This is a genomic window from Novosphingobium sp. (assembly GCF_030699305.1).
In the GTDB taxonomy this organism is placed as follows: domain Bacteria; phylum Pseudomonadota; class Alphaproteobacteria; order Sphingomonadales; family Sphingomonadaceae; genus Novosphingobium.
Genome location: NZ_JAUYNB010000038.1, coordinates 170,021 through 281,835 on the forward strand (window position 1 = coordinate 170,021; position 111,815 = coordinate 281,835).

Consider the following 111,815-nt stretch of genomic DNA (forward strand, 5'->3'; position numbering starts at 1 on the left):
TCCCCTTCGCCAGTGGATGCTCGCCATCTGGCTAATCACGTCACACAAAAAGGGCATCGCCAGCACCCAACTCGCCAAGGACATTGGTGTGACCCAAAAGACTGCATGGTTCATGCTGCATCGCCTTCGTCACGCTGCCCAGGCCAAGTCCTTCAACCGTCAGCTGTCGGGGGCTGTCGAAACCGACGAAACCTTCATCGGCGGGAAAGAGAAGAACAAGCACGCTTGGCAGCGCACTGGAGGTAAGCAGGGTGGCGCTGGCAAGATTGCGGTTCTTGGCATCCTAGAGCGCGGCGGTGAGTTGCGGGCTGACATTACCCCCAATCTTCGCGCCCGCACTGTGCAGGAAGCCATCCGCGCCAATGTCGCACCGGGTGCTTCGATCATGACCGATGAACACGCTGCCTTTGTTGGCCTTGCCGGTGACTATTATCACCACCGGGTCAACCATTCGGCTGGCGAGTATGTCCGCAGCTTTTGCCTGCACACCAACGGGATTGAAAGCGTCTGGGCATTGTTCAAGCGCCAGATCATCGGCACCCACCATTACCTGTCGCCCAAGCATCTGAGCCGCTATCTGGCAGAAATGACATGGCGGTTTAATCGTCGCGATGCTGATGAAGGTCAGCGCGTGAATATGCTTTTGGGGCAGGCTGCGGGAAGGCTCCGCTATAAGGAATTGATCGCATGAGCGAGAAGGAAGCCCGCAACCCCCCGTTTGGTCTAGACATGCCCTATGCCGAGGCATTGGAACGGTTTATCGGGACTGACCGACAAGAGGCCCTTGGGGCCGAGGGAATCGAAACTCCGACAAACAGGAAGGGAATGCCGAACGTGCTGACTTGGGAAAAGAAGCTTTCGACCACGGATGCGCAACAGCAGACTTCAGGCGGGCTTGTGCCCTATCTGCGGCTAACCAGCGGCAATCTCTCAAGTGCAAGTTTCCAAACGTGGTTCAGGCAAACCTTCTTTGCAAACTGCACGTGGCAAGCTGGTCAGTTCAACAACAAGCCGGTGGAGGAAGCGCATGTGCCATTTACCGTGTCTGTGCAGGGCATCCAACTAGGCACGGTGCTGTTCAAGGCGACGCATGACGGCACCCGCCAGGACAGCCACAACGCTCCTAATACTTGGCTGCATTGGCCTCCCCAGATGGAGGCGGTCTTACAGAACAACAACTTTGCCAACTGCCCCCTTGTGCTGACCCGCGACGCTAGCGGCGCTTTCAGCATGGAGATTCAGTAGACAAGCTGCCTGTCCAAAACCCTCTCGATTGCCTTGCGATATTCACGGGCGGGACTGATCGGGCTGACCGTGATGTCGCAGCCGGGGATGGCTGAAAGGCGTGTGTGGGCGATGTCGATCAGGTCCACCGCGCCGTTGCGGAACAGCTTCACATCCTCGTTCAACTCTATCCCGATAGCGTTGCGGCCTTCTAGCGCGGCGGCAACTAAGAAGCTGCCAGAGCCAAAGGCGTTGTCGAGAACAACATCACCAACCTCTGTGTAGGTGCGTATCAAATACTGCCCCAAGCCGACGGGCTTCTGTGTAGCGTGATAAACGGTTCCCTCGCTTTCGGCTGTCTTGTGATAGATTACGTCCGTTGGGTATCGACCACCCTCGCTCTTGATGTGGGCTGGGCGGAAATCACCGTAAGAGCCGGTTAGCTGGTCCTTGCGCACGCCTTTGTCATACGCAGCGCCCGCGCCCATCTGGGGCTGGTATTTGGGTTGTCGGGGGTAGAATACGCAAATGTCCTCATGCTTCCGCAGGGGCTGTTTTTTGGCATTGAGGAAGTTGGTGGGCTTCGACTTTTCCCAAACCAGCTTGTATTTGAACCAGTCCTCGTTGCTGATTATCAGCCGCGCCGTGAACGGTCCCTGACCGGTCAAGACGACTGCCCCCTGTGGCGCTAGGATACGCTCATAGGCGCGCCAGAGCTTATTGAGGGGTATGACGCTGTCCCAACTGTTCTGGGTCGTGCCGTAAGGCAGGTCGCAGAGGATCAGGTTGACGCTGCGGTCTGGTATGGCTTCCATGGCGCGAAGGCAGTCGGCTTGGATTAGAGCAACCTTGGACATGGCAATTTCCCTTGAATGGAATCGCCAAAGAGACTCGCAGATTACGGTTGTCAAACGGTAAACCTGCCTGAGAAACCATCCTTTTTCAAGCCCTTAGAAACTCAGGAAACTTTTTGAAAGGGTTGGGTCGCGCACGTATATAGGTCCCTTGTAGAAGCCATTGACGTACAGGAAGATGGCCACCTCTGCCTGCCGCCGCAAGTTCTGGCGCCAGATGGGAGGTATCAGTCGATGCGAAACGCTCTCTGCCGGTCAAGCGGCCCCTGACCCGCGCAGCCGCTCAGGTCATAAGGTTTTGCCACTCGGCCAGGGCGGCCGAATGGCGAAGCTGGCAGGTTCTCGACGTTGCCTGCGCCAGCGGGAAGCGGACATCCTTCATCACCACTCGGCGGATTACGTCAAGCGATGGCCGGGCCGTAACCGGTCAATTCAGCGTGGCCAGGAAAGCGCGCAGCGTCCCGGTAACTTTCACCAGGTTCTGTTCACCCACAACGTCGCGCACACTACCCTCCAGATCGCGCAGGATCGCCTGGGCGTCGGCCCGGATCCCTTGTGCCTCGGGCGCGAAAGCCACGATCCGGGCGCGCCGATCCGTCGGGTCGGGATGCAGTGCCACCAGCTTGCGCTCTTCCATTTCCGTCAGCAGCTGGCTCATCGCCTGGCGCGATATTCCAAGGTTCTCGGCAATTCGGGCGGCGCGGGTTTCACCGTTCGCCAGGTTGGCCAGGACCAGCGATTGCGACCGCGTCACTTTACCCCAGCCACGCTCTTCCAGCCGGGAACGCAACTGTTCATCGAACCAATAGAAGGTCCGGACCAGATCGAGCATGAACAGCGAGGCAGCCATACCGTGCAATCCTACGTTTCGGCCCGCTATGGCAAGCCACAAATCCCCGTCTCACCGGAGGAATTGGATTTTGTAAACATTATTGACATTATTTTCGATCTCGCGATGATGGCCGGCGACGACGACCGGGCGAAAGCATCCGGCACCGCGTGGAGAGAACCAGATGCTGACGACCGCACACCAAACCCGCACCGGACAGGACTGGAGCAGCTGGGCCGACGCGATGAGCGCGCGGCTGGCGCTGCGCGCGCAGGCCGCCGAAGCGGCCCGCACCCTGCAACCGGAAACGGTGGATGAGGCGGCGGCGGCCGGCTTCTTCGGGCTGCTGGCCCCGGTCACGGCGGGCGGACAGGGCGCGACCTATGGCGAGTTTCTGGACGTTGTCCGACGGCTGGGCCAGGGCTGCGCATCGGGTGCCTGGACGCTGTCGTTCCTGGCGCTCCACGCCTGGATGCTCGCCAAGTTCGGGGCCGAGGCGCAGGCTGAACTGTTCAAGGATGGCGCGATGCCGCTCGCCCCCGCGCCGCTCGCGCCGACCGGCAAGGCCGAAAAGGTTGACGGCGGCTACCGCATCAGCGGGCGCTGGGAATGGGCAACCGGGGTCAACCACTCCGACTGGGTGATCGTCAATTGCCTTGAAGCGGGCACAATGATCTCGCGCTTCTGCACGGTCCGGCGCGATGCGGTGCAAGTGGTCGACGTCTGGAAAGTCGCCGGGATGGCGGCCACCGGCAGCAATGTGGTGACGGCGGACAATGTCTTCGTGCCCGAACACATGACCCTGCCTGCCAGCCAGATGGCAGCGGGGCATTCCCCCGGCGAAGCGCTTCACCCGGATTCGACGCTGAGCTATCCGCTGCGCGCGGCGCTCGCACTCGCGGCGGCCACCCCGGCGCTGGGCGCCGCAGAAGGCGCGGTCATAACCTTTACCGAGCGGATGAAGACCAAGCTGGCGGCGTTCAGCGGCGGCGCGAAACAGGGCGATAACCCCACCACGCACTTGCGGCTGGGCGAAGCGCTGGCCAGCGCCCGCGCGGCGCGGCTGGTCTGGGCCGATGCAATCCGCCAGCTGGAAGCCGAAGGGCCCAATGGCGCGCAGACCCCGGTTGAAACCTCGGTCGCGATCCGGCTCGCCGGGGCCGATATCGTCCGACTGGCCAACCGCACGATTGATATCCTGGCGGCTGCCGCCGGGGCCAGTTCCAGCTTTCTCGATGCGCCGCTGCAGCGCCACTTGCGCGATGTGCAGGTGATCCGCGGGCACGTGATGTTTGACTGGGACCGCACGGCGGTGCTGGCTGGACGGGTCGCGATGGGGCAGCCGACTACCCCCGCCGACCTGCTCTGAAGCTCAACGCCCGCCGCGTTTGGTGCGCTGGTCGGCCTGGCGTTCATGCCCGCCGCGATCAAGCATCTGCCGATCCGGCTGAATGCATTTGCCGGGCCGGGTGAGGGCGCTGCAGTTGATTGTCAAACACTGTGGTAAAGTTATTTGACGACTACCGCCTTCAAGGATGAGCGCCAAAATGCTGTTTTATAAGACGTTATAGCCAATTTCTGCACGCTCACGCAGCCGGTCTGGCAATCCTACCACTTGATAAATGGCAATGTAGTTGACATTTATTTGATACAGCATAGCCTTGCAGCAGATCCGGATTTGATCGCACCACGCCAAACAGGCGGGGCGGCCGCCATCCGGCAGAGGATGATTTGAAGGGGAGGATGGGATGATCAAGTTTCGCGCACACCTGCTTGTCGGAGCTGCACTTTGCCCGGCACTGCTGCTGACCGCAGCACCCGCACTGGCGCAGGACGACGACGACGACAGTAACGCCCTGGTCGACATCGTCGTGACCGCGCAAAAGCGCGAAACGAAGCTGGAAAAGACCCCGATGACGATCAACGTCGTCAGCGGTGAACTCGTCAACGATATGGGGATTTCCGAAATCAAAGGGCTGGCGGCCAACGTGCCCGGGCTGTCGATGCATGAATCGCCCGGCGGCCTGAGCGGGGTCAGCATTCGGGGCGTCGGCACTTCGGCCGGCAGTCAGGTGTTCGAACAATCGGTCGGGCTGTTTGTCGACGGGGTCTATCACCCGCGTGCGCGGCAATACCGCGATGCGCTGTTCGATATCGAACGCGTCGAAGTGGTCAAGGGCAGCCAGGGCGTGCTGTTCGGCAAGAACACCAGCGTCGGCGCGGTCGCGGTCATCTCGCGCGGGGCGGGATCGCAGGCCGGTGGCTATGTGCAGGGTCAGATCGAAGCCAACTATGGCGGCTGGTCGATGGACGGCGCGCTCGACATCGTGGCCAGCGATACGTTCAAGCTGCGCATTGCCGCGCTCTATGAGAACATCGAAGGCTATGTCAGCAACCCCACCCGCGCCCGCGACGAGCCGGCTGGCGATCGCTATGTCATCCGCGCCGTGGCCGATTGGGAACCGACCGACCAGTTGAAGGTCCGCGCCAAGTTCCAGACCAGCCGGCTCGACACGATCGGCAACAACTTTGAATTCATCGCCAACCAGAACGTCGCCGGGCTGACGGCGCTCGGCGTGGTCGACGGCGGGCTGCCTGACTACACCAAGTACGAAAGCTCGGGCGCGTCGGGCGAAACGCTCGATTACCAGAAGAGCTATGACCCCTCGCTGGAAATCAACTACGATCTGGGCAACGATTATTCGCTGACCGCGATCACCGGGTATTCTTGGTTCAAGTTCCAGAACGCGTTCGATTCGGATTCAACCCCGCAGCCGTTCCTGCATTCGCAGTTCAACGAAACGTTCAGCCAGTTCACCCAGGAACTGCGGCTGGCCTCGCCCACTGGCAAGGCGATCGAATTCATCCTGGGGGCGTATTACCTGCATTCGACCACCAAGTATGATTACGTCAGCTATTACAATGGCTTCCCGGTTCTTGGCGGACTCTACGGCACGGTCTCGCAGCGCTTCAACCAGACCGAAAACACCTTTGCGGGCTTTGGCCAGGGCGTCTGGCACATCGCCGACAACGCCCAGTTCACGGTCGGCGGACGCTTTACCACCGACAAGAAATCGGCGAACTATCACAAGCGCCTGCTTGACAATCTGGGCCGCCCGACCGGCCTCGTGGCCGTGCTGGTCACGCCGACCGGCACCGGCACCGCCCGCGACGTGACCGACAATACGTTCGATTTCTCCGGCACGCTCAGCTTCAACCCGACCGAGGCTTCGACGCTGTATGTGTCGGTCGGGCAGGGCAACAAGGGGGCTGGCTTCGTCAACCAGGCATCGATCGCGGCGCCGTCGCCGATCACTTTCCTGGTCCCGCGCGAACGGGTGACAACGTTTGAGGCCGGGCTCAAGGGCCGGTTCCTCGATGGCCGGGCCTACTTCTCGCTGGCGGCCTACCACCTTGAGATCAAGAACTATCAGGACAGCTTCTACAACTCGACCGCGCGCGCCTTTCAGGTCCGCTCGCTCGACGCGAAAAGCACCGGGCTGGAAGCCGAAACCCAGTTCAAGCTGGCCCCGTGGCTCACCGCGTTCGGCAACATGGCGTGGAACCCCACCGCCAAGCTCGACAATGGCGAGCGGATGCAGCGCGCGCCGCGTCTGACTTATACACTGGGCACGCGCTTCAACGCCGATCTCTCGCCCGACCTGTCGCTCAGCGGATTTGCGCAGCTGGTCCATTCGGACACGATGCTGCACCAGCCCGCCTCGGCCCCGGGGGACAACACCAGCCTGCCGTCGGATCTGGTCAGCGCCCGCGTGCAGCTGACGTATAACCCGCTGCAGCTAAGCTTCTTCGTCAACGCCAGCAACCTGACCAAGGAGGTCTACCGGACGTTCTCGTTCGGCAGCCCGATCGGGATGGGCCAGGTTGGCGCACTGAACGAACCGCGCACCTTCACGTTCGGGGTTCGCAAGAGCTTCTGACCGGCAGGCCCGACACGAACCGGCCCGGGACAGGATATCCTGTCCCGGGCCGTTCTGTTTCTCCGGAGGGTCTGGCGCCGGTTACCAGCCCTGGCTGGCTATCCAGCTTTTCACCACTTCGGCGGATTGACGGCAGAGTTCCGGCTGGCCGAAGTAATAGTGGTTGGCCCCCTTTACCACGTGATGCGTCTGCGGCGCGTTGACCGCCGCCGCCATCAGCCGCCGGGCGTGATCGGGGGTGCAGGCATCGTCGGCGCTGTTTTCAATCACCAGCAGCGGCGCATGGATCCGCGCCGCGCATTTCAGGCCATCGGCGTTCGACAGGTCATAGGACCACTGCGACAGCCATGAGCGCAGCGTGGAAAACCGCGCAAGGCCGACCGGCCCGTCGTTCACCACCACCGGATCGCCCAGATAGCACCAGTTCGGCGGGCGATCGCTGGGGTCTTGTGCGGGGTCGACGAACCGCGGATCGGCCATCGTCCCGTGAACCACGAACCCGCGCTCGTGGTTGCTGCGTCCGGTGCGGTGCAATTCGGCCAGTTCATCCTGCACCCAGCGCGTGATGCGGCGGTTGCGATCAATCTGCGCGGCACGGTAGCGGGCCATGAACTCGGCCGTATAGGGCGGCTGGTTGGGGCTCGCAGGATCGTAGATGTTCAGGTCCGGGTCGCGTTCGAACGGGCGGGCCTCATCGCTGACCGACGGGTCCATCCACTCGGTCAGCGTCTGGTTGCGCGACAGGTGCGCGGCGAGCAGCATCACCCCATCGGCCGGGATCAGGCCGGCCGCCGTCAGGTCGATCGGATCGCCCGCCGGGGTCTGGGTCACAGTCGGGTTCTCGGCCTCGGCCTGATAGAACAGCGACAGCGCACCGCCGCCGCTCCACCCGCCCAGCACGACATAGTCATAGCCCAGCCGCTCCTTCGCGTCGCGCACGCAGGCCCCCAGGTCGAGCGCCACTTTCTCCATGATCAGCGCTGCATCCGTGCCGCGATAGCGGCTGTTGCAGTAGATCACGTGGACGCCCAGCTTCGCCAGTTGCGAGGGTAGCGGCAAGTAGGACCCGCCGCCGATCGGGTGCATCATGATCACCACGGTATTGGACAGCGTTTCCGGCTGGAGCAGGTGCGCCTCCAGCACGACCTGCCCGACTTCGCCCGAATAGGTATCCTTGAACACCACCTTTTCGGAGAATTTGATGAGGTAGGGGATGCGGTTATATTTGCTCATGCTCAGGCTGCCTTGATTTCGGGAATCTTGATCGCGTCGGCCCCGAACAGGGCGAGTTTGGCGGCGCGGGTTTCGGCGGTCCAGCCCGCCAGCCGTTCGCGCGCGGTGCGCTCTTCCTCGGCCAGGATCGCGTCGTGTTCGGGCACGCGCCAGGTGAATTCAACCTGCAGCCCGTTCGGATCGTACATATAGACCGACTTCACGAAGCCGTGGTCAACCGGGCCATGGCAGGTCTTGCCGTGGCGGCGCATCCGGTCCTGCATCGCCAGCAGGTCTTCCTCGGTCTTCGCCTCGATCGCAACGTGAACGTCAAAGCTGTCCTTGCGCATGCCGGAATCCGGTTTCGCGCCGGTCGGCTCGTCAAAGAACGCCAGATAGTTGCCGTCACCCAGCTCGAAGAACAAGTGCATATAGCGCGATGTTACATAGGTGCCCTCGATCCCGTCCTGCAACACGATCCCGGCAAAGCGCAGCCCGATCACGTCCTCATAGAACCAGCGCGTCTGCTCTGCATCGATGCAGCGATAGGCGGCGTGGTGGATACCTTTCAGCCGGTCCAGGCTACTTCCTTCAACCATGATACCCTCTTCCAATTCGGGGTTGTGACGGGAGAATATCCGACCACCGCAGGATTCCATGGAACCGGGCATTTAGTCAATGTGTTTGACATAATGTCGCGGCCAATTAGTCTCGGCGGCGGCGCATGCGCCATCTATTCTGCTGCAGGGGCCGTTTCGTGCATTTGACCCAGGGACTTCACCGCTCGGCCCGGATCCGGTCGGATGCGATTGCGACCATCGACGGCTCGCGCCAGCGGACCTGGGCCGAAGTCGCCCGCGATGTGGCCCGGTTCGCGGGCCTGATCCGGTCACTGGGCGTTGCGGATGGTGACCGGGTGGCGGTGCTGGCCCACAACAGCGATCAGTATTTCGACGCCTATTTCGCGGTAGTCTGGGCCGGGGCAATCATCGTGCCGCTGAACACCCGGCTGGCAGTGCCCGAACTGGCCTATCAACTGCACGATGTGGGCGCAAAAGTGCTGTTCCATGGCGACGGCTTTGGCGAACACGGCGCGGCTCTGGCGGCCGAATTTCCGGCACTCACCGTGATTGCCCTCGCCGAACAGGACGGATCGCTGCGCCAGCGCATTGCCGCGCAGTCAGCGACCGGGGATGCCGCGCGGGGGGACGCCGATGTTGCCGGGATCTTCTATACCGGCGGCACCACCGGCCTGCCCAAGGGGGTGATGCTGACGCACCGCAATCTGGTGTCGGTCGCCACCAACCTGATCGCGATCATTCCCTTCGATGCCGCCTGCATCAACTTGCACTGCGCGCCGATGTTTCATCTGGCCGACATCGGGCTGTTCACCGTGACGATGGTGGGCGGAACCCATGTGTTTACCCCGCGCCCGGATGCCGCAACGATCATCGCGCTGGTCGCCCGTCACCGCGTGACCCACGCCTTTACCGTGCCATCGGTGATCGATGCACTTAGCCGCGCCGATCTGGCGGCGCACGATCTGGGTTCGCTGCAGATGCTGGGCTACGGCGGATCGCCGATGCCCGCCGCCACGTTGGAACGTGTGCAGGCGCGGATGCCCGCAGTCGATTTCATCCAGGGCTTCGGAATGACCGAAATGCCGTCGCTGACTGCGCTTCTGCCCGCCGATCACCGCCCCGGCGCGGACGCTGCCAGGCTGCGTTCGGTTGGCGTTCCGGCCTATGGCTTCGAGGCAAAAGTTGTCGGCCCCGATGACCGCGAAGTGCCGCGCGGCCAGATCGGCGAAATTGTCGGACGCGGGCCGTGCGTCATGGCCGGATACTGGGGCAAGCCCGCCGAAACCGCCGAAGCGCTGCGCGGTGGCTGGATGCATTCGCAGGACGCCGGGTACATGGATGCAGGCGGCTATCTGTTCATCACCGACCGGCTGAAGGACATGATCGTATCCGGCGCGGAGAACATCTATTCGACCGAAGTCGAGAACGCGCTGAACCTGCATCCCGCTGTGCGCGAAAGTGCCGCAATCGGGGTTCCCGATGAGCGCTGGGTCGAACGGGTCCACGCGATCCTGGTGCTTGAAGACGGCGCGGTGTTTGACGAGGAAGCGCTGCGCCGCCACCTCGAAGCGCGGATTGCCCGCTACAAGTGGCCCAAAAGCTGGGAAGTGCGCAGCGAGCCGCTCCCCCGCAGCGCAATCGGCAAGATCCTGAAAACAGACTTGCGCGCGCCGCACTGGCAGGGACACGGCCGCAAGGTCTGATCGGTCGCCACGCGGATCGGGAACCGTTCCAACCGGCCGACCGGACCGCGCAGTTCACGATCAGCCTGGCGCTGCTGGCCCGGACTGGCGCGGGATCCGCTTGCCCTTGGTCCGGCTGGTCAGGTGGAACTGCCAGCAGCGATCGCAGCGATACGGGCGCAGCGTGATCGTTGCGCAGAACACCGCCGCCAGAGCCTCCGCCTCGCTGCGGTAGCGCGCTTTCCTTTGGCAGACGCTGAGCCGGGTGCGCATGGATATCCTTCAGACGAACAGAACCGTGCTGGTATCAGCCCGCCGCCCGGCGGACCAGCCAGTCAAACCGTTCAGTTCGAGAGCGGCCTGCGTCCGGCGCAGCTTCCAGGCTGAGCGCTATGAACCCCGCAGGCTCTTGCGAAAGAGCGACTTCACCAGTCGGCCCTCCAGAATCCGGCCCACCAGATAGAGCGCGGCGAACAGTGCGGCGAAGACATAGGCGGCGGTCGGGGAGTTTTTCTCTTTCTTCTTGGGCTTTTCCGGTGCCGGTGCGCCCAGCGCCTTGTCGATCGGATGCTGCTGCAGCACCGTATCCGCTTTTTCGGGCTTTTTGGACTTTTCTGCGGCTGCGGTTGAAGCGCTTTCAAACTTGCCGATGGTGATCGTCAACTGCGCAAAGGCCAGAAACAGCAGCGGTGCCAGAAAGCACAACAGCAAGGTCCGGCTGGCGAGCCGATAGCGCAGTACCGCGCCGCCCATGCCGTGTTCGATCTGCAGCACGCCGCCATCGAACGTCGCCATCTTGTCTTGCGCAGCCTGGTTCTGCTTGCGGAACGTCAACATGTCGTTTGTTCGTTCGTGCGTGGTCCCGGTTTCGCGGAACAGGGGATCGAGCCGCCCGAAGGCGTCGTCACTCGATTGTTCGGGGGCGAGCGCGAGGCTGCCGCGGATGTTCCAGATCCAGTCGATGAAGTGCAAGTTCACATGGCCTCCGTTTGAAAGAGTAGTTCGCGCCAGTCTTGCGCCTCAGTCTGCGGCGCTTGCCGACCGTGAAAGTCCCGGGACGGTCGCCAGGATTGGAACAATGGCAATCCAGCGTGCCGCCTCGGCCACCCGGTCACTCCGCCGGGACCGTCTGCGACTGGTCCTGCGACTGGCCGTACCGCCGTTTGCCATAGAGTTCCTTGGTGGTTTTCCAGGCCTCGGTGAACGGGTAAGTCATCTGCTCACGGATCGTCATGCGGTGCCCGCCTTCCATGCCCAGCAGTTCCGCCTCGCCATCGACGCAGGTTCCGAAAATCCGGTCGATGAAGATGAAGGTGCCGGAATAGTTGCTGCGGCTGGCTTCGAAATCCCGCGAATGGTGCAGGCTGTGATGCTCGGTGGTGTTGAACAGGAACAGCCACCAGCGCGGTGAATTGAAGCGAACGTTGATGTGCTGATAGGTTCCGATGGCCATGCCAACCCCTCCGGCGAGCAGAAAGGCGCGCGGCAGGAAGTCAAAGAAGCCGCCGATGCCCAGCCCGATCAGAAACAGCTCAACCGGGTTGCCGACCGCGCCCTTGTTGATGTTCAGCTGCGTAATATAATGATGCACCGAATGCGTCAGCCACAGCGGATACCAGTTGTGCATCCCGCGATGCATCCAGTATTGCCCGAAATCGAAAATCAGCAGGATGAAAAAGGCCTGAACCAGCAGCGGCAGGGCGGAAAACCACGCCAGCTTGTCCCAATCAAAACTTTTCTGGATCGCTTCGATCACGACAGCGCTGCCGATGTAATTGTCGACCGTGCCAAGAATTGTGTAGCCCAGCCCGACGAAGAACAGGTCCGTAACCAGTTCTTTCCACGTCAGCCGCCAGCTGGCGTAGCGCGGGTTGACCCATTCCAGCGCCAGCAACAACACCTTGAAGCCGATGCCGATCGCGATCGCGGTTGATGCCGTGGCAATGGAATTGGGCGCGTAGAACCAGAACAGGATCATCGTGAACAGCACGGCGGGCTGAAACCAGGTGAAAACGAACCGCTTCACCGGGCCGCCTTCCACTTGCGGCAGATTTTCCCAGCCGATGGTAACCGGCGAATCCGCGCCGATCACCCGCTTACCTACGCGAACTCCGTTCATTGGCCTGCACTCGCGATATAGGCCCGGTGCATGCTGGGATTACCCTGCGTGCGGTGGGCACAAGGATGAAGTTGATGTCCGGTTGAAGGTCGTGAAATTCGCGTCATCACGCCAGACGCCAATCCGGTATAGTTCACATAGATGTGATCTATGACGTGGCGGCAGCCGACCCGCTCAATCCCGACCGGCTCCCCATCGGGCAAAGCCGCGTCACTCGGCACGGGCGGCCACGGGGTAGATGATGAAGTGTTCAAACACCTGCGCCTGATCGGGCACACCGGGCGTCGTTTTCAGGCCGGCCTGCAATTCGCCGATGCTGCTGGCCGGGAGTTCAAGGGGATGCTCGTCCGGATGCGTGGATGCTTCGTTCGGATAATCCCGCCCGGGCGTGCGTGTCATTTCGATATGGGCGCCCAGGACCGCGCGAATCTTGTGCGTGGCCGCAAATGCCGCCAGCCGATCGATGCTGGCGCGGTTGTCCGCCAGAAAGTTGACCGGCACATAAAGCCGGCCTGGATAGAGCGTGTCGCCGGAGAACAGGATTTTCAGCCTGGGGTCGTAGATCATGATCGCCGCCGACTGGTGGCCGGGCGTGGGCAGAATGCTGAGCTTGCGCTGGCCAAGATCGAACCGGCCGATCCCTTCGGGCCACCTGGCGATGCCGAAAAAGCCCATGACGTCAGCCGGTTTCAGTCCGACGACGGTCGTATCAGGGCGGTCGCGGAATGCGGCGTCGCCAGAAATATGATCGCCGTGGTTGTGGCTGTGCGCGACGATCAGCGGGATTGCGGTGCGCTGGTTGGCGGCCAGCCAATCGGCGATCAGCTTGTCGACGGTCGGTCTGATCCGCCCGCCTTCGGCCCCGCTGTCGATCAGCAGCACCTTGTCGCGCCCGAAGATCAGGTAAAGGAACGGGGCTTCGAAGTTGGTCTTTACTGACTGCCGGATGACGAAAGTATCGCCATCGAGCGCCTGGACCTGGGTGCCGGGCTCATCCCCGTTTGTCCCGTCGATCCACCGTTCCGCGAACAACGTCGGGGTTGCGGCGGCGTTGGCAGCAGCAACCGGCAGGCCTGCGGCGCAACCTGCCAGCAGGAGCGCAGCACCCAGCTTTGCGGCCTGTTTCGGCCAGAACACGCGCGGATCATATGCCATGCCGTTTGCCCCTCTGCCAGCCGCCAGCCCAGCGGCCATGTTCAGTCAACGGGCGGATTGAAGCGCCATTCTTGCAGAACAGCGCCCCAATCCGACTCGTTATGTCAGTATTTGAACCGCGCTTCGATGCCGAAGGTGCGCGGATTGATGACCGTCTGCTTGTAGTAACGCAGCACGACACCACCATTGAGGCCAACGCGTGAGCGATCATTCGCGACGGACGCCACTGCGTATTTGTTGAAGATGTTGTTCGCAAACAACGTGACACTGAATTGATCGGTCTCATAAGAAACCGAAGACCGGTGCAGCACATACCCCGGCAACTTGTCACCATAGGCCCGGTCCCAGCCAAGGCGTGTCACGACATCACCGCGATAGGTCGCTGTCCAATCGGCGATGATCGTGCCGTCCATGAACGGGGCTGTGTACGCCGCGCCAAGACTTCCGCTGTTTTTTGCCGATCCAGGCAGGCGGTCCCCGGCCAGTGCGTCGAGCTGGATGGGGCTGCTGGGATAAGTGCCGGCCGGGCTGTTGATCGCAATGATGCCGGGCACATCTTCGGTCAGCCGCGCATTCGTGTAGGAATAGGTTCCCTGGATCGACACGCGGGGAACCGGGCGCAGCTGGAACGACGTTTCAAAGCCCTCGGACTTGCCCTTGCCGCCATTCACCGTGATGCCGACAATCCCGTTCAGCGTGGATGAATCGACCTGAATGCCTTCCCAATCGATCTTGAAGACGTTGAAGTTAAACGTCAGCTTGCGATCGAACAGCTGGGTACGAAGCCCGATTTCGATGTTCTTGGTCGTGTCCGGACCGTACTGGATCTCGTTCGGCAAGGCGCAGACATTCTGCTGGGTAAGGTCGAGCGGCAGAACGCACGGTGCGACGGAGTTCGGGCCGCCGATCCGATAGCCCTTGCTGTACGTCCCATAGACCATGAAGTCCGGCGTAAAGTTGTAGGATGAGTTGAACTTCCACACCCAGCCGCTGTTCTTCGCGCTGCCGCCGGCTGAGGGCAGATCATAGGGGCTGACCGGATCGCCGAGCAGCGGCAGCACCGCGCGACCGGCGATTGTCGAGGAATAGCCGAAATAGCGCGCGCCGGCGGTAACCTGCCACTCGGGCATTATCCTGAATGTACCTTCGCCGAAGATCGCCTTTTCCGTCACTTTGGACGTTGTGAAGGCCGCATATTCGACTTCGTCCGGGTTGGGCTGGATTCCGAATGCCACCCACGGATGGTTGGGCAATCGCTCCCGGCCGTCCTGCTGCCGCTTTTGCTCGTTGTAGAAGCCGCCCAGCACCCAGTTGAACGGACCGCCGTGGCGAGAGACGAAGCGGACTTCCTGGTTGAACTGCTTGCGCGTATTCTCGTTCTCGTTGAAGCCCGAAAAGGCCGGGAACGATTCATACCCATAGTCGAGGTCGAGCAGCAGATCGGTAATATCGGACTGCGTCTTGTTTTTCACATCGGTGTAAGCGGACGTGGCAACCAGATCGACGAAATCGGCAATATTGGCGTTGATCTCAATGCTGCCCAGATGCGCCCGGCGCGTGGCCGGTTCGATAAAGCGGCCGGCGCTTTCATACCTGCCGGTCCCGAGCACGCCGTTGCTGTTGTACTGCCCGCCGTCGGTCTTGGTCTGCTGATAGGCGTAAGTGAAGTTGACTTTCAGGTCTTCGCTGAACTGAATGAGCAACTGGTTGCGCGTGGAGAAGGTGCGCTCGAAGTTGAGGTCATTGCGGCGGGTCAGGTTGGCAGCATAGGCCGCGTCCGATACGCTGACCGGGCCACTGGGCTGCGGCAGCGATATGCCGGGCTTCTGGACCAGCAGCGCGTAGTCAATGAAACCGGGGTCGAAGAAGTAGCCCGTGGCCGAGCGGAAGGCGATGTGATCCTTGACGATCGGGATGTTGATGACGCCGTCCGCCTGATAGCCGACCTGCCCGCTGTGGCTTTTGCCAAACAGCCGACCGTGTACTTCGCCTTCGAAGGAATCCAGGTTGGGGCGGTTGGGAATGTTGCGGATCGCGCCGGCCAGCGTGCCCAGTCCATAGAGCGTGCCTTGCGGCCCAAGCAGCACTTCAACCCGCGAAATGTCGAGCAGTTTGAAGTCGTAGTAGAGCGGAACTTCGCCCAGATAGACGCCAAGCGCGTCGTCATACGAAGCGCCGGACGTGCTCGTGTCCGAAGCGTTGAGGCCGCGCATCACGATCGTGCCGGTTGATCCGGGGCCCGTGTCGGAAATGGTCAGGCCGGGGGTGAAATCGGCGATATCGCGGACATCGTCGATCCGCTGCCGTTCAAGCTGGGCCGAGCCGACCGCAGTGATGTTGATCGGCACATCCTGCAGCGACGTTGCGCGCCGCGTGGCCGTCACGATGATCTCGCCGGAGCTGTCATTGCTTTCGGCGCTTGGCAAAGCGTCCTGCGCGAGTGCGGTGGTGGCGCCAAATCCCATCAGCATGGTAGCGCCAAGCAGCGTGTTGCGGAACAATTTCATAGTCACTGCAAACCCCCTTATTATGAGCCTGTGGTTGAGTGACACCCTTCTCCCCTGGCGCTCTGGCTAAGCCGGCACCTTATTGACCGCCGACGCGGCCAGCTTGCTTAAGAATTCCATTCCCCCACCCGCAACTTGCGCTGGGTCTGATCCGGCGCTGCCAATGCGCAGCGTCGTTGTCGTGCAAACCATCAGGGACCGCCGAAAGACCTGCAAGCACTGGCACAGCGACATCGCCGAAAATCGGCATTGCATCGCTTGAAACAGCGGTATTGCAGCTTGGCTCTCGATTCCCGAACCCTCACTTTTTGAATCGGCGATGCCCGTATTGTCACATCGCCGATTGTCGTCCGTCGCCCGCCAGCTTGGGGGCGATGAGCCATAACGTTATGGATATTACGAAATCCGTCAAGCGTAATAATTCCGCACTTGCTCAGTATGACTCGAATTGATGCTGCACCGCACAAATCCGCTGTTTTCGGGGATCATCGGCACGCAAATGGTGCTCGCCTGAAACACGCCCAGGCCCTCCGGCGCGTTGCGGCGGCGAGCAGACATGCGAATCGCATCGTCCGTCACGCGGGCTTTCATCACAGCAGGCCCGGCAGGCCGGGGAATCGGGGATTGCGCGCTACGGGCAGGGATCCGCTGGACCAACCGGGCGCGCAGCGCGGCGATCGAGGGCTGTCACCCTCAAGGCCGCAACGTTATTACCCTTTCTTGAGATGGTAATATTTTTTGATGGACAAGAGTCAGGACTGTGGTGATGCTGCAGTGCGAAAGGAAATCGAATCATGATCAAGCTGGTTGGCAAATTCGGCGCTGGGGTGCTGATGGCTGGAGCGCTCATGCTGACAGCCTGTTCGCAGTCGTCCGCGCCCGAAACGGAGCAGCGCACGGAATTCAACATCGGCTGGTCGATCTATGCCGGATGGATGCCCTGGCCCTATGCCCAGCAAGCCGGGATCGTGAAGAAATGGGGCGACAAATACGGCATCAAGATCAATCTTGTGCAGGTCAACGACTACGTTGAATCGGTCAACCAGTACACCGCCGGCAAGTTTGACGGCGTGACCGTGACCAACATGGACGCCCTCACGATTCCTGCGGCTGGCGGCAAAGACACCAGCGCCATTATTGTCGGCGATTATTCGAACGGCAATGATGGCATCCTGCTGAAGGACGCGACTTCGCTCAGCGCGATCAAGAACCGCTCGATCTATCTGGTCGAGCTGTCGGTCTCGCACTATCTGCTGGCGCGCGGGCTGGAAAAGGCCGGTCTGAAATCCACCGACGTCAAGACGATCAACACGTCCGACGCCGACATCGTCAGCGCCTTCGGGTCGCCGGATGTCACCGCAGCCGTGACGTGGAACCCGCAACTCTCGGTCATGAAAGCCACGCCGGGGGCGAACCTGGTGTTCAGCTCGGCCGATATTCCGGGCGAAATTCTTGACCTCATGGTCGTCGACACCGCCACGCTCAAGGCCAACCCGAACCTTGGCAAGGCGCTCGCCGGCATCTGGTACGAGACGGTTGCGCTGATGCAGCGTCAGGATGCGCAAGGCAAGGCGGCCCGCGCGGCGATGGCCAAACTGTCCGGCGCGACGCCCGAAATGTTCGACGCCCAGCTTGCGACGACATTCCTTTATACCGATCCCAAGGCTGGCGTCGCGGCCACAGTATCGCCCGCGCTGGTCTCGACCATGACGCTGGTGCGCGATTTCAGCTTTTCGAAGGGCTTGTTCAACGGCGCGACGTCAGCCGACATGGTCGGAATCGGATTTCCCGGCGGGAAGACGCTTGGCGATCCCCAACGCGTGACGCTCCGCTTTGACGACAGCTTCATGCAGCTCGCCGCCGACGGAAAGCTCTGATCGCGTTCTGCCAAGACAGCGAGGTTCAGGAACGATCATGCGTTGGGTAAACCGTCATGCAAGTCGGAGCGAGCGCATCCTGCTGGGTTCGCTGCCGATCCTGTCGCTGGTGCTGCTGTATCTGTTCGCGGCGGCCCAGCGCCATGCCGCCAACCCGGTGGACAAGATCCTGCCGCTGCCCGCCAGCATGGCCCGCAGCATGTATGCGTTGATGTTCCAGGCTGACCAGCTCAGCGGACAGTTCGTGTTCTGGGTTGATACGCTGGCCAGCCTGCAGCGGCTTGGCCTGGGACTGGGGATCGCAACGGTCACGGCGTTGATTGTCGGGCTGGTGCTGGGAGTGCTGCCGCCGGTGCGGGCCACGCTGGGGCCGTTGGTGACGGGCATCGCGGTCATTCCCCCAATCGCTTTGCTCCCGATCCTGTTTATTGCCCTGGGGCTTGGGGAAACAGCGAAGGTTGCGCTGATCGTCATCGGGATCGCCCCGGTCATGGTGCGCGACATCGCCGCCCATGTCGCCGCCCTGCCAGCCGAACAGATCGTCAAGGCGCAGACGCTGGGGGCCAGTTCCTGGCAGATCATGATCCGGGTCGCGCTGCCGCAAGCCATGCCGCGCCTGATCCAGACGGTGCGACTTTCGCTCGGCCCGGCCTGGGTGTTCCTGATTTCGGCCGAGGCGATCGCGTCGGATGTCGGGCTTGGTTACCGGATATTCCTCGTCCGGCGCTATCTCTCGATGGACGTGATCATCCCTTACGTGGCGTGGATCGCGCTGCTGGCGATCCTGATGGACGTGATGCTTGCCCGCCTCAGCAAACGCGGGTTTCCGTGGGCGCACGGAGCAAGCCATTGAGCGACCATCCCGCCCCCATCCTGAGCCTGCAGAACGTCTGGGTCGAATATGGCGACAAGATCGTGCTCGAGAAGGTCGACCTTGATATCGCGGAGGGCTCGTTCGTCTCGATCATCGGACCTTCGGGCGCGGGCAAGAGCAGTCTGCTGCGGCTCATCCTGGGTCAGGAGCGTCCTACCCGGGGGAAGATCATGCTTGATGGCCGGCCGCTCGCCCCCGAATGCGGGCCGGACCGGGGCGTCGTTTTCCAGCGCTATTCGGTGTTCCCGCACTTGTCGGTGCTGGGCAACACGGTGTTCGGACTGGAATGTGAACAGGCGCCGCTGCTCGCGCGGCTGTTCGGCTTCGCCCGCCGGGCAGCCACGGCCGAAGCGACCGAGATGCTGAACGCGGTCGGCCTGGGCAATTCCCTGCATCAGTACCCCGCGCAGCTTTCGGGCGGCATGCAGCAGCGGCTGGCCATCGCGCAGGCCCTGATCAAGCGCCCCCGCATCCTGTTGCTCGATGAACCGTTCGGTGCGCTCGATCCCGGCATCCGGGCCGATATGCATGGCCTGATCAAGCAGCTGTGGCGCGATTATGCACTGACGATCATCATGGTAACGCACGATATCCGTGAGGCATTCACGCTTGGTACGCGGGTCCTCGCGCTCGACAAACGCCGCCACGATCCGCACGCGCCGCATCGCTTCGGTGCGACCGCAGTCTATGATCTTGCCCTGCGCGGCGACGCCGATCCCGCGGCGGCCGAAGCCTTGTCCGTTTCACTCAACCAAGTTTCCAGCAGCTAGAAGAGGCCCCACCGTGAGCACCGAACCTGCAAGCCTCGCCCGGCTCTCGATGAGCCTCCCCGCCGCACTGTTCCGGCAGCTCGACACCATGGTGGAGGAACGCGGTCTGCCCTCGCGCTCCCAGCTGATCGCCGAACTGATCCGCCATGCCCTGGCGGAACACGAAGCCTACACCCGTCCGGAAGAGATGCTCGCGGGGACCATCACCATCGTCTACCGCGGCGATCGCGGCCGCGTGCGCCATCAGCTGGCCCAGACGCAGGCCGAATATCTCAAAGAGGTCATCTCCTCCCAGCACGTCTTCCTTGAAGATGACCAGTCGCTGGAAGTCCTGCTGGTGCAAGCCCCCGCCGTGCGGCTGAAAGACCTGTGCGATGCGCTGCGCCGGGTGCGCGGGGTGCATCAGCTCCAGCTTGTCACCACCACCGCACTACTGCCGCCGCTGCATGAGCCGGACGGCAGCGAACTTGCCGAAGGAGCCGCCGCATGAGTGCCATCCTTGCCGATCCCAAGTCCGCCCGCGATCACGCCCGCAGCATGGCTGGCACCGTGGTCGATGCCATGCCGGTGCTGCCACCAGTTGCCGATGACTTGCCCGCCGACGTGCCGGCCAGCGAACTGGTGTGGGAAGAGACCATCGCGGCGGGCGGCTACGCGACCCGGCGGCTGGGGCGGGGCACGCGGCTGCGGCTGATCGACCTGCAGGGCGATGCCTGCGCGTCGCTGCTGTTGTTCAACGCCGAACTGCCGAGCGAACGGCTCAACGTCGCTGACACGGTCAAGGTCCAGTGGAACGCCTATCTTGGGCAGGGCAAGCTGCTGCTGTCCGATATGGGCCGCGTGCTGATGAGCTTTCTTGAGGACAGCGCAGGCACGCACGATGCGTTCTGCGGAACGTCCAACGCGGCAACCAACGCTGCGAAATATGGTGAAGGCCGCAACAGCGGCTCCTGTCCCAGCGGACGCGACCGCTTCCTCCTCGGCGCGGCAAAGCATGGGTTGCAGCGCCGCGATGTCCATCCTTGCGTGAACCTGTTCAAAGGCGCGGCAATTGCGGCGGACGGCACGATCGTTCCGCAGGTCGGTCCGTTTGCACCGGGCCGCAGCGTCATTCTGCGCGCCGAGATGGATGTAATCGTCGTGATCGCCAATTGCCCGCACGTGCTGGACCCGCGCGCGGCCTGGACGGTGTCGCCGCTGCGGGCGACCGCCTGGCGCGGACCGGCAACGCCTGAAGACGATCCTGTCCGGATGGCGACACCCGAAGGGCTGCGTGCCTTCCTGAACGTCGAAGACTATTTCCGCCGCTGACCTTTCCGCTGCTGAAAAGGAAACATTCCGCCATGAGCGCCGATCCCCATCTCTCCGGCCTGTCCGGCTCCGTTCTTCACGATGTGATCGTGCCCGCGCGGGCACCGTGGCTGCATCATCTCGCGGCCGGGCAGACGCTGCGGATTGTCGATCTGGAAGGCAACCAGGCCGTCGATTTCCTGCTTTACGCCACTGCCGATGATGCCGAGCGATACAGCGCCCAGGACACAGTGGCAGCGCAAGGCAACCTGTTCCTGCGCAAAGGCACGGTGCTGCGATCGAACGAAGGCCGGCCGATGATGGTCATCGCCGCCACGTCGGTCGATTACCACGATACCATCGGCGGGGCTTGCTCGTGCGAGTCCAACACGCTGCGTTACGGCCACCACACCAAGGCCGAGCACGCCTGCGTCGAGAACTTCCTGGAGGCGAACCTGCGGGAAGGGCGCGGCAAACGCGACATCGTCTCCAACATCAACTTCTTCATGAACGTGCCGGTCGAACCGGATGGATCGCTGGGCATTGTTGACGGGATTTCCGCGCCGGGGCTTACCGTGGACTTGCGCGCCGAGATGGACGTCACCGTGGTCGTGTCCAACTGCCCGCAGATCAACAACCCCTGCAACGGCTTCAATCCAACCCCCGTCCGCATGATTGTCGCCGCATGAGCTTCGACACGGTTCTCATTGCCAACCGCGGCGCAATTGCCACGCGGATCATTCGCACCTTGCGGCGCATGGGGCTGCGCTCTGTCGCGGTCTATTCGGACGCCGATGTGGACTCGCTGCATGTGGCCCTGGCGGACGAAGCCGTATGCATCGGCGGCGCCCGGGCCACGGAGAGCTATCTCAACGTCGCCGCGATCCTTGACGCAGCGCGCAAGACCGGCGCCGGGGCGATTCATCCCGGCTATGGCTTTCTGGCCGAAAACGCCGAATTTGCCGAGGCTTGCGCCGGGGCGGGGATCGTGTTCATCGGCCCGACGCCGGACAACATCCGCACCTTCGGCCTGAAGCACAGCGCGCGCGCGCTCGCCGCTGCCCACGGGGTGCCGCTGGCACCGGGCACCGACCTGCTCACCGATGAAGCCGAAGCGGCCCGCGCCGCGCAGGAGATCGGCTTCCCGATCATGCTGAAAGCAACCGCAGGCGGCGGCGGCATCGGCATGCGCATTTGCGAGAACGAAGCCGACGTCCGCGAAGGCTTTGCCGCCGTCGCCCGTCAGGGGCTGGGCAACTTCGGCGATGCCGGGGTGTTCCTTGAACGCTATATCCGCAAGGCCCGGCACATCGAGGTCCAGATCTTCGGTGACGGCCAGGGCCGGATCGCGGCGCTTGGCGAACGCGATTGCTCGCTCCAGCGCCGCAACCAGAAAGTGGTTGAAGAGGCCCCGGCGCCGCTGCTGCCGCCCGCCGTGCGTGCCGGGCTGATTGCCGCTGCGATCCAGCTGGGCGAGGCTGCGCGCTATCAGTCGGCCGGCACGGTCGAGTTCCTGTACGACGCCGAGCGCCAGGAGTTTTTCTTCCTTGAAATGAACACCCGCCTGCAGGTCGAACACGGCGTGACCGAAGAGGTCATGGGTATCGACCTGGTCGAATGGATGGTGCGCGGCGGGCTGGCGGATTACAGCTTCCTGGACACCGCCCCGACAGAACCGGTCGGCCATTCGGTGCAAGTGCGGCTGTACGCCGAAGATCCCGCGCTCGATTATCGTCCGACATCGGGCACGCTGACCGCCGTGGATTTTCCCGCCAACATCCGTGCGGAAACATGGTGCATGGCCGGTAGCACCGTCAGCATCTGGTATGATCCGATGCTGGCCAAGCTGATCGTTCACGCGCCGACCCGCGAAGCAGCCGTGACGGCCATGCAGACCGCGCTGGAGCACAGCCGGGTCGATGGCATCGAAACGAACCTGCGGTGGCTGCGCGATGTGGTCCGATCGCCCGCGTTCGTCAGCGGCGAGGTGTCCACCCGCGCGCTTGATACGGTCGCCTATCAGCCCCGCAGCATCCAGGTGATCAGCGGCGGCACTGCCACGACCGTGCAGGATTGGCCGGGCCGGCAGAGCCTCTGGTCGGTCGGGGTTCCGCCGTCCGGGCCGATGGACGATCAATCGTTCCGGCTTGGCAACCGCCTGCTGGGCAATCCCGAAGGCACGACCGGGCTTGAAGTAACGATCACCGGGCCGACGCTTCTGTTCAACGCGCCGGGCTCCATTTGCCTGACGGGCGCCGATTTCGGGGCAACGCTGGACGGCGAACCGGTTCAGCGCGGTGTGCCGATTGCGGTCGCCGCCGGTCAGACGCTGGCGCTTGGCCGGATTTCGGGCGGCGGTATGCGCGGCTATATCCTGTTCGCGGGCGGACTGGACATTGCGCCTTATCTCGGTAGCCGCAGCACTTTCGAGCTTGGGCAATTCGGTGGCCATGCCGCGCGCCGCCTGCTGGCGGGCGATACGCTCCATCTGGGCAGTGAGCGCACGGCCAGCGCGCTGGACGCGGCGGCGGCTCCGCTGCTCGCGAATGAATGGACCTTGCGCGTCCTCTATGGTCCGCACGGCGCGCCCGACTTTTTCACCGATGACGATGTCGACACTTTCGTCGCGGCCGAATGGCAGGTCCACTACAACAGCAATCGCACCGGCGTGCGCCTAATCGGCCCCAAGCCGCAGTGGGCGCGCAAGGACGGCGGCGAGGCCGGGCTGCATCCGTCCAACATCCACGACAATCCCTATGCCATTGGCGCGGTGGATTTCACCGGCGACATGCCGATCATCCTTGGTCCGGATGGCCCGTCGCTGGGCGGCTTTGTCTGCCCGTTTGTGGTCATCGCCGCCGATCGCTGGAAAATCGGCCAGCTGTCACCGGGTGACAAGCTGCGCTTCGCCCCGGTCAATGCCGAGGATGCTGTTGCAGCGGACACCCAGCAGCGCAGCCTGCTGGCGACCGGGAAGGGCTGCGTCGCCAGTCCGGCCCGGCCCATCAGCACGCTGTCACCGATCCTCTGCGAGATCGCAGCCGCGCAGCAGCGCCCGCGAACCGTCTATCGCCAGCAGGGTGATCGCAACATCCTGGTCGAATACGGGCCGATCGTGCTCGATATCGAGCTGCGCATCCGCGTGCAGGCACTGATGACCGAGCTTGAGCGGCTCGCCCTGCCTGGCGTGATCGACATCGTGCCGGGTATCCGCTCGCTGCAGTTCCATTTTGACGGCCAGACCATGACCCAAGGCGCGGCACTGGCCGCGCTGATCGCCGCCGAGGAGCGGCTGGGCGATCTGGAGGATTTCACCATCCCTTCACGCATCGTCCATCTGCCGCTCAGCTGGCGCGATCCGGCGACGATTGAAACGATCGAGAAGTACATGGGCGCGGTGCGCGACGATGCGCCGTGGTGCCCGGACAACATCGAGTTCATCCGGCGGATCAACGGCCTGCCCGATGTGGCGGCGGTCGAGAACCTGATCTTCGAGGCGAACTATCTCGTGCTGGGCCTGGGCGACGTTTACCTCGGCGCCCCGGTGGCAACGCCGGTCGATCCGCGCCACCGGCTGGTGACGACCAAGTACAACCCCGCCCGCACCTGGACGCCGCCCAATGTCGTCGGGATCGGCGGCGCCTATATGTGTATTTACGGCATGGAAGGTCCGGGCGGCTATCAGCTGTTCGGGCGCACGCTCCAGGTGTGGAATACCTATCGCCAGACCGATGCCTTCATCGAAGGCAAGCCGTGGTTGCTGCGCTTCTTCGACCAGATCCGGTTCTACCCGGTAAGCGCCGAAGAGCTGGCCGACTGGCGGCGGGACTTCCCCAGCGGACGGCGCTCGATCCAGATTGAGCCAAGCGAGTTCCGCCTCGCCGACTATCGGGCCTACCTGGCCGAAAATGCCGCATCGATCGCGACTTTCGAAGCCCGGCGGCAGGCCGCCTTTGACGAGGAACGGGCCGAATGGCAGCGGCGCGGCGAGTTTGACCGCACCGACAGCGCCGAGGTCGAAGTGGTGGAAACTGGCGTGGTCGATGTGCCGGACGGTGCCGATCTGGTCGAAGCGCCGTTCGGCGGCAGCGTCTGGAAGATGCTGGTGGCGGTTGGCGACGTAGTGGCAGCTGGCGAGACAATCGCCATCATCGAGGCGATGAAGATGGAATGCCGGATTGAAAGTCCGGGGGCAGGGACTGTCGCGGCGCTGTACGCTCAGGAACGCCAGCCGGTGCAACCCGGCGCGCCGATCCTCGCGCTGACGAGGCACGCATGACAATGCTGGACCGCCGCAGCGCAACAGCCATTGCCGCAGCCGTCAGCGCCGGACAGACCACTGCCGTCGCCGTGGCCGAGGAGACGCTGGCGCGCCTTGCCGCCTATGACCGCGTCCAGCCGCAGATCTGGATCAGCCGGGCGACGCCGGACGAACTGATCGCGGCCGCGCGCGCGATCGATGCCCGGATCGCGGCCGGCGAAGTGTTGCCGCTGGCCGGTGTCCCGTTTGCCGCGAAAGACAACATCGACGTTGCCGGATTTGAAACCACAGCGGCTTGCCCGGCCTTCGCCTATCGGCCCGAAGCGTCCGCCACGGTCATTGAACGGTTGCTGGCCGCTGGCGCATTGTGCGTGGGCAAGACCAATCTCGATCAGTTCGCCACTGGCCTGAACGGAACGCGCAGCCCCTATGGCAGCCCGCGCAACGCCTATAATCTGGCTTACGTCAGCGGTGGTTCAAGCTCAGGCTCTGCCTCCGCCGTGGCGGCGGGACTTGTCGCCTTCGCGCTGGGCACCGACACGGCGGGATCGGGCCGGGTTCCTGCAGCGTTCCAGCATCTGATCGGATTCAAGCCCAGCAAGGGGCGGTGGAGCAATCGCGGTCTGGTCCCGGCCTGCCGCACGCTTGATTGCATCACGATTTTTACCGACGATACCGCCGACGCGCGGCTGCTTGACCTGACGCTGGCCGGGTTCGATGCCGCCGACCCGTTTTCCAAGCCGCTGGCCAACCGCCCGCGCGGGCACAAGATGATCGGCGTCCCGCGCCGTGACCAGCGGATGTTTTTCGGCGATGCCGAAGCCGAATACCTGTATGATCGCGCGCTCGAAAAGTTCGCCGAACTCGGTGAACTGGTCGAGATCGATTATCAGCCGCTGCAAGAGGCGGCGCAGCTGTTGTACAGCGGGCCGTGGGTGGCCGAACGCACCGCTGCGACGGCCAGCATACTGGCTGATAACCCCGGCGCGATCGATCCGACCGTGCGCGAAATTGTCGCGGCTGGGCTGGATGTCAGCGCGGTGCAGTTGTTCGGCGGCATCTATCGCCTCGCCGAACTCAAGCGCCATGCCGACCAGTTGTGGGAAAGCATCGACCTGATGGTCTTCCCGACCACGGGCACGACATACCGCGTGGCCGAACTGCAAGCCTCGCCCATCGCACTCAATAGCGCGCTGGGGTTCTATACGAACTTCGTGAACCTGCTCGACATGGCGGCAGTGGCGGTACCCGCCGGGAGCAGGTCGAACGCCACTGGTTTTGGCATCACCCTGATCGGTCCGGCCGATTCCGACATCGCCCTGCTCGGTGCAGCCGATGCCTATCTCTCGGTGGCCGCACTCCCCGCGCCGCCGCCACTCGATCTGGAGGGTAAAATGCAGACTGTGAAACTCGCCGTTGTCGGGGCGCACCTGAAGGATATGCCGCTGCACTGGCAACTGACCTCGCGCGGGGCAAAGTTCGTTGGCGCGTTCGAAACCGCGCCGACGTACCGGCTTTACGCCATGGCGGACAGCGTGCCGCCCAAGCCCGCGCTGGTTCACAGCGATGATGGCGGCGCGATCGCGGTCGAAGTCTACGAACTCGGCATCGCGGAATTCGGCAGCTTCGTGGTCGAAGTCCCGGCCCCGCTGGCCATCGGCACAGTGACGCTGGCCGATGGATCGAGCGTGAAGGGATTTGTCGCCGAGCCGCGCGCCTTGACCGGCGCACAGGACATTACCGACTTGGGCGGGTGGCGCGCCTACATTGCGCAGCGCACCTGAATCCAGACCATTCATCAGCACGACGAAAGGGCAATTGATGCAAAAGCTTCAGAACATCGCCACGGCAATTGCGGCAGGCATTTCCGCGATCTCAGGCCCTGCGCTGGCACAGCCGGAAAAAGTGATCGAGGTTCCCGGCTTCGCGGACTTTCTGGCGGTTGACGGTGACAGTGTCTGGGCGACGAACGATGGCCGGGTCGAGCGTTGGTCGCGTGAGGGCAAAATTGCCGGGGTGGTCATGTCCAAACCCTGCGGCGCGATGACCGTTTCCGAAGGCAGCCTGTGGGTCGCCGATTGCAAGGAAGGCGCGCTTGTCCGGATCGATACGCAGAAGGCCGAAAAGATCGCCACGATCCCCACCGGCATCGCCAATCCCAAGGGCGAGCTGAACGTCGTTGCCGGGGCGGGATCGATCTGGGTGGCCAGCGATCAGCGAGGGACCGTGGCACGGGTGGATCCCGCAACCAACGCGGTCATCGCGTCGATCGCGGTCAATCCCGGCACGCACTATCTGACTTTCGGCTTTGGATCGCTGTGGGCGGTCAGCAGTGAGAGCGGCGCGATCCAGCGCATCGATCCCGCGACCAACGCCGTCGTCAAGACGACCGCGCTGGGCAAGGAGCCCGGCTTTCTGGCTGCTGGCGAAGGCGCAGTCTGGGTTCAGGAACAAGGTGATGGCACCGTTGCGCGGATCGACCCGCACAGCGGCGATGTCACGGGCCGGGTCAAGGTTGGCGCCGTGCTGAAATACGGGGACATCGATACCGGCGCGGGCATGGTGTGGCTGCGCACCACCGAGGAGCAGACTTTCGTGGCGATCGATCCGCAGACGCTGGCGATCCGGGCGCGGGTGGGCAAGGCGGAAGGCAGCGGTGCGCTGCGCTTTGCCTGCAGCGGCGTGTGGACTTCGGCCCACGATGTGCACACCCTGACCTGGTGGCCGGATCCGCTTCAATACACGAAATGATTTCAGCCGGTTAACCTGTTCCGCGGCGGTGGCTGCCGGCCGCGGAACAGGTTTGAAAGCTCAGCAACGCTCAGCGCGGTTTAGCGCAGCGCTGCGAGCTTTACGGCAACACCGCCGGCCTTGCTGGCCAGCCGGGTTTCGATCTGGGCGCGGACATCGGCCACCACTGCGGTCCGGCATTCCTGCGCCTTGTGTTCCAGCGACAGGTGCACGCCGGCAACCCGATCCCCGCACACAGCGCGCGCGGCCTGATCGAGCCGAATGGCCAGACGCTGCTGGCCGTCAGCCGACGAGAGGTCGAGCCCTTCGAGGTCAAGGACGGCCTGGTCCTGGGCAAAGGGGTTCTGGTTCGCGGGTGCGGCAGACGCCGAGGCTGCGAAAGCGAGAGTGGCAAGCGACACGAGTGCAATTTTCAAGATCATCTCCTGCGGAAAACGGACGCCGCTCTGTGGCAGCTGCCATCTCAATAGCAACAGGAGTTGAAAGTTTCAATACTAAACCAGCAATTGTTGTTTTATTACTCTACTGCACAAGGGTTATTACTTCACCCGAACAATCACCATCGCCAGGTTCTCTGCCTTGCCGAGCAAACCGATCGGCAATCTGGCATCGCGCGACACGCCTGCGACCGACACCGTGAGCGTCCGCGCATAAGGTACGGACCATGCGCGAACCGTCTCGACGGGTACGCGGACCCGCCAGCGGCGCGCGCCTTCGGCTGCCACCACATGGCCGTTTATGCTGATCGACGCAGTCGTGTCAGCGCGGCGGCCAGAGATCAGCAGGCAGCTTTCCGAACCACATTCGACCAGCCGCGCACTGGGTGCAGCGGGGTCTGTTGCCAATGCAGGCGCGGCGCTGGCGGCCGCCAGCAGTCCGCTCAGCACCAGCATGTTAAATCGTGCCATTGGCATGGGCTCCTTTCATTCGGTGGCGATCCCGGCTTGTGCAAAGAAGCGCTGCACCGGCGCGAGGATCTGGGCATGGCGCTTCCAGCGCCCGACGGATTCCGAGAAGATCGGACGGCGGACCTGGGCGGCGCTGGGCGTCGAAACCGGGGCGTCGTTGGTGTGGAAGGCAAGGCAGTCATCCGCCCAGTCGAGCCCGCAATGGTCCAGCAGCAGGCGCGTCTGGCCTTCCTGATCGGCGATCAGGTCTTCATAGTGCAGTTCCAGCACGCGCCCCGGCAGCGCCGACCGCCACAGGGCCATCAGCCGGTCAAAGCGGGCATAGTAGGCGGCGATGTCGAGCAGGTCGTAGCTGTAGTCATAATAGCGCGAGCTGACCGCAAACAGGTTGCGGAAGTTGCTGAGCACCGTGTCCATGGGATTGCGGCGCAAACAGACGATCCGCGCCGATGGCAGCGCCCGCGCAATGAAACCGGCATAGTGGAAGTTGCCCGGAAACTTGTCGGTAAAGCGCAGCGCCGGATCGCGCCGGTGGTGGCTGGCCCGCTGCAGGAAATCGCGCCCGATATCGCCCATGTCGGCGCGCGCGGCGGCGGCGATCGTTGCCGGATCCATGACCGCCGGATTGCGGGTGCCAGCGGCCTGTTTCACCGCCAGCGACATGGCCTGCAATTCGCCGGCGCTTTCGACCGCGGGGTGCGACGAGATGATCCGGTCGACCAGCGTCGTGCCGGTCCTGGGCATGCCGATGATGAAGATCGGCGCTTCGGCGGAAGGGTCGCTCGCCGGTGCCTCCCGCAGCAGCGGCCAGCTCGCTTCGATTGCATCGAACGCCGCTTCATCGCGCGCGAAAGTATAGGGTAGGCTGCGGCGATGCTCGGCATTGGCCGCGCACAGCGTATCAAGCGCCGCGTCCGGCTCGCCGATATCCTCCAGCTCCTTGGCCAGCGCATAGCCAAGCAGCAACCGGTCGCGCCCATCGCGTGACCGCGCATGGGTTTTGCCGAGCCGCGCGATGTGGTTGTCTGCGGGGCGTTGCTTGCGCAGCGCGGAGAGCAGATGGTGCGCGCGGGCCTGGTCTGGTGCCAGCGCGATCAGCGCTTCCAGCGCGGCTTCCGCCTCGTCCGTCCGCCCCAGAAAGTTGAGCGTGACGGCTTGGTTGTAGCGGTATTCGGTGTTGCCGGGCTGCAACCGCACCGCCTCGGCGAAATGGCCGAGCGCTGCAGCATGATCGCCGAGCCGGGCATAGACGCAGCCCATCGTGTCGCGGCTTAACGCATCGGCCGGCGGTGCCTGTTCGGCAGCGTGCAGCGTTGCTGCGGCATCGCCGTCGCGGCGGACCAAAGTAAACAGCCGGGCGAGCTGGGCGCGGTATTCGCCTTGTGGATCGATCGCGACGGCGTGGTCCAGATAGCGGATGCCAACCTGGATCCGGCCCGCGCTGGATTGCGCGATGCCGAGCAGAAAAAGGCCTTCTGCATCCTGCGGATTTTCAGCCAGCACGGTTGCCGCGAACTGCTGAGCTGCGTTCATATCGCCCCGGCCCAGCGCGTGACGCGCGGCTTCGATCCGTCGGGAGCGGACAGTGCTCATGTCGCGGGCGCGCCTCCAGCGTTGATCTGCGCCGGGTTGGTGGCCAGGTCGCCCGACTGGGCTTGCCCGTCCGTGGCTTCACCTGCCGCGCGCCGGGCCTTGTACTTGTCGATCAGGGGCTGGAACGGGAAGATCGTCTGTTCCCAGATGGTCAACCGCTTGCGGTCATCCTGGCCCACAACCACGCCTTCCCCTTCGCGGTAGGTGCCAAAGATGCGATCGAGCAGGATCAGCGAGTTGCCGTAATTGCAGCGGGTGTTCTCGTAATCGGTCGAATGGTGCAGGCTGTGATGCCGGATCGTGGTGAAGAAGAAGGAATACCAGATCGGCGGGTTGGACCGCACGTTGGCATGGGCGAAGACCGCGATCGAGCCCATGGTGTTGATTCCGGCGAACAGGGCGGTCTTGTCGAAGTCGAACAGCGCGAGGACACTCAGGCTGATCAGGAAGAGTTCGATCGGGTTGCCGACCGCGCCCTTGGCGGCGTTAAGTTGGGTCAGGTGGTGATGCGGTGCATGCGTCAGCCAGAACGGCGTCGAATTGTGCATCAGCCGGTGCATCCAGTACTGCCCGAACTCAAGAATGACGATGACCATGGCAACCTGCGCCAGCCACGGCATCTGCGTGATCCATTGGGTGGTGATGCCAAACTGCGCCTTGATCGCCAGCAGCGGATCTTCGGCCAGGGTCTGCGACAGCCACGCGATCACCGTTGCGCTCAACACGACATAAAAAAGGTCGGTGAAGAACTCCTGCCGGTTCATGCGCCAGCCGGAATGGCGCTCGTGGACCATTTCAAGCAACAGCACGACGACCACGATCAGCGGTGAGGTGATGGCAAGCGCCCAGGGATGATCGGTCAGCGCCTTTGGCCCAAACGCCCAGAACATCAGGATAACCGCGATCATCGCGGGGGGAATCAGATTGAAAACCTTATCCTTGACGCTCGTGTTCATGCTGCAACTCCGTTCAGTCTCTGAACTCTGCGCTGCAGCGCGTCATACGGGCAGGGGTAAATCCTCGATGAAAGGCATAGATTTTAGCTATGTCCTGCGCAGCGCGCGGACGCGGCGAAACACTTCATCCCAGAACAGCTGTGTTGCTGTGTCGCGGGCGGGGTCGGCGCGGGCCAGCAGATAGATGTCGTACGACGGCTCGAAATCGGGGTCGAGCATGGGCCAGAGCCGGCCTTTGGCGACTTCGCCCTCGGCCGCGAGGACGGGGAGAAAGCCGATGCCGACGCCATGCGTGATCAGCCGCCGCGCCTCATTGATGTCTTCCGCCAGCCCGCCGACCCTGGTTCCCAGTCGATAGCGTCGGCGCAAGTTCGTGATCAGTTCGATCTCGTCCTGGCCGGTCAGCACGAACGGTTCGTCCTTGAGCTCGCTCAACCGGCTGACGCGGTATCCGAAGTAGGGGCTGCTGCGCGAGCAGTAGAGCTGCTGCCGCTCCACCAGCAACGGCTCGTACATCAGATTGCCGCGCACGCTGCTGTCATAGCTGACGCCGATCTCCACTTCGCCCTGCTCCAGCGCATCGAGCACGGCGCGCCACGGCGAGACACGGATTTCGATATGGATGTTGGGATTGCGGCGGTGGAAGCTGGCGATCGCCTCGTCGAATTCAGGCGAAACGAGCCCGGATACGATCTGGATGCGAACCAGCCCTTCGACGCGCTTCGTCGCCTGGGCGATCTGGTGCGGCATCATCCGCGCCGATTCGAGCATGTCCTCGCACAGTGCCATCATCGCCTTGCCGGCCGGGGTCATCTCCACGCCGGTTGCGGTGCGGATCAGCAGGGTGGCGCCGACGTGATCTTCCAGCCGCTTGAGCGCGGCGCTGATGCTGGGCTGCTGCCGGTTGATCTGGCGGGCCGCCGCACCAATGCCGCCCGCCCGGACGATGTCGACGAACGTGCGCATCAGGTTCCAGTCGACCCGGCTGGCGAACTTCTTGTCGATCAGTGGCACGCGGTCACTCATGCCGAGGTTGCTCCTGCGCAGTTGGGGGCGTGCCCGTTGCATGGCACGGTTCGCCTGATTAGCGGCTTTGGCCGGTGGTCATAGATCAAATCGATGAAAAATGTAAAATTCGGATGTCCGGCGATATGCCCCCGTGGACTGTCACCTTCGTCCGGAGGTGTCGGCCTGATCCGAACTGTTCCATGCGGGCCAGAGCGTCCCTTTTGCCCGCGCTGAGACTGAGGGCATGAGGCATTGCCACTCGGCCAGCGCGCCCTGCTCGTCATCGGGAAATACTTGCCGATTATTATGGGCGGGTGCTGTGCGATTCCTGTGGTAAGCATTCGCCAGCCTTGCTGGGGGAGGCCCTGTTCTGGCGCCAACGCTTCATCGCGGCTGGTTCCATCCAATTCTTCCCGGGACAGTGAGGTTCCAAGGGCCGCATCCGTTCGGCCGGGAAAGGATAGAGCAGGGGGGCAAGGGCGTCTAAGCCATCAACCAAGGAAGATGACCCCTGTGCCGTTAAGACTCATCCAGATTTTGCCGGTGATCCTTGTCCTGACTGCCGGGTGCAGCGGTTCAGAGGTTGCGGAACCCGAAGCTCAGTCAAAACTTTCTGACGTCCCCCCAAGCATTTCAGCTGCGGAATTGGAAGGAGAGTCCCAAGCCTTACACGTCCGCGACTTCTACGCAAAAGCCGGCTGGGCGGCCATTTGGTCGCCGCGTACAGAGCAGGCATTGACGACCGCGCTCGAACAGCGGTCAGGACACGGGCTGGACCGGGTGCAATTCCTGCCGGACCTGTCAAAGCGCTCCGCCGCAGCACGCGAGATTGCGCTGACCGGGGCTGCGCTGATGTTCGCAGACGCGCTGGCTCGCGGTGTGGCTGATCCGGCAAAGCTCTACAAGAACTATACCCATCCCCGCCCTGAAGTGGATCTCGCATCCGGGCTGGTCACAGCGGTTCGCGCAGGACGTGTGGCTGCGTGGCTGGATAGCCTCACGCCGGATACCGCCGAGTATCGCGCTTTGGCGGACGCTTACCGGCAGCAGCAAAAGGCGGCATCCCAGGAGAACGTTGCGCGAATCGCCAGCGGCGACCTGATCCGTCCGGGCGACCGCGATCCACGCATTGCCCAGATCGTGACCGCGCTCGTCGAAAATCGCTACCTGGCCGCGCCGGGAGCGGCCAGCGAGCCGCCGCCGCAGGCCGGAGATGGCGCCGTTTACAGCGCTGATATCGTGACTGCCGTGAAGGCCTTTCAGCACGACTACGACATCGCTGATGACGGGGTTATCGGCGCCGATACGCTGGCCATTCTCAATGTTCGGCCTGGCGACCGGGCGCGGTCGATAGCGGTGGCGATGGAACGCTTGCGCTGGCTCACGCGGGAACCCGCAGCGACGCGCATCGACGTGAATACGGCGGCGGCCGAACTCACCTATTTCCGTGACGGCAAACCCGTCGATCAACGCAATGTCGTGGTCGGCAAGCCGGGCAATGAAACGCCGCAGTTATCCACTTCGATGTTCCGACTGGTTGCCAATCCGACCTGGACCGTGCCGAAATCGATCCAGCAAGGTGAACTGGCCGGAAAAAGTGCAGCCTATTTCCGGCGCAACAACATGAGCTGGCGCAACGGCTGGATCGTTCAAGGATCTGGCCCCCGCAACTCGCTTGGTCTGGTCAAGTTCGACCTGCAGAACAGTCTGGCGATCTATCTGCACGACACGCCCGCCAAATCGCTGTTCGACAGGCACCAGCGTCAATTGAGCCATGGCTGCGTGCGGGTCAGTGACGCACTGGGCTTCGCGCAAATGCTGGCCGAACAGCAGGGCATAACGGCCCAATGGTCGCGGGCGCGTGCGACCGGCAAGATCGCGTATGTAAAGTTCCCGCAGGCAATACCGGTCCGGCTGCTCTACCGCACGGTCTATGTGAGCAAGGCCAATCAGGTGACGTATCGAACCGATCCCTATGGCTGGAATGTTGCCGTGGCAGAGGCGCTCGGCTTTGGCAAAAATGCCGGCAAGCGGTTCAGGAGCGAGATCGACGACATCGGGCCGTGATCTGCTGCCAGAACGATGTGATGATCGGTTGAAGTGCCGCCTGAAAGCCGCTCCTGACATCAGGGGCGGCATCATGATCGGGGCGCGGCCCCTTCCGGCCACCTCGTGGTTAGCATGGCGGCTCATTATCCAGACCTGGTCGCAAAACGCCTGCTCAATGGCGTTGGTCACGGCGCACCAGAGGAAAGCCCCGATGCCGTGTCAGCCGAACTGATCGGGTTCCTCAACGCGCTAACCGGTCGCGGTGGGTCCGGCGGATCGCCCGTGGCGAAAGACCAGACCAGCGGCGCACTGCACGGGTAAGCGCGCTGGTTTCGGAATACTGGAGGATCTCTGCGATCTCGGCGACCGAGAGGTCGGATTCGGCCAGATAGGATCGCGCCAGTCCGGCGCGGACCTGGTCCAGGATGACTTCGTAACTGGTGCCGCATTCGGTCAACCGGCGTTGCAGGGTGCGGCGCGAAAGGCGCAGCAGCCGGGCCGCAATGGCCAGATTGATCGGCGCGAACGGCAGCATCGCCCGGACCAGCGCTTCGGTCCGCAACCCGTCCAGCCCCGGCGCCAGCCGGGCCGCATCCCCAAACCGCGCCGCCAGCGAATCGTGGATCGCATGATCCCCTTCAACCGTGCGCATCGCCAGCAGGACAGGATCAAGCAGCATGGCGTTGCGATCAGCGTTGAACACCACATGCTCGCCCAGCAGGCGGCGGTGCCAGGATCGGTCCGGTGGCGGGGAATGCCGCAAATAGAGTGTTTCGGGCCGCCAGTCCGGCATGTGACGGCGGATTTCCCGGATGATCACGCCAAACCCCAGCTCGATCACATGGCGCTGATATCCCACGGTGTCGGCGGCCAGCTCATACGTCAGCAAAGTGCCGGCCGCTTCCTTGTGCAGTCCGACAATCGTCCCCTGGGTATGGAGCGGGAAGTAATCGACCAGATCGCCAAGCAGCTCGTCCACGGTTGCGGCGCTGTTGAGCAGGGGGGCCATCGCACCGAACAGCGACAGGCTCTGGCGTAAGCCCAGCCGCAGGCCGAACGCCGGTTCCGCCAGTTTTCCCGCCGCCAGCTCCAGCAGCGCGACCACGCCTTCAACCCGCATCGGCAGATCGGGATTGGCCAGCGGACGCAGCGGCGCACCCGCTTTTCGGGCCAGCGCGCGGTAATCGCCGCCCAGTTCGGCAACCAGTTCCGGCGCCACTTCCAGCACCCCGCTGCGGACCCACCTGACCATCGCCCGAGCAAAGCATTTTGGCGCGCAAAGTCAACTTTTCTGTGCGTCGCTACAGTATCCCTGATGCCAGAGACGATTCTGGAGGGGATGTCTGATGGCTTTACCAACGCGACCGGCTGCGGCCTGGTTGTTCGCCGTGCTGTTGTTGATTGGCGCGGGCCTCACCGCCTTTTTTGGCCTGAGCGCCAATGGGTATCTGGTCCCGGCCGCGATGCTGGCGATCATGGCGGCGCTGCTGTGGCTGGGCCGGGCCGGTGGGCTGTTCAAGGCCGTCGCGATCATCAATTTGATCAGCGGCGCGGTGCTGGTGCTGACCCTGGCCTTTGGCGACGTTCTGGGTGACCGCAAGCTTGATGTGTCAGGCGTTGCGCTGCTCGTCAATCTGCTGACCGGGGGGCCGTTGCTGGGTTTGCTCGCGCCCGGTCTGTTGCTGGGCCTGCGCACCGGCAAGGCCCTGAACCAGTGGTTCAACCCCGCTGCAATTGCGGCCTGAGGGGAGTGCAAGCGATGAAGAAAGTTGTCACCACGCTGGTCGGTTTCACCGTCCTGATGCAGCCGCTGCTGGCGCAGGCCGCCGCTTTTTCCGGCAAAGTCACGCTGGCCGATGGCCAGCCCGCCTATGGCGCCATGGTCACGGTGTTCGATGCCGCCGGGGAAAGCCGCCAGACAGTCTATACGGCGGCTGACGGATCTTACGCCATCCGCACGCCCTATGCCGGCAAGCTCAAGGTCCGGGCGCGTCTGGCCGGTTCCCCGGACACGCTGAGCGAGCAGCAGGCGAGCGCCACCGGTTCGGCCCGGCTCGATCTGGCGCTGGGCAAGTTTGCCGACCAGACCGCGATGAATGAAAGCCTGTCGGCTTCGGCCTTCAACGCCCGGCTGCCCTGGCCCGATGTCAAACGCGATCGTCCGGCATTTGTCAGCCAGTGCAATTATTGTCACCAGATGGGCAATTCGTGGACCCGCATTCCGCGCGACCACGAACAGTGGATTGCCGAAGTCGACAAGATGGAAGGCCTGTTGGCGATGCCTTCGCGGGCGCAGTCTGCGACAATCGCGCAAACGCTGTGGAAGGGTTTCGATGGCAAGCCATTTGCCGCCCAGCAGAACTATGGCGCCAGCGCCGAGCTATCCCGCGGCAAGGTTCGTGAATGGCTGGTCGGCGATGGCTATACGTTCATTCATGATGCGGACGTCGCCAAAGACGGGCTGCTGTACGGCACCGATGAAGGGCACGACATCCTGTGGACGCTTGACCGCGCCACCGGCAAGATCGAACGCTATCCGCTGCCTGACATCGACTTGCCGCGCGGCGGGATTTTCTCTGGCATGAAGCTGCCGATTGGCCAGTTCACCGGCAAGCACGGGCCTCATTCAATGGCCCAGACCAGTGACGGTCGAATCTGGATCACCAACGCGCTGTCGAGCACGTTGATGTCGTTCGATCCTGCAACCAAGCAGTTCAAGACCTATCAGGTCGGTCACGATTCGCTCTATCCGCACACTGTCCGGGTGGATCAGGATGATATCGTCTGGTTCACGATCGTGGCGTCCAATCAGATGGGCCGGTTCGATCCCAGGACCGAAGAGATGACCGTGATGCGGCTGCCGCACAACGGCTTCATCCGGTGGACCACCGATATGCTGTTCCCGACCCTGATGCGGATCGGCAGCTGGTTCCCCGATCAGGCGGTGCACCTCAACCTTTCCACGCATCGCTTCTTCGGAGAGCGCATCCTGGCCTTTCCCTATGGGATCGATGTCAATCCGGTTGATGGCAGCATCTGGTACGCCAAACTCTATGCCAGCAAGATCGGGCGGATCGATCCCAGGACGATGGAAGTGCGGGAATGGGATACCCCCATGCTCGGTCCGCGCCGACCACGGTTTGATGCCAAGGGCATATTCTGGATCCCGGCCTTCGATGAAGGCGGGCTGATGCGGTTCGACCCCAAATCGGAAACGTTCGAAACCTTTCGTATCCCCGTGGTCGGCAAGGATGAATACGAAACGCCCTATGCGCTCAACGTCGACAAGAAGACCGGGCAAGTGTGGATGGCGGCCAACAATTCGGACCGGATCATCCGGTTCGATCCGGCGACCAGGACGTTCTTCACCTATCCCAGCCCGACCCGCGTAACGGTGCTGCGCGACTTTTCGTTCACCGAAGACGGGCAGGTCTGCTCATCCAGTTCGAACATGCCAGCCGCTGCAATCGAAGACGGGCGGCCCAACTTCGTCTGCATCGAGCCGGAAGGCGGCGCGGCCGATCGCGCCGCGTTGGGGAGCTAGCACCCGTGCAGCGCCAGTTGCGCATCAACGGGCTGATGTTCAACGTCCTTGACGAGGGCGAGGGGGAACCCGTGCTGCTGGTCCACGGCTTTCCCGATGATCATACCGTCTGGCGCAAGCAGATCCCGGCGTTGGTTGCCGCGGGCTACAGGGTGATTGCGCCCGACACCCGGGGCTGCGGGCAAAGCGATATGCCGCCGCAGACCCGTGACTATGCGCTCGGCAATCTGGTCGCGGATCTGATCGGCATTCTTGATGCGCTGGAAATCGGCAAGGTCACACTGGTCGGCCACGATTGGGGCGCGATCATCGCCTGGACTCTCGCGGCGCGGCATCCGGAGCGGGTTGAGCGCTATGCCGCACTGTCGGTCGGACACCCGGCTGCCTATGCATCCGGGCCGATCGAACAGAAACTGAAAGGTTGGTATGTCCTGATGTTCCAGCTTCGCGGCATTCCGGAGTGGCTGAGCAAGGCGGGCAACTGGTGGTTCTTGCGCAAGTTTACCGCCCAGCCAGAGGAAATCGGCCACTGGATTGCCAATCACCGGCGGCCTGGACGGCTGACTGCCGGGATCAACTATTACCGCGCCAATTTCAGCCTGTTGCTGCGGCCCGACAAAACCAGCGTCCGGATGCCGGTTCTGGGCATCTATAGTGACGGCGACCGCTATCTGGCTGCGGAACAGATGCGCAGCAGCGCAGCCTATGTTGATGCCCCGTTCCGGTTTGAAATCATCAAGGGCGCCGGACACTGGCTACAGATCGATGCGCCAGACCGGGTCAACGCCCTGCTGCTGGCATTCCTCAAGGAACCCGTGAAATGATCAAGCGCTTCCGGTTTGAACTGATACTCGCCGTGGTTTTGATGCTGTTTGTTGCCTGGACATGGCACAAGCAGGAACCAAACGCGGCGCTGACGAGGGCTGAAACCGATCGTTACCTGGCCATCGTCAGCGCGAAGTTTCCGATGCCCGACCGCATGGACAGGCCCGCAACTCTGGCGCGCCTGCGGGCTTTCGCAGAAGGCGATGACGGGCGCGACGTCTATATGCTGAACCTGCTGCGCTTCAATGACCGGATGGCGTCAGGCCCGGCCCCGGCGGGACGGTTCAAGGGAACCCCGGAAGAAGCCAACGCGATCTACGAAGACAATGCCAAGCCGGTCCTGATGAAAAGCGGGGCATTTCCGATCTTTTCCGGCAAAGTCGAAGAAGCCAACGCGATCGGCGGGTTCGACCGCGCTGAAGATAACTGGACCCGCGTCCTGATCGTTCACTACCCCAGTCGCCGCCACTTCTTTGACCTGCTGACGGACCCGGAATACCTCAAAAAGGCCGACTTCAAGAGCTATTCCATGCACATGGCCCTGGTTCCGGTGAAGCGCGAACTGGTCGTGCCGGACTTTCGCCATCTCGCTCTGGCCGGAGCGATCATCCTGTTCCTGCTCATCGCCCTGATCCGGGCGCTGCGGAGTGCGCGCCGATGAAAGCCGTTATTTGCCAGAACGCCGAACTGCGGGTCGAAGTGGTTCCTGATCCCGTCCCTCAGCATGGTCACGCGCTGCTGAAGGTCCTGCGCTGCGGGATTTGCGGATCGGACCTGCATATGCGCCATCACTGTGACGCAATGAAAGCCGTCAACGACCGGCTGGGCTATCCAGCGCTGCCCAGGGCCAGCGATGCCTTTGTCTTTGGCCATGAAATCTGCGCCGAAGTGCTCGACTATGGGCCGGGCACGACGCGGAAGCTCAAACCGGGCACGCGGGTTGTCGCGCCGCCGATGGTGCGCTGGGGCAGGGACATCGACATGGCGGGGCTCTCGGCCCGGTCGAACGGCGGCTATGCCGAACTGATGCTGCTGGACGAACTGGTGCTGATGCCGGTGCCCAACGGCCTCTCCGCCGACAGGGCAGCGCTGACCGAGCCGATGGCCGTGGCCTGGCATGCGGTGCGCCGGTCTGAAGTGAAGAAAAAGGACGTTGCGGTCGTGGTGGGCTGCGGGCCGGTCGGCCTGGGCGTCATCGCGATCCTCAAGGCGCGCGGCGTTGGGACCGTAATCGCCAGCGATTTCTCGGCCGGCCGCAGGGCGCTGGCGAAAGCTTGCGGAGCCGATGTGGTGATCGATCCGCGCGAGGGTTCGCCTTATTCCAGCTGGGAAGACTATGGCTGGGTAACCAGTTTCGGGGGCCTGCTCGAACTGGCGGTCGGCACGCGTGAGGCGCTGGAGAAGCTGCCGGTGCCGTGGTGGACCGCATGGCGTCTGGCCGAAGCGCTGGGTCAAACCCCCAAACGGCCGGTCGTGTTCGAATGCGTCGGGATGCCCGGTGTGATCAATTCGATCATTGACGGCGCCCCGCTGTTTTCGCGCATCGTGGTGGTCGGCGTGTGCATGCAGGAAGACCGGATCGAACCGGCCATCGCGATCCAGAAGGAAATCGATTTGCGGTTCGTCTTCGGCCATTCGCCGCTGGAGTATCGCGATGCGCTGCACATGATCGCCGACGGCAAGGTGCAATGCGCCCCGCTGGTGACCGGCGTGGTCGGGCTGGACGGCGTCGAAGCCGCCTTTGCCGCGCTCGGCGATCCGGAAACGCACGCCAAGATACTGATTGATCCGGCCAGTGCAGCCACCGAGCCAGTATCAACCGGGATTAAATAATATAATGAAATCATGTGATTATGCCGCACCTATGCAGCATGATCCGATCACGGCAAACGCAATGCTGGCCAACTGCCAGCACCCGATACTCTCGGCCCGGCGCAGCGCATCCGGGAGGTTGGCATCCCCGCCGCCGTCAAGCAAGGCCGCCACATCCGCAGCCCGCTCCAGAACCGGAGCGGGATCGGCGATCCCGTCACCACGCGCCGGATCGGGCACGGCCTGCGCACCCGGCCAACGCCGGTCCCGCGCCCCAATTTGGTAAACTGATACCGTAATGCGTGGCACCGTAATGCGTGGCACCGAAATGCGATCCACCGTAATGCGATGATTGTCATTGATCGCGGTCATCCTGTCGGCTTGGTGGCAATCGCCCCCTGTATCGGACAAGACGCATGAACCCGAATGACATCATCCAGATCGGCCCGCTGGTGATGGCGCTTGATCGCCTTGTGGCGATGGCGCTCATCCTCGGCTTCCTTGCCGGGATGGACTGGATCGTGCGTCGGTTTTCCATCGCGGGCTGGCAACCGGCTGGGCTGGCGCTGCTGGCCGGCCTTGTCGGCGCACGGGCAGCCTATGTCTGGATCCATCGCGAGAGCTTCGCGCTCGATCCGGTTGTCGCGCTACAAGTGTGGCTGGGAGGCTGGGTATGGAGCGCGGGCGTGGCGACAGCGGCGGTGACGCTGGTCGTGCTCCTGCGCAGACCTCGCCCGATTGCGGCGGGACTGGCGCTGCTGGGCATGCTTTCTGCGGTGTGGTGGGCCTTTGCCGAGCGACCGGCGCCGCGTTCCGCGATCCTGCTTCCCGCAAGCTTGCGCATCGACACAGTGCAGGGCAGCAGCATCACGGCAGGCGATCTGCGCGGCCGACCCGCGGTGCTGAACCTCTGGGCCAGTTGGTGCCCGCCCTGCCGCCGCGAGATGCCGATGCTGATCGACGCAGCAAACCGGGAACGCCGCGCAGCGGTGCTTCTGGTCAACCAGGGTGAACTGCCGGCCACGGTTCACGCCTTCCTTGAAGGCTCGGGCCTTTCGGCGCGCCACGTAGCGCTCGATCAGGATGGCATACTGGGCGCAATCGCCGGTTCCCCAGCCCTGCCGACGACGCTGTTTGTCGCCGCTGACGGCACCATCCGGCAAGCCCATGTGGGAGAGATTTCGCGGGTTCAGCTCGATATCGCGATCCGCGCGCTGTCGCGGGCAGATGGACCGCAGCAGTAAACGCACGGGATTACGGTGACACTGCACTAAATCCCGCTCTGGCGTCATCGGCCAGCGGATCGCCGCGCCGCGCTAGGCGTTTGACCGCTCGGCCAGCAGCAGCCGACCCGGACCAAGCAGCGCCAGCACGTCGCCGATGTCATCGTGCGAAACGGTGAAGCAGCCCAGGCTGCGCCCGACCCGGCCCGATGACCGGGCCATGCCTTCGCTGACGTAATCCGCGCTGTGGATCACGATCGCGCGGGCCAGCGCCTGATCGTTCTGCGGCTCAAGCCCCAGCACCCGGCGCGAACGGCCATACTTGCCGATATAGGTATCGCCGATCACGAAGCTGCCGCCGGACGAGGCGTTCGAGCCGGGGCGGTTGGAAAAGCGTTGCAGCACGCCGGTATTGGCCGGATCGGACCCCCGCCCATGCGCGACCAGCAGGTCTGCCAGCACCCGCCCATTGCCGATATCGACGATCTGGAAGCGCGGCACGCCCGATGCGGCACTGAAATCAACCAGCCCGATCCGGTCGCGATACGGCACCCGTGCCCCATGCGTCAGCAATGCGGACCTTGCCCGCGCCAGCAGAGTTGGCATTGTGTCCACCCGGACGGAAGCGGAGGCGGATGCGGAAGCGGACGGTGCGGCGGGGATGATTGCGCTGAGGCCGATCGCACTGACGCCCACTGCACCCAAGCCAAGTCCGCCGATAAAACGACGTCGGTTTATTGTCATGCGAAGCTAACCCGTATTATTGTTTGACCTGATCTGGGAACGGTCGCTGCAAATTTCAAACGGAAGAATCAAAAAATGCGAAAAAAGTTCGGGTTCTCGGGGGTGATTTCCATAATTATATCAATCGCTACTGCGCCGCATGTGCAGGCTGCGGAATGGAATGTCGAACAGGCCCGCCAGCTGCGTGAATTGACTTCGGCCGCTTTTGAAGATGCGCTGCCGATACTGGATACCACCTCGCTCAGCCGCGCCATCGAACAAGGCCGCGGCCCGGCGCTCGACGTGGTGGCAACCGACCTGGCGCTCCGCCTCGCCCAGGCCCACCTGCTCGGCACCGCCACCCCTGCGCAGCGCAGCGGCTGGCAAATCCCCGACACCGACCGCGCCATCAACCTCGCCGACTGGCTGGAACGCGCCCTGGCCGCCGATGGCTTGCGCACCTTCTTCGCCGCCCTGCGCCCGGCCCACCCCGACTACGCTGCCCTGCGTACGACTTTCCTCAACGAACGCGATCCCGACCGCAAACTGGCACTGGCCCGCAACATGGAGCGCTGGCGCTGGCTTCCCCGCCAGCTGGGCGAAGAGCATGTGCTGGTCAACGCCCCCGCGTTCGAAGCACGCCTCCTGCGCAGCGGCAGGATCGCCGGGACCTGGCGGGTGATTGTCGGCAAGAGCTCGACCCCCACGCCGGTCTTCGCGGCGAAGATCACCGGGGTCACGATCAACCCGTGGTGGAACATCCCGGCCAGCATCGTGCGTGAAAAGCGCGGGCGCTTTCCCGCCAGTCAGGGCTATGTCCACACCGGCGGACAATGGCGTCAAAAGCCGGGCCCCGGTAACGCGCTGGGCCAGATGAAGCTGGTCATGCCCAACCCCTACACCGTCTATCTGCACGATACCCCGTCCCGCCAACTGTTCGAGCGGGACGTCCGCGCCTTCAGCCACGGCTGCGTCCGCACCGGCGATGCGATGGGCTTTGCCGCCGCCCTGCTGGAAGGCACGGCGACCCGCGCCGAACTCGACGCGACCGTCAGGTCGCTGAAGACGGTGACCATTGACCTGCCCCAGCCGCTACCTGTCTACATCACCTATTTCACCGCCGCTCCTGCCGCCGACGGCACGGTCACCTTCTACCCGGATATCTACCGCCGCGACGCCCGCGTCGGACCCGTCACCGCACCGGGCGGAACCTGCGGAGTATAGGTAGGGTGGGAGGTGCCAGTCTGATGCGAACCGTTCTCTGCCGGTCAAACCGCCACGCTGAAGCCATGAGGTTTTGCCGCACCGCCAAAGTGGCAGGGCCGAGAACTCCCGCCAGCCGTTTCGCCGAAGAGAGCGGGCGATGCAGCGACAGCGGGAAGCGGATAACCATCAATGGCAGTGGGAAACTACCCACAATCGAAGGCCGGAGACATGACACTGCTGAACCGCATAGTGTCCATTTCGCCAGCAGCGCTTTCATGCCATTACTGCGCCGATGCGTTTCAACGGCCTTGATCTTAACCTGCTATCCGCTTTGCACGTCTTGCTGGAGGAGGGCGGCGTTTCCCGCGCGGCCCACCGGATGAACGTCAGCCAGCCCGCAATGAGCGCGGCGCTGGGCCGATTGCGCGAGTTCTTCGATGACGAATTGCTGGTTCCGGTCGGTCGCCGCATGGTGCCCACTGCCCGCGCCGAAGGGTTGCGGCCGCTGCTGACCCAGTTTCTGGGCACTGCGGAAGAAATGATTGCCGCATCGAGCAAGTTCGAACCCGCCGTCGCCAGCCGCCGGTTCCGCATCAGCGCATCAGACTACATGGTCACTGTACTGATCGGGCCACTGCTGGAACGCCTCGCGGCCTGCGCGCCCGGTATCCAGCTGGATTTGTTCCCCACCGGTCCGGAGCAGACGCAAGGGCTGGAAAAGGGCGAGATCGACCTGGTGGTCAGCCCGGCCAACTTCCTGTCGCGCGCGCATCCGAGCGAACTGCTGCTGGTGGATGAACATGTCGTGCTGGGCTGGAACGGCAATCCGGCGCTGGCGCGTCCGCTGGACCGCGCTGCCTTTCTGGCGCTTGGCCAGGTGGTGACCCGCTTTGGCGGCGGGCGCGAAAAGTCGTTTGCCGAGCAGCAACTGGGCGAATTTGCCCGGCTGCTGCGGATCGAAGTCACGACGACCAGTTTTTCCAGCGTGCCGCGGTTGCTGGTCGGGACACAGCGGATCGCGGTGCTGCAAAAACGGCTGGCCGATGCGTTCTTGCCGACGTTGCCGATTGTGGCCCAGCCCGTGCCGTTTGACCTGCCGCCCTTGACGATGATGGTGCAATACCATTCCGCCCGCGCGTCCGATCCGGGCATCGCTTGGCTGGTGCGCCAGATGCAGGCAGCGCTGGCCGATTGATTGCAATCAGTTTTGGTTATGGAATCCTATTCGATCAATTCATTTTCTCTATGAAATGCCGTCGGGCATAACCAGCGCCAAGTCAGGGCAGCGATTCTGACTGGATTTCTGGGGAGAGTGCAATGCGATCGAAGGCCATTCTGCGGGCGACCGTCCCGCTTTCCGCCCTGTCTGCCGCTATGTCTGCCGCGCTGTGTTTCGCCATGCCGGCGCAGGCGCAGGAAACTGCGGCAGCGGATAACGGTGGCATCGCGGATATCGTGGTCACCGCGCAGCGGCGTGAGGAAAGCCTGCAGCGCGCCGCCGTGGCGGTAACCGCCGTCACCGGTGAAACGCTGACCAATGCCGGTATCACCGACATCGCCGATCTGCAGAAGCTGGTCCCGGCGCTCGCCATTTCGCCGACCGGGGGCACGACCAGCTTTTTCCTGCGCGGGGTTGGCACCAATTCGCAGAACTCGTTTTCGGAAAACGCGGTCGCGTTCAATTTCAACGGTGTCTATGTCGCCCGTCCGTCGGCGCCCGCCGGGGTGTTTTACGATCTGCAGCGCGTCGAAGTGGTCAAGGGGCCGCAAGGCACCCTGTATGGCCGCAATGCCACTGGCGGTGCGATCAACGTCCTGCCGCGCAAGCCTGAACTGGGCGCAGTCAGCGGCAATGTCATGGCCGAAGTCGGCAATTACGACAGCCGCAAACTGTCTGCTGCGCTGAACGTTCCGCTGGGCGGATCGGCCGCGCTGCGGGTTGCCGGGCAAGTTGTGAACCGCGACGGTTATCTGTCCGATGGCTACGACGATGAAAAGGGCGAAGGGGTACGCGCCTCGCTGCTGGTCGAACCGGCGGATGGCTGGTCAGTGCTGGTCGTCGGCGATTATTTCAACCAGCACGGCAAGGGGGCCGGCGCCGTACTGCTGCCGAATGCCGCGTTCGCGGTGCCCGCGCTGGAAGACCGGATCGGGATTTCCGGCAATCCGGCCAAAGCCGCGATCAGCGCTCTGGCGGCGACCCGCTTCGCACCGCCGTTCTGCGGTGGAATGGGCGGGTTCGTTACCAGCGGCTGCATCGATTTGCCGGCGGACACGGGCTTTCTGGACAACGAGTTCTACGGATTGAGCGCGACGGTCGAGGGCGACCTGGGCTTCGCCACGCTGACCGTACAGCCGGCCTGGCGCAAATCGGACATCAATTTCGTCACGTATCTGCCGGGCTTCCGCGGCGAAGTGGTTGAACAAGCCGAACAGTTCTCGCTCGAAACGCGGCTGGCATCGAACGGCACCGGGCCGCTGTCGTATGTGCTGGGGGCGTTCTATTTCAAGGAAGACCAGACCGCGCTGAACTTTTTCCGGCAGGGCGATCTGTCGACCACACGGTTCACGCCCAACATCACCACCGAAAGCATCGCGGCGTTCGGCCAGCTGACCTACGGCCTGAGCGACAGCCTGCGCGCCGTACTGGGTGGGCGTTATACCCGCGAGACCAAGAACCAGCTGACCGCAACCATTTCGGGCGGTCGCCCCGGCCCGGTCAACCCACCGCTGGGCGCACCGTTCACCGGCGCGCTGGAATTTGACAAGTTCACCTGGAAGGCCGGGCTGGAATGGGACGCGGGGCCAGCGTCGCTGGTCTATGCCAACGTGGCGACCGGCTTCAAATCAGGCGGATTCTTTGTCGCCGCGCCGCCGGCCAACACGTTCGCGCCGGAAGTTCTGACGGCCTATACCGTCGGCACCAAGAACCGTTTTTTCGGCAACAAGCTGCAGGTTAACCTGGAAGCGTTCTACTGGGATTATACCGACCAGCAGATCACGTTTGTGGGCGGGGTTGCGACCGGAACCGGGGTTTTCGCGCAAGGATCGCGCACCGAAAACGCTGGAAAATCACGCATTTATGGGGCAGAACTGGAAATCCGGTTCGCGCCGTCGCGCAACGATCAGTTCGACCTGAGCGTGCAGTACCTGAACGGCAAGTACAACAGCCTGCAAACCGCCAACTTCTCGGCCACGGGCGCGCCGGTCGCAACGGGCTGCACTGTGCTGGGCAGCCGCCTGGCCAACCCCACTGTGCCGGGCAACAACGCCCGGTTCTATGACATCGACTGTTCGGGAAAACCCGCCGTGAACGCGCCCGAATGGGCCTTGTCGGCGGGCTATCAGCGCGGGTTCGACCTGACCGACAATGTCCGTCTGCTGCTGGGCGCGCGGACCACGATCGAGGCCGGGCGCTATCTCAACGCCAACTTCCGGCTGGATGAGCGGCAGGGCAGCTTCATGATGTCCGACGTCTATGCCACGATCGACGTCGGTGACGGCAAGTGGACGCTGACCGCGTTCGTCAACAATCTGGAAGACGCCGAAGTCCTGCAGCGGGCCGGCACGCGCCCGATCCTGGATTTCCCGGTCGGCAAACTGGCTCCGCCGCGCACCTATGGGCTGCGCATGGGATACCGGTTCTGATGCGGCGGGCGGTCATTGGCCTGGGCACTGCCCTGACGCTGTTGGCCGCCGCGCTGCCAGCAGCGTCACCATCGGGCGTAAAGGGCAGCCTGTTTATCACCTTGGGCACAATGGGCGGACCAGTGCCGGATGGCCTGCGCTCACAGCCCGCCAATGTCCTGATCCATGCGGGTCAGGCCTATCTGATCGATGCGGGCGACGGCGCGGTGCAGCAACTGGCCAAGGCCGGGATTGCGCTGCCGCAAGTCAGGGCGGTGTTCCTCAGCCACTTGCACGCCGATCACACCGGCGGCCTGTCTGCGGTACTGGCGCTGCGCAACCAGACCAAGGTCGCCGGACAGCTCATCGTCTATGGACCGCCGGGAACCCGGGAACTGGTTGCGGGAATCACCTTGTCGATGCAGCCCGCCGCGCGCGCGGGCTATGGCATTCCAGGGCAGCCGTGGGCGCCGCCGGACAGCACCGTCACGGTGGTGGAACTGGTGGATGGCAGCAGCGCCGAGCTGGGGTTGATGCGCGTGCGAGCTGCACAGAACAGCCATTACGATTTTGCCCCCGGCAGCGCAGAGGACCGCGCCCATAAATCGCTGTCCTATCGGTTCGACTTGCCGGGACGCAGCATCGTCTACACCGGCGATACCGGGCCGAGCGCAGCGGTTGAGCAGCTGGCGAGGGGCGCGGATCTGCTGGTCAGCGAAATGATCGATCTGGATGCGACCATGGCAACCGTGGCGCGCAATTCACCGAACATGCCCGAACCGGCGCGGCGCGATCTGCTGCAGCACCTGTCGACCCACCATCTGACGGCGATAGATGTCGGGCGGCTGGCCAGCCGGGCCGGGGTCCGTGCAGTGGTCATCACGCATTTCGCGGGCGGCACCGGGCAGGCTCGCAGCACGCGCGGTTATGTGCGGCAAGTGCGGCAAAACTTCACCGGACCCGTGGCCATCGCCAACGACCTTGACCGCTTCTGAAAGGGCGCTGCAGCACTACCATGCAAGATCTCGACATTCTGATCATCGGCGGCGGCATCGGCGGCCTGACTTCGGCCATTGCCCTGCGCGAACGCGGCTTTGCCGTTACGGTGATCGAGCGCGATCCGGACTGGACCGTCTATGGCGTCGGGATCATCCAGCAGGGCAACGTGCTGCGCGCGGCGGAAACGCTGGGCATCCTGGGCAGTTATGCAGCGGCCGGGGTCGGGTTTGACGCGGTGGAAGTCTATGCGCCAAATGGGACGATGGTGGCGCGTGTGCCATCGCCGCGCCTGCTGCCGGATTATCCTGCCAACCTTGGCGTTGGCCGCCGCCAGTTGCAGAAAGTGCTGGCGGATGCCGCCCGTGATGCCGGGACCGTGATCCGGCTGGGGCTGACGGCGAGCGCGATCGATGACGATGGGGAAGCGGTGCAGGTCACGTTCTCGGACGGCAGCACGGACCGTTTCGACATCGTGATCGGCGCGGACGGGGTCTATTCCCAGACCCGCGCCATGATCCTGCCCGATGCGGAGCAGCCGCAGTTCACCGGACAGGCGGTGTGGCGGTACAACCTGCCGCGTCCGGCCAACCTGGATGCGCTCAACGTCTATAACGGACCGACTGGTGTCGGGCTGGTGCCGATCAGCGACGATCTGATGTATATCTATGTGACCACCCCCGAACCAGGCAATCCGCGCTATCCGCGTCAAGGGCTGGCCGCCGCGATGCGCGCCAGAATGGCCGGTTGCGCCCCCGCCATCCGCGAACTGGGCGAACAGATCACCGATGACGACGGCGTGGTGTACCGCCCGCTGGAAGGCATGCTGGTCGAAGGACCGTGGCATAGCGGCCGCGTGGTGCTGCTGGGCGATGCGGTCCATGCCACCACGCCGCATCTTGGCCAGGGCGCGGGCATGGCGATCGAGGACAGCATCGTGCTGGCTGATGAACTGGCCCGCCATGACACCGTGGCCGAAGCATTCGCCGCCTATCGCACCCGCCGGTTTGACCGCTGCGCCTATATCGTCCGGTCCAGCCTGGCGATTTGCATGGGCCAGCTGGGCAAAGGCCCGCCGGTCGACAACGCCCAGGCCACCGCCGAAATGTTCGCGCTGACCGCGCAGCCCATCTGAAAAGGACGCACCCCATGATCCGCGTTAATGAAATCCGTTATGTCGGGTATGCCGTGACTGACCTTGCGGCGGAGCAGAATTACTATCAGGAAAAGTGGGGCCTGGACCTTGTCCCGTCGGACGACGGCATGGTCCGGTTCAAGGCCGCTGGCCATGATGAGTACCACGTCGTGCGCCTGCGCCAGGCCGATGAAAACCGCATTGACGTGATCGCACTGGCCGCTGCCAGCCGGGCCGATGTCGATGCGCTGTGCGGACAAGTCCGCGCGGCCGGTGCAAAAGTCGTCAGCGAACCGGCCGAGCTGGCCACGCCCGGCGGCGGCTATGGCTTCCGGTTCTTCACGCCCGATGGAATGCTGCTGGAAATTTCGTCAGACGTGGCCCGCGGCAACGCGCGCGCCATTGGCCGGTGGGAAGGCGTTCCGGTCAAGATCAGCCATATCGTGCTGCATTCGCCCGATCACACGGCGCTGGTGCGGTTCTTCACCGACGTGCTGGGCTTCAAGGTATCGGACTGGCTGGGCGATTTCATGTGCTTCCTGCGCTGCAATTCCGCGCATCACCGGATTGCCATCCTGCCGGGGCCGCCATGCCTGAACCATGTGGCGTATGATATGACCGGCGTGGACGGGATGATGGCCGGGATCAACCGGCTCAAGCAGAAGCAGGTTGATATCCGCTGGGGTCCGGGCCGCCATACGGCGGGTGACAACACGTTCAGCTATTTCGTCACGCCGTGCGGCTTTGTCACCGAATACACCGCCGAGCTGGAGGAAGTGGATTTCGACGCACATCAGGCCACCGTCTATGCCCCCGCGCCCAAAGTCATGGACCAGTGGGGCATCGGCATTGGCGGGCCGCAAACCATGCCGCACGCTGCCGCCAACCCCGGCCTGTTTGTTGCGGTGGAGGGCTGAGCCATGGCGCTGTTCGAATATTTTCCGAACTATATCTGGAATCTGTCAGTTGCGATTGCGCTGGAAAGCGGGGGGCGGATCGGCGAAATCGTCGACATGTGTCAGCCAATCCGCGATGCGGCAGCGGGCGGCGCCGATGCCGGAACGCCGCAGTTCATGGCGCAGTGGGTGCGCGTGGCCGATACGCTGATCGAACTGGCCGATGAAGACCGCGCGCGCGGCCGCAGCTTTTCCGCTTCGGACAAGCTGGAACGCGCATCGCTGTATCTGCTGGTGGCGGAACGGATGCAGGCACACGGATCGCCGGGGCGTGAACAGACGTATGCCCGCGCGCTGGATTGCTTTGCCCGCTCTACCACGCTGGGCCGGATCGACCGTGAATGGGTGGAAATCCCGCTGGCCACCGGCTCGATGGCGGCGCTTTACACCTGCGCGCCGGGGCCGGGACCGCGCCCGGTAGTCGTCTATTGCAACGGCCTCGATAGCTGCAAGGAACTGCTCTATTGGTCGCGCCTGCCGCAGGCGCTGGCCCGGCGCGGCATTTCCACGTTGTGCGTTGATCAGCCGGGCACGGGTGAAGCCCTGCGCCTGCAAGGCCTGCCGGTCGATCCACATAGCGAAAACTGGGCATCGCGCGCGGTCGACTGGCTGGAAGGTCAGCCCGATGCCGATCCGGCCCGCATCGGCATGACCGGCATTTCGCTGGGCGGCCATTTCGCCCCGCGCGCGGTGGCTTATGAACCGCGCTTCGCCAGCGGGGCCTGCTGGGGGGCCAACCACAACTGGCGCGAAGTTCAGGACAAGCGGATGCGCCGCGAGGGGGAAAACCCCGTGCCGCATTACTGGGCGCATGTGTTCTGGGCCTTCGGCGCAACCGACATGGATGATTTCCTGGCGAAGTCGGCCGACATGAACCTCAACGGGCACATGGACCGCATCCGGGTGCCGTTCCTCGTCACGCACGGCGCGCAGGACCGGCAGATCAGTGTAGAATATGCCCATCAGGCTTATGCCCAGCTGGTCAACAGCCCCAAGGCCGAACTCAAGATCTTCACGCCGCGCGAAGGCGGGGTGGAACACGTCGGTGCGGACAACATGTCTTACGGCTGCGATTATCTGGCTGACTGGTTCGCTGAAACACTGGGCGGGCAGATCGGGTGACCGAGCGCGCGTGCACTGGTTCGCCAGTGCAGGATCGGACCGACTGTTGGGAGAATACCATGACAATGCAAGAAACCCCCGTTCGCCGGATTGTGACCGGGCACGATGCGCAGGGCCGCGCGATCATTCAGGAAGAAGGGCCGGTGCCCCGCGTTCAGCGGATCGGCGGCGAAACCGGGCCGCTGTTCCACGAAGTCTGGAACACCACCGCCACGCCGGCCCCGATCGATGCTGCATCGGGTGAGCCGGAAGAGGCTGGCATCCGGCTGGCCCCGCCAACCAACGGCACCCGCATTCGCGTACTGGATATCCCGCCCGAAGGCGACCAGCTGGAGGGCATTTCCGAAGCTGAACGCCGCGCCCATTTTGCCGAAGTCGGGGCCGCCGACGCCGTCGCCGACAGCAATCGCCATGCCTATATGCATCGCACGGAGACCATCGATTACGGCATCGTGCTGGACGGTGAAATCACGCTGGTGATGGACGAAGGCGAAACCCTGTGCCGCGCCGGTGACATTATCGTGCAGCGCGGCACCAATCATGGCTGGGCGAACCGGTCAAACGCCAATTGCCGGATCGCGTTCGTCCTGATCGATGGCCGGTACACCGGCGATCTGGCGGGCTGAGCGGGCGGGGCGGCTGAGCGGGCGGCGCTGATGCGGATCATCGTGACCGGGGCCAGCGGCTTTCTGGGGCAAGCCGTGCTGCCATTGCTGGCTGGCCATGATGTCGTGGCGACCGACCTGATGCTATCCCCCGGCGTCATCGGCGTGCCGGGTGATATTGCCGATCCGCAGTTGCAGGCGGCGCTGTTTGCGGACGGCTGCGATGCGGTGCTGCATCTGGCATCCATGCCGGGGGCAGCCGTTGCCGCCAATCCGGCACGCGGCTGGCAAGTCAACCTGCACGCCGCGCACGATCTGGCCGCGCAGGCTGCGCGCGCCGGTAACCGGCCGCGCTTTGTGTTCGCCAGTTCCATTGCGGTGCTGGGTGAACTGCCGCCTGACCGGTCGGTTGACGATGCGACCCCGCTGGCGCCCGTGTCGGACTATGGCGCGCTGAAGGCGATGGCGGAATGCTGGCTGGCCCGGCAGCACCGCACGGGCGCGCTTTCGGTGATCAGCTTGCGGTTGCCGGGGCTGGTGGCGCGTCCGGGGGCGGGCGAGGGGTTCGGCTCGGCGTTCCTCAGCACGATGTTCGGCGCGATTGCGGCGGGACGGCACGTGGAACTGCCCGTGTCGGCAGCAGCCACGCCGTGGCTCATGTCGGTGCGGATTGCAGCGGACAACATGGTTCATGCCCTTGGCGTGCCAGATCTGACCCTGCCGGACATCCGCGCGCTGACCCTGCCCGCCTTGCGGCCCCGGATGGCCGAGCTGGTCGCCGCAATTGCCGCTCACGCCGGAACGCAGCCGCAAGTACACTATAACCGGCAGGCCGCCGTCGAGCAGGCCTTCGCCGCTTACCCGCCGCTGTGCAGCCAGGCGGCAATTGCTGCGGGTTTCCGCAGCGATGAAACACTGGCGGCCCTTGTCGCCCATGCAATGGAGCTATCCTGATGAAACTTGCCACACTGCGCGACGGAACGAAGGACGGCCGGCTGGTGGTCGCGTCGCCTGCCGGAACCCGCTTTGCGGATGCGCCGGTCGGCACCCTGCAACACCTGCTGGAAGACTGGGATGCGCTCGCCCCGGCAATGACGCGGGTTACCGAGTTTCCGAACGCACTCGATCCGGCGCAGTGCATGGCACCGATGCCGCGTGCGTGGCAGTGGCTGGATGGATCGGCCTTTGCAGCGCATGCACGGCTGATGGAAGTCGCCTTCGGGACTGACCCAATCGCGACCGACAAGCCGCTGATGTATCAGGGCTTGTCCGACCGGTTCTATGGTCCGTTCGACGATATCCCGTTCCGCAGCGAAGCCGATGGCATCGATTTTGAAGGGGAATTTGCCGTCATTGTCGACCATGTCCCGATGGGCACCACCGCGTCTGAGGCGATACGTCACATCCGGCTGGTGGTCCAGGTGAACGACTGGTCGCTGCGCGCGCTGGCCGTGCCAGAAATGAAAACCGGCTTTGGCTGGGTCCAGGCCAAACCGGCCTGTTCGATGGCCCAGTTTGCCGTGACGCCGGACGAACTGGGCGCCGGCTGGCACGATGGCCGCGTCTGCCTTGATCTTCTGGTCGATTGGAATGACCAGCACTTCGGCCACGCCAACGGCGCGCAAATGGCCTATGGCTTCCACGAATTGATTGCCCATGCCGCCGCAACCCGTGATCTTGTCGCCGGTACGATCATCGGTTCCGGCACGGTCGCCAACGACGACCACGCCGTGGTTGGTTCAAGCTGCATTTCCGAGCGGCGCGCAATCGAGATCATCGCATCCGGTCAGCCGCAGACCACTTTCATGCACTTTGGCGACCGCGTGAAAATGGAGGCACGCTCGGCCGATGGCACCAGCCCGTTCGGAGTATTGGATCATACGGTGCTGTCATCTGTGGATGGCCCCTGCGCTTCAAGAGGGATTTTGGATTGGTGATCTGATCTGACAGGGTGCGGTCATCTGTCCGGCCGGAGCGAGCAGCAGTCGAACCTAAAGTCTATTTGGAAAACAGCATAACCGTAATCAGCACTGCGCCGGACATTAGTTGGTAGCGACAGTGGGAAGCGGAGGAGGGGAGCTGTCAGTCTAATGCGAAACGCTCTACGTTGGTAAGGGGAGGGTGATGCAACAGATATCCTTCAGGCGGCACCGGTTCTCCCCGGATGTGTCCGATATGCGGTTTGGCTCTATTATCGTTTCACGATGAGCCTGCGCGATGTCGAGGACTTGCTGGCGGAGCGCGGGATCGATGTGAGCTACGAGACCGTAAGGTGCTGGGCGAACAAGTTCGGCCCGGCTATCGCGGCCAACATCCGCAAGGCGCGCGGGCGCGGATCATCGCGGTCAATCCGGATGGCGATGCGCCGATCTTCGGCTTTGCCGAAGCTGGCGCCGTTGCGGATGCCCGCCAGTTGCTGCCTTTACTGGCTGCTGTACTCGAACGGATGGAGAAAGAGCCCGCATAATGTTTTCGCGGTGCCAGTCTGATGCGAAACGTTCTCTGTCGGTCAAACGACCCCTTACCACTGCAGCCCGTCAGGCCATGAGGTTTTGCCACTCGGCCAGGGCGGCCGAGCGGCGAAGCTTGGAAGTCTGACGAACGACGAGATGGCGCTCCTGGTTAAAGTGGTTGTACACTGAGCCGTGGGCGGAGGCGAATTTCTGTAGTGATTTCATCTACCGGAATCGCTGCATGGCTCGCTCTCGCCGTCGGAAAGGGCAGGTCTGAATTCTCCGCCCGATTGTTGGCGTGCCGGCCGACCTCGCGGTGGGCCTCATTGCCAAGCTCGCGCATCGCGGCAGGATAGGATTTCAGGCCGTCGGTGACAATGGATTCGGCTCTGGCATGGCGCTTCAAGGCCTTGCGAAGAAACCGCAAAGTCGCGGGTTTGGCGGGTTTGGCGGGTTTGCGGGGGCGGGGCATGGTCGCACTTGACCCATCGCGCCGCTCCATCGCAAGCGGTGCAATCCCTCTGACACTGGCTTTCAACTGGATTGTGAGTTCGGTTTGCGCGCACAGGATGTGTCCAGACTACGGACAATTCGTCGAAAGGGCGCTGGATCGGCTGGTTGGTCCGTTGACGCCTATGAGCGCCGAAATTATGCATCATCTAGTTTCTAGATTTTTCATTCAATGAAACGACACGGCGAGGCAATTGAATTTCGATCACCACGATTGGATTCAGGCCCGGACAAAATAATAAGAATTCCGTTCAAAATCAGAACTGAATTCAAAAACACTGGGATCGAAATTGGGGAGGATGGTATGAAGCTTGATCTGAAGAGTCTTGCACGAATTGGGGCGAGCAGTGGCGCCATGATGCTGGCGCTGGTTAATTCCGCCGCGATGGCGCAGCAAAGCGAACAACAGGATGATGCGGCCGGTAATACGGGGATCGCGGAAATCATCGTTACCGCACAGCGGTCCGAAACGAAGCTTCAGGATACACCGCTGTCGATCGTGGCCGTGGGCGGCCCCGAACTGGAAAGTCAGGGCACCGATAGCCTGAGCGGTTTCGATACGTTCATTCCCAACGTCACCATCGGCGGCACTGCGGCCCAGGGCAACGCGATCATCAACGTCGCGATCCGCGGCATCGGCGGCGCGCCGCAAGGCTTCATCACGCAGGAAGGGTCCGTCGGCATCTATGTCGATGACATCCTGTTTGCCCGTCCCAACGGTGCGCTGCTTGAACTGCTCGACGTTGAACGAGTCGAAGTGCTGCGCGGACCGCAAGGCACGCTGTTCGGTCGCAACACGGCAGGCGGTGCAATTCGCTATGTGACCAAGCAGCCCGCCGACAAGTTGGAAGGCGCGATCAAGGTCGTTGCCGGCCAGCGTGACCGGTTTGACGTATCGGGCATGCTGAACCTGCCGCTGGCCGATACGCTGGCCGCGCGCTTCTCGTTCGCGAAGAAAAGCCGCGATGGCTACGTCCGCCGGATCATCGACAACACCTATGTTGGCGGCGGGGATTCCACCACGCTGCGCGGCCAGCTCAGCTGGAAGCCGTCCAGCCGCCTGGAAGTTGGCTTGTCAGCTGACCTGATCCGCACCAGCGACAACGGGCAACCGTCGCTGTCAGTCAATTTCTCGCCGACCGATCTCTATCCCGCCGCGCTGTATGGGGTGAGCATTCCGGGCGATCCCCCGCCAAGCCCGGCTGCCTACAATTCGCTGCGCGCCACTGCGCCAGCGTCGGTTTCGCCTTCGGGTTATACCAATGCGGCTGCGGACTTTGCGCATTACTATAGCCAGGTTCGCGGTCCGTATGAAATCTACGGCGGACTGACGCCCGATCTGAACAAGTTCAAGAGCTATGGCCTGACCGGGACCATCGCCTATGAACTGACCGACACCCTGACGATTAAGTCGCTGACGGGTTATCGCGATATCGATCAGCTCCAGAATCAGGATTGGGACCGCACGCCGATCCCGTTGGTTCAGCTGAACGACACGACCAATATCGAATACTTCACGCAGGAACTGCAACTGAACGGTTCGTTCTTCGACAACAAGTTCAAGTGGGTTGCGGGCGCGTTCTATTACTGGGACGATTCTACCAACACCCGCCGCCGGTTTGATCCCTCGGCTGGTGCGAACAGCGCCTCGCAGGGCGATGTGGGCAAGGGCAGCTTTGAATCCAAGCACATCAAGACCGAAAGCATCGCGTTCTTCACGCAAGGTACGCTGAGCGTCACCGATGCCCTGAGCGTGACCGGCGGATTGCGCTGGGGTGAGGATACCAAGACCTTAACCTCGTTCCGGGAAGGTCGCGGGCAGGTCTGCCTGGCAGGCGGCGTGCAGGTGGCTGCGGTCGGCACCCCGGCCAGCTGCCCGGCAGGTTCGGTTTCGACCCCGGCTGCGCAAACGGTGACCGGCAAGTGGTCCAGCATTTCGCCGCGCTTCAGCGTGGACTACCGCTGGTCGCCGGAAATCATGACCTATCTGTCGGCAGCAAAGGGTTACAAGGGCGGCGGTTTCAATGACGGGATCCAGACCCGCTGCTATCGTTCGCCGTTGCCCGTATGCGGGCTGAACGAATACAAGCCGGAAAACCTGTGGACCTATGAATTCGGCATCCGTACCGACTTGTTCGACCGGCGCGTTCGCCTGAACCTTACGGCGTTTCTGACCAAGTACAAGGACCAGCAGATCCAGCTGGCTGACCCCGGCCCGCCGCCCCTGGTTTACACCGTCAACGGCGATTCCACCGTCAAGGGGTTCGAGGCCGAGTTTCTGGCCAGCCCGGTTGAAAACCTGATGCTGAAAGCCAGCGTTGGTTACGTCGATGCCAGTTATGACAAGGATATTCGCGGAGCCAGCGGCGCCGTGGCGGTCACCCCGGCAGTACCGTTCTATCGCAGCCCGAAGTGGTCCTACACGCTGGGTGCCAGTTACAAGGTGCCGGTTGGCGAAGCGGGCGATCTGGCGTTCGACCTGAACTGGGGTTGGAAGGACAAACAGCTCAGCTATCCAAGCCCGACCAACTTCATTACGTTGCCCGCTTACGGCTTGCTCAACGGCCGGATTTCGTTCGCGGCAGAAGCGGGCTGGTCGCTGGCGGTGTTCGGCAACAACCTGACCAACAAGTATTATCTGACCGGTGGGTTCGATCCAAGCGGGCCGTCCTCCAAGCCCACGCCGGGCCTGACCGGCGTCGCACATGACCGCGTGTTCGGCTTCACCATGCTGGACGTGGGCCGCCCGCGCGAAGTGGGTGTGGAACTGAGCTACAAGTTCTGATCGAACTGGCTTGAATGCACCAAAAGGGGCGGGGCTTTTTGTGAAGCCCCGCCCCTTTTCGTTGCTGACAGAAAGGAACGCCATGCTGGATCGCCGTTTATTCATGGGTGCCGCCCTGACGAGCGGGCTGCTTGCCTCTGCGTCGGCGCGGGCCGCGACCGCTGCTCCGCCGCCAGACGATGCCATCGCGGTGCTGGTAGCGCATATGCTGAACGCCCGATTTGAAAACCTGCCCGCGTTTGCTCTGGATACGACCCGAGCGCAATTGCGCGACACGGTTGGCGTTGCGCTGGCGGGCCGGGGCGAGAGCGGGGTGCGTGAACTGCGCGAGCTCGCGGCCACAATTGGCGGCAAAGGCGAGAGCACCGTCTGGGCCAGCAAGTTGCGCCTGCCCAGCCACGATGCCGCACGAATAAACGCGGTGATGGTTCACGCGCTGGAATACGATGACACGTTCGGGCCTGGCTTTCTTCATCCATCGGCGATCACGCTCCCCGCCGCGCTGGCGGTGGCGGACATGGTGGGCAAAGTCAGCGGGCGGGAATTACTGGCTGCGGTCACGTTGGCGAACGACATCGCCTGCCGCCTTTCCATCGCGGGGCAGCCGGGGGTCGATGGCTTTGCCATCGGCTGGCACAACACGACGCTGATTGGCTACCTCTCATCCGCACTGGTTGCAGGGCGGCTGATGCGACTGAACCGGGACCAGTTAGTCCATGCAGCCGGAATCGCGGCACATCAGGCCGCAGGCAATGCGCAGTCGCATATCGATGGTGCGCTGACCAAGCGGATGGGGCCCGGCTTTGCCTCTGCCGCCGGGGTTCTGGCGGCGCGGCTGGCGGCGCGCGAGGTGACCGGTCCGCGCGGCGTGCTGGAGGGCAGAAAAGGCTGGTTCACCCAGTATCACAAAGGTATTTATTCGCGCGATCTGCTGTTGGACGGGCTGGGGAGCGAGTATCCTGGCGCGGCGATGTCGTTCAAACCGTGGCCGTCCTGTCGGGGATCGCATACCTCTGCCGATGCCGCGCTCCAGATCGCGGCGGTAATGGGGCCGCGCGCGGGCGCGATCACGCGGATCGTGATCCGCAATGGGCCAGCTGAATGGGGCTTTCTGACCACACCGATAGAGCGCAAGCGCCACCCTGCCACCACGGTCGAGGCGCAGTTCAGCGTGCCCTGGGTGGTCGCCGCTGCACTCACTGACGGTAAGGTCGGGATCGCCCACTTTACCCTGGAAGCACTGCTCCGCGACGATCTGCGGGCCATGGCCGCGCGGATCGAGACGGTGCAGGACGACGGCCTGGCTCACCCATCTGGCGGGCCAGGGGCAGCGGTGGTCGAAGTGACGTTGCAAGACGGGCAGACCCTGCGCCGCCATGTTGCGGCCGCAAAGGGCGATCCGGACGTGCCGATGAGCGCGGCGGAAGTGACCGCGAAGTTCGATGACTGTCTGGACTATGCCGGGATCGGACCCGCCCGGCAGGCCCGCTTGCGTGCCCTGCTGAACGGGGTGGATCGCCTGCCGGACGTATCCCGCCTCACCGCGGCGATGGCTTGATCGCTCCCTACACGCCTGCCCAGGGTAGCGGCTTCTTCCATGGGACCATGGTGCGATCCCAGGTGGAGATGCTGAACCGGCGGAACTTCCATTCCCCGCCGTCCGGCACGCATTCGCAGGTAAAATAGCCTAAGCTGCGCACCCCGCGCGACGCTTTCGCGGAATTGGCGTTGAAATGGGTAGCATAGGCGTGGACCACGCAGCTTTGTCCGGTGGGGATGAAGCGAAACTGCCCGGCCTCGTGCATCCAGATGTCATCGCCTTCACGCTCGCGCAGCGCGATCAGCGTGCGGAACCAGCCAAGGATCGCAGCCTTGTCGCGGTAGGCGTTGCCTTTGCCTACGACCAGCGCGTCGACCGTGAACAGCGCGAGGAATTCATCCTCGTCCGAACAGTCGTAGGCCCAGAGGTAGCGGGTGAACAGATCCTCGATCCCGGCGCGGTCTTCCAGCGTCAGGCGGCCTTTGCTGCGCCGGGGTTTTGCAGCCGCCGGGGCCAGCGCCGCAGTCGCCGCCGCCCCCAGCCCGGCCAGCGCTAGCCCGCGCCGGCTGACTTTGCCTGCACCGCTCATGACCGGTCCGCCAGTGCGGGGCGGGCGATGCGCTGAAACCCCAGCATCAGGACGAACGATGCCAGCGGCGGCAGCCAGTCACGCGGCGGCAAGCGGCGGTCCGCCGAACCCGTGAACCACGATGCAGCCATGATGATGACCATGAGACCTGCGAAGAACAGCCAGATCGGCAGTACGCTGCCGCTGGACTCTGCGGTCGGCGCCGGTGCGGGCGCGCTGTCAGGCGCTTCCCACAGCCAGCGTGGCTGATTACGCATATTGAGCATCGATCGATAATAGGCCCCGTAGCCCAGCAGTACCATGCCGTTGATGACCAGTTCCTGCACCCCGGTGTAATAGTGCCGCGCCCCATGCGTCCCTTCGACCACGATGTTGAGATAGGCGATCATCACCGTGATCGGGAACTCCATCACTGCCACCAGCGGGGTGAACCGGTTGACCAGCGCCAGCAGGCCCAATGCAAATTCGATGTATTTCACCAGCGGGTAAAGTCCGACTTTGTCCAGTTCCGCCATGAAATGCCCGACCGGGGATGCTGGGTTGTAGAAAGCGGATGGTACCCAGCCGAAAAAGATATAGGCCCCGCCCGAATAGAGCAGGTGACTGGCAAAGAGGATCCGGAAGAAGGTGACGACCTGCCATTGGAACGTTCTCGATTGCACGGCTTCTCCCCTTTTTTTGATCCTCGTTAGCCCGCGAAGCTGGACAAAGAACTCGTCCGCGCAAAGCACAATGGGTGCGCCGTCCGATTTTTGGACAGCGGCTGATCGGCGGCCTGTGTCCGAGAAACGGGCAGCGCCGGGAAAGGCCATTTATCGCCGCGTGGGATTGGTGCTAGGCCTCGCCCCAACAAGGACCGGATGGTCGGCGATGCAGTTTGCAAGCGCACCAATGCCGGAGGAGGGGATATGATCACGGCGAGCCGTCGCAGCCTGAAGCTGTTGTCGATCGGGATCGGGCTGCTGTTCACTGGTGCTGTCTATTACACCATGCACAACAACCCGCGCTGGGATTGGACTGCGCCGGGCGTGGGCAAGTTGCCTCGCGATATCGTGGCTGAGTTCATGGATCAGGCCTATACCAAGGGGCAGGGCGGCACCGCGCAGCAGAGCTATTTCGCCAAGGGCGCGTTCGACAACGCGCCCGCAGCAAAGGACCGCCGCGATGGCGCGCCTGTGCCGCACCAGATCCGCCAGGTGATCGCGCAGGGCATGACCGTGGCCGTGATTCACCGCATTGCTCCGGCGCGCGGCGAGCCGGGGGTGGACGTGATCGACGTGTTCACGATCAAGGAAGGACGGATTGCGCGGCGTGACCGCTATCCGACCCACTTCACACAGTAATGGCAGGAGAAGGCCCCGTGGGACTCGACAGCAACACCGGCCCTGCCAGCGCGGGTGCAGCCGCCGACCGGGTGGAAATCGCGCTGACCGCCGGAACGCTCTGGCGCGGGGTGATCACGCTGCTGCGCCTGTTCCTGGGCGCGTGGATGCTCAACAGCGGTTACAGCTATTGGGCGCAGGAATTTGGCTGGCCGCCCGCCTTTCCGCAGCCGTTCGGCACGCTGCCCGCATCGAACCAGATGCTGGTGACGATGGTGGAAGTCGGCCTGTTCGATTTCGTGAAGACGGTCGAAGTGATCGGCGGGCTGTGCCTGATCTTCGGTGTGTTCGTGCCGGCGGCCACGTTGCTGCTGCTGCCGGTGTCGGCGGTGGTGTTCTATAACGCGGTGTTCCTGAACCTGCGCACCGATCGGCTGTTCAGCCCGAACTACATGGGCGTGTCGTGCCTTTACATCAACGTGATCGTCGCGCTGGCCTATATCCGGCACTACCTGCCGCTGCTGGCGCTGCATTCGGCGCCGGGCAGCCTGCGCGATCTGGCGGAGCTGCCGACGGTCCTCAGTAAACCAGACAACAATCCGCACCACTGACGGGGTCGCACAGCGCACCGCGTCAGGGTCTATGGGGAGAACGGGCGTGGCCCAGAACAAGACGATGTACTACATCATAACGTGGATCCGCCTGTTCTTCGGCGCGCATCTGCTGTTTTCCGGCGGGCGCTACATCCTGACCGGCTATATGCCCGCCATCCCGGGGATCGGCGGCGAATGGGCGTCAGCCAATGCCGCGCTCGGGCTGTATCAGGCGGTCAAGTACATGGAATTCGTGTTTGGCGTCATGCTGCTGACCAACCGGTTCGTGCTGCTGGCGCTGATTCTGGAAATGCCCGCCACGGTCAACATCTTCTGGCTGAACACCTTCATCGTCGGCACGCCGCGCCAGCTGTTCACCGGCCCGCAGGAACTGTTCCTGAACGGCGTGCTGCTGCTGGCTTACAGCGGCTATCTGGGCGCCGCGCTGAGACCCCGGCTGGAGCCGCTGTGGCTGTGGAATTCACACCGCGCCTACAAGGACAACTATGCGGAGCAAATCCGCGCTGAGGGAGGACTGTGATGCGCAAGCCTGAATGGATCGCGATCATCGCCTGCATCGTGCTGAGCCTGACGGTGTTCGTCGGCTCGACCGGGCTGGGTTACGCCGTGTACCGCCCGCTGCGGTATTACGACATCTTCTCGCTGGTGATCGCCTGGACGGGCCTTGCCTATCACTTGTGGCGCGGTCACCGCGCGGGTTGAGGGGGAGAACGCCGATGACCATGAAAATCGCCATGACCGCAGCCGGTGCCGTCCTGCTGTTGGCAGGCTGCAAGGGTGGCGATCTGCCGCCCGAGAACCGCTGCGCGATGTACTGGGATTATTACTACAACGCCGGGCTGGGCAAGCCGCCAGCCGAGCGGCAGAGCGCGGCGGGGGTTGAGTTCGATGACATTCGCGCGATCGTGAAGGCCGATCCTTCGGACAAGACCGAGGTCTGCCAGAAGATCCTGAACGATGCCTTCCCCGGCGATCCGGCCTTGCAGGGCGTCACCGGGCCGATCCCGCCCGCGTCCGAGTAAACCTCTGAAATTCAACACCCCAGCCTGAACGCTGGCGCGCCAAATCCGATTTTCGGACAGCGCCCGCGATAATACTGGCGGGGCGCTATTTTTCATTCTCTAGAATGGAGAATCTAGAGTATTTATAAATCAGGGAGAAGAAGAGATGATTCGGTCAATGGCTTATCTTGGGCTGACCACGCCGGCTGTGGCCGAATGGCGCGGTTTCGGGTCCGACATTCTGGGGCTTCACCTGATTGACGATGGCGCCGATGGCGCGGCGCGGTTCCGCATGGACGATGCCGATTGCCGCCTGTGGGTGCATCCCGGCGCGCAGAACGACATTGCCTATATCGGCTGGGCTTTGTCCGGCGAGGCCGAGGCGCTTGCCCTGAAAGCCCGGATCGAGGCGGCGGGGCCAGTGCTGACCAAGGCCAGCGCGGACGAAGCCGCCGCACGACGGGTTGCGGGCTTTTATTCGTTCACCGATCCGATGGGCTTTCGCCACGAACTGGCTTGGGGTCAGTTTGTTTCCCCCGCCAGCTTCACGCCGGGCTGGCCGATGAGCGGGTTCAAGACCGGCGATCAGGGCATGGGCCATATCGTCCTGCTGGTGCCGGATCTGGCAGCGGCGGACCGGTTCTACCGCGATGTGCTGGGCTTCAACCAGTCGGATCGGATCACCGACGGCGGGCGGGAACTGCTGTTCTATCACTGCAACGGCCGCCACCATTCGCTGGCCATCGGCAGCCCGGCACCGGGGATGCGCGGCGCGCACCACCTGATGCTGGAAGTCAATTCGCTCGACGATGTCGGCATCGCGGTCGATCGCTGCGCGGAGCTGGACGTGCCGGTCAGCAAGTCGATCGGGTGTCACACCAACGACCGGATGGTGTCGACCTACATCTTTTCACCGTCGGTCCTGCGGATCGAATACGGCTTTGGCGGGCTGGCCATCGACGATTTGTGGGAGCCGAAGAGCTACACCCGCACGTCGATCTGGGGGCACAAGGAACTGCGTCCCGACCTGCCGCCCGCGATGATCGTCGGAAACTGAAGCAAGCCGCGTCCGGTCCATCCGGCGCCCAATCGAAGCAAGAGGACAGCAGCATGCAGGTATCGAAAATCACCGCAGCGGGAGAAGCTGAAGTCACCAATGTCGCCGATGTCCGCGCGCGGATCGAAGCGGCGATGCCGGTGCTGGCGGAAGAAGCGCTGACCAGCGAGGAACTGGGCAAGCTGACGCCCAAGACCCATGAAATCCTGCGCGACAGCGGCATCATCCGCATTTTTCAGCCCAAGGAATACGGCGGGCTGGAAGGCAACCCGGTGGAATTCGCCCGGTTGATCATGGACCTGGCGTCAAACGCCCCGTCGGCGGGCTGGGTCTGCGGCGTGGTCGGGCTGCACAGCTTCGAATTCGCGCAGACCGATCCGCGCCTGCAGGAAGAAGTCTGGGGCAAGGACGTCGATACCTGGACCGCGTCGCCCTATGCGATGTTCGGCCGCGCCACCAAGGTGGAGGGCGGCTGGCGGCTGACCGGACGCTGGCCGTTCTCGTCGGGCACCGACTATTGCGAATGGGCGGTCGTCGGCGGGCTGGTGGAACTGGAACCGGGTTCGGGCCAGTTTACCGAGCCGCACCACTTCATCATGCCGCGCAGCGACTATGAAATTCACCACGACAGCTGGGACACGATGGGCCTGCGCGGCACCGGGTCCAAGGATATCGAGGCTCAGGACATCTTCGTGCCGGATTACCGCGTGCTGGGCGTGAAGAAGCTGAACGCGCGCGATTATCACCGCGCCAACCGCCCGGATTCGCGGCTCTACGAAGTGCCGTTCGATTACCTGTTCCCCGGCGTGATCTCGGCCTCGACCATTGGCATCGCCGAGGGCGTTGTGCGCAGCTATCAGGAATATTCGGCGGAACGCGTCAACCGCGGCGGGATCAAGTCGATCGATAACCCCTACCAAATGGCTGCGCTGGGTTCGGCGCTGGCGGATATCGCAGCATCGCGCCTGCAACTGCTCGACGGTTTGCAGCAAGCCTATGACATCGCGATGGCGGGCGGCACCGTGCCCAATTCGCTGCAACACGAAGCCCGCCGCAACCAGGTCCGCGCGGTCCGCCGCGCCGCCGATGCTGCGCGTACCGTGTTTGACACCGTGGGCGGCAACGTGGCGCGCGTGTCCAACCCGATCCAGCGCTTCTATCGCGATATGTCGGTGGCGATGTGCCACGCCTGTAACGTGGATGAGCCGGTCTATGCCGCGCAGGCCGCCTATATGTTCGGCAAGCCCATCCCGGCTGGCGTGATCGTCTGATCCGGCAACCGGACTGAAAGGGGAGGCGGGCATGGCGTCTGACGCGATCGATCAAGCGGTGCTGGACCAGTGGCGCGCACACAACCTTGCGCCGTTGTGGCTCAGCCCCACCGCGCACAAGCCGCCCGCGCCGCCGCAGGCCGCGCACTTGTGGGAATGGGCCAAGACTCGCCCGCTGCTGGAGCACGCCTTCAGCGCGACCTCGCCCGACGTGGTGGAGCGGCGCGTGCTGCAATACCTGACGCCCTATGCGAAGGGGCCGGAGGATGAATACACCGTCGGCACGATGCTGGCCTGCGTGCAGTGCCTGCTGCCGGGTGAGACCGCGCGCCCGCATCGCCATTCGATGGGCGCACTGCGCTTCGTGCTGGAAGGCAGCGGCGCGACCACCTTCGTCAACGGCAAGCCCTGCCCGATGGAATACGGCGACCTGATCCTGACGCCCGCATGGTGCTGGCACGAACACCGCCACGAAGGCGATGCGCCGGTGCTGTGGCTCGATGCGCTGGACGTGCCGCTGCACGGCTATCTCGGCACCGGCAAGTTTCAGCCGCCGCCGGTCATGGACCTGCCCGAAACGCTGCCCGATGCGGCGCTCTCGGCGGTCGGCTTCCTGCCGGCCGAGGGCGTGCCGGAAGCGAGCCATTCGCCGGTGTTCCGCTATCCCTATGCCGACGCGAAACGGGCGCTGGCGAGCACCCCGCCTGCGGCCGATGGCTCACGCACGATCCGTTATTCCAATCCGGCTACGGGCGGGCAGGCTCAGGCGCTGCTCGACTGCACGATGGTTGCGCTGGAGCAGGGCCGCCCCACCACGGCCCGGCGCAGCAATGCCAGCACGGCCTGCCTCGTCGTGGCCGGATCGGGCCGCTCGACGATTGGCGACAAGGTGATCGAGTGGGGCGAGAAGGACTTCTTCACGATCCCGCAGGGCAATTTCGCCAGCCACGAAGCGACCAGCGGCGAGGCCCACCTGTTCATGCTGTCCGACCGCGACGTGATGCGGCGGCTGGGCGTGCTGACCGAAGAAACCGCCTGAACGGGAACGGCCCAGACGATGAAAATTGCGATTTACGACGATGGCCAGCTGGGCCTGGTGCAGGACGGCATGGTTCACGATGTCAGCGCGGCGCTGGCCGTGCTGCCGCAGGGGGACAAGCCCTGGCTGGCGACCCACGGCGACCCGCTGATCCGGCACCTCGACGTGCTGAAGGACGCGATTGCCGCCGCCCTGCCGGGCGCAGCGGCCAAGCCGGTGGCCGAGGCGAAGTTCCTGTCGCCCGTGCAGCGCCCCAGCAAGATCATCGGCGTGCCGGTCAACTATCACGAACACGTGGTGGAGGCGGAATCCGATGTCGCCACGTTCTCCGACCGGTTCCGGGGCAGCATCGAGCAGCAGGGCTTCTTCCAGAAAGCGGTCAGCGCGCTGGTCGGGCCGGGCGAGGGGATTGCCTTGCGCTTTCCGGACCGCCGCAACGATCACGAGATGGAACTGGGCGTGGTCATCGGTCGCACGGCCAGCAACATTGGCGTGGACGAGGCGCTGTCGGTGATCGCGGGCTATGCCATCGCGCTCGACATGGTGGTGCGCGGGCCGGAAGATCGCAGCTTGCGCAAGTCGGGTGACAGCTTTGCCGTGCTGGGTCCATGGCTGGTCACGGCGGACGAAGTGGCCGATCCGCAGGCGCTGGATTTCTTCCTCAACGTCAACGGCGAACCGCGTCAGGCGTCGAACACCGGGCGCATGATCATGTCGATTGCCGAGCAGATCGCTTATGCCTCGCGCTTCTACACGCTCCATCCGGGTGACATCATCATGACCGGCACCTGCGAAGGCGTCGGCCCGGTTGTGCCGGGCGATACCATCACCTGCGGGATCACCGGCGTGGCCGACATGACGGTCGCCATCCATCCCGCCTATGCCGACAAGAGGGTCCTGAAGTGAGCAAGCTGCAACTTTCCGTCGCCGTCGGCAATTACGACCGCTGCCGTCCGCTGTTTGACGGGGATGTGCAGATCGATGGCGTCGATCCGGTGTTCATGCGCCTTTCGCCAGAGGAAATCTTCTTCCGCGCGTTCCGGCAGGCCGAGTTTGACATTTGCGAACTGTCGTTGTCCTCCTCGACCGTGAAAGCGGCGAACGGCACGCTGCCCTATGTCGGCGTGCCCGCGTTCCTGTCGCGGATGTTCCGCCATTCGGCGTTCTATGTCCGCAAGGACCGGATCAAGCGGCCCGAAGACCTGAAGGGCAAGAAAGTCGGCCTGCCCGAATACCAGCTGACCGCGATGGTCTGGATTCGCGCGTTTCTGGAACAGGATTACGGCGTGGCGCCCGAAGACATAACCTGGGTGCGCGGCGGGATTTCCGATGCGGACCGGCCGGAAAAGATCAAGCTCGACCTGCCGGAGGGCATCCGCCTGATCGACGCGCCGGAAGGCAAGACGATTTCCCAGTTGCTGGCCGAGGGCGAGATCGACGGCTACATCGCCCCGCGCGCGCCGGATCTGCCCGCTGGCACGCCCAACATCGGCTGGCTGTTCGACGACCCGATGGTCGAGGCGATGTCCTATTACCAGCGCCGCCAGATCTTCCCGATCATGCACATCGTCGGCGTGCGCCGGTCGATTGCCGATGCCCATCCGTGGCTGCCCGGCGCGGTGCTGAAGGCGTTTACCGAGGCCAAGGACCAGTGCCTGGAACACTTGCGCGAAACGTCGGCCTGCAAGATCACCATGCCGTTCGTGGATGAACGCCTGCACGCCGACATGGCGCTGATGGGCGAGGATTTCTGGACTTATGGCATCGAAAAGAACCGTCACGTGCTGGAGGACTTCTTCGCCCAGCATCACCGCCAGGGCCTGTCCTCGCGGCTGGTGACGCCGGAAGACCTGTTCCACCCGGCGACGTTCGAGCAGTTTACGATCTGATTTTTCGGGACCAGTCCCAAAAAAAGGGCCACCTGCCGATCCGGCGGGTGGCCCTTTTTTCGTGTGCCTTGCGATCAGGCTGTGAAGCCGAACTCCGCCGCGATGGCGTCCGCATCGGCGTTGAGCACCGGGGGCGGGGGAGGATCGTCGCGGCGCGCGCCGTCGAGGCGGATCGGGCTTTTGATGCCGATCACTTCGCCCATGTCCGGATGGACCGTGCGGGCGAAGGTGCCAAGGTGGCGGACTTGCGGATCGTCGGCCACTTCGTCCACCCGGTTGACCGGCGCGCCCGGCACGCCTTCGGCGGCAAGGCGGCGGGTCCACTCTGCGCGGGGGCGGGCAGCGAACACGTCCAGCAGGATTTCGCGCAGTTCAGGGTAATGCTTCGTCCGTGCCGTCGGGGTGGCAAAGCGTTCATCGGCGGCCAGATCGGGCCGCTCGATCGCTTTCAGCAGCCCTTCCCAGAACTTCTGCACGGATGAGAAGTGGACCGTCACCAGCAGGCCGTCAGCGGCGCGCAGGGTATAGGCCTGCGAAATCCGCACCCGCGTTTCCGGGCCGGAGACGACGCCCGCGCGGGTGAACTGGGCGAAGGCATCGGGCATGAACGAGATCGCCGCTTCGAGCATGTTGACCTCGACATGGCCGCCCTGGCCCGTGGCGGTGCGGCGCAGCAGCGCGCCGAGGATGCCCTGCGCGGCGTACATGCCGGTGATGTTGTCGGCGATGGTCGGGCCGGACATCCGGGGTTCGGCCGGGTCCAGCAGCAGCGATGACAGGCCCGACAGTGCCAGCGGTACGCTGTCATAGGCCGGGCGGTCCTTGTAGGGGCCGTCAGTGCCGAACCCGGTGATCGAAGCGCGGATCAGGCGCGGGTTGAGCGCGCGGAGGGCCGCGCTATCCAGCCCCAGCTTCTCCATCACGCCGGGGCGGAAGTTTTCCAGCACCACGTCGGCGCGTTCCAGCAGGCGCTTGAGGTTCGCCAGCCCTTCGGGTGAGCGCAGGTCCAGCTGCACGCTTTCCTTGCCGCGGTTATAGGCCACGAACGGCGGGCTGTAGCGCCCGCCGCCATGCGCGCGGAACGGATCGCCGGTTTCGGGCAGCTCCACCTTGATCACCCGCGCGCCCATGTCGGACAGCATCATCCCCGCCAGCGGCGCGGTGACCATCGTCCCCAGTTCGACGACCAGCACCCCGGACAGCACGTCCTGCATCAAAGGCCTGCGTTCTTGATGATCGAGCGCGCCATCGTGGTCTTCAGCACTTCGGTCGGCCCTTCGGTGATCCGGAAGCTGCGCAGGTCGCGCCAATAGCGTTCCAGCGGGGTTTCGCGGGTCAGGCCCATGCCGCCGTGCAGTTGCAGGCAGTCATCGATCACCTTGAAGCCGTTTTCGACGCCGGTGATCTTGGCCATGAAGGTTTCGACCCGTGCGTCCTGGCCCAGGTCTGCCTTCGCAGCGGCATCGTGAACCATCAGGCGCGTGGCGTGGAGCGCCATGTAGCCATCGGCCAGCATCCACTGCACGCCCTGCCGGTCCGCCAGCAGCGCGCCGAAGGTCTTGCGCTGCTTGATGTAGGCGGCGGTCATTTCCAGACAGCGCGCCATCGCCCCGCAGGAATGCGCGCCGTGGCGGATGCGGCCGTGGTTGATGTAGTTCTGCGCCAGCGTGAAGCCCATGCCCTCGCCGCCGATCAGGTTCTCCGCCGGGATTTCCGCGTCCTCGAAAATGATCTCATAAGGGGTGTCGCCCATCATCGTCATTTCCGCCGGGCCGATCTTCACCCCCGGCGTATTCATGTCGACGATGAAGCAGGAAATGCCCCCGCGCGCCCCCTTGGCCGGGTCGGTCACGGCCATGACTTGCGCGAAGTCGGCGGTGGCGGCCTTGGTGATGTAGCGCTTGTTGCCGGTGATCTTCCAGCCATTGTCCGTCCGCACCGCGCGGGTCCGCATCGAAGCCGGGTCGGAGCCGGCGTCCGGTTCGGTCTGGGCAAAGCAGGCCTTCAGTTCCCCGCGCAGCACTGGCATCAGGTATTTGTCCCGCATCTCGCCCTGCAAGGACAGCAGGATCGGGCCGATGGTCGGCCCGAAAATGCCGTGATCTCTGGCCGAAACGGCGGTGGTGCGGGCGATTTCCTCCCAGAAGATCGCCAGCGCCAGCAGGCCCAGGTCCGCGCCGCCCAGATCAGCCGGAACGTCCATCAGCCAGAACCCCGCCGCCTTTGCCTTGGCCGCGACGGCGTCCTCGACGTCGCGTGGCAGCTTGCCCTCGATCGTGACGTGCTTTTCCAGCGGGCGCAGTTCGCGGTCCACGAAGCGGCGGATGTTGTCGCGGAACTGGATCAGCTCGTCCGGCAGGTTATGGTCGGGCATGGTTTCGTACATGACTTGGCGCTTCTCCAGGCGGCGGGGCCGGTTCGGTCAGGTGGCAGGGTTCAGGAAACGGCTTCGTTGACCTGCTTGGGCATGTGGGCATCGTGTGACAGGCGCTGCCACTGCTTGCCCGGCTGGCCCTGCTCGATCGCCTCCATCTCGCGCCAGTAGACGCGGCGCAGCGTGACGATGCCCATATCCGAACGGCCCAGCTTTTCCTGCGACCGGTCGACAATCGCGCCCTGCCCGACGGCGGCGACATAGTCCTGCGCTGAGGTCAGCTGGACCAGCTTGTCGTCCGGCATCTTGTTCTCGAAGAACAGCTCGTCGTGGTGGTCGGCAGGGTTGTATTCGGAATACTTCTCGAAATATTCGCGGATGCGGGCGTCGGTGGCCGGATCGGTCGAGGGGATCGAATAGATCAGGAACCGCATGGTGTTCTCATCGTCCACCGGGGTCATCCATACGCCCACGTCCACCCACGGATCGTCGGCTTCCAGCGTCGGGTGGGATACGTGGTTGTTGTTGGGGAAGGTCCAGTCCGACACGCGGGTCGACCCGGCGGAACGCACGGCGGTCTGGCGGATGCCGGCGTCGGTTTCTTCATACGACAGTGTCGGGATGGTCGACGCGACGACTTTGCCAAACGAGCCAACATTGCCCCAGTGGTGGACAAAGCTGACATGGACCGCGTCGAGCGAGTTTTCGACCTGTTGCAGCCAGTTGCACGGCCAGGTTTCCAGCCGCGCGAATTGCAGCGCGCCGGGGCGTTCGAACACCGACTTGCGCGGCAGTTCAAATTCCGGCGCCTCGCCTTCGCCCATATAGGCAAAGATCAGCCCGGCGTATTCGTGGGTGGGATAGCTGACCACGCGGATGTTGGGCTGCTTGGTGTCCGGTTCCGCCGGGCGGTGGGTGCACTGGCCCGTGCCATTGAACTGCCAGCCGTGATAAAGGCAGCGGATCTCGTCCCCATCGACCCAGCCATTGGCGAGCAGCGTCAGCCGGTGCGGGCAATAGCCACCGACCAGATAGGCCTGGCCGCTGTCGCCGCGATAGAGCGTCAGGGTTTCGCCCATGACCTTCACGGTCTTGGCCTTGCCCGCGACCAGCGCCTCGGCAATTGCGACGGGCTGCCAGAACTTGCGCAGCAGCTTGCCCATGCTGGTAACCGCGCCGGTCAGGTGCAACTGGCGCAGGCGTTCCGCCATGGGAAGGGGAGTGGTGGCATCGCTCATCGTCATTTCTCCTGACTGATCGGATCGGGGTGCTGCTCTGGCACCAGCTTTTCCTGCGGTTCGCCAAAGCGGGTGATGCGGGTTTTCGCCGCGAAATCGCGGATGTTGACGCCGGTGTGATCGCCGGGCGTCCAGGTCGGGTATTTGTGGCGCAATCCGGCATCGACCGGGATGTCGATCCCGGTGATGATCTGCGCCTCGTCAGAGGCCAGGAACACCGTCGCCCAAGCGAGGTCCGACGCGCGCGGGAACCGTTCCAGCGGCAGCATCTTCAGGTAATCGTCGCGTGAATAGAACCCGCCGCGGGTGGGCTTTTCCCAGTTGGGGTCCAGCACTTCGTCGCGCATCAGCGTCCACAGCTGGTGCTCCATCGCGCAGGGTGTGACCGTGTTCACCCGGATGCCGAAATGCGCCAGATCCATCGCTGCGGACCGCGCGAAGCTGAGCAGCGCGGCCTTGGACGAGGTATAGGCTGTGCCGTCTGCCTCGCCGAAATGTGCGGCGGTCGACAGCAGGTGGATGATCGACCCGCCGTGTCCGCCATCGATCATCGCCTGCGCGGTAAAGCGCGTGGTCAGCAAGCCGGCCGTGGGAAAGCTGAGAACGGAATCGTTCCAGTCGTCCATGTCCATGTCGAGCAGGTGCGACCAGTGCACCCGCCCGGCCATGTTCACCGCGATATCGACCCGGCCATACGTTTCGACTGTTTCCGCGACGATCCGGCGCACGTCGTCCTGCACCGTGGCGTTGCCCTGCACCGGATGGGCGGTGAAGCCCTTGTCGCGGATAAACGCCACGGTTTCCTCGGCGGCGGGCAGGCTGATGTCGGACACCACCACGCTGGCCCCTTCGCGCGCCAGAAAGTGGGCAATGGTGCCACCGATATTCGGCCCAGCGCCAAAAACGATCGCCACCTTGTTGGCCAGCCTGTCCATCTCCGCCCCTTGTTTAGTGTTCCGCACGAATCAGGCTGCGCCGGGTCGTGCTCTATGCTGTTTGTTCAATCGCCCGGCCGCGCGAAACAGGCGCGGACCGGGCGTCCGTAGTTTGGACAAGCCCGGACCCGTGGTTCAGGCCCCGGGCTTGCCGCCGTTCGGTTCGGTCGTGGTCACGGCCAGCGTCTTGCGGAAGCTTTCCGGGGCGAACAGGATCGCCACGATCGAGATCACGCAGAGCGCGATGAAGAACAGGCCGACCTTGGTGGGATCGGTCCCGCCGCCGCGCATCAGCAGCCAGGTGGCGACCAGCGGGGCGAACCCGGCGCTGATCGTGGAGCCGACCTGGAACGTCACCGCCATGCCGCTGTAGCGGATGTCGGCGGCGAACTTTTCGCCCAGCCATGCGCTCAGCGGGCCGCCCATCATCGCGTGGATCACCGGGTTGGCCAGCGCCAGCGCCAGCAGCAGCGCCCAGGGGCTGCCCATTGTCAGCAGGTGGAAGATCGGGAAGATCAGGACCATGCCGGTGACCGCCCCGGCCAGCATCACCGGCTTGCGCCCGATCCGGTCGGACAGGATCGCAAAGGCGGGGATCGCGAAGATATGAACCACGTTGACCAGCGTCAGCAGCCCCAGCGCGGTCGATTGCGCATGGCCGCCAACGTTGATCGCGAAGTTGATCATGAAGGTGGCGGTCAGAGTGGTCATCGCCAGACAGGCCAGACTGCCCAGCACGCCGTTAAGCAGCGGCCCGGGATAGCACCGCAGCACGACCAGCAGCGGAATTTCGCGTTTTTGCTGGGGCTCGGCCTTGCGCGCTTCCTGCATCGCCAGAAAGTCTGGCGTTTCCTCCACCGAACTACGCAGCCATGCGGCCAGCACGACCAGCACCGCGCTGAGCAGAAAGGGTATGCGCCAGCCCCAGGTCAGGAACTGGTCCTGCTCCATCGCGGCAAACGGCATCAGCGCCAGCGTGGCCATGACCGCGCCCGACGGTGCGCCCGATCCGACGATCGAGGCAGCGAACCCGCGCGATTTCTTGCCCGCGTGCTCCATCGACAGCAACGTGGCCCCGGCCCATTCGCCGCCGACGGCAAAGCCCTGAACCAGCCGCAGCGCGATCAGCGCCAGCGGCGCGGCCACCCCGATCATGCTGTAGGACGGCAGCAGGCCCATCAGGAAGCTGGACACGCCCATCAGGTAGAGCGTTACCATCAGCATTTTCTTGCGGCCGATCCGGTCGCCGTAATGGCCGAAGAAGATCGCGCCGAGGGGGCGGGCGACATAGCCGACCGCCAGCGTGGCGAACGACGCCAGCGTGGCGACTTTCGGATCGAGCGCGAAAAAGACCTTCGGGAACACCAGCGTTGCGGCGATGCCATAGAGCAGGAAGTCATAGTATTCGACCGCCGAGCCAAGATAGCTCGACCACATGGCGCGGCGGCGCATGACCGATGCCTGCGGCAGATCTGCCGGTTGCGTCATTGCTCTGTTCCCTCTCCCGTCGCCGATGCCGGGCCGTCTTCACCCCGGTCGCTGGCATCGAATTTTTGTTGAACCATCATTCTGGAACCTGCTATCGTCATTACACGTTCGGGGGTGATTGTCACCTTGCGTCTGGGTTTTATGGACCCGCGTTTCGGGCCTCTGGCCAGCGCAGACCGGCAATCCGAACGAAAAAACAGCAACGCGTCCGAACTACGGACATGGGTAAGGGAGAGGGATATCATGGTCGAATTGACCTTCGAAGGCACCAGCAAGCAAGTCCGCACCAAGAACTGGGACATCCATTACAACGATGCCGGTTCCGGGCATCCGCTCGTGCTGGTTCACGGCGGCGGGCCGGGGGCTTCGGGCTGGAGCAATTACAACCCGAATATCCCCTATCTGTCAGAGCATTTTCGCGTCATCGCGGTGGATCTGCCGGGTTGGGGACGTTCGCAGCCGGTCGCTTATGAAAGCCGCGACAACTCCGGCGCGCTGGCCGAACTGCTTGATACTCTAGGGATCACCCGGGCGGCAGTCGTCGGCAACTCGATGGGCGGGGCCTCGGTTATCCGCCTGGCTTATGAACGGCCCGACCTTGTTTCGCACCTGATCACGATGGGGTCGCCGTCAGGCGTTCCGGGCATGTTCGAACCGGCCGGGCTGACCGAAGGCGTCAAAGTGCTGGAGCGCGCCTATTTCGAACCCAGTCTGGAAACGATCCGGGCGCTGACCAACATCATGACATTCGATACCTCGAACGTTACCGATGAACTGATTCAGGAACGGCTGAACAACACGCTGGCGCAGAAGGCCCACGTGGACAACTGGATCGGCGGACACGGCAAGGGGCCGATGGTACGCCTGAACCAGGACCAGATCCCGTCAATCGCCGCACCGACGTTGCTGATGCATGGCCGTGATGACCGGGTGACGCATTTCACCCATGCGATCCGGCTGGCAGGCATGATCCGCAATTCGCGCGTGCTGATCGTCAATCGCTGCGGCCACTGGTTGCAACTGGAGCACGCCAGAGAGTTCAATTCGATGGTTCACCGCTTCATGGCGGATAATCCCGAAGGCTGAACTGTTCGGCCGATGCGGGTCGGTGCTGCCGCGACCACAAAATGCAGGCGCGCATCATCGCCGGGGTCATAGTATGGTGCGCGCCTGGGTCTTGCAGGCCACCTAAAAAAGGCCCTTGAACAGGGGCACCACGGGAGAGGATGGGGAGATGGCGATTGACGGGCGGCTGCTGGCAGTCATCGAATCGATCAACGATCTGGGAATCTGCACGGTCGTGGATTTGCACCGGGCAACCGGCATTTCGCGCCCGGCGGTGCACCGGATTATCGATAACCTGTGCAGTTTTGGCTATATCGAGCGGGTCGATGGACACAGTTCGGTGCGATTGACCTCGCAGATCCTGTCGCTGAGCGCCGGATACAAGCCCGAACACCGGATGGCCGAACAGGCTATGCCGGTGCTGCAACAATTGCAGCAGCGCATCCGCTGGCCCCACACCTTTTCCACGCCTGAAACCGACATGATGGTCATTCAGGCGACCACCCGCCACCACAACCCGTTCGTGTTCGACCGGGGGCGGACCGGGCTGCGCCTGCCGATCCTGTCGACCGCCACAGGCTGTGTCTATCTGGCGCACTGCGGGGTAGATGAGCGCGAGGCGATCCTGTCGCGCCTGCAATCGCACCAGTTGCGCGATGAGACGTTTGACGAGACATTCGAGGAAATGCTGAACGCCGCGCGCGACCGGATCGCGATCGCAGCCGAAAAAGGCTATGCCCTGCGTTCGGGCGGCGAGCCTGAGCGAACGACCACCATCGCCGTGCCGGTCATCGTCTTTTCGACGGCGGTGGGGGCGCTATGCACATCGTTCCCGACCTCTGCCATGGCGCTGGAGGAAGCCTGCGCCAAGTATGTGCCCGCATTGCGCAGCGCTGCAGAAAGCATCGCCGCTCTGTTCGAAAAATAGGGACTCGGCAGGATCAGAAAGTGCCAGGGGCCGCTTCTGCGAGTGCAATCAAGCTTATTCCTGCCATTCGCAAGTAGCCTGGAAGGTGATCGCCTGACGCGTTCATGATCAGGTTTCCGTCCGCGCAGACCAGCGTGAACTTACCCATCTGAAAGGCGCGGTCCGGGCAGCGGGTCTGCACGTCGGCGGGCAGGGTCTGGCGATACCACGCGGTATATTCGTCCATCACCGCTTTGCGCAGATCGAGAAACCGCTGGCGCGAGATTTGCTCGCGAACCGACTGGTCGACGCTGAGAATTACACCCAACCGCCAGAAGTCCTGGGTGATCAGTGCTTCGTTTTCAGGAGCGCTGCAATAGATCCGTTCCAGATGCTGGCGTGTTGTTTCCCCCGCCAGCGGGCGGCGCTTGCGATGGAAGCCTTCCAGCCATTCACGGCTCTGGTCCATCAGTGAGGCAAACAGGATGTCCTTGCTTTCGAAATGCCAATAGACGCTTCCGGTTGGCAATTGTGCTTTCAGCGAGACGCGTGGAATGGTCGTGCCCTGATAGCCGTATTCCTGAGCGACCTGGAGCGTTGCTTCGAGGATCTTTTGCCGGTTGGCGGCAGACGTGCGATGCTCCCCGCGCGGTCGCTCCCGCTTTTTTGCTTCTGCGTCCATTTGCAACTCCCTCGACTGTCGCCGTATTACTGTGCTGCTTTGCCATGGCAATGGCAACGCGCACCGGATACGGCATTTTTGCGGGGCTGATCACGCGTCCCGGATCGCGGATTTGGCCAGCGCCAGGAAAGCTGCCCGATCATCCGGGGGCAGATTGCCAAGAATGGCGGATTGCAAGTCGCTGACGATCGGCAGCAGCCGCTGGAACACGTCCAGACCGTCCGGCGTCAGTCGCAGCACGCGGGCGCGACGGTCGGCATCGTTGATCGCCCGCTCTACCAGCCCTTTTGCGACCAGTCTGTTGATCACCTCGCCAATGGTCGGGCGGTCATAGGCGATTAGCGCTGCTACTCCGGCCTGGTCGATCCCGGGATTGGCGCTTATCGCATCAAGCGCGGCGAACTGCACCGACGTTATATCGAACCCAGCTTCGCGCGTGCGGGCGGTGTAAATCTGTGTCGACAACTGGTGCAACCTGCGGATCAGGTGGCCAGCCATGTCTTGTGCCTGCATCCAAATCCCTTCCTGCCTGCGAACTGCACCGACCAAGCCCGGCCCGTAACCCAGTCAGCGTGAATTAGAAAGTTCACTTATCTTTTTGATTGACTTGAAATGATAAGTACACATATCAAATTGATGCGGCGGCCGAAGCCATCAGTGTGTTTGAGCCAACAAGTTTGGGAGAATTGGCGATGCAGTATCACCTCAATGGATTCCGCCCTGGCGACCCTGAGGTTGCAGAAACCGTGTCTGAGGTGCGGGACCGCTCCGGTTCGTTGCCGGACACCATTGATGTACTGATCGCGGGCTGCGGCCCCGCCGGGCTGTGCCTTGCCGCGCAGCTCGCGCGCGAACCTTCGATCCGGACGATGATCGTGGAACCCAAACTGGCCCCTATGGAAAAGGGTCAGGCCGACGGGATCAATGTCCGCTCGATGGAAATGTTCCAGGCGTTCGGCTTTGCCGACAAGGTCAAGCGGGAGTCGGTCTGGATCAACGAAACTACGTTCTGGAGCCCGGACCCGGACAGGCCTGAGCAGATCCGGCGCGTCGGGCGGGTGCAGGATGTCGCCGACGGACTGAGCGAGATGCCGCATGTGCTGATTAACCAGGCCCGTGTCCACGACATGTTTCTGGACGTCATGCAGAATTCGCCGACGCGCCTGGAACCGGATTACGGACTGAAAGTCGCCGATCTGACGGTTGACCCGGTCGCCGCCGACTTTCCCGTGACGGTCATGCTGGAACATACTGCACCCGGCCGCGAGGGTCAGCGGCAGACGGTGCGTGCCCGCTACGTGATCGGCTGCGATGGCGCGCGATCGAGCGTGCGGCAGGCAATTGGCGGCGCGCTGCACGGCGATGCCGCGCATCAGGCCTGGGGCGTGATGGACATTCTGGCCGTTACCGATTTCCCCGATATCCGGATGAAAGCGATCATTCAGTCTGCGGGCGAAGGAACTATCCTGTTGCTCCCGCGTGAGGGCGGCTATCTGGTGCGCCTCTATGTCGAGCTTGATCAACTGGCCGCAGATGAGCGCGTGGCCGACCGGGGGATGGGAGTGGAAGACATCATCGCCAAGGCCCAGCGGATACTCGCTCCCCATACGCTGGATGTGAAGGAAGTGGTGTGGTGGTCGATCTATGAAATTGGCCACCGGCTGACCGACCGATTCGATGATGTCCCGGCTGACCAAACGGCCATTCGCGCGCCGCGGGTTATGCTGGCGGGGGATGCCTGCCATACCCACAGTCCGAAAGCCGGACAGGGGATGAACGTGTCGATGGGCGATGCGTTCAACCTGGGGTGGAAGTTGATTGCGGTACTGACGGGGCGCGCTGCACCGGATTTGCTACACAGCTATACCGCTGAACGCCGCGCGGCGGCCAAAAGTCTGGTCGATTTTGATCACCGCTGGTCCCGCGTGGTTGGTAACCGGTCGGCTGACGATACCGACAGCGCGATGCCGCGCGTCCAGCGCGAATTCATTGCCAATGGTGAATTTACCGCCGGGCTTACTGTCCGTTACGAACCATCTGCCCTGACCGGTAACGGGCAGTATCAGGTGCTTGCACAGGGTTTTCCCGTGGGCAAGCGATTCCATTCCGCGCCGGTTATCCGGCTGGCCGATGCCATGTCGATGGAACTTGGCCAGACAATCGAAGCGGATGGGCGCTGGCGGATGTTCCTTTTTGCCGGTCAAGCTGATGTCGGCCAGCCGGGCGGAGCAGTGCAGCGCCTGTGTGAATTCCTCGAAACGTCGGACGTATCGCCATTGCGGCGGTTCACGCGGCCGGGCGAGGACAGCGATGCCGTGATCGATGTCCGGGCCGTGTTCCAGCCGGCTTTCCGCGACCTTGCCTTCCAGTCGATGCCGCCCTTGTTGCGCCCGCACAAGGGGCGCTACGGCCTGTGTGATTACGAAAAGGTGTTCTGCGCCGACATCAAGAGCGGGCATGACATTTTCGCGATGCGCGAAATCGATCGGACTGAGGGCTGTGTCGTTCTGGTCCGTCCGGACCAGTATGTGTCGGGAGTTATGCCGCTTGATGATTATGATGGAATTGTCCGCTTCTTCAGCGGCTTCCTCATGCCTGCCTGATAGCGGGCGCGCCAGAAGGAGGTGTCAGTCAGATGCGAACCGTTCTCTGCCGGTCAAACGCCCCCTTACCCGCGCAGCACCTCAGGCCATGAGGTTTTGCCACTCGGCCAGGGCGGCTGAGCGGCGAAGCTTGTAAGTCTGTCGGTCTACGAGATGACGTTCCTGGTTGAAGTGGTTGTAGATCGAGCCGTGGACCGCGGCGAATTTCTGTAGCGACTTCATCTGGCGGAAACGCTGCATTGCCCGTTCTCGTCGGCGGAAGGGTAGGTGGGAGTTCTCGGCTCGGTTGTTGGCGTGCCGGCCGACTTCCCGGCGCGCCTCGTTTCCCAGTTCACGCATCGCGGCGGGATAGGATTTCAGCCCGTCGGTGACGATGGCTTCAGCCCTGCCAAGACGTTTCAATGCCTTGCGCATGAACCGCAAAGCCGCGGATTTATCGCGGTCTTTGGTGACATAGCTTTCCAGCACCTCGCCCTCGTGATCGACGGCGCGCCACAGGCAGTGCATCTCGCCGTTGATCTTGACGTAGACCTCATCAAGAGGCCACCGCCAATGCCGAAAGCCCTTCATCCGGCTAACCCGCTGGCGCCGGATATCGGCGGCGAACAGCGGCCCGAACCTGTTCCACTACAGCCTGACCGTTTCATGGCAGATGTCGATACCGCGCTCGAACAGCAGGTCCTCGACGTTCCGCAGCGACAGCGGGAAGCGAATGTACATCATCACCACGAGGCGGATCACCTCGGGCGAGGAGTTGAAATACCGGAATGGATTGGCGGGTTTGCGAGGGCGGGGCATGGCCTGACCCTACGCGCCGACCTTGGTCATCGCTAGCGGTGCAATCCCTTTGACATCGCCCGTTAGCGTGTTTCTGATGCAAGCGGCCAGCGTATCGCGATTGCTCCCCGCAAGTCACCGGGTTTGAATCCTGTGGCCTTGTCGTCAGGATATAGTTCGGCCAGCCTGCCCTTGACCTCTGGTGCAATGTTGCTGCCGTGGCAGGCCGCGCACGGCTGCTCCTTCATCGGGATCGCCCGCATATAGTGCGCTCTCGCACCAGCGCCCGAACCGCTGGTCCATTGCATCACCGCCGGCTTGCCATCTGCCGTCAGGGGCGCGGCCGCCAATTGTTCGAGCCGTTCGCGCAGTTCACCGTCGGGTGCCGCACCCGGATTGCGCTCCCTAAGCGCGATCCGGCGGACCTCGGCCCCGCTTTCCTGAGACAGCCTCGCGGCAATGGCAGGCGCCGCTTGCTGGCAGACGCCGATGGCGCCGACCGGGCCGTCTGCTTTCATCGCCGCTTGAAGCTGGCCCTGAAGATCCGCCTGAAAGCGATCCGCCAGTGCAGCTGACTTGACCGAAACATCAACCGGCTCCGGTGTGGGAGCCGCGCAACCAGCCACTGCCAGCATCACGCCGACCGTCAACAAACGCGTCACAGGTTTGGATCCTCGTCCAGCGGCGACTGGAATTCGTGCCACATGCCGTTGATGATGCCGAAGGCGAGCGCCAGCCCAAGCCCCAGGATCCATGCGAAATACCACATCGCTTTCGCTCCTTAGTAAAAGTCGGGGTTGGTGCGCACGTCGCGCAAGCCGATCCGGCCGAACAGGACCTTCATCACCCAGGCCGTATAGGCCAGCACCAGCGGCAGGAAGATCAGCGTCACGATCAGCATGATCCACAGCGTCAGGTGGCTGGAGGAGGCGTTCCACGCCGTCAGGCTCGATTGCGGATCGATGGAACTCGGCAGGATGAAGGGGAACATCGACAGGCCAACCGTGGCGATGATGCCCACGGTTGCCAGCGACGATCCGGCCAGGTTCAGCACATGGCTGTGACGGCGGATGCCGTGCAGCGCGATGACGGGGCCGGCAAGGCCCAGGATCGGTGCGATCAGCATCCAGGGATAGCGACCGTAATTGTCGATCCAGGCGCCCGGAGCCGCCACTGCCTTCACGAACAGCGGGTTCGAGGGGCCATTGGGATCGACCAGGCCTTCCAGGCGGAAGCCCATCGCGCCATTGGCAACCCACAGGCCGCCGGCCGCGAACAGGACGAGGCTGGCGATCGCCGCGACGCTGCCGATCCGGCGGGCGCGGTCCAGCACCGCCCCGCGCTCGATCTTGACCGCCAGGAAGCCTGCCCCATGCATCACGACCATGGCGACCGAAAGCAGCCCGGTCATCAGCGCAAAGGGCGAAAACAGGCCGAGCAGCGAGCCTTCGTAAAAGCTGCGCAAGTCGCTATCGAGCCGGAAGGGCGCGCCTTGCAGCACGTTGCCCACCGCCACGCCGAACACTAGCGCGGGCACGAAGCCGCCGATGAACAGCGCCCAGTCCCAACGGCTGCGCCACGCCGCATCCGGACGCTTGGAGCGATACTTGAACGCAACGGGACGCAGGATCAGGGCCGACAGCACCAGGAACATGGCGAGGTAGAAGCCCGAGAAACTGACCGCATAGACAAACGGCCAGGCGGCAAAGATCGCCCCGCCCCCAAGGATGAACCACACCTGGTGGCCTTCCCAATGCGGTGCGATCGCGTTGATCGCCATGCGGCGCTCCTCGTCGGTCTTGCCGATGAAAGGCATCAGCGAAGCCACGCCCAGGTCATAGCCATCGGTCAGGGCAAAGCCGATCAGCAGCGTGCCCATCAGGCCCCACCAGATGACCCGCAGGGTTTCATAATCGAGAGGGATTTCCATCGTCTCAGCCTCCCTTATTCTGCCGGCAGCGGGGCGTAACCCGCATTGCCGCGCGCCCCTTCGGGCTCATGATGTTCAACCGGTCCCTTGCGGATCATGGCGATCATCAGGCGCACCTCGATCACGGCCAGCGTGCCGTACAGCAGGGTGAAACCGATAATCGTGGTCCAGATCTGGCCGACCGTAAGCGACGATGCGGCCAGGAACGTGGGCAACACCCCTTCCACCGCCCAGGGCTGACGCCCGATCTCGGCCAGCATCCAGCCAAATTCGATCGCGATCCACGGCAGCGGCATGATCGCAACGGCAATCTTCAGGAACCAGCGCTTGCTGAACTTGCAGGCCGAAGCGCAGTAGAATGCCAGCGCGAAGAAGCCGATGAAGAAGAAGCCCAGCCCCGCCATGATGCGGAACAGCCAGAACATCAGCGGCACGTTGGGGATCGTATCCTTGGCCGCCAGCATGATCTGCTGGTCGGTGGCGGCGCGCGGATCGGCGATATGCCGCTTCAGCAGCATGGCATAGCCAAGATCGGCCTTGTGCCGCTCGAACTGCTCACGCGCGACCATGTCGGTGCGGTTGACCTTCAGCTTTTCCACCGCGTCATAGGCGACGATGCCGCTGCGGATGCGTTCGTCGGCCTTCAGCACCAGTTCGTTGATGCCCATGACTTCGCCGGTCAGGCTGCGGGTGGAAATGAGGCCCAGCACATAGGGCACTTTCACTTCCCAATGGGTTTCGTGCGCTTCCATGTCGGGGATGCCGAACAGGGACAGGCCCGCCGGCGCTTCCTCGGTGTGCCACATCGCCTCGATCGCGGCGAGCTTCATGCGCTGGTTGTCGGTCAGGGCGTAACCGGATTCGTCACCCAGCACGACGACCGAGAGTGACGAGGCAAGGCCGAAGGCCGAGGCCACCATCATCGAGCGGCGCGCGACATTGATCCACTTGCCCTTGAGCAGATAATACGCCGACACCCCCATGACGAAGACCGAGGCTGCGACATAGCCCGCGCTGACGGTGTGGACAAACTTGGCCTGCGCCACCGGGTTGAACAGGACCGAATAGAAATCGGTCACTTCCATGCGCATGGTTTCAGGATTGAACCGCGCGCCGACCGGGTTCTGCATCCAGCCATTGGCAATGAGGATCCACAGTGCCGAGAGGTTGGAGCCAAGCGCGACGAGGAAGGTGACGGCGAGGTGCGCGATCTTCGAAAGCTTGTCCCAGCCAAAGAACATCAGGCCGACGAATGTCGCTTCGAGGAAGAAGGCCATCAGGCCCTCGATCGCCAGCGGCGCCCCGAAAATATCGCCCACGTAGTGCGAGTAGTAGGCCCAGTTGGTGCCGAACTCGAACTCCATGGTGATGCCGGTGGCAACGCCAAGCACGAAGTTGATGCCGAACAGCTTGCCCCAGAAACGGGTGATGACGCGCCAGATCTCGCGCCCGGTCATCACATAGATGCTTTCCATGATGACCAGCAGGAACGACAGGCCAAGGGTCAGGGGAACGAAGAGAAAGTGATACATCGCCGTGAGCGCGAACTGGAGTCGGCTCAGCTCGACAACCGCCATGTCCATCTGCAAGCTCCTTGCCCAAGATCGGGCATTCGAATGACCCTCGACTCGCCGGGGCCATTCATTTAATGACTTTGCGAATATTAGAATATGATAATATGGTCAAGCCCGGTTGATGCAACAGATCATGTCCAAAAGTGATGACAGAACCGCGTTGCAAACGTCGCAACCCTCGTCGCCGGCAGCGACAGGCTGGTGGCTGGTCGACAGCCTGGGGGCTATTGTCTTTGCCGGCTGTCTCTCGGCCATCATCGGCACCTGGGCGGCGGGCACGGATACTGCGGCCGCGGCCTGGCTGCTGGCGGGGCTGGTGCTGGGCGGCGCGATCCGGGCTGTCGCACAGGGCCTGGCGGCCCAGGCGGGGCAAGTGGCAGCCAACCACGCCAAGCATGCCTTGCGTCAGGACCTGATCGGGGCGCTACTGCCTAGCCGGCTGCTGCGCGGCCGACTGGTGGGCGAAGACTTGCGCCTCGCCATTGACGATGTCGAAGCGCAAGAGGGCATGATCGCCCGCTTCACTCCGCTGCGCCGGGCCGCGATCCTTTCACCGTTGCTGATTGCCACGGTCGTTGCCGCCGCCTCGTGGTTTTCGGCCCTGATTCTGCTGGCCACGTTGATCCCGTTCGGCCTTGGCATGGCTCTGGCCGGCATGGCCGGCAAGTCCGAGGCGGACCGCCAAATCCTGGCACTCAGCCGTCTGTCCGGCCTGTTCGTTGACCGGATCGCAAGCCTGCCGGTCATCCTGTCCTTTGCCGGGGAAGACCGGATCACGCGACAAATCGGGGATGCCGCGCGGGAAGTGGCTGAACGGACGATGCAGATCCTGCGCATCGCCTTTGTTTCCAGCGCCATGCTGGAATTCTTCGCGGCCCTATCCGTTGCGCTGGTGGCGGTCTATTGCGGCTTCTCGCTGCTGGGGCTGTTGCCTTTCCCCGCTCCGGAACGACTGAACCTGCAAGAGGCCTTCTTCGCGCTCGCGCTCGCGCCCGAATTCTACCTCGGGATGCGCCGTCTGGCCGCGGCCTATCATGACAAGCAGCAGGGCGAAGCCGCTCGGCGGCGGATCGACGCGGCCTTTGCCGACAGCACGTCCGCCGGAACCAAGGCGGAGGCGGTCCTAGCCGGATTGCCGACAACGCTGGCCTGCTCCGGGCTGACGGTGGAGTATGAGGCAGGGGCGCCGATTGGCCCGATCTCGGCCGATTGGCACGGTCCGGGCCTGCATGTCATTACCGGGCAGACCGGTGCCGGGAAATCGTCGTTGTTAAAGGGGCTGGTTGGCCTCGCGCCGGTCAAGGCGGGCGAAGTACGGCAGGACGGAATGGCCACACAGCCTGCAGCCCTGCGCAGCCTGGTCGGCTGGTCGGGGCAAAGCCCGATCCTGCTGCCTGGAACCCTGGAGCAGAACCTGACCCTTGGCATTCAGGCCGTCGCGACCGTCCCCGAAGACCTGATCGCGCAGTGCGGGCTGGGGGATCTGATCGCCAGGCGAGGGTTTGCCCTGGCCATCGATCCGCGTGGCTCGGGCCTGTCCGGCGGCGAACGGCGCCGGATCGGGTTGATCCGGGCGATCCTCAGCGACAGACCGATTCTGCTGCTGGACGAACCGACAGCGGATCTCGATCCGGCGACAGCGGCAGGGGTCATCGCCCTTTTGCGCAGACTTTCAGCCAGCCGCCTGATCCTGGCTGCAACCCATGATCAAGCCCTGATAGCCGGGGCGACCAGCAAGGTGACGCTGTCATGATCGACCGCATGGTTGCCGAGGCCGTTCACGGGCAGAAGCGCGTTGCGCGCATCGCCATCGCGCTGGCGATTTTGGCGGCGATTGCCGGGGTTGTCCTGTTGGCGATTTCCGGCTGGTTCCTGACCGGAGCGGCACTGGCCGGGGCAGGGGGAATGGCGACGGCGCGGACCTTCAACTATCTTTTGCCCAGCGCGGGAATCCGGGCGCTGGCCATCGTGCGGACGCTCGGCCGCTATGGCGAGCGGGTCTATGGCCACAAGGCGGCACTGTTTGCCTTGGCCCGGCTGCGCCCGGCCCTGTTCCACCGGCTGGCCAGTTCGCCACCGCAGATCGCGCTGCAACGTAGCGGGGGAGAGGTCGCGGCCAGCCTTGGTTCGGATGTCGATGCGCTGGAAAACGGGGTGGTGCGTCAGGTGACCATGCCGGCCGCGCTGGCCGCCGGAGTTTCCGGTCTGATCGCCACCGTGCTGGTCGGCTGGGCCGCAGCGCTGGCCTTTGGTGCGATTCTGGCGGCGATGTACGCCCTGGGGCGGAGCAGCGCGCTGGTCCTGCTGGGGGATTGGCGCCATGCCCACGCCGAGGCGCTCGCCGCCCTCAAGCGCGACTATGCCAGTTATGCAGCCAGCCCGGAGGAGATTGCCATCTACGGACTGGCCGGCCGGGTGAGCGAAGCGCTGGCGGTTCATTCCCGGCAGATTGCCAGGACCCGCCTCGCCCTTGTCCGGGGCGAAGCTTTGATCGGTGCGGGACAGGTCATGCTCGCCAGCCTTGGCGTTGCGGCTGTGCTGGCCCTAGCGGATAGCGGAGCGGCGCTGGCGGCGCTGGCCGCCCTGGGGGCGGCGGCGGCGGCAGATGGCTGGGCAGCCCTGGCCCGGATCGCGATCGATCGGCAGCAGGTCGACGAGGCGAGGGCCCGGCTGGCCGGTCTCGCCGATCTCCCCGGGCGGACCAATGGAGCGCCGATCCGGCCGGGGAGCGCCATCGCCATCACGATTGACGGTGTAACCCATGACCTGGCACCCGGCGCGCGGGTTCTGCTGGCCGGCGGGTCGGGCGCAGGCAAATCGCGCCTGCTGGAGACCTTGGGGGGGCTGCGCGGCGATGCGCCCGAGCGACTGGTGATCGGCGGCGTCGCTGCGGTGGATATGGGCCTCGATCGCCTGCGCGAGATTTTCGCCTATGCGCCGCAGGACGCCCGGCTGATTGCCGGAACCGTGGCCGACAACCTGCGGCTGGCGCGTCCGGGCGTGACGCCCGATGCACTATGGGCGGCGCTGCACACGGTCTGCCTTGACGAAACGGTCCGCGCCTTGCCCGCCGGACTGGAGCAATGGCTTGGCGACGATGGGGCAAGGCTTTCGGGCGGCCAGCGCAAACGGCTTTCGCTGGCCCGGGCCCTGCTGGCCGGGCGGCCATGGCTGTTGCTGGACGAGCCCAGTGAAGGGCTTGACCTGACGGTCGAGAGCGAACTCGCCGACCGTCTGGGCCGGTGGCTGGATCAGACCGGCACCGGCCTGGTCCTGGTCAGCCACCGCCCCGGCCTGCACCGGCTGGCCGATCAGACCCTGGTTCTTGGCGGCGTTACCGAACCGGCCGGGTGACCCGGGCGAACATGGCAGCGCCAAGGCGCGTGTCGATTGTCTGGCCGGACGGCGGAGCCTGCGGCGCTGCGACCGGTTCGTGCCGGTCAAGCGCGACGACGATCGCTGCCGCCTTGTGCAACGTTTCGGGATCGCTCTTGTAGAACACCTGCTTGGCTTCGCGCCGGGCGGTGACAAGCTGGGTCTTGCGCAGGATCGCCAACTGCTGGCTGAGGGCCGAAAGCCCGAACCCGGTGCATTCGGCGAGATCGCCAACCGAGCGTTCGCCTTCCCCCAACCAGGCGAGGATCGCCAGCCGCATCGGGTGGCCAAGCACGCGCAGGAGTTCGGCCTGTTCTTCCAGCACTTCGCTGTCAGGCAGCGTCATGGTGCTTCACCGGGCAATGGGCGATAGAACCATTCGGTCGATTTGGGGCCGGACAGGGCTTCGGCCTTGCTGAAGCCAGGCGGGGCCAGCACCGGCTTGCCCGGTTCCCAGCCCTCCGGAGTGAGGCAATCCCCGGCTTCGGTCCGGCGCAGGGCCGCGACGATCCGAAGCATTTCCTCGACCGATCGGCCAACTGCCAGCGGATACCAGTTCATCGCCCGGACGATGCCCCTGGGGTCGATGAAATAGACCGCGCGGACCGAAGCGGCATTGTCCTGTTCGGCCGAGACCATGCCATAGGCCCGGGCAATCTCCAGATTGGGGTCCTCGACAATCGGGAAGGGCACGGTGACGCCCAGATCGTCATGAATCGCGCGCAGCCACGCCAGATGCGAGAACAGGCTGTCGACCGAATGGCCCAGCAGGCTGCATTCAAGCTCCTCGAACCGGGGCCAGGCATGGGCCAATGAGATGAATTCGCTGGTGCAGACCGGCGTGAAATCGCCGGGGTGGGAAAAGAACATCAGCCAGCGGCCGCGATAGTCGCTCAAGCGGACCATCCCTTCGGTCGATCGCGCGACAAAATCAGGCGCTGCCTCGCCAATGCGCAGTGGCTCGAAGCCGTTCGGATCCGTCTGACTGCTCATGATTCCTACCCCAACCCAATTGATCGTTTTAAATATATTGCAATCGACATGCAACGACCGCCCATGCCGGCGGCCCGGTCAGGGTCTTGGGAAGGGAACGGCAGGCGTCATTGATCCATGTCAGCCGGCCTAGGTGGATTTGTGCGCGGCTTCAGGGACAGCCGTGTCCCTGTTGTCTGCGGCCTGTGTGCCCGCGGCCCTGGTGCGGTCCGCCCGCCTGGCCCATGCCGCCCCGGCCTCCGCCGCCCGTCTCACGCTCCAGGCAGCGCCGGAAGGCCGGCAGGTGCCGTTCGCGCGAGGCAGCCTGCAGGTCGGTCAGGACCTTCAGAACCTGAGGGTCTGAAACCCCGGGCAGCAGGCAGTCATAAAGCGCGATATTCTCGATTTCCGCCGCGATTGCTTCCTTGCAGGCCTGGGCCAATGTGGCCGGGGCAACCCCTTTGTCGGCCCAGGCATTGGCCGGCAGCGGAATTCCCAGCCGCTCCATCTGCCGCTCGACCGCAGCGGCATGGCGCCGCTCGGCCTCAATGATTCGCACGAAGGGCCGCACCGGCCCGAACTTCTCGATCACCGCGCCGTAGGTGGCCTCGGCCTTGCGCTCGTCTTCCAGCGCATCGTGGAGGATCCGGGTCAGTGCGGCATCGGTCATCGCGGCTTCCTCTTGATGCGGGCCGGGTTCAGCGCCTTGCCCGGTAGAAATTGAGCAGCATCGGCTGGTCGAACACGTAGTCGCCCTGATCGGAGCGGCCGTTCTCGAACAGGGTCCGGACTTCCTCGGTTTCAACCATGTCGCGGGTGATGGCGTTGAAGGTCTGGCCGGTCACTCGCGCCACCATGGCTTCGAAGCTGGGGTAGCGGGGATACATGGCATAGTGATAGCGGCCTTCCTCGCTGAACCGTCCGGCAAAGCGGGCAAGGGCGGCCTGGGCTTCGGTGCGGACCAGGGTTTCGTCGTGGAACGGCCGCATGACCGCGAAGTGGGTGCCGGTCATCCCGGGTTCGACGACGCAGATGAACCCGCTCTGCGTTTTTACCACCCGGGTGGCTTCCGCCAGAGCCGTGTCCATCTGGCCGATCGGCACGTGGTGAAGCGAGCGGAAGAACAGCACCCCATCGACCGAACCGGCGTCCAGCGGCAGCGATTCGCCGCCGCCTTCCAGCAGGACCAGTCCATCCACGGGTTCCGCCTCGCGGTTCTTGGCGGCCTGGATCGGATCGGGCTCTACCCCGATCACGCTGGCACCCAGTTTTACCAGTTCGCGGGAAATCGCGGCCGGCCCGCACCCGATATCGACCAGCTTCAGGCCGGCGGGATCGATCAGCGCGCTGATGGCCCCCGGATCGTTGCATTCGCCCAGATCGATGCGGTCCATTTCGGTCACTTCATGTTTCCTTGCAGAGTTAAGGGCCAATGGCGGACGATCCCGAGGCACCGCCATGCGAACCGTCATCCTACCGGCTTCGGCTCGAAACGGTAGCTCTCATGACAGGCCACGCAGGCGTTTCCGGCGGTTTCGCGGGCAGACCGGACTCCGGCCAGATCACCGGCGCGGGCAGCCTTCTCCATGGTCGCGAAGGCTTGCCGCATGGTTGCGCTGAGCGCGCGAAAATTGGCCGGCTGGGCATCGTGAAGCCCTGCCGGTGCGGTCTTTCCAGCACCGGGGCCGTGCCTGGCGGCCAGATCGGCAAGGGCCGCAAGGGCGCTGTTGCCGATAGCCCGATCGTATTCATTCAGTCCTGCCAGCAGGCCGCGCATCTGCGCCAGCGAATAATCGAGTTGCTGTGGGTCTAGCTGGACCGGTTCGCGCCCGTCGTTGCTGGCAATCGGCTGGGTTGGGGCCGGACCGGCGGATCGCTGTCCGAACTGCATGGCAACCAGGGCCAGCAGGATGGCTGCCAGCAGGAGGACGATCACCCTGGCTTGAAGCTTTGTCATCTGACTGTGTTTCTCCGCGAACCGGCACTCTGCCATTCACATAAGACAAATCTTATATTAGGAAAATATGTTTTTCACAACAGATTGAGCGGCAGTCTGAGATAGCGGACGCCGTTGCCTTCCGGCTCGGGAAGCCGGCCGCAGTTCATGTTGACCTGAACCGAGGGCAGGATCAGCCGAGGCATGGCCAGCGTCGCGTCGCGTGCTTCGCGCATGGCAACGAACGGAGGTGTCATTCTGATGCGAAACGTTCTCTGCCGGTCAAACGCCCCCTTACCCGCGCAGCACCTCAGGCCATGAGGTTTTGCCACTCGGCCAGGGCGGCCGAGCGGCGAAGCTTGTAAGTTTGTCGGTCGACGAGATGACGTTCCTGATTGAAGTGGTTGTAGATGGAGCCGTGAACGGAAGCGAATTTTTGTAACGACTTCATCTGGCGGAACCGCTGCATGGCCCGTTCTCGTCGGCGAAAGGGTAGGTGGGAGTTCTCCGCCCGATTGTTGGCGTGGCGGCCGACCTCGCGACGCGCCTCGTTACCCAGCTCGCGCATCGCGGCAGGATAGGATTTCAGGCCGTCGGTGACGATGGCTTCAGCCCGGCCATGACGTTTCAAAGCCTTGCGCATGAACCGCAAAGCCGCTGATTTATCGCGGTTTTTGGTGACATAGCTTTCCAGCACCTCGCCCTCGTGATCCACGGCGCGCCAGAGGTAGTGCATCTCGCCGCTGATCTTCATGTAGACCTCGTCGAGATGCCAGCGCCAGTGTCGGAACCCCTTCATCCGGCTGACCCGCTGGCGCCGGATGTCGGCGGCGAACAGCGGGCCGAAGCGGTTCCACCAGAGGCGAACGGCTTCGTGGCAAATATCGATACCGCGCTCAAATAGCAGATCCTCGACGTTTCGCAGTGACAGCGGGAAGCGGACGTACATCATCACCACGAGGCGGATCACCTCGGGCGATGAATGGAAATATCGGAACGGATTGGCGGGTTTTCGAGGGCGGGGCATGGCCGCACACTACCCGCCGCGCGGCTTCATCGCTAGCGGTGCAATCCTTTTGACACCGCCTCAGCGATAGTAGGATTCAGGATCAAGGTTTCCGCTTCGATCCAATCGCTGCTGGTCATTACAACGGCCAGTTCCGGTTCCCCGATTGTGTTTTCGGGGAACCGGCTCAAAAACCCTTTGCTGTCGATTGTTTCGTTTGCGAGGACTGCCAAGCGAAGGCCCTGCCTGTATTGCGCATCCGCCCCGTCAACTGGGGGAGATTTACCCTTACGGTACAACTCCCCAATGGTTTCGTGCGATGCCCCAAAGCTGGCAATGGCCAAATCAATGAGAGGATCGTTCCTTGCGGCCAGGCTGGCTTCAAGCTCTTCGCTGGCAGATGTGTAGGGCGATGCTTGAACGTCTGCGCTGTAAGGTTTGAGTTCCTCGTAAACAACGGGTGGAGGAGCTATTAATAGCCGGGCTAGGCGCGTTCGCTGTTCAATTTGGCCCATGCTCAACTTCCCCCGCAATACGTCTAGGCAGCAACTTTCCAGCCGCTGCTATCTTGTTCCAGCGTAATGCGGGCGTCGCTTTCCTCAAGGTCGGAATCCACCAGCCGCTCGATCATGTCGCGGATATGGGCGTTGCCCTCATTCAATTCCCGGTAGATCGCACGAATGAAACGATCAGCAATCTTCGGCTGGCCGCCCCGCTTCTCCCATAGAGCGACCGTCTGAGCCTCATTGCCAAGCATGGTGGCCAGCTTGGCTTGGCTCAGGCTCATCTCTTGGCGAATGAAGCGCAATTCGGTGCCGGTCAGCTTACCGCCCTTGTTGATGATCCCATGCGCAATGGCACGGTGCAGGCCCTCCACGTCATGGATGGCGATGCCCGGCCCATAGGGCGTGTCGTGTTCATCGTAGCCATTCGCCAGCCAGACGTTGCGAAGGCCGCACTCCCGATAATGATACATGCTCGCCTCCTAGAAAACGGTGATGACGATTGCCCGCTTGGGAACGTCAATCGCCACCGTCACGTCCAAATCCTTGCCCGCGACGCGGTGCGTCACAGTCAGTTTCCAATTCCCGTGCACGTCCAGCGCCACCGGCTCGCTTGCGATCCCGCGTTGCAGGCAGGTCAAAACCTGCACTGGGGAAACCTTGCGTTGCCGCATTCGCTGCCGGGCGTGATGCGTGAAGATGACTTGGGCACTGTCCTGTGCAATCTCTCGAAGGACTTTGAGCGCCGTTGCGTCGTTCATCCTCAGGGGAACCGGCCCTGCCATAACCCATAATTATTATAGGTTGGTTGCTTTAGCAAGGGCAGAGGGAGGTGACTTGCAAGCAAGTCACAGTGATCCGCGCAGTTTGTATCGCGCTGCGCGGATAGAATCGCAGGATTCAGCCAATGTCACGGCGGGAGACGTTGAAATGATTTGCGGTTGCGCAAGGCAAGTCAATCTGACTGAGAAGTGACCATCGGCCAAGGGGCGCACAAATCTGCCATTTCTGGCCGCGATTTGTCGCGTACGGTGTGGGGCCATTTACTCACCCATGCGGACCGGAAGCGCGGCCCGATTTGGACTGCCGTGTCTGCACTGCCAATCACTCGGAATTAGCCACCGGCTGGCTCGCATGTTCCCTGCCATCGAGCCGATTGGTCCGGTGGCGTCCGGCTTCAAGCAGTCGCGTTATCGGGGAGCGGCTATGGGAACCGAGCCACTCACTGATAAAATATCAATGAAAATCAATGGCCGGTGGCGGAGCTGTCAGTCTAATGCGAAACGCTCTCCGTTGGTCAAACCTCCCCTTACGCGCACAGCACCGAATGGAGCGCTGCGTCCGAGGCGTGCGCCTAAATCCTGCCTGATGGGGCGTATCTCGTGCGGTGAGACTTAACCTGACAAGATCCATCTGTTTGGGTATTGCCTGTTTACAAACAACCCTTGACGCCAGCGCGTCGGGGTTTGCCGCGGACATGCTCCTCCATCAATCGACTGGCGGCATCGGAGTCACGCGCAGCAATAGCAGCGACAATCGCTTCGCGCTGCGCATCGGCAACTGCCAATCGTTCCCCCCCCTTGATTTGTAGCATAGTCCCATTGAAGAGGAAGAACTCGGACATACGCCAATATCGCGAAGCTCTCTCTGCTTCGTACTTCGAATGGGACATGATGTGAAGCTGGCGATGAAATTCCGCCACCAGATCGACAAACGCAGCATTAACCATTTCCCCTTCCTTCGGGGCGACTTGGGCGATCTTTTGCTGCGCGAGCCCAAGAAACTGGACTTCGTGAGGTTCGTGCCGCTCTGCGGCCAGAGCAGCCATCGCCCCCTGGACGCGGCCAGCAATGAAGAAGAAATCCTCGATTTCCGTTGGCTTTGGAGAAATTACGCGACATCCGACCTGGGGCGTAATGATCAAATAGCCCTCAGCTCGAAGATAATTCAGCGCGGCCATGACTGGAGCCCGACTGGCCCCAAATTCCTTGACCAGATCGTTTGCCAGAATCTCTTCACCGAATTTATAGTATCCACGGACAAGCCGCCCGCCAATTGCTTCGCAGATCGCACCGGACTTTCCGGATAAAGCGCACTCATTGAAGTCAGCAATCGCCATTTTGAAAATCAGCCTTTGTGTATAAATTCGAACGCTAGGACGATTGAGTCGTCACAACAATCTTGTGAGCGACAGTAAAATTTTGCCGCCCCTCACTTTCCCGTCTTGGAGAGGAGCCACCGCTTGATCCCAAAGCAATCTGCCCCTGTTCAATCAGTCCAAATGCACAATCTTCATGACCGATCAAGGGATTATCTCGCCTGTTCGCGGTATGTTTGAGGCGTGATACCGGTCCATCGCTTGAACGCACGACCGAAGCTCGACTGTTCAGAATACCCTAGCACAAAAGCAACTTCATCCAGAGAAAGGTCGCTACGATCGAGATGTTCTGTTGCCATCCCAACCCTTTGCTCTTCCACAACGTCGGAAAACTTTAGGCCAAGCTGGCTTAGTTGGATACGCAGCACTCGCGGCGACAGGCCAAGCTTTCTAGCACACCAATCTACAGAGCAATTACCCGACCGGAACGAAGAGCGAATACTGTCTTCGAGCCGTTCGACGATCGACCTTCGGGTCGCCAGATGGACGCTGTCCAGATAGCCTTCCAAAAGCAGGAAGAGCTGCCGATTCGAATTGGCAACTGGATAGTTGAGCATCCGGGTAGGGAAGGCAATCGCATTGACGCCGGGAGTCTTCCGCAGACTGCAACCAAAGTGACGTTCGATCTCGGCAACGTCTCGATGCATGACGACATCGCAGAAGCTCACGTAACTGGGCTGAAACGTAAGACCGCCCACTTCACGGAGGAGTTTGGCAATAAGCAATCCGGCTTCGAACATGATCTGGCAGCCATCGAAATCCTGTACCGTCGAATTGCCGGAAAAACGCAGTTCGCTGGTCTCAACTCCTTCGACGAGTTCGAGGTTCGATACTGGCGAATGGACGACTGGAACATACTTGATGAAGCAACGGATAGCTTCGCCGAACGTCGGCGCGGCACGGCAGATCGCCGTCACCAAGCCAAATACGTCGGGACTCTGCAACGCGGCAAGTTCAAGCCCGAAAAGCGACTTGTCCAAACGCGTGCTGCAATATTCGAACACGCTGCCAAGCGTACGGCAATCGACGAAATAGTCGGGATCGTTGATCGCCAGAGGGTCGATCCCGAATCTCGCCAAAATCCCGCGCGAATCGCCGCCCAGGCGATAGACAAGGTCATGGAAACCGTTGAAATTGGCCGCCCGCATCTGCCCTTCAGCGGGAAGCGCATCAAGGGGGCCTGACAGACTGAAGAAGGCATTGTGCTCCAACCCTGATGCCTCCTCCATCATGTCGGGGCAGATCCCGACGCGCGTTGTTCCTGCGGAAGTTGAAATTCTAGTATCGAAAGCGCCTGGTTGCAAACTTTTGCTAGGCCTGCTCGGCGAGGAAGCCCGAGACTATCCCGGCAAATGCCTCGGCATGTTCGATCTGGGTCCAGTGACCGCAGCGACCGAATATGTGCAACTGGCTGTCATCGATCCAATCGAGCAATGTGAGCGACGTGGAAAGCGGGATGACCTGGTCATCGCGTCCATGAATCAGCATCGTGCGATGCGGCAGGGCACGGATATCTGCCTCCCCATGTGCCATGGCATCGACCCACCGTTGGCGTGGGGCCGGGAACATGCTGGCAAAGGCTTCCTGGATGCCCGGGCGCACGCTTGCCTCATAGCGCAGCTGAACAAGCGCATCGCCAATCAGCGCCTGATCGAAGGCGAACACCTTCATGATCGCGCGCATGTTCTCGATCGAAGGTTGGTAGCCCCAGACTGCGTCGAGCCCATCGGTCAGAGTGAACGGTACGCCAACGCTGCCCATCAGGACCAGTCTTTCAACGCGCTCCGGCCTGGCGATCGCCAGCGCGAGCGCCATCGATCCACCAAAGGAATTTCCGATCACATGGACTCGTTCAAGCTCCAGCGCATCCAGCAGGGCAATGATCTGGTCGAGCCATACCTGGCGAGTAAACGCCAAGCCTTCGGGCGACTTGGTATAGCCAAAGCCGGCAAGATCGGGCGCGATGAGCCGAAAACTGCCGTGCAGGCTTTGCAGCGTCAGGCGCCAGTTCGCCCAAGCGCTCACGCCGGGTCCAGAACCGTGCAATAGCAGGACTGGCGCGCCTTGGCCAAGGTCATGATAGTTCGTCAGAATCGAGCCCGTCGCGATTTCATGACCGATTTCAGGGTTTGGCGCAGTGCCGTTCATAGTCCAGATCCTAGTACAGAGTTCGACCCATGCCGCAGTGGCACGCAGCCGCATTGCCTGAAGTTCGCGGCGTGGGCGCCGGGCCTACGCTCGATCAAATTACCCACGATCGGGTATCGGTCGCCGCTCAACCACGGACAGCCCAAAACCCTCCAGTGCCAGAGGTTTGCCCTGACTTGAGGTCAGGAGAATCATGTTGCCCACACCGATATCACGCAGGATCTGCGCGCCGATTCCATAGTCCCTGAAGGCAAAGTTGGCCGCATAGCTGATATAGGCCTCCGGCCCGCCGCCGATCCGCTCCGAGAACCCGGTCGGGCTGGGATCACGGATGAATACTCCGACCGCAGCACCCTCATGAGCAGCCAACATTTCGATGGCGGAGCGGGCATAGTCGCGCTTGGTTTCCTTCCAACCCAGCAGATCCGCTGCCAGGTCAAGCAAGTGGACCCTGACAAGCGTCGGCGCCGAAGGATCGACATGCCCTTTCACCAGCGCGACATGTTCCGCACCGTCAATCTTGTCGCGATAGACGATCGCCCGAAAACCCTCACCAAAGTGGCTGGGAAAGGCCGTTTCGGCAATCCGCTCGATCAGCGATTCAGACTTGAGCCGATACGCGATAAGGTCGGCAATGGTTCCGATCTTCAGATTGTGCAACTCGGCAAATTTCTGCAATTCCGGCAAACGGCTCATGCTGCCGTCGGCATTCATGATTTCGCAGATAACGCCCGCGCTCATCAAGCCGGCCAGCCGGGCGATATCGACTGCCGCCTCGGTATGCCCGGCGCGGACAAGAACGCCGCCATCGCGAGCCACCAGCGGAAACACATGCCCCGGCGTAACGATGTCGTCGGAACTGCGGCCTGGATCAAGCGCAACGGCAATCGTTCGCGCGCGATCATGCGCGGATATCCCGGTCGTCACACCCTCGCGCGCCTCGATCGAGACGGTGAACGCGGTTCCATGCCCCGATTCGTTGCGCGCGACCATCGGGCCGAGGCCAAGCTGTTCGGCCCGCGAGCGCGGTATCGACAGGCAGATCAATCCCCGAGCGTGCTTGGCCATGAAGTTGATCACATCGGGCGTCGCGAACTGAGCAGGGATGACGATATCGCCTTCGTTCTCCCGATCCGGCGCATCGACCAGCACAAACGGTCGGCCGTTGCGCGCCTCATCGATGATCTCTTCGATCGGGGAAATCTTTGTACCAACCATGGGCAATCCAGCTTCCTCTCCAGCAGGTGCGCGGTTCATGTCAGCAATCAGACCGACGTGCGCAGGGGCTCTGCTTCATTGTCCTGTCTTTCCCAGGGATGGGGCAAGCCGGGATCGGTCTCGACGATAAAGCCGCGTAGCAGGTTCTTGAGCGCTGCGCCGTCCCACAGTCCCAGCTTGTCCAGAAAGACTGCTTCGGTGGATTTCGCTGCGGCCAGCGCCGCAAGTGCGCTGTCCATGCCATTCCGGTTTAGCCCGACCAATTCCACTCCATCTGCCCCAGTCATCCTTTCCAGAAGGCCCTTGGCCTCAAGACCGGCAAGAGCCTCTTGGGTATCCTCTTCGGCATCACCGTGGAACATGGCCTTCGCGATACCACCTGGGCTGCGCCAGTTGTTGTGGGCAAGTGTCACCAGCAGGAGAAATTCATCGTCGGAATAATCGCTGATCGCACCTTCCTTGCGCAGTTCGGCAGCGAACTGAAAATAGGCGCGCCACAACAAGTAGCCCAGGAAGTCGTCCTTGAATTCGGTTGCGGTCGAGGTAACGAACGGCGGGGCATCCGCCTTGCGCGATGCCAAGGCATATTTTCCGGCCTGAAAGACAAGTGGGGCGGCGTCGCTGCTCACGAGATCGACGACTTCACCGACGAAGATTATGTGATCTCCGCCCTCATACTGATGGACCGTGCGGCACTGCATCCGCGCACAACAGCCCGAAATCAGCGGTGAGCCGCCAAAGCCATCAGTGACATCGATCCCCGAGAACTTGTCTTCCCCGCGCGATGCGAACCGATTCGAAAGGTCCTCTTGCCCGGCCGACAGGATGTGAATCGTGAAATATTCGGCGTTGGTGAAGGCATCCAGGCTGCGCGCAGATTTGGCGAGGCTCCAGAGCACAAGCGGCGGGTCGAGCGAAACCGAACTGAAGCTGTTTGCCGTCACCCCCACCCGTTCGCCATCTTGACCGCAGGCGGTAATGATCGTCACGCCGGTCGTGAAAAGTCCCAGCGTGCGCCGAAACGCAAGCGCATCGAAGCCTGCTTGCTCAACACTCATGGCTTTTTCTCCCGCTTGCGATCATGGTCGGGTCTGGCATGTCGTTCCCGAAGCCATGTCAGGCGATAAACGCGCGCGTATCAGCCAAGGCCTGATCGAGCTTTTCCATCTGCAGGATATGCCCGCAGTTGTCGTAAAGCCTGACCTGGCAATTGCCGATCCCGGCGTTGAATTCCTCAGCCAAGGCTACGGGCATCAGCCGGTCATTCTTGCCCCACAGCACCAGCGTTGGCGCAGTGATCCGGTGGAGACGACCACGCAGGCCGTGTTCCGGGAAGGGCCACATGAACTTGCCCGCGCAGCCGAGCGTCCAGACGTTCTGGGCGACCGCTGCCGGAATTTCCTCAGGGTCTTCCGGCAAGGAGAACATAGCCTGGGCTGCGGGAATCGATGGGTCGTGGAACACAAAGCCAGGGATTTTTTCTGGCGCAGAGGCGTAAAGTTGGGCGATTGCCGGCGGCGCATCGTCGCGCCACATGCCAGATGGAGCAAGGCAGACCAGCTTGCTGAACAGGTCAGGGAAAACCGCCGCCAGATCACACGCAATCATGCCGCCCATCGATTGCCCGACGGCAATTGCGCCTTTCAATCCAAGCTTGCGCAGCGCTTCTTCATAAATGAGGACAAGGTCTGAATACTCGTCCACCTTGTAGATGGCATAGGGATCGCCTGGCGTCGCGCCGGGAAATTCCGGCGCATAGACTGTAAAATCCTGCGCCAGGCCATCAAGGTATTCGTCCCAGTACAGTCCGGCTGCGGGGTGAAAGTAAACCAGTGCCGGTCCCGTTCCAGCGATGCGCACGCGCATCTTGATCTGATCGTTCCAGACGCTGACGATTTCGTCCCGCTCTGGACCCCTGATGCTCGCAGTATTGCTCATTTCGCCTGACTCCAAATCTTGACTTGCGCTGGTGCGGTTACTTCGGGAGCCCTGTCGGCCACCACTTATGTTCCCAGTTCTCGTCGGCATGACCCATTTCCAACCACGCCTTGCGCAATCGCGGCATCACCTTCTCAGCAAGGAGGCTGATGTTCTTCTTGGTCAGCTCAGTCGGCATTGGTCCGTGCTGGACCATGAGGATGAGGTTGCCGATCCTGTTCTGCTTGACGAGTTCGATCAGTTGTTGGGAAACGGTGTCCACGCTACCAACGATACATGCCTGCGCATCAACGATCTGTTCATATGAGGCCGTGCGCATGATCGGGAACATGCCGAAATCACCCGGATCCTTGGCGACTGCGGCAACGCCGTTGATGTCCATGTAGCCTGGAATCCCGAGGCTAGACATCGGGATTGAGCCGAGACCAGTGTTGAAGGCCGCCTTGACGTATGGACCGTATTCCCGGTGAGCTTCCTCGTCTGTCTCGGCTACCGCCACGCATTGCAGGAAGGCCAGGCGATAGGGGTTGCGATCACGCCCGCGCTCTTCGGCCATGTCCCAGTATCGCTGGAAAATTCTCCCGGTGAGCTTGGGGCCGAACCAGCTGAAATAGAGCATGACCTGGTCACGATCGAGAATGCCCGCCAACGTGGCGGGATTGCCAACCGCCGGCGACCAGACCGGCATCGAAGGCTGGACCGGACGCGGCCAGATGTTGACCTGAGCGTGCTTGTTGAAGCGGCCATTCCAGGCGAAGGGTTCCTTCTCCTTCAGCGCCTTGTCGATCAGCATGATGTTCTCGGCGAAGCGAGGGCGGGTATCGATCGGAGGGACGCCTTGATTCTGGTTGGCATCGAAACTCAACGAGATCGGGAAACCGGCAATCAGACGTCCGCCACTGATCTGGTCGATCGCCGAGTATTCCTCAGCGATACGCAGTGGTTCTTTCGATTTGCCAAGCGCGCGTCCAAGGCAGGCCAGTGCCGTGTTCAGACCTTCCGACTGGGTCGCATAAGCGAGCGCCGCCATCTGCAGGTTGGGATTGGGCAGAATGTCGTAGGACGACTGGCCATGCTCGGTCGTGCCAATGCCATCGAAACCGCAACGCGCCGCATGAAGCATTTCGTCCAGGAAATGAACATGATCCTGATGCATCAGCTTCGGATCGACCAAATCGAAATAGGGGGTCGTCACGATTGAATCGTACTTCGAAGCAAAATCCGCAGGCATGTGCCGGTAAGGCAATTGCTGGAACGAAAGTATCTTCATCATTTCCTCCTGTCGGTCGCGCACTTTTCACGCCACCCGCCTGTTTCAGAAGCGATCACCGCATGCCCTGCCTTGATCGTTGTTATTCTAGAATGCCAAGAATCGGCCAATATTGACCGATGCTGACAATGCATGACGACACGGCCCGATCGTCAGATCAGATTCAGCACGCTGGGATGACCCATGACCATGGCGCCATAGTTGCGGGCATAGCCGTTGACGTTGAACGCCATGTGTGTCGCCGCGCTCTGGATATCCCGGAACGCGCGCTGCAGGCTGTCCCCTTCCATGATCGCGTGAGCACCACTGTTGGCAAAGATTTGCTGAGCGACCTCGTTACACGAATGGACTGACTTTGCCGCTTCCCAGAAGTGCCGAGCCTTGTCGATCATGGGTTGGTCAAAATTACCGGCCACCGCGTCAAAAGCCGCCGATAGATTGGCATGGCTGAGCGCACGCGACGCTCGGATCACATAGTCGGTATCGGCGATATAGTGATGGGTATCCGGGTTGTCCGAGAACTTCGAACGATCCATGGTCGCAATGCGGGTCGCGCTGCGCTCGATGAACTGGTCGAGAATCCCTCGTGCCATGCCATGCACGGCGGCTGCGAGCATTTCGACAAAAACCAAGCCAAATGGCAACTTGTAGATCGCACTTGAGCCTTCCGGCGGCGGCGGAGCAGCGCCGAAGATCGGATGGTGCCGACGCTCGGGCACAAACACATCTTTCATGACCAAGGAATTCGAGCCGGTACCTGCCAGCCCCATCACATGCCAATCATCAACGATCTCGTAGTCCGAACGCGGGACAAAGAAGCTGCAGTGGGTCGGCACCTCACCCGGCCCTCGCGGCGGGCGCACCCCCCCGACGATCGCCCATTGGGCGTGGTCACAGCCGCTCGAGAATGGCCACCGACCACTCAGCAAGAACCCGCCGTCCACCGGTTTCACTTCGCCTGTGGGCGCATAGGCGGACGACAGCAGGATCGAGGAGTCTTCTCCCCAGATTTCCGCCACGGTAGCATCATCCAGCAGCATCACTTCCCACTGATGCAGCGAAAGCACCGCGAGCACCCAGCCGCTTGAACCGCAAGCGGACGCCACTTCGGCGATCACGTCCGTCAGCACTGCGGGTTGCATCTCATAACCACCGTATGCCTTCGGCTGAAGGATTTTGAAAAAGCCAGCGTCGCGAAACTCGGCGATGGTCGCCTCGCTGACGGCGCGATTCTTTTCGACGGTCGCAGCACGTTCTTTCAGGTGCGACTTCATCAGCTTTGCGCGTTCGATCAGTTCATGAGAACTTGGCATGGCAGTCATTCTCTCCACACTTCCCTTGCTGCGACGAGTCCCCGGAATTTCTTGCCGCCCGGCTGGCCCACCCATCAACAGTCGCCCGGCAGGTGGAAACAGGCCTCCACCTCGTTCATTGCCATATGAAGCATTCTAGAATATAAGTAAAGCACTCGAAGCCTGAAAATGTTGCATTCCATTGAGGTGGCGCGAGATTGATCGACGCACTTTTGCCTCCCGCAGTCCGGTTTTGCGCGATCAGGCGGCGAAAAGGCGCAAGCAGGGGAGAACTGACGGCAATGACCATTTCAAGCGATTCGACACCACCCGAGGCACCCTCCAGCCAGCAGCAGTGGGATGGGATGTATGATGTCGTGGTAGTCGGTTCGGGCGCGGCGGGGATGACTGCCGCGCTTGTGGCGGCCGATCTGGGCTTGACCGTCGGGCTGATCGAAAGCTGCCAGCTGCTCGGCGGGACGACGGCGGTTTCGGGTGGTGCCGTGTGGGTTCCTGCGAATCACCACATGGAAGCACTGTCCTGTCCCGATTCCACTGCCGAAGCCCTGACCTACCTGCATGAAACGCTTGGCGACGAATATGATGAGGCCATGGCGCGCGCCTACGTTGAGACGGGACCAGCATTGATTCGCCATCTTGAGGCCACCTCGCGCCTCGCCTTCCGCGCCGGTCCGCTGCCGGACTACTACTCGAACCTTCCGGGCGGAAAGGCCATGTATCGCGCGCTGGATCCCTTGCCTCTCAACGCACGGGACCTGGGCGATGATATTGCCCTGTTGAGGCCTCCACACCCCCAGACGGTGGTTTTCGGCGCGACGTTCACCACCGGCGAGGTCGCAACGGTTCTGCGCAAGGACAAGGGCTGGATCGGACTTGTCGCAAGGCGGCTGGCTCGCCAATACCTCGACCTTCCCTGGCTGTTGCGCCGTGGCTCATCACCCCGGCTGACGCTCGGAAATGCGCTCATCGGCCGCCTCCTCCTGAGCCTGCGCGATCGCAAGGTTACGATCCTGACCGGAACCGCATTGCGAAGCCTCGTCCGGACCGACAGCCGGATCGACGGAGTTATCGCCGAACGGAACGGAAGGCCACTCTACCTGCATGCACGGCGCGGGGTGATCCTTGCGGCAGGTGGGTTCGGGGCGAATCCGCAGATGCGCAGCGCCTACCTCACCCGGTCGCCCGATGTCGTTCGCGGCGTCGCGCCCGCAGACATTAATACCGGCGAGGCCATCGCCGCAGGCATGTCAATCGGTGCCGCGACCCGGCTGATGGACGAGGCCTGGTGGATTCCGGTCTATCGTCTCGATCACGCGAAACTCACTTGCGGCATGTTCTTTGATCGTGCGTTCCCGGGCTGCATCATCGTCAATCGCAAGGGGCAGCGGTTCATGAACGACGCGGCCAATTACGATGAAGCCGGACGAGCGATGGCCGATGCCGCTGCAACGCCTGCTGACGCCAGTTATTATGTCTTCGACGAGCATTACCGGCGTAACTATCTGGCCGGCCCGATGCTGCCCATGCCGCGACCGTTCGACGTCTTCCTTGGTCAGGATGTCAAGCGACTGCTGGTCAAGGCAGACAGCCTGGCCGAACTGGCCGAAAAGCTTGAAATAGATGCCACTGGTCTGGAAGCCGGCATCGCCAGGTTCAATCGCTATGTCAGCAACGGCGTGGACGAAGACTTCCATCGCGGCGAAGAGCGGTACGAACTCCACTACAGCGATCCCAAGGTCGCACCCAACAGCACGCTTGGGCCAATCGGGAAGCCGCCATTTTATGCCATCGCCATCTATCCGGGCGATATCGGCACCAAGGGTGGCCTGGTGACAAATGCCGACGGACAAGTCATCGCAATCGACGGAACGCCAATCGCGGGCCTGTATGCTGCCGGAAGCTCTGCCGCATCCATGATGGGCCGGACCTATCCTGCCGGAGGGGTGACCATTGGGCCGGCCATGATCTTCGGCGCCAGGGCTGCGATGCACATCGCGGGGCGCAAGCTTCCGGCGCCGAGCGAAAAGGCTGTCAGCCAGAGCCGCGAACTCTGACGCCAAAGCGCCGCAGTAGCGGTGCCTGCGCGTCCTGGTTCACGCCGCCACAGCGAAGGTTTGACCAAGGCTCGATAAGAAGTCTTATCGAGCCTTGGAATCAAGCCATCGTGCAGACCGGCACTGCGCGAAAAATCATTACCCTCGCCGCGTGAATGTGAGCGGAAGCCGGGCAATTGTGTGTGTCGCGACCGTCGGCAGATAGGTTATCTCGTCGTTCGGAATGGCAAGCTGAATATTGTCCATCCGGCTGAGCACTTCGCGAACCGCCACTTTCAACTCCATCCGTGCCAATGCGGCGCCGACACAGCGGTGAATGCCTGCCCCGAACGAGACATGCCGACCGATATTGGGCCGATTCATGTCAAACTCGCGCGGACTATCAAATTCGCTGTCGTCGTCATTGGCCGAAGCGTAGAGCAACAAGAGGTGCGCGCCCTTTGGCAATGCGACACCGCCAACTTCTACATCCTTGGTCGTCATGCGCGTGATGCCGCGAACCGGTGGATCGAAGCGCAGCAATTCCTCGACAAAGCGCGTCACGACCCGGTCATCGTCAAGCGATGCGCGCAGCGTGGCCGCGATGTCTGGCCTGGTTGCGAAAATGTAGAACATCGTGGTCAACGCTGTCGCGGTGGTCTCGTTGCCAGCAACGAGCAGGGCGACACCCAGCGTGACCAGTTCGTCCAGTCCGAGGGTCGGCTGATCGGCGTCGTCCAGCCGGGCGTGGACAAGGTCGGAGATCATGTCTTCGCGCGGTGGGGAGTTCTGGCGATCCTTGATCTCGGCGAGGAGGAAATTCTGCAGGTCACACACATCCTTGGCCGCGCGCAGCATGTCTTCGCGGCTCTGCATACGGCTGATCTGCTGGGTCAGCGCCAGTGCCCAGCGCTGGACGGTGGCAGAAGGGAGATCGACGCCCAACTGCTTGCAGATGATGCGGCTGGTCATCGGCATGGCGAATTCGCTGAAAACCTCTCCTTCGCCTTTCGCCAGGAGCTTCTCGACCAGATCGACGGCGATATTGGTAATCTCCGGTTGCAGGGTCTTGACGCGGTGCGCGGTGAACGCCGAATCGAGTAGGCGGCGCACGCGGGTATGCTCAGGTGGATCCGTCATGATCGCGTTCACAAAGAAACCGCCGCCGTCGCGCTCAAGAATTTCCTTGTATTCCTTCAGGAATCCCTTGGCATACTGCTCAGCAAAGCCCTTCTTCACCGAGAAGGTGATCGGGTCGCGAAGGACTGTCTGCAAATCCTCGTAGCGCGAGATCAGATACATATCGAGGTTCTTGTCGTAATGAACCGCATCATCCTTGCGCATTGCTGCATAAAAGGCATTGGGATGCGCTAGGATTTCCGGATCAGCGAGTGATGCCGTGGAAAGATCAATGCCATCCGCTGACGCTTCTGTTGAGTTATTCTGGATCATGGTTGTTTTCTCCAATTCTCTGAATTTCAATCTGGAAAGTTGACTTCGTACATCTGCCTGAACAGCTCTTGTGCTCCTAGGTGGTTGCGACCGTCACGCGCAGGCCATCAAGTTCGGAAGAGAGCCTGATCTGGCAGGAAAGGCGGCTTCGTCCCGGTTCGAAGTTCTGAACCATAAGATCCAATGTATCGGTCTCAATATCATTGGGCGGGCCGACCCTTTTGGTCCATTCGGGGGGCACATAGACATGACAAGTGCCGCAATCGCAGGCACCGCCACAGTCCGCGAGGATACCATCGACACCGACGGAACGTCCGGCTTCCATTAATGTGCCGGTTGCGGGAATTCCTGCGAGCAGGCGTTCGCTCCCATCCTTCTGGACAAACGTGACCGAGATGATGCTCATCGCCTGACGCCTTTCGTTGCTAATGGGGTCATGAAGATATCTCCTGTATGATCCTTGCACGCGCTTGGGCGACTTCGATGAAGCGATTGATGGGATCCCCGGTCGATGCCCCGCCATCAACGACAAGCTCTTGCCCTGTAATCTGTGCCGACATGTCGCTCGCCAGGTAGAGTGCCGCGTTGGCGATATCGAGTGGTTTACCCCAACGTTTGAGCGGCTGCGCCGCGAGACGCAGCGGGCGAACCACCTCGTGAATCTTGCGGATCATCTCATCCGACATCCCCTTGCCCGGAAACGCCGACATTTCGGTTTCGATGTTGCCAGGGGAAATGCAGTTCACGCGAATGCCGTACTCGGCCAGATCGATCGCAGTGCATTTGGTGAAATGGATCACTGCCGCCTTCGATGCACGGTATGTCAGGATGCCGCAGCCGGCCTGCGAACCCCCGATCGACGCGGCATTGATGATCGAACCGCCACCATGGTCCTTCATGTGCCGCGCTGCTCGCTGCGTGCCCAGCATGACACCCAGCAGGTTCACGTTGATCACCTTCTGGAAATCAGAAAGGTCATCGTCCACGAAGCGTGGGAATATCGCCTGTGACACGCCGGCATTGTTGAACATGACATCGAGTCCGTCGAACTCACTGACCGCAAAATCGATGAGCGCCTGGACCTGGTCCGCCTCGGCAACATTCGTGGCGAGGAAACGTGCGGCACCGCCAAGCTGCGCTGCTAGCGCTTCACCCCGTTCGCAGTCCATGTCTGCAATGACAACCCTGGCACCTTCGGCGGCAAAACGTTCAACCGCGGCCTTGCCCAGACCATTGGCACCTCCGGTTACAATTGCGACCTTGCCGGCCAGCAGTTGCTCCATACATTCCTCCTCAATCACCAGAAAACCCGGTTAAACGCTGACAGGTGACCGCTGACGTTCGCGCGAACACAAGGATCAGCATGTGATCCCGTCCGCTTTGAGCTTCGCCTGAGCGTCAGCCGAAAGTCCCAGGATGTCTCCCAAGACATAGCCGGTATCAGCCCCGAGCCAGGGAGCGTCATCGCAGATTTCCGCAGCACGTGAAATTTTCGCTCCCGGCCCGACAATCGGTCGGCTCGCACCATCGGACTGTGCCGCCTCGGGAAAGAAGCCACGCTCCCAGAGCAGCGGATCCGCGATCAGGTCCATCGAATTGCAGCTCTTGCCCGCAGCGATGCCTCGGGCCTGAAGTTCGCTGACCAAATCGGTTGCCGCACGGGTGGCAACCCACCCGGACACGATCCGGTCGAGTTCGACTTCGTTGGCTTTGCGTCCGGTCAGGGTATTGAAGCGCGCATCCGTCGAAAGCCCAGATTGGCCGATCACATCAGCAAGCGCCTCCCATGCCGCATCACTGGACACCGCAATGCTGATCCAGTCCCCGTCCTTGCAGCGATAGGTGCTGTGCGGCGCCATCTCGGCGTGCCGTGTGCCATCGCAACCATGTTCGATGCCATTCAGGGTGAAGTCCATCATCGTATCGGCAACCATGGTGGTCATGCATTCGACTGCGGAAACATCGACGAACTGCCCGACACCCGTCCGGCGAGCATGCAGCAGGGCCACAAGCCCGGCGAAGGCAGCTGCCGTACCGTAAGTGGAATCGGCATAGCGCATGTTCATTCCGGTCGGGGGCTTCCCGGCGCTGCCAACGAGCGAGCTTAACCCGCCGATGGCGCAGAAACACGGTGCATAGCCAGTCTGGCTGGCGAGTGGGCCATCGTTGCCATACATCCCCATGGTAATCTGGACTATCCGCGGGTTGACCGCCCTGACCACGTCCCACCCCAAACCCAGCCGCTCCATCGCGCCCGGGCGGAGGTTGTCGACCAAGATGTCGCAATGCCGCAGCAGGTCGAGCACAAGTTCAACGCCTGCGCGCTGCTTGATGTCGATCTGCGCACTCAGCTTTTGCGGGTTGACGGACATGAACCCGCGCGCCTTGTTGATATCGCCAGTCAAGGTATCGAAACGGGTGAAGTCGAGTGACCCCTTGGTTTCGACCTTGATCACTTCCGCCCCCATAAAGGCGAAGTGCTTGCCGGTTTCCGGGCCAGCCCAGATCTTTGAAAGTTCGACCACACGCACGCCTGCGAGAGGGCCACCGCGCTGTAACTTAGCCATATTCAGTCCCTCCCCTTGCCCGTGCGGATGCCTTCAGACAATTGCGACAGCACCTCTTCACTGTCCTTACCCAGCAAGGGCGCAGACGTGACGACCCTGGCCGGAGTTTCGCTCATCCTGTAGGGGACCGATGGGTATTTTACCGTGCCGAGGACCGGATGCGTAACATCCACGAAGTATTTCCGATGCTGGTACTGCGGCGAAGCCACGACTTCGCTCGGCGTATTCACCGGTACAAGCGTTATGCCGAGCGCCTGCGCTTCATGGGCTGCGTCGACCTTGTTCCGCGACTTTAGCCATTCGCACAGATCGCGGCGGGTCAGCGCAATGCGCTCGGGTGTCAGCCCTTTCATCAACCAGTCGGGCGGCAGATCATGCGTCCATTCTGGATCACCTATCATCTTCCTGTAGGCGGCCCATTGATCAGGTGTCGCCATGAAGACGTAGATGAAACCATCCTTGCAGGGAAATATCCCGCCGGGACCGTGCATGTCGAAGCCACCGCGCCAATCGGTGACATCCATTTCGCCAGCGACGAACTGCGCTACAACATAGTCGGCCCGCGAAACCATGACTTCGTGCATCGACACGTCGATGAAGCGTCCGCGACTGTCACTTTCCCTGTCGAAAAGACTGGCCACGACATACATGGCCGCTTCCTGCCCTGCTTCATAGTTGCAGAAGAAGCGCCCGGGTCCCTTGAGCGGCGGTATGTCCTCATGGCCTGCCCCCGGGGTGTGAAATCCCCAGCCACTGGTGTGGAAGACCGTCAGATCTTCGGCGTACTTGCGCTCGTCCGGCGGGTTCTGCCCATAGGCAGTAATCGAGCAGAGCACGAGTCCCGGTCTGACTGATTCCAGCGATTCAGGATCAAGACCAATGCCGGCAAGCCAGCCCGAGGAGTGATCATCAATCACAACATCGACCTTGTCGAGGAGCAGCGCGAGCGTTTCGACACCCGTTTCTGCCTCAAGGTCGAGCACGATCGAACGCTTGTTCGTGTTGAGATAGGCAAAGAGGCCACTGCGCTCGTTCGCATCATTACCCGACCCGAAGGGCCCCAGATGACGTGTCGGACTACCGCTTCCCGGGCGTTCGATCTTGATCACCTCCGCACCGAAATCGGCCAGAAGCTTGCCGCAATATTCGCCGGCAACCCCCTCAGAGAGTTCAAGTATCTTATAGCTACTCAAGGCTGACACAGAAAAACCTCTACTGTTACGTCGTTAAACCAACACCGGCCGGAGGCCGTCAGTCGCACCGGGATCTGCGGTACGATGGCATCTGACCGTGTTTTTGTTTCGACTGAATTTGCATTTTGATCGACCTGTTTGCCCCTCCATCCCGATTGGAGACGAGAGACGTTCACATCATTTCGCTTTCCGTCCCGAAGCGCTCAGCCGCCATTCTGGTGGAATCTTCGCTTCGCCGCTCTTGACCGCCTTGGCCAGGTCACCCTTCATCGAATCAAGCGAAAGCGTCTGGTCTCCGGCATCGGGCTTTGCAAAATGCCCCAGAGTCTCGAAGATGGATGTGAGCGTGCTGCCCATATATTCGCCGCGCTGCTGCTTATATATTTCAATGAAGGTCTTCTGCATGACAATGCGATCGGTTGATCCATTGTGCGCGCAGGCCATGGCGTATTTTTCAACCTCTGCTTCCAGTTCCTCCCTGGGAACGATGCGGTTGATAAAGCCGCATTCGCGCATTTCGGCTGCGGTAAAGGGGCGGCCAGTGAAAAGCATCTCCTCGAACTGCCTGAGGCCCATGGTTTCAATCCAGGTCCACATGCGAGGCCCCCAGCCCATGTAGCGAAACGCGGCATGACCGAAGAGCGCATCGTCCGAGGCAATAACCAGGTCAGCATCGGCGGCCTGATAGAAGTGCCAACCGTAGCAATAGCCCTTGACCTCGACGATGCTGATCTTCTTGAACTCCTGTAGACTTCGGCTTCCCCCCCGCGAGCTGGCGTAGAGAGAATTGACGTGGAAAAGATTGCTGAAGCTATCGGCGGGCGGATACTTGACGCCCGACTGCTGATCGATGCCAAATTCAAAGAGCGGGTCGTTCTGGAGCTTCTGAAGCATTTCGGGAAGATCCGCGCCCGTGCCGAGATGCTCACCGACGCCCCGGATGACGATAACCTTAACCTCGTCATCGACATTGGCCATATGCAGGAGTTCGGCAAAACGCATGCGCATTGCCGTATCGGGCGCGTTCATCTTTTCCGGCCGGTTCAAAGTCAGATAGGCGACCTTGTTCTCGACATCCTTTTGATAGGTAAGCATTTCATCAGTCTTGCGCGCTTGATCGCCTGACATCGCGTAGTTCCCTTTTCTGTATTCGCGCCGCGTTTCTCGCGGCAACGTCGTCGTTAACGGCGCTCTGCCGGAGCGAGATCGAGTGCGACATCGCCGATCATGTCATCCTGCCAACCGATCATCTTGCAACCATCGGCTTTACTTGTGCTTCCCGGACCCGCGGGTTGATTGCCCGCACCCCATAAGCACCCGCCGCAGCAAGCGGATCAAGCCCATCTCGCAATGGGGCAATCATTCCATCGCGATCGGCATCTGGCAGCCAATCAGCCAACTCGTCGTGGGGCGCTTGATGCATCTGACAATCCTCAATGCGATTCATTTTATACCAGCTACCATCGCTTGAATCTAGCCTCCTAGTATGCTAGCACCCTGTCGGGCGTTGGGCAACAGGCGGGTGGCAATGAAGTCCACGATGCAGCGGGGCCGGTAACGGGAGGGCATTCAAGTGAGGGGGCGGGGCGTTTTGGTTTCGGATTTGACCGGAGAAATCGGACTCAGTGGCAGAGGTCAACGCCCGATCGCTATCGGGAGGCCCTTGGTTTGACCGCTGGCACTGAGGATCCGGGATCTGGATCGGCCTGCTTGGCTGAGTGCCTCGGCATCGAGGGCGGCCACAATCCTTCCCTCTATGTCTTTGGGGCTGCCGTGGCGACGCGGACAAGAAGATTGCGTATTTCGTCTGGCGTGGCTGTGGCCCCTTTCGATCACCCAGTGCGTGTCGCCGAAGGTCTGGCGGTGCCGAGCAATATCTCAAACGGGCGCGTCGGTTTCGTACAGGAGCTCAGCTGCTTGCCTCGGAGAGCCGGAGCATATGGTTTTGCGCCAGGCCACCGAGGAAGAATGGCCGACAAGCTACTGGCAATCGGCTGCTGTCTCCGGGCGGGCGAAGCCGTCGATTTTTCTGTTGAATTCTGTACTATTTCCGGCGCACGCCGCGGTTTTGATCCGACTATCTTGAAGAAATGTGCGCCTGCGATCGCGCTTTCGACGCGGCGGGGATTTTCTGTAGGGACGGGGCCAACACGTGGATCATGGTCAGTGAGGAGCCGGAGCGGACTCTCAATCAGGGCGCGCTCAAGGTTTTCCCACCCGATCAGGCGGCCGCCCATATCTGCAAGCAGATTGATCCGGCCCCACGGCGAGAAATTTTGCAGGCAGTTGCCAGCGGGCTATCCATCAGCCTCTCACAGCAGCGCATGCAGAACCCTTGGCCAATCAAGTTATGCCAGCCTTTCAGTGAATTGACCCAACATAATCGGGAACAACCATGCCCCAAACCACACCTCGCATCGCCCCATTGCCGCTCGATCAGGTTCCTGATGAAACCATGGCGCTCTTTGGCGGGAGGGATAATCCCCGCAATCAGCTCAACTTCTTCAAGATCCTTGTTCAGAATCCCATTCTGCTCAAGAAGTATGAGCCGTTTGCCATGCGCCTTGGTCGCGAACCGTCGATCCCTTTGCGTGATAAAGAAGTGCTGATTCTGCGCACGTCAACTTTGTGCGGCGAAACCTACGAGTTAGCGCATCACCTATTCATTGCGCGCCAGGCTGGCATGACGAATGAAGAGATCGAGGCAGCGAAGCAAGGTAGCAACGATTTGCCTCCATTTGAACGGGCCCTGGTCAAGGCCGCCGAAGAGCTAGTGCGAGACCACTGCATCGCTGACGACACTTGGACGGTTTTGGCTGCGCGCTATACCAATAGCCAACTGATTGAACTCGTCTTCATGGTGGCAAACTACACA

107 protein-coding genes and 3 pseudogenes (2 of these 110 running past the window's edge) are annotated in these 111,815 nt (G+C 62.5%); 53 read left to right on the forward strand and 57 right to left on the reverse strand.

Annotation, left to right across the window (positions count from 1 at the left end):
• Both Q8Q53_RS15460 and Q8Q53_RS15465 read left to right on the forward strand, forming a co-directional pair.
• Positions 1–691, forward strand: the 3' portion of a protein-coding gene (locus Q8Q53_RS15460; RefSeq protein WP_305702680.1) for an IS1595 family transposase. It extends 224 nt beyond the left edge of the window; only the last 691 of its 915 coding nucleotides appear in the window; its start codon lies off the left edge, out of view; its stop codon occupies positions 689–691.
• Entirely contained in the window at positions 688–1,245 is a 558-nt protein-coding gene (locus Q8Q53_RS15465) for a hypothetical protein (protein ID WP_305702681.1), read from the forward strand. The genes Q8Q53_RS15460 and Q8Q53_RS15465 overlap by 4 nt, the downstream gene beginning before the upstream one ends.
• On the opposite strand, the gene Q8Q53_RS15470 is transcribed toward Q8Q53_RS15465, so the two are convergent.
• Together Q8Q53_RS15470 and Q8Q53_RS15475 are read right to left on the reverse strand one after the other, a co-directional pair.
• Entirely contained in the window at positions 1,239–2,081 is an 843-nt protein-coding gene (locus tag Q8Q53_RS15470; protein WP_305702682.1) for a site-specific DNA-methyltransferase, read from the reverse strand. The two genes, Q8Q53_RS15465 and Q8Q53_RS15470, sit on opposite strands and share 7 nt — an antisense overlap.
• Positions 2,082–2,505: 424 nt before the next feature.
• Positions 2,506–2,928 carry a MarR family winged helix-turn-helix transcriptional regulator gene (locus Q8Q53_RS15475; protein WP_305702683.1) on the reverse strand — a complete coding sequence of 141 codons (423 nt, stop codon included), beginning with the start codon at positions 2,926–2,928 and terminating at the stop codon, positions 2,506–2,508.
• Positions 2,929–3,091: 163 nt separating this feature from the next.
• On the opposite strand from Q8Q53_RS15475, the gene Q8Q53_RS15480 reads away from it, so the two are divergent.
• Together Q8Q53_RS15480 and Q8Q53_RS15485 are read left to right on the forward strand one after the other, a co-directional pair.
• On the forward strand, positions 3,092–4,276 hold the full coding sequence (locus Q8Q53_RS15480; protein ID WP_305702684.1) for an acyl-CoA dehydrogenase family protein: 1,185 nt from the start codon (positions 3,092–3,094) through the stop codon (positions 4,274–4,276).
• A gap of 379 nt (positions 4,277–4,655) precedes the next feature.
• A complete protein-coding gene (locus Q8Q53_RS15485; protein ID WP_305702685.1) occupies positions 4,656–6,848 on the forward strand; it encodes a TonB-dependent receptor in 2,193 nt (730 codons plus the stop codon).
• Between the two features lie 81 nt (positions 6,849–6,929).
• On the opposite strand, the gene Q8Q53_RS15490 is transcribed toward Q8Q53_RS15485, so the two are convergent.
• A complete protein-coding gene (locus tag Q8Q53_RS15490) occupies positions 6,930–8,081 on the reverse strand; it encodes an alpha/beta hydrolase (protein WP_305702686.1) in 1,152 nt (383 codons plus the stop codon).
• 2 nt (positions 8,082–8,083) lie between these two features.
• Positions 8,084–8,659, reverse strand: coding sequence for a VOC family protein (locus Q8Q53_RS15495; protein ID WP_305702687.1), 576 nt, complete (start codon positions 8,657–8,659; stop codon positions 8,084–8,086).
• Positions 8,660–8,817: 158 nt separating this feature from the next.
• On the opposite strand from Q8Q53_RS15495, the gene Q8Q53_RS15500 reads away from it, so the two are divergent.
• A complete protein-coding gene (locus Q8Q53_RS15500; protein ID WP_305702688.1) occupies positions 8,818–10,344 on the forward strand; it encodes a long-chain fatty acid--CoA ligase in 1,527 nt (508 codons plus the stop codon).
• Positions 10,345–10,404: 60 nt separating this feature from the next.
• Here Q8Q53_RS15500 and Q8Q53_RS15505 read toward each other — a convergent pair whose 3' ends face one another.
• From Q8Q53_RS15505 to Q8Q53_RS15530, 6 genes are all read right to left on the reverse strand, one after another.
• The gene (locus Q8Q53_RS15505; RefSeq protein ID WP_305702689.1) at positions 10,405–10,596 is read right to left on the reverse strand and encodes a hypothetical protein; all 192 of its coding nucleotides are present in this window, start codon (positions 10,594–10,596) and stop codon (positions 10,405–10,407) included.
• A gap of 117 nt (positions 10,597–10,713) precedes the next feature.
• The gene (locus tag Q8Q53_RS15510) at positions 10,714–11,301 is read right to left on the reverse strand and encodes a hypothetical protein (RefSeq protein ID WP_305702690.1); all 588 of its coding nucleotides are present in this window, start codon (positions 11,299–11,301) and stop codon (positions 10,714–10,716) included.
• Positions 11,302–11,434: 133 nt separating this feature from the next.
• Positions 11,435–12,442 (reverse strand): sterol desaturase family protein, encoded by a 1,008-nt coding sequence (locus tag Q8Q53_RS15515; RefSeq protein ID WP_305702691.1) that lies wholly within the window; start codon positions 12,440–12,442, stop codon positions 11,435–11,437.
• 210 nt (positions 12,443–12,652) lie between these two features.
• Positions 12,653–13,597, reverse strand: a complete 945-nt coding sequence (locus Q8Q53_RS15520) for an MBL fold metallo-hydrolase (protein ID WP_305702692.1) — start codon at positions 13,595–13,597, stop codon at positions 12,653–12,655.
• A 104-nt stretch (positions 13,598–13,701) separates the two neighbouring features.
• On the reverse strand, positions 13,702–16,104 hold the full coding sequence (locus Q8Q53_RS15525) for a TonB-dependent receptor (RefSeq protein WP_305702792.1): 2,403 nt from the start codon (positions 16,102–16,104) through the stop codon (positions 13,702–13,704).
• A 408-nt stretch (positions 16,105–16,512) separates the two neighbouring features.
• The gene (locus Q8Q53_RS15530) at positions 16,513–16,695 is read right to left on the reverse strand and encodes a hypothetical protein (protein ID WP_305702693.1); all 183 of its coding nucleotides are present in this window, start codon (positions 16,693–16,695) and stop codon (positions 16,513–16,515) included.
• Between the two features lie 203 nt (positions 16,696–16,898).
• Between Q8Q53_RS15530 and Q8Q53_RS15535 the strand changes: the two genes are divergently transcribed.
• The 9 genes from Q8Q53_RS15535 to Q8Q53_RS15575 are packed head-to-tail and all read left to right on the forward strand — an operon-like array spanning position 16,899 to position 27,927.
• Positions 16,899–17,981, forward strand: coding sequence for a putative urea ABC transporter substrate-binding protein (locus Q8Q53_RS15535; RefSeq protein ID WP_305702694.1), 1,083 nt, complete (start codon positions 16,899–16,901; stop codon positions 17,979–17,981).
• Between the two features lie 37 nt (positions 17,982–18,018).
• Positions 18,019–18,834: an ABC transporter permease gene (locus tag Q8Q53_RS15540; protein WP_305702695.1), complete on the forward strand. Its 816-nt coding sequence runs from the start codon at positions 18,019–18,021 to the stop codon at positions 18,832–18,834.
• Positions 18,831–19,625: an ATP-binding cassette domain-containing protein gene (locus tag Q8Q53_RS15545; protein WP_305702696.1), complete on the forward strand. Its 795-nt coding sequence runs from the start codon at positions 18,831–18,833 to the stop codon at positions 19,623–19,625. Before Q8Q53_RS15540 ends, Q8Q53_RS15545 begins: the two co-directional genes overlap by 4 nt.
• 49 nt (positions 19,626–19,674) lie before the next feature.
• Complete coding sequence (locus Q8Q53_RS15550; RefSeq protein WP_371136575.1) at positions 19,675–20,115, forward strand: CopG family ribbon-helix-helix protein; 441 nt, start codon at positions 19,675–19,677, stop codon at positions 20,113–20,115.
• Complete coding sequence (locus Q8Q53_RS15555; RefSeq protein ID WP_305702698.1) at positions 20,112–20,936, forward strand: urea amidolyase associated protein UAAP1; 825 nt, start codon at positions 20,112–20,114, stop codon at positions 20,934–20,936. Before Q8Q53_RS15550 ends, Q8Q53_RS15555 begins: the two co-directional genes overlap by 4 nt.
• A gap of 32 nt (positions 20,937–20,968) precedes the next feature.
• Complete coding sequence (locus Q8Q53_RS15560; RefSeq protein WP_305702699.1) at positions 20,969–21,604, forward strand: urea amidolyase associated protein UAAP2; 636 nt, start codon at positions 20,969–20,971, stop codon at positions 21,602–21,604.
• On the forward strand, positions 21,601–25,194 hold the full coding sequence (gene uca, locus Q8Q53_RS15565) for an urea carboxylase (RefSeq protein ID WP_305702700.1): 3,594 nt from the start codon (positions 21,601–21,603) through the stop codon (positions 25,192–25,194). Before Q8Q53_RS15560 ends, uca begins: the two co-directional genes overlap by 4 nt.
• Positions 25,191–26,960, forward strand: coding sequence for an allophanate hydrolase (gene atzF, locus Q8Q53_RS15570; RefSeq protein ID WP_305702701.1), 1,770 nt, complete (start codon positions 25,191–25,193; stop codon positions 26,958–26,960). Before uca ends, atzF begins: the two co-directional genes overlap by 4 nt.
• A 37-nt stretch (positions 26,961–26,997) precedes the next feature.
• On the forward strand, positions 26,998–27,927 hold the full coding sequence (locus Q8Q53_RS15575; protein WP_305702702.1) for a YncE family protein: 930 nt from the start codon (positions 26,998–27,000) through the stop codon (positions 27,925–27,927).
• A gap of 80 nt (positions 27,928–28,007) precedes the next feature.
• Here the strand turns inward: Q8Q53_RS15575 and Q8Q53_RS15580 are convergent, their stop codons facing one another.
• The 5 genes from Q8Q53_RS15580 to Q8Q53_RS15600 form a co-directional block, all read right to left on the reverse strand.
• Positions 28,008–28,349 carry a UrcA family protein gene (locus Q8Q53_RS15580; protein WP_305702703.1) on the reverse strand — a complete coding sequence of 114 codons (342 nt, stop codon included), beginning with the start codon at positions 28,347–28,349 and terminating at the stop codon, positions 28,008–28,010.
• A gap of 117 nt (positions 28,350–28,466) precedes the next feature.
• Positions 28,467–28,835 (reverse strand): hypothetical protein, encoded by a 369-nt coding sequence (locus Q8Q53_RS15585; RefSeq protein WP_305702704.1) that lies wholly within the window; start codon positions 28,833–28,835, stop codon positions 28,467–28,469.
• A gap of 15 nt (positions 28,836–28,850) precedes the next feature.
• The gene (locus tag Q8Q53_RS15590; RefSeq protein ID WP_305702705.1) at positions 28,851–30,428 is read right to left on the reverse strand and encodes a tetratricopeptide repeat-containing sulfotransferase family protein; all 1,578 of its coding nucleotides are present in this window, start codon (positions 30,426–30,428) and stop codon (positions 28,851–28,853) included.
• Positions 30,425–31,384: a sterol desaturase family protein gene (locus Q8Q53_RS15595; RefSeq protein WP_305702706.1), complete on the reverse strand. Its 960-nt coding sequence runs from the start codon at positions 31,382–31,384 to the stop codon at positions 30,425–30,427. The genes Q8Q53_RS15590 and Q8Q53_RS15595 overlap by 4 nt, the downstream gene beginning before the upstream one ends.
• 87 nt (positions 31,385–31,471) lie before the next feature.
• Positions 31,472–32,410: a LysR family transcriptional regulator gene (locus Q8Q53_RS15600; RefSeq protein ID WP_305702707.1), complete on the reverse strand. Its 939-nt coding sequence runs from the start codon at positions 32,408–32,410 to the stop codon at positions 31,472–31,474.
• A gap of 486 nt (positions 32,411–32,896) precedes the next feature.
• Between Q8Q53_RS15600 and Q8Q53_RS15605 the strand changes: the two genes are divergently transcribed.
• Complete coding sequence (locus tag Q8Q53_RS15605; protein WP_305702708.1) at positions 32,897–34,459, forward strand: murein L,D-transpeptidase; 1,563 nt, start codon at positions 32,897–32,899, stop codon at positions 34,457–34,459.
• A gap of 223 nt (positions 34,460–34,682) precedes the next feature.
• On the opposite strand, the gene Q8Q53_RS15610 is transcribed toward Q8Q53_RS15605, so the two are convergent.
• Positions 34,683–35,693, reverse strand: a complete 1,011-nt coding sequence (locus Q8Q53_RS15610; RefSeq protein ID WP_305702709.1) for an AraC family transcriptional regulator — start codon at positions 35,691–35,693, stop codon at positions 34,683–34,685.
• A gap of 94 nt (positions 35,694–35,787) precedes the next feature.
• On the opposite strand from Q8Q53_RS15610, the gene Q8Q53_RS15615 reads away from it, so the two are divergent.
• From Q8Q53_RS15615 to Q8Q53_RS15635, 5 genes are read left to right on the forward strand one after another with little or no spacing between them, the layout of a single operon-like run.
• The gene (locus Q8Q53_RS15615) at positions 35,788–36,186 is read left to right on the forward strand and encodes a hypothetical protein (RefSeq protein ID WP_305702710.1); all 399 of its coding nucleotides are present in this window, start codon (positions 35,788–35,790) and stop codon (positions 36,184–36,186) included.
• A 14-nt stretch (positions 36,187–36,200) separates the two neighbouring features.
• Positions 36,201–37,985 (forward strand): carboxypeptidase regulatory-like domain-containing protein, encoded by a 1,785-nt coding sequence (locus Q8Q53_RS15620; RefSeq protein ID WP_305702711.1) that lies wholly within the window; start codon positions 36,201–36,203, stop codon positions 37,983–37,985.
• Between the two features lie 5 nt (positions 37,986–37,990).
• The gene (locus Q8Q53_RS15625; protein ID WP_305702712.1) at positions 37,991–38,809 is read left to right on the forward strand and encodes an alpha/beta fold hydrolase; all 819 of its coding nucleotides are present in this window, start codon (positions 37,991–37,993) and stop codon (positions 38,807–38,809) included.
• The gene (locus Q8Q53_RS15630) at positions 38,806–39,471 is read left to right on the forward strand and encodes a hypothetical protein (RefSeq protein WP_305702713.1); all 666 of its coding nucleotides are present in this window, start codon (positions 38,806–38,808) and stop codon (positions 39,469–39,471) included. The genes Q8Q53_RS15625 and Q8Q53_RS15630 overlap by 4 nt, the downstream gene beginning before the upstream one ends.
• On the forward strand, positions 39,468–40,643 hold the full coding sequence (locus Q8Q53_RS15635; RefSeq protein WP_305702714.1) for a zinc-binding dehydrogenase: 1,176 nt from the start codon (positions 39,468–39,470) through the stop codon (positions 40,641–40,643). The genes Q8Q53_RS15630 and Q8Q53_RS15635 overlap by 4 nt, the downstream gene beginning before the upstream one ends.
• A gap of 18 nt (positions 40,644–40,661) precedes the next feature.
• Here the strand turns inward: Q8Q53_RS15635 and Q8Q53_RS15640 are convergent, their stop codons facing one another.
• Positions 40,662–40,994 carry a hypothetical protein gene (locus Q8Q53_RS15640; RefSeq protein ID WP_305702715.1) on the reverse strand — a complete coding sequence of 111 codons (333 nt, stop codon included), beginning with the start codon at positions 40,992–40,994 and terminating at the stop codon, positions 40,662–40,664.
• Between the two features lie 44 nt (positions 40,995–41,038).
• Here Q8Q53_RS15640 and Q8Q53_RS15645 point away from each other — a divergent pair, with 44 nt between their 5' ends.
• Positions 41,039–41,866 (forward strand): TlpA disulfide reductase family protein, encoded by an 828-nt coding sequence (locus tag Q8Q53_RS15645; protein ID WP_305702716.1) that lies wholly within the window; start codon positions 41,039–41,041, stop codon positions 41,864–41,866.
• A gap of 72 nt (positions 41,867–41,938) precedes the next feature.
• Here Q8Q53_RS15645 and Q8Q53_RS15650 read toward each other — a convergent pair whose 3' ends face one another.
• Positions 41,939–42,451 (reverse strand): murein L,D-transpeptidase catalytic domain family protein, encoded by a 513-nt coding sequence (locus Q8Q53_RS15650; RefSeq protein WP_305702717.1) that lies wholly within the window; start codon positions 42,449–42,451, stop codon positions 41,939–41,941.
• Between the two features lie 279 nt (positions 42,452–42,730).
• Here Q8Q53_RS15650 and Q8Q53_RS15655 point away from each other — a divergent pair, with 279 nt between their 5' ends.
• From Q8Q53_RS15655 to Q8Q53_RS15710, 12 genes and pseudogenes are all read left to right on the forward strand, one after another.
• Positions 42,731–43,792 carry a L,D-transpeptidase family protein gene (locus tag Q8Q53_RS15655; protein ID WP_305702718.1) on the forward strand — a complete coding sequence of 354 codons (1,062 nt, stop codon included), beginning with the start codon at positions 42,731–42,733 and terminating at the stop codon, positions 43,790–43,792.
• Between the two features lie 274 nt (positions 43,793–44,066).
• Positions 44,067–44,969, forward strand: coding sequence for a LysR family transcriptional regulator (locus Q8Q53_RS15660; protein ID WP_305702719.1), 903 nt, complete (start codon positions 44,067–44,069; stop codon positions 44,967–44,969).
• A 122-nt stretch (positions 44,970–45,091) separates the two neighbouring features.
• Positions 45,092–47,422: a TonB-dependent receptor gene (locus tag Q8Q53_RS15665; RefSeq protein ID WP_305702720.1), complete on the forward strand. Its 2,331-nt coding sequence runs from the start codon at positions 45,092–45,094 to the stop codon at positions 47,420–47,422.
• Complete coding sequence (locus Q8Q53_RS15670; RefSeq protein WP_305702721.1) at positions 47,422–48,396, forward strand: MBL fold metallo-hydrolase; 975 nt, start codon at positions 47,422–47,424, stop codon at positions 48,394–48,396. The genes Q8Q53_RS15665 and Q8Q53_RS15670 overlap by 1 nt, the downstream gene beginning before the upstream one ends.
• A 20-nt stretch (positions 48,397–48,416) precedes the next feature.
• Positions 48,417–49,532 carry an FAD-dependent oxidoreductase gene (locus tag Q8Q53_RS15675; protein ID WP_305702722.1) on the forward strand — a complete coding sequence of 372 codons (1,116 nt, stop codon included), beginning with the start codon at positions 48,417–48,419 and terminating at the stop codon, positions 49,530–49,532.
• A 14-nt stretch (positions 49,533–49,546) separates the two neighbouring features.
• Positions 49,547–50,449 (forward strand): VOC family protein, encoded by a 903-nt coding sequence (locus Q8Q53_RS15680; RefSeq protein ID WP_305702723.1) that lies wholly within the window; start codon positions 49,547–49,549, stop codon positions 50,447–50,449.
• A 3-nt stretch (positions 50,450–50,452) separates the two neighbouring features.
• A complete protein-coding gene (locus Q8Q53_RS15685) occupies positions 50,453–51,610 on the forward strand; it encodes a S9 family peptidase (protein WP_305702724.1) in 1,158 nt (385 codons plus the stop codon).
• 59 nt (positions 51,611–51,669) lie between these two features.
• Positions 51,670–52,236 (forward strand): cupin domain-containing protein, encoded by a 567-nt coding sequence (locus Q8Q53_RS15690; RefSeq protein WP_371136574.1) that lies wholly within the window; start codon positions 51,670–51,672, stop codon positions 52,234–52,236.
• A gap of 30 nt (positions 52,237–52,266) precedes the next feature.
• Complete coding sequence (locus Q8Q53_RS15695; RefSeq protein WP_305702725.1) at positions 52,267–53,169, forward strand: NAD-dependent epimerase/dehydratase family protein; 903 nt, start codon at positions 52,267–52,269, stop codon at positions 53,167–53,169.
• Positions 53,169–54,152, forward strand: a complete 984-nt coding sequence (locus tag Q8Q53_RS15700) for a fumarylacetoacetate hydrolase family protein (protein WP_305702726.1) — start codon at positions 53,169–53,171, stop codon at positions 54,150–54,152. The genes Q8Q53_RS15695 and Q8Q53_RS15700 overlap by 1 nt, the downstream gene beginning before the upstream one ends.
• A 198-nt stretch (positions 54,153–54,350) precedes the next feature.
• Positions 54,351–54,548, forward strand: a pseudogene (locus Q8Q53_RS15705) (hypothetical protein); the annotation flags it as partial.
• Complete coding sequence (locus Q8Q53_RS15710) at positions 54,488–54,682, forward strand: hypothetical protein (RefSeq protein ID WP_305702795.1); 195 nt, start codon at positions 54,488–54,490, stop codon at positions 54,680–54,682. The pseudogene Q8Q53_RS15705 and the gene Q8Q53_RS15710, both read left to right, overlap by 61 nt.
• Before the next feature lie 155 nt (positions 54,683–54,837).
• Here Q8Q53_RS15710 and Q8Q53_RS15715 read toward each other — a convergent pair whose 3' ends face one another.
• Complete coding sequence (locus Q8Q53_RS15715; RefSeq protein ID WP_305702727.1) at positions 54,838–55,140, reverse strand: DDE-type integrase/transposase/recombinase; 303 nt, start codon at positions 55,138–55,140, stop codon at positions 54,838–54,840.
• A 396-nt stretch (positions 55,141–55,536) separates the two neighbouring features.
• On the opposite strand from Q8Q53_RS15715, the gene Q8Q53_RS15720 reads away from it, so the two are divergent.
• Together Q8Q53_RS15720 and Q8Q53_RS15725 are read left to right on the forward strand one after the other, a co-directional pair.
• Positions 55,537–57,963 (forward strand): TonB-dependent receptor, encoded by a 2,427-nt coding sequence (locus Q8Q53_RS15720; RefSeq protein WP_305702728.1) that lies wholly within the window; start codon positions 55,537–55,539, stop codon positions 57,961–57,963.
• 82 nt (positions 57,964–58,045) lie between these two features.
• Complete coding sequence (locus tag Q8Q53_RS15725) at positions 58,046–59,521, forward strand: MmgE/PrpD family protein (protein WP_305702729.1); 1,476 nt, start codon at positions 58,046–58,048, stop codon at positions 59,519–59,521.
• Positions 59,522–59,528: 7 nt separating this feature from the next.
• On the opposite strand, the gene Q8Q53_RS15730 is transcribed toward Q8Q53_RS15725, so the two are convergent.
• Positions 59,529–60,092, reverse strand: coding sequence for a nuclear transport factor 2 family protein (locus Q8Q53_RS15730; RefSeq protein ID WP_305702730.1), 564 nt, complete (start codon positions 60,090–60,092; stop codon positions 59,529–59,531).
• The gene (locus Q8Q53_RS15735) at positions 60,089–60,754 is read right to left on the reverse strand and encodes a hypothetical protein (protein ID WP_305702731.1); all 666 of its coding nucleotides are present in this window, start codon (positions 60,752–60,754) and stop codon (positions 60,089–60,091) included. Before Q8Q53_RS15735 ends, Q8Q53_RS15730 begins: the two co-directional genes overlap by 4 nt.
• Before the next feature lie 246 nt (positions 60,755–61,000).
• On the opposite strand from Q8Q53_RS15735, the gene Q8Q53_RS15740 reads away from it, so the two are divergent.
• The 10 genes from Q8Q53_RS15740 to Q8Q53_RS15785 all read left to right on the forward strand — a co-directional run bounded on the left by Q8Q53_RS15740 (position 61,001) and on the right by Q8Q53_RS15785 (position 68,285).
• Positions 61,001–61,435 carry a hypothetical protein gene (locus Q8Q53_RS15740; RefSeq protein WP_305702732.1) on the forward strand — a complete coding sequence of 145 codons (435 nt, stop codon included), beginning with the start codon at positions 61,001–61,003 and terminating at the stop codon, positions 61,433–61,435.
• Between the two features lie 17 nt (positions 61,436–61,452).
• Positions 61,453–62,025 (forward strand): DoxX family membrane protein, encoded by a 573-nt coding sequence (locus Q8Q53_RS15745; RefSeq protein WP_305702733.1) that lies wholly within the window; start codon positions 61,453–61,455, stop codon positions 62,023–62,025.
• A 46-nt stretch (positions 62,026–62,071) separates the two neighbouring features.
• Complete coding sequence (locus tag Q8Q53_RS15750; protein WP_305702734.1) at positions 62,072–62,548, forward strand: hypothetical protein; 477 nt, start codon at positions 62,072–62,074, stop codon at positions 62,546–62,548.
• Positions 62,548–62,730: a hypothetical protein gene (locus tag Q8Q53_RS15755; protein WP_305702735.1), complete on the forward strand. Its 183-nt coding sequence runs from the start codon at positions 62,548–62,550 to the stop codon at positions 62,728–62,730. Before Q8Q53_RS15750 ends, Q8Q53_RS15755 begins: the two co-directional genes overlap by 1 nt.
• A gap of 14 nt (positions 62,731–62,744) precedes the next feature.
• Positions 62,745–63,050, forward strand: a complete 306-nt coding sequence (locus Q8Q53_RS15760; RefSeq protein ID WP_305702736.1) for a hypothetical protein — start codon at positions 62,745–62,747, stop codon at positions 63,048–63,050.
• A gap of 157 nt (positions 63,051–63,207) precedes the next feature.
• The gene (locus tag Q8Q53_RS15765; RefSeq protein WP_305702737.1) at positions 63,208–64,086 is read left to right on the forward strand and encodes a VOC family protein; all 879 of its coding nucleotides are present in this window, start codon (positions 63,208–63,210) and stop codon (positions 64,084–64,086) included.
• Positions 64,087–64,139: 53 nt separating this feature from the next.
• Positions 64,140–65,357 carry an acyl-CoA dehydrogenase family protein gene (locus Q8Q53_RS15770; RefSeq protein ID WP_305702738.1) on the forward strand — a complete coding sequence of 406 codons (1,218 nt, stop codon included), beginning with the start codon at positions 64,140–64,142 and terminating at the stop codon, positions 65,355–65,357.
• A gap of 31 nt (positions 65,358–65,388) precedes the next feature.
• Positions 65,389–66,396, forward strand: a complete 1,008-nt coding sequence (locus Q8Q53_RS15775; RefSeq protein ID WP_305702739.1) for a cupin domain-containing protein — start codon at positions 65,389–65,391, stop codon at positions 66,394–66,396.
• A gap of 18 nt (positions 66,397–66,414) precedes the next feature.
• Entirely contained in the window at positions 66,415–67,302 is an 888-nt protein-coding gene (locus Q8Q53_RS15780) for a fumarylacetoacetate hydrolase family protein (RefSeq protein ID WP_305702740.1), read from the forward strand.
• Positions 67,299–68,285, forward strand: a complete 987-nt coding sequence (locus Q8Q53_RS15785; RefSeq protein ID WP_305702741.1) for an ABC transporter substrate-binding protein — start codon at positions 67,299–67,301, stop codon at positions 68,283–68,285. Before Q8Q53_RS15780 ends, Q8Q53_RS15785 begins: the two co-directional genes overlap by 4 nt.
• Positions 68,286–68,359: 74 nt before the next feature.
• Here Q8Q53_RS15785 and Q8Q53_RS15790 read toward each other — a convergent pair whose 3' ends face one another.
• From Q8Q53_RS15790 to Q8Q53_RS15810, 5 genes are all read right to left on the reverse strand, one after another.
• Positions 68,360–69,499, reverse strand: coding sequence for a CaiB/BaiF CoA-transferase family protein (locus tag Q8Q53_RS15790; protein ID WP_305702742.1), 1,140 nt, complete (start codon positions 69,497–69,499; stop codon positions 68,360–68,362).
• On the reverse strand, positions 69,499–70,671 hold the full coding sequence (locus tag Q8Q53_RS15795; RefSeq protein WP_305702743.1) for an acyl-CoA dehydrogenase family protein: 1,173 nt from the start codon (positions 70,669–70,671) through the stop codon (positions 69,499–69,501). The genes Q8Q53_RS15790 and Q8Q53_RS15795 overlap by 1 nt, the downstream gene beginning before the upstream one ends.
• A gap of 50 nt (positions 70,672–70,721) precedes the next feature.
• Positions 70,722–71,897 (reverse strand): Rieske 2Fe-2S domain-containing protein, encoded by a 1,176-nt coding sequence (locus tag Q8Q53_RS15800; RefSeq protein ID WP_305702744.1) that lies wholly within the window; start codon positions 71,895–71,897, stop codon positions 70,722–70,724.
• Positions 71,898–71,899: 2 nt separating this feature from the next.
• Positions 71,900–72,832 carry an SDR family NAD(P)-dependent oxidoreductase gene (locus tag Q8Q53_RS15805; protein ID WP_305702745.1) on the reverse strand — a complete coding sequence of 311 codons (933 nt, stop codon included), beginning with the start codon at positions 72,830–72,832 and terminating at the stop codon, positions 71,900–71,902.
• Between the two features lie 135 nt (positions 72,833–72,967).
• Positions 72,968–74,320, reverse strand: coding sequence for an MFS transporter (locus Q8Q53_RS15810; protein ID WP_305702746.1), 1,353 nt, complete (start codon positions 74,318–74,320; stop codon positions 72,968–72,970).
• A gap of 243 nt (positions 74,321–74,563) precedes the next feature.
• Here Q8Q53_RS15810 and Q8Q53_RS15815 point away from each other — a divergent pair, with 243 nt between their 5' ends.
• Both Q8Q53_RS15815 and Q8Q53_RS15820 read left to right on the forward strand, forming a co-directional pair.
• Positions 74,564–75,406, forward strand: a complete 843-nt coding sequence (locus Q8Q53_RS15815; protein WP_305702747.1) for an alpha/beta fold hydrolase — start codon at positions 74,564–74,566, stop codon at positions 75,404–75,406.
• Between the two features lie 148 nt (positions 75,407–75,554).
• Positions 75,555–76,313, forward strand: coding sequence for an IclR family transcriptional regulator C-terminal domain-containing protein (locus tag Q8Q53_RS15820; protein ID WP_305702748.1), 759 nt, complete (start codon positions 75,555–75,557; stop codon positions 76,311–76,313).
• A 13-nt stretch (positions 76,314–76,326) separates the two neighbouring features.
• Here Q8Q53_RS15820 and Q8Q53_RS15825 read toward each other — a convergent pair whose 3' ends face one another.
• Together Q8Q53_RS15825 and Q8Q53_RS15830 are read right to left on the reverse strand one after the other, a co-directional pair.
• The gene (locus Q8Q53_RS15825) at positions 76,327–76,974 is read right to left on the reverse strand and encodes a TetR/AcrR family transcriptional regulator (protein ID WP_305702749.1); all 648 of its coding nucleotides are present in this window, start codon (positions 76,972–76,974) and stop codon (positions 76,327–76,329) included.
• Between the two features lie 90 nt (positions 76,975–77,064).
• Positions 77,065–77,487: a MarR family winged helix-turn-helix transcriptional regulator gene (locus Q8Q53_RS15830; protein WP_305702750.1), complete on the reverse strand. Its 423-nt coding sequence runs from the start codon at positions 77,485–77,487 to the stop codon at positions 77,065–77,067.
• A 179-nt stretch (positions 77,488–77,666) separates the two neighbouring features.
• On the opposite strand from Q8Q53_RS15830, the gene Q8Q53_RS15835 reads away from it, so the two are divergent.
• Complete coding sequence (locus Q8Q53_RS15835; protein WP_305702751.1) at positions 77,667–79,577, forward strand: FAD-binding monooxygenase; 1,911 nt, start codon at positions 77,667–77,669, stop codon at positions 79,575–79,577.
• Positions 79,578–79,658: 81 nt separating this feature from the next.
• Here the strand turns inward: Q8Q53_RS15835 and Q8Q53_RS15840 are convergent.
• The 5 genes and pseudogenes from Q8Q53_RS15840 to Q8Q53_RS15860 all read right to left on the reverse strand — a co-directional run bounded on the left by Q8Q53_RS15840 (position 79,659) and on the right by Q8Q53_RS15860 (position 83,867).
• Positions 79,659–80,375: pseudogene (locus Q8Q53_RS15840) on the reverse strand (IS6 family transposase).
• Between the two features lie 62 nt (positions 80,376–80,437).
• Complete coding sequence (locus Q8Q53_RS15845) at positions 80,438–81,004, reverse strand: DUF3365 domain-containing protein (protein WP_305702752.1); 567 nt, start codon at positions 81,002–81,004, stop codon at positions 80,438–80,440.
• An 8-nt stretch (positions 81,005–81,012) separates the two neighbouring features.
• Positions 81,013–81,123 carry a cytochrome bd-I oxidase subunit CydX gene (cydX, locus tag Q8Q53_RS15850; protein ID WP_101797211.1) on the reverse strand — a complete coding sequence of 37 codons (111 nt, stop codon included), beginning with the start codon at positions 81,121–81,123 and terminating at the stop codon, positions 81,013–81,015.
• Positions 81,124–81,135: 12 nt separating this feature from the next.
• On the reverse strand, positions 81,136–82,284 hold the full coding sequence (gene cydB / locus Q8Q53_RS15855; RefSeq protein WP_305702753.1) for a cytochrome d ubiquinol oxidase subunit II: 1,149 nt from the start codon (positions 82,282–82,284) through the stop codon (positions 81,136–81,138).
• A 14-nt stretch (positions 82,285–82,298) separates the two neighbouring features.
• The gene (locus tag Q8Q53_RS15860; RefSeq protein WP_305702754.1) at positions 82,299–83,867 is read right to left on the reverse strand and encodes a cytochrome ubiquinol oxidase subunit I; all 1,569 of its coding nucleotides are present in this window, start codon (positions 83,865–83,867) and stop codon (positions 82,299–82,301) included.
• A 124-nt stretch (positions 83,868–83,991) separates the two neighbouring features.
• Between Q8Q53_RS15860 and Q8Q53_RS15865 the strand changes: the two genes are divergently transcribed.
• Positions 83,992–85,611: an ABC transporter ATP-binding protein/permease gene (locus Q8Q53_RS15865; protein WP_305702755.1), complete on the forward strand. Its 1,620-nt coding sequence runs from the start codon at positions 83,992–83,994 to the stop codon at positions 85,609–85,611.
• A complete protein-coding gene (locus Q8Q53_RS15870; RefSeq protein WP_305702756.1) occupies positions 85,608–87,212 on the forward strand; it encodes an ATP-binding cassette domain-containing protein in 1,605 nt (534 codons plus the stop codon). Before Q8Q53_RS15865 ends, Q8Q53_RS15870 begins: the two co-directional genes overlap by 4 nt.
• On the opposite strand, the gene Q8Q53_RS15875 is transcribed toward Q8Q53_RS15870, so the two are convergent.
• From Q8Q53_RS15875 to Q8Q53_RS15960, 18 genes and pseudogenes are all read right to left on the reverse strand, one after another.
• Positions 87,193–87,579: a helix-turn-helix transcriptional regulator gene (locus Q8Q53_RS15875; RefSeq protein WP_305702757.1), complete on the reverse strand. Its 387-nt coding sequence runs from the start codon at positions 87,577–87,579 to the stop codon at positions 87,193–87,195. The two genes, Q8Q53_RS15870 and Q8Q53_RS15875, sit on opposite strands and share 20 nt — an antisense overlap.
• A complete protein-coding gene (locus tag Q8Q53_RS15880; protein ID WP_305702758.1) occupies positions 87,576–88,226 on the reverse strand; it encodes a peroxiredoxin in 651 nt (216 codons plus the stop codon). Before Q8Q53_RS15880 ends, Q8Q53_RS15875 begins: the two co-directional genes overlap by 4 nt.
• Positions 88,227–88,377: 151 nt before the next feature.
• Complete coding sequence (locus tag Q8Q53_RS15885; RefSeq protein ID WP_305702759.1) at positions 88,378–88,875, reverse strand: DUF2202 domain-containing protein; 498 nt, start codon at positions 88,873–88,875, stop codon at positions 88,378–88,380.
• 28 nt (positions 88,876–88,903) lie between these two features.
• A complete protein-coding gene (locus Q8Q53_RS15890; protein WP_305702794.1) occupies positions 88,904–89,599 on the reverse strand; it encodes a class I SAM-dependent methyltransferase in 696 nt (231 codons plus the stop codon).
• Between the two features lie 74 nt (positions 89,600–89,673).
• Positions 89,674–90,162 carry a cytochrome c gene (locus Q8Q53_RS15895; protein ID WP_305702760.1) on the reverse strand — a complete coding sequence of 163 codons (489 nt, stop codon included), beginning with the start codon at positions 90,160–90,162 and terminating at the stop codon, positions 89,674–89,676.
• Positions 90,163–90,236: 74 nt separating this feature from the next.
• Positions 90,237–90,386: pseudogene (locus Q8Q53_RS15900) on the reverse strand (MBL fold metallo-hydrolase); the annotation flags it as partial.
• Between the two features lie 65 nt (positions 90,387–90,451).
• Positions 90,452–91,168, reverse strand: coding sequence for an IS6 family transposase (locus tag Q8Q53_RS15905; RefSeq protein ID WP_305702761.1), 717 nt, complete (start codon positions 91,166–91,168; stop codon positions 90,452–90,454).
• Between the two features lie 32 nt (positions 91,169–91,200).
• The gene (locus tag Q8Q53_RS15910; RefSeq protein WP_305702762.1) at positions 91,201–91,662 is read right to left on the reverse strand and encodes a hypothetical protein; all 462 of its coding nucleotides are present in this window, start codon (positions 91,660–91,662) and stop codon (positions 91,201–91,203) included.
• A 23-nt stretch (positions 91,663–91,685) separates the two neighbouring features.
• On the reverse strand, positions 91,686–92,123 hold the full coding sequence (locus Q8Q53_RS15915; RefSeq protein ID WP_305702763.1) for a DNA-binding transcriptional regulator: 438 nt from the start codon (positions 92,121–92,123) through the stop codon (positions 91,686–91,688).
• A gap of 9 nt (positions 92,124–92,132) precedes the next feature.
• Positions 92,133–92,411, reverse strand: coding sequence for a DUF4258 domain-containing protein (locus Q8Q53_RS15920; protein ID WP_305702764.1), 279 nt, complete (start codon positions 92,409–92,411; stop codon positions 92,133–92,135).
• A gap of 671 nt (positions 92,412–93,082) precedes the next feature.
• The gene (locus tag Q8Q53_RS15925) at positions 93,083–93,769 is read right to left on the reverse strand and encodes a GntR family transcriptional regulator (protein WP_305702765.1); all 687 of its coding nucleotides are present in this window, start codon (positions 93,767–93,769) and stop codon (positions 93,083–93,085) included.
• Positions 93,770–93,960: 191 nt separating this feature from the next.
• A complete protein-coding gene (locus tag Q8Q53_RS15930) occupies positions 93,961–95,040 on the reverse strand; it encodes an AraC family transcriptional regulator (RefSeq protein ID WP_305702766.1) in 1,080 nt (359 codons plus the stop codon).
• Positions 95,041–95,119: 79 nt separating this feature from the next.
• Positions 95,120–95,956 carry an alpha/beta fold hydrolase gene (locus tag Q8Q53_RS15935; protein WP_305702767.1) on the reverse strand — a complete coding sequence of 279 codons (837 nt, stop codon included), beginning with the start codon at positions 95,954–95,956 and terminating at the stop codon, positions 95,120–95,122.
• Positions 95,957–96,055: 99 nt separating this feature from the next.
• On the reverse strand, positions 96,056–97,213 hold the full coding sequence (ribB, locus tag Q8Q53_RS15940; RefSeq protein ID WP_305702768.1) for a 3,4-dihydroxy-2-butanone-4-phosphate synthase: 1,158 nt from the start codon (positions 97,211–97,213) through the stop codon (positions 96,056–96,058).
• 8 nt (positions 97,214–97,221) lie between these two features.
• On the reverse strand, positions 97,222–98,232 hold the full coding sequence (locus Q8Q53_RS15945; RefSeq protein ID WP_305702769.1) for a flavin reductase family protein: 1,011 nt from the start codon (positions 98,230–98,232) through the stop codon (positions 97,222–97,224).
• A gap of 58 nt (positions 98,233–98,290) precedes the next feature.
• The gene (locus tag Q8Q53_RS15950) at positions 98,291–99,202 is read right to left on the reverse strand and encodes an alpha/beta fold hydrolase (protein ID WP_305702770.1); all 912 of its coding nucleotides are present in this window, start codon (positions 99,200–99,202) and stop codon (positions 98,291–98,293) included.
• Positions 99,150–100,382: an LLM class flavin-dependent oxidoreductase gene (locus Q8Q53_RS15955; protein WP_305702771.1), complete on the reverse strand. Its 1,233-nt coding sequence runs from the start codon at positions 100,380–100,382 to the stop codon at positions 99,150–99,152. Before Q8Q53_RS15955 ends, Q8Q53_RS15950 begins: the two co-directional genes overlap by 53 nt.
• 152 nt (positions 100,383–100,534) lie before the next feature.
• Entirely contained in the window at positions 100,535–101,704 is a 1,170-nt protein-coding gene (locus tag Q8Q53_RS15960) for an acyl-CoA dehydrogenase family protein (protein WP_305702772.1), read from the reverse strand.
• Between the two features lie 272 nt (positions 101,705–101,976).
• Here Q8Q53_RS15960 and Q8Q53_RS15965 point away from each other — a divergent pair, with 272 nt between their 5' ends.
• Positions 101,977–103,749 carry an FAD-dependent oxidoreductase gene (locus tag Q8Q53_RS15965; protein ID WP_305702773.1) on the forward strand — a complete coding sequence of 591 codons (1,773 nt, stop codon included), beginning with the start codon at positions 101,977–101,979 and terminating at the stop codon, positions 103,747–103,749.
• Between the two features lie 138 nt (positions 103,750–103,887).
• On the opposite strand, the gene Q8Q53_RS15970 is transcribed toward Q8Q53_RS15965, so the two are convergent.
• The 6 genes from Q8Q53_RS15970 to Q8Q53_RS15995 all read right to left on the reverse strand — a co-directional run bounded on the left by Q8Q53_RS15970 (position 103,888) and on the right by Q8Q53_RS15995 (position 110,068).
• Entirely contained in the window at positions 103,888–105,180 is a 1,293-nt protein-coding gene (locus tag Q8Q53_RS15970; protein WP_305702774.1) for a cytochrome P450, read from the reverse strand.
• A 76-nt stretch (positions 105,181–105,256) separates the two neighbouring features.
• A complete protein-coding gene (locus Q8Q53_RS15975) occupies positions 105,257–105,586 on the reverse strand; it encodes a 2Fe-2S iron-sulfur cluster-binding protein (RefSeq protein WP_305702775.1) in 330 nt (109 codons plus the stop codon).
• Between the two features lie 28 nt (positions 105,587–105,614).
• The gene (locus Q8Q53_RS15980) at positions 105,615–106,463 is read right to left on the reverse strand and encodes an SDR family NAD(P)-dependent oxidoreductase (protein WP_305702776.1); all 849 of its coding nucleotides are present in this window, start codon (positions 106,461–106,463) and stop codon (positions 105,615–105,617) included.
• 75 nt (positions 106,464–106,538) lie between these two features.
• Positions 106,539–107,711, reverse strand: coding sequence for a CaiB/BaiF CoA-transferase family protein (locus Q8Q53_RS15985; protein WP_305702777.1), 1,173 nt, complete (start codon positions 107,709–107,711; stop codon positions 106,539–106,541).
• A gap of 38 nt (positions 107,712–107,749) precedes the next feature.
• On the reverse strand, positions 107,750–108,940 hold the full coding sequence (locus Q8Q53_RS15990; protein WP_305702778.1) for a CaiB/BaiF CoA-transferase family protein: 1,191 nt from the start codon (positions 108,938–108,940) through the stop codon (positions 107,750–107,752).
• 177 nt (positions 108,941–109,117) lie between these two features.
• Positions 109,118–110,068: an enoyl-CoA hydratase/isomerase family protein gene (locus tag Q8Q53_RS15995; RefSeq protein WP_305702779.1), complete on the reverse strand. Its 951-nt coding sequence runs from the start codon at positions 110,066–110,068 to the stop codon at positions 109,118–109,120.
• Positions 110,069–110,437: 369 nt separating this feature from the next.
• Between Q8Q53_RS15995 and Q8Q53_RS16295 the strand changes: the two genes are divergently transcribed.
• Together Q8Q53_RS16295 and Q8Q53_RS16000 are read left to right on the forward strand one after the other, a co-directional pair.
• Positions 110,438–111,313: an LLM class flavin-dependent oxidoreductase gene (locus Q8Q53_RS16295; RefSeq protein ID WP_371136576.1), complete on the forward strand. Its 876-nt coding sequence runs from the start codon at positions 110,438–110,440 to the stop codon at positions 111,311–111,313.
• Between the two features lie 22 nt (positions 111,314–111,335).
• On the forward strand, positions 111,336–111,815 hold the 5' portion of the coding sequence (locus Q8Q53_RS16000; protein ID WP_305702780.1) for a carboxymuconolactone decarboxylase family protein. Its footprint extends 84 nt past the window's final position; the window shows 480 of its 564 coding nt (coding positions 1–480); it begins with the start codon at positions 111,336–111,338; its stop codon lies beyond the right edge, outside the window.

What these genes read in the sequence shown, in the direction of transcription:
- Q8Q53_RS15925 (WP_305702765.1), bottom strand. Translation starts at nt 93,769, where the DNA reads ATGGCGATTGCTGACTTCAATGAGTGCGCTTTATCCGGAAAGTCCGGT.
- Q8Q53_RS15715 (WP_305702727.1), bottom strand. Translation starts at nt 55,140, where the DNA reads ATGCCCCGCCCCCGCAAACCCGCCAAACCCGCCAAACCCGCGACTTTG.
- Q8Q53_RS15555 (WP_305702698.1), top strand. Translation starts at nt 20,112, where the DNA reads ATGAGTGCCATCCTTGCCGATCCCAAGTCCGCCCGCGATCACGCCCGC.
- Q8Q53_RS15470 (WP_305702682.1), bottom strand. Translation starts at nt 2,081, where the DNA reads ATGTCCAAGGTTGCTCTAATCCAAGCCGACTGCCTTCGCGCCATGGAA.
- Q8Q53_RS15475 (WP_305702683.1), bottom strand. Translation starts at nt 2,928, where the DNA reads ATGGCTGCCTCGCTGTTCATGCTCGATCTGGTCCGGACCTTCTATTGG.
- Q8Q53_RS15825 (WP_305702749.1), bottom strand. Translation starts at nt 76,974, where the DNA reads ATGGACGCAGAAGCAAAAAAGCGGGAGCGACCGCGCGGGGAGCATCGC.
- Q8Q53_RS15670 (WP_305702721.1), top strand. Translation starts at nt 47,422, where the DNA reads ATGCGGCGGGCGGTCATTGGCCTGGGCACTGCCCTGACGCTGTTGGCC.
- Q8Q53_RS15680 (WP_305702723.1), top strand. Translation starts at nt 49,547, where the DNA reads ATGATCCGCGTTAATGAAATCCGTTATGTCGGGTATGCCGTGACTGAC.
- Q8Q53_RS15970 (WP_305702774.1), bottom strand. Translation starts at nt 105,180, where the DNA reads ATGATCCAGAATAACTCAACAGAAGCGTCAGCGGATGGCATTGATCTT.
- Q8Q53_RS15620 (WP_305702711.1), top strand. Translation starts at nt 36,201, where the DNA reads ATGAAGAAAGTTGTCACCACGCTGGTCGGTTTCACCGTCCTGATGCAG.
- Q8Q53_RS15945 (WP_305702769.1), bottom strand. Translation starts at nt 98,232, where the DNA reads ATGAGTGTTGAGCAAGCAGGCTTCGATGCGCTTGCGTTTCGGCGCACG.
- Q8Q53_RS15535 (WP_305702694.1), top strand. Translation starts at nt 16,899, where the DNA reads ATGATCAAGCTGGTTGGCAAATTCGGCGCTGGGGTGCTGATGGCTGGA.
- Q8Q53_RS15550 (WP_371136575.1), top strand. Translation starts at nt 19,675, where the DNA reads ATGAGCCTCCCCGCCGCACTGTTCCGGCAGCTCGACACCATGGTGGAG.
- uca (WP_305702700.1), top strand. Translation starts at nt 21,601, where the DNA reads ATGAGCTTCGACACGGTTCTCATTGCCAACCGCGGCGCAATTGCCACG.
- Q8Q53_RS15955 (WP_305702771.1), bottom strand. Translation starts at nt 100,382, where the DNA reads ATGAAGATACTTTCGTTCCAGCAATTGCCTTACCGGCACATGCCTGCG.
- Q8Q53_RS15690 (WP_371136574.1), top strand. Translation starts at nt 51,670, where the DNA reads ATGACAATGCAAGAAACCCCCGTTCGCCGGATTGTGACCGGGCACGAT.
- Q8Q53_RS15915 (WP_305702763.1), bottom strand. Translation starts at nt 92,123, where the DNA reads ATGTATCATTATCGGGAGTGCGGCCTTCGCAACGTCTGGCTGGCGAAT.
- Q8Q53_RS15920 (WP_305702764.1), bottom strand. Translation starts at nt 92,411, where the DNA reads ATGAACGACGCAACGGCGCTCAAAGTCCTTCGAGAGATTGCACAGGAC.
- Q8Q53_RS15765 (WP_305702737.1), top strand. Translation starts at nt 63,208, where the DNA reads ATGGCTTATCTTGGGCTGACCACGCCGGCTGTGGCCGAATGGCGCGGT.
- Q8Q53_RS15605 (WP_305702708.1), top strand. Translation starts at nt 32,897, where the DNA reads ATGACCCCTGTGCCGTTAAGACTCATCCAGATTTTGCCGGTGATCCTT.
- Q8Q53_RS15540 (WP_305702695.1), top strand. Translation starts at nt 18,019, where the DNA reads ATGCGTTGGGTAAACCGTCATGCAAGTCGGAGCGAGCGCATCCTGCTG.
- Q8Q53_RS15665 (WP_305702720.1), top strand. Translation starts at nt 45,092, where the DNA reads ATGCGATCGAAGGCCATTCTGCGGGCGACCGTCCCGCTTTCCGCCCTG.
- Q8Q53_RS15795 (WP_305702743.1), bottom strand. Translation starts at nt 70,671, where the DNA reads ATGTACGAAACCATGCCCGACCATAACCTGCCGGACGAGCTGATCCAG.
- Q8Q53_RS15950 (WP_305702770.1), bottom strand. Translation starts at nt 99,202, where the DNA reads ATGCCGACGAGAACTGGGAACATAAGTGGTGGCCGACAGGGCTCCCGA.
- Q8Q53_RS15685 (WP_305702724.1), top strand. Translation starts at nt 50,453, where the DNA reads ATGGCGCTGTTCGAATATTTTCCGAACTATATCTGGAATCTGTCAGTT.
- Q8Q53_RS15995 (WP_305702779.1), bottom strand. Translation starts at nt 110,068, where the DNA reads ATGTCAGGCGATCAAGCGCGCAAGACTGATGAAATGCTTACCTATCAA.
- Q8Q53_RS15865 (WP_305702755.1), top strand. Translation starts at nt 83,992, where the DNA reads ATGTCCAAAAGTGATGACAGAACCGCGTTGCAAACGTCGCAACCCTCG.
- Q8Q53_RS15860 (WP_305702754.1), bottom strand. Translation starts at nt 83,867, where the DNA reads ATGGACATGGCGGTTGTCGAGCTGAGCCGACTCCAGTTCGCGCTCACG.
- Q8Q53_RS15895 (WP_305702760.1), bottom strand. Translation starts at nt 90,162, where the DNA reads ATGACAAAGCTTCAAGCCAGGGTGATCGTCCTCCTGCTGGCAGCCATC.
- Q8Q53_RS15485 (WP_305702685.1), top strand. Translation starts at nt 4,656, where the DNA reads ATGATCAAGTTTCGCGCACACCTGCTTGTCGGAGCTGCACTTTGCCCG.
- Q8Q53_RS15660 (WP_305702719.1), top strand. Translation starts at nt 44,067, where the DNA reads ATGCGTTTCAACGGCCTTGATCTTAACCTGCTATCCGCTTTGCACGTC.
- Q8Q53_RS15780 (WP_305702740.1), top strand. Translation starts at nt 66,415, where the DNA reads ATGAAAATTGCGATTTACGACGATGGCCAGCTGGGCCTGGTGCAGGAC.
- Q8Q53_RS15975 (WP_305702775.1), bottom strand. Translation starts at nt 105,586, where the DNA reads ATGAGCATCATCTCGGTCACGTTTGTCCAGAAGGATGGGAGCGAACGC.
- Q8Q53_RS15615 (WP_305702710.1), top strand. Translation starts at nt 35,788, where the DNA reads ATGGCTTTACCAACGCGACCGGCTGCGGCCTGGTTGTTCGCCGTGCTG.
- Q8Q53_RS15575 (WP_305702702.1), top strand. Translation starts at nt 26,998, where the DNA reads ATGCAAAAGCTTCAGAACATCGCCACGGCAATTGCGGCAGGCATTTCC.
- Q8Q53_RS15790 (WP_305702742.1), bottom strand. Translation starts at nt 69,499, where the DNA reads ATGCAGGACGTGCTGTCCGGGGTGCTGGTCGTCGAACTGGGGACGATG.
- Q8Q53_RS15885 (WP_305702759.1), bottom strand. Translation starts at nt 88,875, where the DNA reads ATGACCGATGCCGCACTGACCCGGATCCTCCACGATGCGCTGGAAGAC.
- Q8Q53_RS15930 (WP_305702766.1), bottom strand. Translation starts at nt 95,040, where the DNA reads ATGATGGAGGAGGCATCAGGGTTGGAGCACAATGCCTTCTTCAGTCTG.
- Q8Q53_RS15965 (WP_305702773.1), top strand. Translation starts at nt 101,977, where the DNA reads ATGACCATTTCAAGCGATTCGACACCACCCGAGGCACCCTCCAGCCAG.
- Q8Q53_RS15760 (WP_305702736.1), top strand. Translation starts at nt 62,745, where the DNA reads ATGACCATGAAAATCGCCATGACCGCAGCCGGTGCCGTCCTGCTGTTG.
- Q8Q53_RS15675 (WP_305702722.1), top strand. Translation starts at nt 48,417, where the DNA reads ATGCAAGATCTCGACATTCTGATCATCGGCGGCGGCATCGGCGGCCTG.
- Q8Q53_RS15515 (WP_305702691.1), bottom strand. Translation starts at nt 12,442, where the DNA reads ATGAACGGAGTTCGCGTAGGTAAGCGGGTGATCGGCGCGGATTCGCCG.
- Q8Q53_RS15880 (WP_305702758.1), bottom strand. Translation starts at nt 88,226, where the DNA reads ATGAGCAGTCAGACGGATCCGAACGGCTTCGAGCCACTGCGCATTGGC.
- Q8Q53_RS15590 (WP_305702705.1), bottom strand. Translation starts at nt 30,428, where the DNA reads ATGAGCACTGTCCGCTCCCGACGGATCGAAGCCGCGCGTCACGCGCTG.
- Q8Q53_RS15810 (WP_305702746.1), bottom strand. Translation starts at nt 74,320, where the DNA reads ATGACGCAACCGGCAGATCTGCCGCAGGCATCGGTCATGCGCCGCCGC.
- Q8Q53_RS15830 (WP_305702750.1), bottom strand. Translation starts at nt 77,487, where the DNA reads ATGCAGGCACAAGACATGGCTGGCCACCTGATCCGCAGGTTGCACCAG.
- Q8Q53_RS15610 (WP_305702709.1), bottom strand. Translation starts at nt 35,693, where the DNA reads ATGGTCAGGTGGGTCCGCAGCGGGGTGCTGGAAGTGGCGCCGGAACTG.
- Q8Q53_RS15520 (WP_305702692.1), bottom strand. Translation starts at nt 13,597, where the DNA reads ATGGCATATGATCCGCGCGTGTTCTGGCCGAAACAGGCCGCAAAGCTG.
- Q8Q53_RS15530 (WP_305702693.1), bottom strand. Translation starts at nt 16,695, where the DNA reads ATGAAAGCCCGCGTGACGGACGATGCGATTCGCATGTCTGCTCGCCGC.
- Q8Q53_RS15600 (WP_305702707.1), bottom strand. Translation starts at nt 32,410, where the DNA reads ATGAGTGACCGCGTGCCACTGATCGACAAGAAGTTCGCCAGCCGGGTC.
- Q8Q53_RS15835 (WP_305702751.1), top strand. Translation starts at nt 77,667, where the DNA reads ATGCAGTATCACCTCAATGGATTCCGCCCTGGCGACCCTGAGGTTGCA.
- Q8Q53_RS15935 (WP_305702767.1), bottom strand. Translation starts at nt 95,956, where the DNA reads ATGAACGGCACTGCGCCAAACCCTGAAATCGGTCATGAAATCGCGACG.
- Q8Q53_RS15815 (WP_305702747.1), top strand. Translation starts at nt 74,564, where the DNA reads ATGGTCGAATTGACCTTCGAAGGCACCAGCAAGCAAGTCCGCACCAAG.
- Q8Q53_RS15630 (WP_305702713.1), top strand. Translation starts at nt 38,806, where the DNA reads ATGATCAAGCGCTTCCGGTTTGAACTGATACTCGCCGTGGTTTTGATG.
- Q8Q53_RS15525 (WP_305702792.1), bottom strand. Translation starts at nt 16,104, where the DNA reads ATGAAATTGTTCCGCAACACGCTGCTTGGCGCTACCATGCTGATGGGA.
- atzF (WP_305702701.1), top strand. Translation starts at nt 25,191, where the DNA reads ATGACAATGCTGGACCGCCGCAGCGCAACAGCCATTGCCGCAGCCGTC.
- Q8Q53_RS15700 (WP_305702726.1), top strand. Translation starts at nt 53,169, where the DNA reads ATGAAACTTGCCACACTGCGCGACGGAACGAAGGACGGCCGGCTGGTG.
- Q8Q53_RS15495 (WP_305702687.1), bottom strand. Translation starts at nt 8,659, where the DNA reads ATGGTTGAAGGAAGTAGCCTGGACCGGCTGAAAGGTATCCACCACGCC.
- Q8Q53_RS15635 (WP_305702714.1), top strand. Translation starts at nt 39,468, where the DNA reads ATGAAAGCCGTTATTTGCCAGAACGCCGAACTGCGGGTCGAAGTGGTT.
- Q8Q53_RS15725 (WP_305702729.1), top strand. Translation starts at nt 58,046, where the DNA reads ATGCTGGATCGCCGTTTATTCATGGGTGCCGCCCTGACGAGCGGGCTG.
- Q8Q53_RS15650 (WP_305702717.1), bottom strand. Translation starts at nt 42,451, where the DNA reads ATGCCAACTCTGCTGGCGCGGGCAAGGTCCGCATTGCTGACGCATGGG.
- Q8Q53_RS15695 (WP_305702725.1), top strand. Translation starts at nt 52,267, where the DNA reads ATGCGGATCATCGTGACCGGGGCCAGCGGCTTTCTGGGGCAAGCCGTG.
- Q8Q53_RS15645 (WP_305702716.1), top strand. Translation starts at nt 41,039, where the DNA reads ATGAACCCGAATGACATCATCCAGATCGGCCCGCTGGTGATGGCGCTT.
- Q8Q53_RS15585 (WP_305702704.1), bottom strand. Translation starts at nt 28,835, where the DNA reads ATGGCACGATTTAACATGCTGGTGCTGAGCGGACTGCTGGCGGCCGCC.
- Q8Q53_RS15595 (WP_305702706.1), bottom strand. Translation starts at nt 31,384, where the DNA reads ATGAACACGAGCGTCAAGGATAAGGTTTTCAATCTGATTCCCCCCGCG.
- cydB (WP_305702753.1), bottom strand. Translation starts at nt 82,284, where the DNA reads ATGGAAATCCCTCTCGATTATGAAACCCTGCGGGTCATCTGGTGGGGC.
- Q8Q53_RS15730 (WP_305702730.1), bottom strand. Translation starts at nt 60,092, where the DNA reads ATGAGCGGTGCAGGCAAAGTCAGCCGGCGCGGGCTAGCGCTGGCCGGG.
- Q8Q53_RS15640 (WP_305702715.1), bottom strand. Translation starts at nt 40,994, where the DNA reads ATGACCGCGATCAATGACAATCATCGCATTACGGTGGATCGCATTTCG.
- Q8Q53_RS15905 (WP_305702761.1), bottom strand. Translation starts at nt 91,168, where the DNA reads ATGCCCCGCCCTCGAAAACCCGCCAATCCGTTCCGATATTTCCATTCA.
- Q8Q53_RS15890 (WP_305702794.1), bottom strand. Translation starts at nt 89,599, where the DNA reads ATGGACCGCATCGATCTGGGCGAATGCAACGATCCGGGGGCCATCAGC.
- Q8Q53_RS15740 (WP_305702732.1), top strand. Translation starts at nt 61,001, where the DNA reads ATGATCACGGCGAGCCGTCGCAGCCTGAAGCTGTTGTCGATCGGGATC.
- Q8Q53_RS15505 (WP_305702689.1), bottom strand. Translation starts at nt 10,596, where the DNA reads ATGCGCACCCGGCTCAGCGTCTGCCAAAGGAAAGCGCGCTACCGCAGC.
- Q8Q53_RS15755 (WP_305702735.1), top strand. Translation starts at nt 62,548, where the DNA reads ATGCGCAAGCCTGAATGGATCGCGATCATCGCCTGCATCGTGCTGAGC.
- Q8Q53_RS15775 (WP_305702739.1), top strand. Translation starts at nt 65,389, where the DNA reads ATGGCGTCTGACGCGATCGATCAAGCGGTGCTGGACCAGTGGCGCGCA.
- Q8Q53_RS15580 (WP_305702703.1), bottom strand. Translation starts at nt 28,349, where the DNA reads ATGATCTTGAAAATTGCACTCGTGTCGCTTGCCACTCTCGCTTTCGCA.
- Q8Q53_RS15800 (WP_305702744.1), bottom strand. Translation starts at nt 71,897, where the DNA reads ATGAGCGATGCCACCACTCCCCTTCCCATGGCGGAACGCCTGCGCCAG.
- Q8Q53_RS15720 (WP_305702728.1), top strand. Translation starts at nt 55,537, where the DNA reads ATGCTGGCGCTGGTTAATTCCGCCGCGATGGCGCAGCAAAGCGAACAA.
- Q8Q53_RS15805 (WP_305702745.1), bottom strand. Translation starts at nt 72,832, where the DNA reads ATGGACAGGCTGGCCAACAAGGTGGCGATCGTTTTTGGCGCTGGGCCG.
- Q8Q53_RS15490 (WP_305702686.1), bottom strand. Translation starts at nt 8,081, where the DNA reads ATGAGCAAATATAACCGCATCCCCTACCTCATCAAATTCTCCGAAAAG.
- Q8Q53_RS15910 (WP_305702762.1), bottom strand. Translation starts at nt 91,662, where the DNA reads ATGGGCCAAATTGAACAGCGAACGCGCCTAGCCCGGCTATTAATAGCT.
- Q8Q53_RS15820 (WP_305702748.1), top strand. Translation starts at nt 75,555, where the DNA reads ATGGCGATTGACGGGCGGCTGCTGGCAGTCATCGAATCGATCAACGAT.
- Q8Q53_RS15770 (WP_305702738.1), top strand. Translation starts at nt 64,140, where the DNA reads ATGCAGGTATCGAAAATCACCGCAGCGGGAGAAGCTGAAGTCACCAAT.
- cydX (WP_101797211.1), bottom strand. Translation starts at nt 81,123, where the DNA reads ATGTGGTATTTCGCATGGATCCTGGGGCTTGGGCTGGCGCTCGCCTTC.
- Q8Q53_RS15480 (WP_305702684.1), top strand. Translation starts at nt 3,092, where the DNA reads ATGCTGACGACCGCACACCAAACCCGCACCGGACAGGACTGGAGCAGC.
- Q8Q53_RS15980 (WP_305702776.1), bottom strand. Translation starts at nt 106,463, where the DNA reads ATGGAGCAACTGCTGGCCGGCAAGGTCGCAATTGTAACCGGAGGTGCC.
- Q8Q53_RS15960 (WP_305702772.1), bottom strand. Translation starts at nt 101,704, where the DNA reads ATGACTGCCATGCCAAGTTCTCATGAACTGATCGAACGCGCAAAGCTG.
- Q8Q53_RS15560 (WP_305702699.1), top strand. Translation starts at nt 20,969, where the DNA reads ATGAGCGCCGATCCCCATCTCTCCGGCCTGTCCGGCTCCGTTCTTCAC.
- ribB (WP_305702768.1), bottom strand. Translation starts at nt 97,213, where the DNA reads ATGAACCGCGCACCTGCTGGAGAGGAAGCTGGATTGCCCATGGTTGGT.
- Q8Q53_RS15870 (WP_305702756.1), top strand. Translation starts at nt 85,608, where the DNA reads ATGATCGACCGCATGGTTGCCGAGGCCGTTCACGGGCAGAAGCGCGTT.
- Q8Q53_RS15465 (WP_305702681.1), top strand. Translation starts at nt 688, where the DNA reads ATGAGCGAGAAGGAAGCCCGCAACCCCCCGTTTGGTCTAGACATGCCC.
- Q8Q53_RS15875 (WP_305702757.1), bottom strand. Translation starts at nt 87,579, where the DNA reads ATGACGCTGCCTGACAGCGAAGTGCTGGAAGAACAGGCCGAACTCCTG.